Annotated in this window: 94 protein-coding genes (1 of these 94 running past the window's edge); 86 read left to right on the forward strand and 8 right to left on the reverse strand. The window is 49.8% G+C overall.

Features of this window, described 5'->3' with window-relative positions; translation table 11 throughout:
• The 6 genes in view from spoIIIAC to DWZ56_RS11670 are tightly spaced (at most 31 nt apart) and all read left to right on the forward strand, a layout consistent with a single transcriptional unit that may run on beyond the window.
• Positions 1–24, forward strand: the final stretch of a protein-coding gene (gene spoIIIAC, locus DWZ56_RS11645; protein ID WP_118556806.1) for a stage III sporulation protein AC. It extends 171 nt beyond the left edge of the window; only the last 24 of its 195 coding nucleotides appear in the window; its start codon lies beyond the left edge, outside the window; the stop codon is at positions 22–24.
• A 15-nt stretch (positions 25–39) separates the two neighbouring features.
• A complete protein-coding gene (locus tag DWZ56_RS11650; RefSeq protein WP_118556807.1) occupies positions 40–426 on the forward strand; it encodes a SpoIIIAC/SpoIIIAD family protein in 387 nt (128 codons plus the stop codon).
• Positions 427–457: 31 nt separating this feature from the next.
• Positions 458–1,591, forward strand: a complete 1,134-nt coding sequence (locus DWZ56_RS11655; RefSeq protein WP_118556808.1) for a stage III sporulation protein AE — start codon at positions 458–460, stop codon at positions 1,589–1,591.
• A 15-nt stretch (positions 1,592–1,606) separates the two neighbouring features.
• Complete coding sequence (locus tag DWZ56_RS11660; protein WP_158584554.1) at positions 1,607–2,197, forward strand: stage III sporulation protein AF; 591 nt, start codon at positions 1,607–1,609, stop codon at positions 2,195–2,197.
• 4 nt (positions 2,198–2,201) lie between these two features.
• Positions 2,202–2,771: a stage III sporulation protein AG gene (locus tag DWZ56_RS11665; RefSeq protein WP_118556810.1), complete on the forward strand. Its 570-nt coding sequence runs from the start codon at positions 2,202–2,204 to the stop codon at positions 2,769–2,771.
• A 23-nt stretch (positions 2,772–2,794) separates the two neighbouring features.
• Positions 2,795–3,421, forward strand: coding sequence for a SpoIIIAH-like family protein (locus tag DWZ56_RS11670; protein ID WP_118556899.1), 627 nt, complete (start codon positions 2,795–2,797; stop codon positions 3,419–3,421).
• A gap of 75 nt (positions 3,422–3,496) precedes the next feature.
• Here the strand turns inward: DWZ56_RS11670 and carB are convergent, their stop codons facing one another.
• Entirely contained in the window at positions 3,497–6,715 is a 3,219-nt protein-coding gene (gene carB / locus DWZ56_RS11675; protein WP_118556811.1) for a carbamoyl-phosphate synthase large subunit, read from the reverse strand.
• Between the two features lie 317 nt (positions 6,716–7,032).
• Here carB and DWZ56_RS11680 point away from each other — a divergent pair, with 317 nt between their 5' ends.
• The 16 genes from DWZ56_RS11680 (at position 7,033) to glgA (ending at position 23,101) form a co-directional block, all read left to right on the forward strand.
• On the forward strand, positions 7,033–7,425 hold the full coding sequence (locus DWZ56_RS11680; RefSeq protein ID WP_118556812.1) for an Asp23/Gls24 family envelope stress response protein: 393 nt from the start codon (positions 7,033–7,035) through the stop codon (positions 7,423–7,425).
• 271 nt (positions 7,426–7,696) lie between these two features.
• On the forward strand, positions 7,697–8,098 hold the full coding sequence (nusB, locus tag DWZ56_RS11685; protein ID WP_118556813.1) for a transcription antitermination factor NusB: 402 nt from the start codon (positions 7,697–7,699) through the stop codon (positions 8,096–8,098).
• Entirely contained in the window at positions 8,098–9,345 is a 1,248-nt protein-coding gene (gene xseA / locus DWZ56_RS11690) for an exodeoxyribonuclease VII large subunit (RefSeq protein WP_118556814.1), read from the forward strand. The genes nusB and xseA overlap by 1 nt, the downstream gene beginning before the upstream one ends.
• A 2-nt stretch (positions 9,346–9,347) precedes the next feature.
• Entirely contained in the window at positions 9,348–9,548 is a 201-nt protein-coding gene (xseB, locus tag DWZ56_RS11695; protein ID WP_199679589.1) for an exodeoxyribonuclease VII small subunit, read from the forward strand.
• A gap of 134 nt (positions 9,549–9,682) precedes the next feature.
• Positions 9,683–10,570: a polyprenyl synthetase family protein gene (locus DWZ56_RS11700; protein WP_118556816.1), complete on the forward strand. Its 888-nt coding sequence runs from the start codon at positions 9,683–9,685 to the stop codon at positions 10,568–10,570.
• Positions 10,571–10,633: 63 nt separating this feature from the next.
• Positions 10,634–12,523, forward strand: a complete 1,890-nt coding sequence (gene dxs / locus DWZ56_RS11705; RefSeq protein ID WP_118556817.1) for a 1-deoxy-D-xylulose-5-phosphate synthase — start codon at positions 10,634–10,636, stop codon at positions 12,521–12,523.
• A gap of 7 nt (positions 12,524–12,530) precedes the next feature.
• Positions 12,531–13,337: a TlyA family RNA methyltransferase gene (locus DWZ56_RS11710; protein WP_118556818.1), complete on the forward strand. Its 807-nt coding sequence runs from the start codon at positions 12,531–12,533 to the stop codon at positions 13,335–13,337.
• Complete coding sequence (locus tag DWZ56_RS11715; RefSeq protein WP_243095218.1) at positions 13,297–14,163, forward strand: NAD(+)/NADH kinase; 867 nt, start codon at positions 13,297–13,299, stop codon at positions 14,161–14,163. The genes DWZ56_RS11710 and DWZ56_RS11715 overlap by 41 nt, the downstream gene beginning before the upstream one ends.
• A gap of 18 nt (positions 14,164–14,181) precedes the next feature.
• Positions 14,182–14,634, forward strand: coding sequence for an arginine repressor (gene argR, locus DWZ56_RS11720; RefSeq protein WP_118556819.1), 453 nt, complete (start codon positions 14,182–14,184; stop codon positions 14,632–14,634).
• A gap of 17 nt (positions 14,635–14,651) precedes the next feature.
• On the forward strand, positions 14,652–16,334 hold the full coding sequence (gene recN, locus DWZ56_RS11725) for a DNA repair protein RecN (RefSeq protein ID WP_118556820.1): 1,683 nt from the start codon (positions 14,652–14,654) through the stop codon (positions 16,332–16,334).
• Positions 16,335–16,436: 102 nt separating this feature from the next.
• Complete coding sequence (gene spoIVB / locus DWZ56_RS11730) at positions 16,437–17,714, forward strand: SpoIVB peptidase (RefSeq protein WP_118556821.1); 1,278 nt, start codon at positions 16,437–16,439, stop codon at positions 17,712–17,714.
• 367 nt (positions 17,715–18,081) lie between these two features.
• The gene (locus tag DWZ56_RS22725; protein ID WP_158584555.1) at positions 18,082–18,228 is read left to right on the forward strand and encodes a hypothetical protein; all 147 of its coding nucleotides are present in this window, start codon (positions 18,082–18,084) and stop codon (positions 18,226–18,228) included.
• A 136-nt stretch (positions 18,229–18,364) separates the two neighbouring features.
• Positions 18,365–18,511, forward strand: a complete 147-nt coding sequence (locus DWZ56_RS22730) for a hypothetical protein (RefSeq protein WP_158584556.1) — start codon at positions 18,365–18,367, stop codon at positions 18,509–18,511.
• 284 nt (positions 18,512–18,795) lie between these two features.
• Positions 18,796–19,992 carry an ATP-binding protein gene (locus tag DWZ56_RS11740; RefSeq protein ID WP_118556822.1) on the forward strand — a complete coding sequence of 399 codons (1,197 nt, stop codon included), beginning with the start codon at positions 18,796–18,798 and terminating at the stop codon, positions 19,990–19,992.
• Positions 19,993–20,692: 700 nt separating this feature from the next.
• Complete coding sequence (spo0A, locus tag DWZ56_RS11750; protein ID WP_118556824.1) at positions 20,693–21,493, forward strand: sporulation transcription factor Spo0A; 801 nt, start codon at positions 20,693–20,695, stop codon at positions 21,491–21,493.
• A 168-nt stretch (positions 21,494–21,661) separates the two neighbouring features.
• Complete coding sequence (gene glgA / locus DWZ56_RS11755) at positions 21,662–23,101, forward strand: glycogen synthase GlgA (protein WP_118556825.1); 1,440 nt, start codon at positions 21,662–21,664, stop codon at positions 23,099–23,101.
• Between the two features lie 117 nt (positions 23,102–23,218).
• Here the strand turns inward: glgA and DWZ56_RS11760 are convergent, their stop codons facing one another.
• Positions 23,219–24,541, reverse strand: a complete 1,323-nt coding sequence (locus DWZ56_RS11760) for an MATE family efflux transporter (protein ID WP_118556826.1) — start codon at positions 24,539–24,541, stop codon at positions 23,219–23,221.
• A 246-nt stretch (positions 24,542–24,787) separates the two neighbouring features.
• Between DWZ56_RS11760 and DWZ56_RS11765 the strand changes: the two genes are divergently transcribed.
• The 26 genes from DWZ56_RS11765 (at position 24,788) to DWZ56_RS11890 (ending at position 57,156) form a co-directional block, all read left to right on the forward strand.
• Positions 24,788–25,462, forward strand: a complete 675-nt coding sequence (locus tag DWZ56_RS11765; protein ID WP_118556901.1) for a response regulator transcription factor — start codon at positions 24,788–24,790, stop codon at positions 25,460–25,462.
• Positions 25,450–26,619, forward strand: coding sequence for a HAMP domain-containing sensor histidine kinase (locus tag DWZ56_RS11770; RefSeq protein ID WP_118556827.1), 1,170 nt, complete (start codon positions 25,450–25,452; stop codon positions 26,617–26,619). Before DWZ56_RS11765 ends, DWZ56_RS11770 begins: the two co-directional genes overlap by 13 nt.
• Positions 26,620–26,734: 115 nt before the next feature.
• Positions 26,735–27,613 (forward strand): ABC transporter ATP-binding protein, encoded by an 879-nt coding sequence (locus DWZ56_RS11775; protein ID WP_118556828.1) that lies wholly within the window; start codon positions 26,735–26,737, stop codon positions 27,611–27,613.
• A complete protein-coding gene (locus DWZ56_RS11780) occupies positions 27,610–28,971 on the forward strand; it encodes an ABC transporter permease (RefSeq protein WP_147369417.1) in 1,362 nt (453 codons plus the stop codon). Before DWZ56_RS11775 ends, DWZ56_RS11780 begins: the two co-directional genes overlap by 4 nt.
• A complete protein-coding gene (locus DWZ56_RS11785) occupies positions 28,922–29,554 on the forward strand; it encodes a hypothetical protein (RefSeq protein ID WP_118556830.1) in 633 nt (210 codons plus the stop codon). The genes DWZ56_RS11780 and DWZ56_RS11785 overlap by 50 nt, the downstream gene beginning before the upstream one ends.
• A gap of 200 nt (positions 29,555–29,754) precedes the next feature.
• Entirely contained in the window at positions 29,755–32,376 is a 2,622-nt protein-coding gene (ppdK, locus tag DWZ56_RS11790) for a pyruvate, phosphate dikinase (protein ID WP_118556831.1), read from the forward strand.
• Between the two features lie 155 nt (positions 32,377–32,531).
• The gene (locus tag DWZ56_RS11795; protein ID WP_118556832.1) at positions 32,532–32,819 is read left to right on the forward strand and encodes a type II toxin-antitoxin system Phd/YefM family antitoxin; all 288 of its coding nucleotides are present in this window, start codon (positions 32,532–32,534) and stop codon (positions 32,817–32,819) included.
• The gene (locus tag DWZ56_RS11800; protein WP_118556833.1) at positions 32,803–33,120 is read left to right on the forward strand and encodes a type II toxin-antitoxin system RelE/ParE family toxin; all 318 of its coding nucleotides are present in this window, start codon (positions 32,803–32,805) and stop codon (positions 33,118–33,120) included. Before DWZ56_RS11795 ends, DWZ56_RS11800 begins: the two co-directional genes overlap by 17 nt.
• A gap of 228 nt (positions 33,121–33,348) precedes the next feature.
• Positions 33,349–33,882, forward strand: coding sequence for a ferritin (locus DWZ56_RS11805; RefSeq protein ID WP_243095220.1), 534 nt, complete (start codon positions 33,349–33,351; stop codon positions 33,880–33,882).
• An 86-nt stretch (positions 33,883–33,968) separates the two neighbouring features.
• On the forward strand, positions 33,969–35,060 hold the full coding sequence (locus DWZ56_RS11810; RefSeq protein ID WP_118556834.1) for a 2-oxoacid:acceptor oxidoreductase family protein: 1,092 nt from the start codon (positions 33,969–33,971) through the stop codon (positions 35,058–35,060).
• A complete protein-coding gene (locus DWZ56_RS11815) occupies positions 35,060–37,285 on the forward strand; it encodes a thiamine pyrophosphate-dependent enzyme (RefSeq protein WP_199679596.1) in 2,226 nt (741 codons plus the stop codon). Before DWZ56_RS11810 ends, DWZ56_RS11815 begins: the two co-directional genes overlap by 1 nt.
• 625 nt (positions 37,286–37,910) lie before the next feature.
• A complete protein-coding gene (locus DWZ56_RS11820; protein WP_118556836.1) occupies positions 37,911–38,291 on the forward strand; it encodes a DUF2304 domain-containing protein in 381 nt (126 codons plus the stop codon).
• Entirely contained in the window at positions 38,288–40,411 is a 2,124-nt protein-coding gene (locus tag DWZ56_RS11825; protein ID WP_118556837.1) for an NAD-dependent epimerase/dehydratase family protein, read from the forward strand. The genes DWZ56_RS11820 and DWZ56_RS11825 overlap by 4 nt, the downstream gene beginning before the upstream one ends.
• 14 nt (positions 40,412–40,425) lie before the next feature.
• Positions 40,426–41,331, forward strand: coding sequence for a hypothetical protein (locus DWZ56_RS11830; protein WP_243095221.1), 906 nt, complete (start codon positions 40,426–40,428; stop codon positions 41,329–41,331).
• Positions 41,332–41,351: 20 nt separating this feature from the next.
• Positions 41,352–43,595 (forward strand): pilus assembly protein, encoded by a 2,244-nt coding sequence (locus DWZ56_RS11835; RefSeq protein ID WP_118556838.1) that lies wholly within the window; start codon positions 41,352–41,354, stop codon positions 43,593–43,595.
• Positions 43,596–44,342 carry a glycosyltransferase family 2 protein gene (locus tag DWZ56_RS11840; protein ID WP_118556839.1) on the forward strand — a complete coding sequence of 249 codons (747 nt, stop codon included), beginning with the start codon at positions 43,596–43,598 and terminating at the stop codon, positions 44,340–44,342.
• Complete coding sequence (locus DWZ56_RS11845) at positions 44,339–45,982, forward strand: DUF2194 domain-containing protein (protein ID WP_118556840.1); 1,644 nt, start codon at positions 44,339–44,341, stop codon at positions 45,980–45,982. Before DWZ56_RS11840 ends, DWZ56_RS11845 begins: the two co-directional genes overlap by 4 nt.
• Positions 45,983–46,011: 29 nt before the next feature.
• On the forward strand, positions 46,012–47,433 hold the full coding sequence (gene pelF / locus DWZ56_RS11850; RefSeq protein WP_118556841.1) for a GT4 family glycosyltransferase PelF: 1,422 nt from the start codon (positions 46,012–46,014) through the stop codon (positions 47,431–47,433).
• The gene (gene pelG, locus DWZ56_RS11855) at positions 47,433–48,887 is read left to right on the forward strand and encodes an exopolysaccharide Pel transporter PelG (protein WP_118556842.1); all 1,455 of its coding nucleotides are present in this window, start codon (positions 47,433–47,435) and stop codon (positions 48,885–48,887) included. The genes pelF and pelG overlap by 1 nt, the downstream gene beginning before the upstream one ends.
• Positions 48,877–50,394 (forward strand): lipopolysaccharide biosynthesis protein, encoded by a 1,518-nt coding sequence (locus tag DWZ56_RS11860; protein ID WP_176928016.1) that lies wholly within the window; start codon positions 48,877–48,879, stop codon positions 50,392–50,394. Before pelG ends, DWZ56_RS11860 begins: the two co-directional genes overlap by 11 nt.
• Positions 50,395–50,458: 64 nt before the next feature.
• A complete protein-coding gene (locus DWZ56_RS11865; protein ID WP_243095222.1) occupies positions 50,459–51,577 on the forward strand; it encodes a CDP-glycerol glycerophosphotransferase family protein in 1,119 nt (372 codons plus the stop codon).
• On the forward strand, positions 51,567–52,631 hold the full coding sequence (locus DWZ56_RS11870) for a glycosyltransferase family 2 protein (RefSeq protein ID WP_118556844.1): 1,065 nt from the start codon (positions 51,567–51,569) through the stop codon (positions 52,629–52,631). The genes DWZ56_RS11865 and DWZ56_RS11870 overlap by 11 nt, the downstream gene beginning before the upstream one ends.
• 8 nt (positions 52,632–52,639) lie before the next feature.
• Entirely contained in the window at positions 52,640–53,629 is a 990-nt protein-coding gene (locus tag DWZ56_RS11875; protein WP_118556845.1) for a glycosyltransferase family 2 protein, read from the forward strand.
• Between the two features lie 5 nt (positions 53,630–53,634).
• Complete coding sequence (locus tag DWZ56_RS11880) at positions 53,635–54,948, forward strand: DUF4832 domain-containing protein (RefSeq protein ID WP_118556846.1); 1,314 nt, start codon at positions 53,635–53,637, stop codon at positions 54,946–54,948.
• Between the two features lie 177 nt (positions 54,949–55,125).
• Entirely contained in the window at positions 55,126–55,980 is an 855-nt protein-coding gene (locus DWZ56_RS11885) for a MerR family transcriptional regulator (RefSeq protein WP_118556847.1), read from the forward strand.
• Positions 55,981–56,115: 135 nt separating this feature from the next.
• Positions 56,116–57,156, forward strand: a complete 1,041-nt coding sequence (locus DWZ56_RS11890; RefSeq protein WP_118556848.1) for an NAD(P)H-dependent amine dehydrogenase family protein — start codon at positions 56,116–56,118, stop codon at positions 57,154–57,156.
• Between the two features lie 299 nt (positions 57,157–57,455).
• On the opposite strand, the gene DWZ56_RS11895 is transcribed toward DWZ56_RS11890, so the two are convergent.
• Together DWZ56_RS11895 and DWZ56_RS11900 are read right to left on the reverse strand one after the other, a co-directional pair.
• Complete coding sequence (locus DWZ56_RS11895) at positions 57,456–57,770, reverse strand: HEAT repeat domain-containing protein (RefSeq protein ID WP_118556849.1); 315 nt, start codon at positions 57,768–57,770, stop codon at positions 57,456–57,458.
• 283 nt (positions 57,771–58,053) lie between these two features.
• Positions 58,054–58,602 (reverse strand): hypothetical protein, encoded by a 549-nt coding sequence (locus tag DWZ56_RS11900; RefSeq protein ID WP_118556850.1) that lies wholly within the window; start codon positions 58,600–58,602, stop codon positions 58,054–58,056.
• Positions 58,603–58,791: 189 nt separating this feature from the next.
• Here DWZ56_RS11900 and DWZ56_RS11905 point away from each other — a divergent pair, with 189 nt between their 5' ends.
• Genes DWZ56_RS11905 through DWZ56_RS11920 form a run of 4 tightly spaced genes read left to right on the forward strand, consistent with a single transcriptional unit; the run spans position 58,792 to position 61,928 of the window.
• The gene (locus DWZ56_RS11905) at positions 58,792–59,946 is read left to right on the forward strand and encodes a glycosyltransferase (protein ID WP_118556851.1); all 1,155 of its coding nucleotides are present in this window, start codon (positions 58,792–58,794) and stop codon (positions 59,944–59,946) included.
• Positions 59,927–60,673 carry a M48 family metallopeptidase gene (locus DWZ56_RS11910; protein ID WP_158584558.1) on the forward strand — a complete coding sequence of 249 codons (747 nt, stop codon included), beginning with the start codon at positions 59,927–59,929 and terminating at the stop codon, positions 60,671–60,673. The genes DWZ56_RS11905 and DWZ56_RS11910 overlap by 20 nt, the downstream gene beginning before the upstream one ends.
• Positions 60,674–60,683: 10 nt before the next feature.
• A complete protein-coding gene (locus tag DWZ56_RS11915; protein WP_118556853.1) occupies positions 60,684–60,908 on the forward strand; it encodes an aspartate dehydrogenase in 225 nt (74 codons plus the stop codon).
• An 18-nt stretch (positions 60,909–60,926) separates the two neighbouring features.
• Positions 60,927–61,928 (forward strand): DUF2804 domain-containing protein, encoded by a 1,002-nt coding sequence (locus DWZ56_RS11920; protein ID WP_118556854.1) that lies wholly within the window; start codon positions 60,927–60,929, stop codon positions 61,926–61,928.
• On the opposite strand, the gene DWZ56_RS11925 is transcribed toward DWZ56_RS11920, so the two are convergent.
• Positions 61,823–62,689 (reverse strand): aminoglycoside adenylyltransferase domain-containing protein, encoded by an 867-nt coding sequence (locus DWZ56_RS11925; RefSeq protein ID WP_118556855.1) that lies wholly within the window; start codon positions 62,687–62,689, stop codon positions 61,823–61,825. The genes DWZ56_RS11920 and DWZ56_RS11925 overlap by 106 nt on opposite strands.
• 249 nt (positions 62,690–62,938) lie before the next feature.
• On the opposite strand from DWZ56_RS11925, the gene DWZ56_RS23335 reads away from it, so the two are divergent.
• The 8 genes from DWZ56_RS23335 to DWZ56_RS11960 all read left to right on the forward strand — a co-directional run bounded on the left by DWZ56_RS23335 (position 62,939) and on the right by DWZ56_RS11960 (position 69,124).
• Positions 62,939–63,067, forward strand: coding sequence for a hypothetical protein (locus tag DWZ56_RS23335; protein ID WP_279220289.1), 129 nt, complete (start codon positions 62,939–62,941; stop codon positions 63,065–63,067).
• 144 nt (positions 63,068–63,211) lie between these two features.
• Positions 63,212–63,784, forward strand: coding sequence for a dTDP-4-dehydrorhamnose 3,5-epimerase (gene rfbC, locus DWZ56_RS11930; RefSeq protein ID WP_118556856.1), 573 nt, complete (start codon positions 63,212–63,214; stop codon positions 63,782–63,784).
• Positions 63,785–63,844: 60 nt separating this feature from the next.
• On the forward strand, positions 63,845–64,141 hold the full coding sequence (locus DWZ56_RS11935; RefSeq protein ID WP_118556857.1) for a hypothetical protein: 297 nt from the start codon (positions 63,845–63,847) through the stop codon (positions 64,139–64,141).
• Positions 64,142–64,155: 14 nt separating this feature from the next.
• The gene (locus DWZ56_RS11940; protein WP_118556858.1) at positions 64,156–65,709 is read left to right on the forward strand and encodes an ABC-F family ATP-binding cassette domain-containing protein; all 1,554 of its coding nucleotides are present in this window, start codon (positions 64,156–64,158) and stop codon (positions 65,707–65,709) included.
• A gap of 206 nt (positions 65,710–65,915) precedes the next feature.
• Positions 65,916–66,278 (forward strand): ArsR/SmtB family transcription factor, encoded by a 363-nt coding sequence (locus DWZ56_RS11945; protein ID WP_118556859.1) that lies wholly within the window; start codon positions 65,916–65,918, stop codon positions 66,276–66,278.
• A gap of 89 nt (positions 66,279–66,367) precedes the next feature.
• A complete protein-coding gene (locus tag DWZ56_RS11950) occupies positions 66,368–66,586 on the forward strand; it encodes a cation transporter (protein WP_118556860.1) in 219 nt (72 codons plus the stop codon).
• Positions 66,587–66,607: 21 nt separating this feature from the next.
• The gene (locus DWZ56_RS11955; RefSeq protein ID WP_118556861.1) at positions 66,608–68,548 is read left to right on the forward strand and encodes a heavy metal translocating P-type ATPase; all 1,941 of its coding nucleotides are present in this window, start codon (positions 66,608–66,610) and stop codon (positions 68,546–68,548) included.
• A gap of 243 nt (positions 68,549–68,791) precedes the next feature.
• The gene (locus DWZ56_RS11960) at positions 68,792–69,124 is read left to right on the forward strand and encodes a hypothetical protein (protein ID WP_147369418.1); all 333 of its coding nucleotides are present in this window, start codon (positions 68,792–68,794) and stop codon (positions 69,122–69,124) included.
• Between the two features lie 103 nt (positions 69,125–69,227).
• Here the strand turns inward: DWZ56_RS11960 and DWZ56_RS11965 are convergent, their stop codons facing one another.
• Entirely contained in the window at positions 69,228–70,382 is a 1,155-nt protein-coding gene (locus DWZ56_RS11965) for an ROK family transcriptional regulator (protein WP_118556904.1), read from the reverse strand.
• A gap of 261 nt (positions 70,383–70,643) precedes the next feature.
• Here DWZ56_RS11965 and DWZ56_RS11970 point away from each other — a divergent pair, with 261 nt between their 5' ends.
• The 3 genes from DWZ56_RS11970 (at position 70,644) to xylB (ending at position 74,445) form a co-directional block, all read left to right on the forward strand.
• A complete protein-coding gene (locus tag DWZ56_RS11970) occupies positions 70,644–71,285 on the forward strand; it encodes a DUF4867 family protein (RefSeq protein ID WP_199679590.1) in 642 nt (213 codons plus the stop codon).
• Positions 71,286–71,351: 66 nt separating this feature from the next.
• A complete protein-coding gene (locus DWZ56_RS11975; protein ID WP_118556863.1) occupies positions 71,352–72,827 on the forward strand; it encodes an L-fucose/L-arabinose isomerase family protein in 1,476 nt (491 codons plus the stop codon).
• Positions 72,828–72,975: 148 nt separating this feature from the next.
• Positions 72,976–74,445, forward strand: a complete 1,470-nt coding sequence (gene xylB, locus DWZ56_RS11980; protein WP_118556864.1) for a xylulokinase — start codon at positions 72,976–72,978, stop codon at positions 74,443–74,445.
• A 32-nt stretch (positions 74,446–74,477) separates the two neighbouring features.
• Here the strand turns inward: xylB and DWZ56_RS11985 are convergent, their stop codons facing one another.
• On the reverse strand, positions 74,478–75,956 hold the full coding sequence (locus DWZ56_RS11985; protein ID WP_118556865.1) for a GntR family transcriptional regulator: 1,479 nt from the start codon (positions 75,954–75,956) through the stop codon (positions 74,478–74,480).
• A gap of 300 nt (positions 75,957–76,256) precedes the next feature.
• On the opposite strand from DWZ56_RS11985, the gene DWZ56_RS11990 reads away from it, so the two are divergent.
• From DWZ56_RS11990 to galT, 5 genes are all read left to right on the forward strand, one after another.
• On the forward strand, positions 76,257–77,654 hold the full coding sequence (locus tag DWZ56_RS11990) for a putative bifunctional diguanylate cyclase/phosphodiesterase (protein ID WP_118556866.1): 1,398 nt from the start codon (positions 76,257–76,259) through the stop codon (positions 77,652–77,654).
• A 117-nt stretch (positions 77,655–77,771) separates the two neighbouring features.
• On the forward strand, positions 77,772–78,959 hold the full coding sequence (locus DWZ56_RS11995) for a serine hydrolase domain-containing protein (protein WP_243095223.1): 1,188 nt from the start codon (positions 77,772–77,774) through the stop codon (positions 78,957–78,959).
• A gap of 391 nt (positions 78,960–79,350) precedes the next feature.
• A complete protein-coding gene (locus DWZ56_RS12000) occupies positions 79,351–80,265 on the forward strand; it encodes an ArsR/SmtB family transcription factor (protein ID WP_118556867.1) in 915 nt (304 codons plus the stop codon).
• Between the two features lie 54 nt (positions 80,266–80,319).
• Positions 80,320–81,318 carry a UDP-glucose 4-epimerase GalE gene (galE, locus tag DWZ56_RS12005; RefSeq protein WP_118556868.1) on the forward strand — a complete coding sequence of 333 codons (999 nt, stop codon included), beginning with the start codon at positions 80,320–80,322 and terminating at the stop codon, positions 81,316–81,318.
• A 111-nt stretch (positions 81,319–81,429) separates the two neighbouring features.
• A complete protein-coding gene (galT, locus tag DWZ56_RS12010; protein ID WP_118556869.1) occupies positions 81,430–82,935 on the forward strand; it encodes a UDP-glucose--hexose-1-phosphate uridylyltransferase in 1,506 nt (501 codons plus the stop codon).
• A gap of 97 nt (positions 82,936–83,032) precedes the next feature.
• On the opposite strand, the gene DWZ56_RS12015 is transcribed toward galT, so the two are convergent.
• Complete coding sequence (locus DWZ56_RS12015) at positions 83,033–83,461, reverse strand: hypothetical protein (protein WP_118556870.1); 429 nt, start codon at positions 83,459–83,461, stop codon at positions 83,033–83,035.
• Between the two features lie 524 nt (positions 83,462–83,985).
• Between DWZ56_RS12015 and DWZ56_RS12020 the strand changes: the two genes are divergently transcribed.
• From DWZ56_RS12020 to DWZ56_RS12100, 18 genes are all read left to right on the forward strand, one after another.
• Positions 83,986–84,759 carry a GntR family transcriptional regulator gene (locus tag DWZ56_RS12020; protein ID WP_118556871.1) on the forward strand — a complete coding sequence of 258 codons (774 nt, stop codon included), beginning with the start codon at positions 83,986–83,988 and terminating at the stop codon, positions 84,757–84,759.
• Complete coding sequence (locus DWZ56_RS12025) at positions 84,746–85,477, forward strand: amidohydrolase family protein (RefSeq protein ID WP_118556872.1); 732 nt, start codon at positions 84,746–84,748, stop codon at positions 85,475–85,477. Before DWZ56_RS12020 ends, DWZ56_RS12025 begins: the two co-directional genes overlap by 14 nt.
• Before the next feature lie 26 nt (positions 85,478–85,503).
• A complete protein-coding gene (locus DWZ56_RS12030; RefSeq protein WP_118556873.1) occupies positions 85,504–85,992 on the forward strand; it encodes a PTS system mannose/fructose/N-acetylgalactosamine-transporter subunit IIB in 489 nt (162 codons plus the stop codon).
• Positions 85,993–86,141: 149 nt separating this feature from the next.
• Positions 86,142–86,885: a PTS mannose/fructose/sorbose/N-acetylgalactosamine transporter subunit IIC gene (locus tag DWZ56_RS12035; RefSeq protein WP_118556874.1), complete on the forward strand. Its 744-nt coding sequence runs from the start codon at positions 86,142–86,144 to the stop codon at positions 86,883–86,885.
• Positions 86,885–87,739, forward strand: coding sequence for a PTS system mannose/fructose/sorbose family transporter subunit IID (locus DWZ56_RS12040; RefSeq protein WP_118556875.1), 855 nt, complete (start codon positions 86,885–86,887; stop codon positions 87,737–87,739). Before DWZ56_RS12035 ends, DWZ56_RS12040 begins: the two co-directional genes overlap by 1 nt.
• A 114-nt stretch (positions 87,740–87,853) precedes the next feature.
• Entirely contained in the window at positions 87,854–88,579 is a 726-nt protein-coding gene (locus DWZ56_RS12045; protein ID WP_118556876.1) for an amidohydrolase family protein, read from the forward strand.
• A gap of 44 nt (positions 88,580–88,623) precedes the next feature.
• Positions 88,624–89,583, forward strand: a complete 960-nt coding sequence (locus DWZ56_RS12050) for an initiation factor 2 (RefSeq protein WP_118556877.1) — start codon at positions 88,624–88,626, stop codon at positions 89,581–89,583.
• Positions 89,584–89,614: 31 nt separating this feature from the next.
• Positions 89,615–90,430 (forward strand): BtpA/SgcQ family protein, encoded by an 816-nt coding sequence (locus tag DWZ56_RS12055; protein ID WP_118556878.1) that lies wholly within the window; start codon positions 89,615–89,617, stop codon positions 90,428–90,430.
• Complete coding sequence (locus DWZ56_RS12060) at positions 90,427–91,671, forward strand: MFS transporter (protein ID WP_118556879.1); 1,245 nt, start codon at positions 90,427–90,429, stop codon at positions 91,669–91,671. The genes DWZ56_RS12055 and DWZ56_RS12060 overlap by 4 nt, the downstream gene beginning before the upstream one ends.
• A 736-nt stretch (positions 91,672–92,407) precedes the next feature.
• Positions 92,408–93,094, forward strand: a complete 687-nt coding sequence (locus tag DWZ56_RS12065) for a SatD family protein (RefSeq protein ID WP_118556880.1) — start codon at positions 92,408–92,410, stop codon at positions 93,092–93,094.
• Positions 93,087–93,854, forward strand: coding sequence for a DUF3307 domain-containing protein (locus DWZ56_RS12070; RefSeq protein ID WP_118556881.1), 768 nt, complete (start codon positions 93,087–93,089; stop codon positions 93,852–93,854). Before DWZ56_RS12065 ends, DWZ56_RS12070 begins: the two co-directional genes overlap by 8 nt.
• A gap of 355 nt (positions 93,855–94,209) precedes the next feature.
• Positions 94,210–96,018 (forward strand): sensor histidine kinase, encoded by a 1,809-nt coding sequence (locus DWZ56_RS12075; RefSeq protein WP_118556882.1) that lies wholly within the window; start codon positions 94,210–94,212, stop codon positions 96,016–96,018.
• Positions 95,993–97,087 carry a response regulator transcription factor gene (locus tag DWZ56_RS12080; RefSeq protein WP_158584559.1) on the forward strand — a complete coding sequence of 365 codons (1,095 nt, stop codon included), beginning with the start codon at positions 95,993–95,995 and terminating at the stop codon, positions 97,085–97,087. Before DWZ56_RS12075 ends, DWZ56_RS12080 begins: the two co-directional genes overlap by 26 nt.
• 62 nt (positions 97,088–97,149) lie before the next feature.
• Complete coding sequence (locus DWZ56_RS22930; protein ID WP_199679591.1) at positions 97,150–98,817, forward strand: ABC transporter substrate-binding protein; 1,668 nt, start codon at positions 97,150–97,152, stop codon at positions 98,815–98,817.
• Between the two features lie 21 nt (positions 98,818–98,838).
• Positions 98,839–99,756: an ABC transporter permease gene (locus DWZ56_RS12085; protein ID WP_176927064.1), complete on the forward strand. Its 918-nt coding sequence runs from the start codon at positions 98,839–98,841 to the stop codon at positions 99,754–99,756.
• Between the two features lie 15 nt (positions 99,757–99,771).
• A complete protein-coding gene (locus DWZ56_RS12090; protein ID WP_199679593.1) occupies positions 99,772–100,668 on the forward strand; it encodes a carbohydrate ABC transporter permease in 897 nt (298 codons plus the stop codon).
• 72 nt (positions 100,669–100,740) lie between these two features.
• Positions 100,741–102,495: a CocE/NonD family hydrolase gene (locus DWZ56_RS12095; protein ID WP_158584560.1), complete on the forward strand. Its 1,755-nt coding sequence runs from the start codon at positions 100,741–100,743 to the stop codon at positions 102,493–102,495.
• Between the two features lie 15 nt (positions 102,496–102,510).
• The gene (locus tag DWZ56_RS12100; RefSeq protein ID WP_118556885.1) at positions 102,511–104,640 is read left to right on the forward strand and encodes a glycoside hydrolase family 3 N-terminal domain-containing protein; all 2,130 of its coding nucleotides are present in this window, start codon (positions 102,511–102,513) and stop codon (positions 104,638–104,640) included.
• Positions 104,641–104,685 lie beyond the last annotated feature (45 nt).

Here is a 104,685-nt window from a genome sequence, read left to right on the forward strand (position 1 = left end):
ATTCAGAAACTGTTCTCACTTTAGAAGCGGGGAGTGGCGATGGGAATTATATCTGTAGCCGTGCTGGGCATTGTGGTGGTGGTGTTTGCCATACAGTTGAAATCGGTGAAACCGGAATTCGGCACCTACTTAACCTTTGCCGCGGGATTTTTTCTGTTTTCCTATACATTGGTCAAGCTGGATGACATCATCGGTATGCTTTCGCAGATCCAGAGCTATATAAATATCAACCCCACCTATCTGGCGGCCATGGTGAAGATGATCGGCATCACCTATGTGGCTGAATTCTCGGCGGGCATCTGCAGGGATGCCGGATATCAGTCCATCGGGAGCCAGATTGAGATCTTCGGAAAACTTTTGATACTGGCGGTGGGGATGCCCATCGTGGTCGCCCTGCTGGAAACTGTCAGCAGCCTGCTGGGCTGATAGGGCGGGAACATGAAAGAGATAGAAGGTGATGCGTGTGCGGATACGGTGGAAAGCTGTATGGATAACGGTTCTGTTTCTGGCATTTTTATGCCCCCACAGGGCGCGGGCAGCCGAAGTGGAGGACTATGATTTTTCAGAGATCCAGGAGATATTGACGGATTCCGGATCGGAGCGCATTTCCTTTTCGGAGCTGGTTGAGGATGTTGTTAACGGTGAGATCGGCGAGATCCCGGGAAAAATCGGCAGCTACTGCATGGATCTTTTGTTTGGGGAGATCAGGGATAATAAATCCAATATTCTGAAGGTGGTGGTAATCGCCGCATTCGGTACCTTTTTCACAACAATCGCCTCTGTTTTTAAAAACAGCCAGGTATCGGAGACCGGATTTTATATCACCTATCTGCTGATGATCACCATACTGGCCGGCGCTTTTGTGGTGGCGGCGGGGATCGCAAAGGGGTTCGTCAGCAATCTGCTCTCCTTCATGATGGCGCTGCTGCCCACGTTCTTCCTGGCGGTATCCTACGCGGGAGGAGGCGCGGCGTCCCTAAGCTTTTATCAGTTCACGCTGTTTGCGATATCAGGGGTGGAGTGGGTATTCCTTAGGATTGTGCTGCCGCTCATTGAGGTGTATGTGATACTGATGCTGGTGAACCACATATCAAAGGAAGATTATCTGTCCAAGCTGGCAGGACTTTTGAAGACAGCGGTGGAATGGATCATGAAGACAATGCTGGGGCTGGTGATCGGCATGAACCTGATCCAGGGAATGATCCTGCCTTTGGTGGACACGGTGAAAACTTCGGCAGTTCGCAAGGTGATCAGCGTGATACCGGGGATCGGATCGGGGGCTGATGCGGTGACAGAGGTTGTTTTAGGATCCGGCATCCTGATCAAAAACGGGATCGGAGTGGCTGCGTTAATCATCCTCGTCATACTGTGCGCGATGCCTGTGCTCAAGCTGACCGTGCTGTCGCTGCTGTATCACGGCGCGGCTGCTGTGGTGCAGCCGGTTTCCGATAAAAGGATCACGGAGAGCGTTTCCGGAGTGGCGGACGGTGTGATGATGCTTTTAAAGGTGATCTTTCATGTGGCGCTGCTGTTTATTATCACCGTTGCGGTGGTCTGTGTGTCCACCAATGCGATGTTTTATGCCGGATAGGGGGTGAGGTGTGCTGTGGATGCAGTCAACCAGTGGGTCAGAAACATTGTGTTTTATATCATCGGGGTGGGCGTGATTTACCAGCTCCTCCCGAGCAAAGAGTACCATAAATATATGAAGTATTTCACCAGCATCATACTGGTGCTGCTGGTCCTTTCGCCGCTTACAGGATTTTTCCATCTGGATGAAAAGCTGGAATATTATTTCCAGAGCTTCACTTACAGGCAGGAGGCCTCCGATTTTTCCGTACGGCTTAAGGAAGCGGACGAGCAGAGGTATAAAGATGTGTTAAAGGAATACGAAACCATGGTGGAAAACAACATTGAAGCCATGGCGGCGAAACGCGATCTGTATCTGGCTTCCTGTGATGTGATGCTGGAGGAGGATGCAGAGAGCGCCGGGTTTGGCAGCATCACAGGCATTCGGGCGGCTGTCACCTATAAGCGGCTGGGAAATCAGCAGATCACTGTGGATGAAATACGGATCGGGAATGAAAAGCAGGCGGATGACACATCAAAGCATCCGGTTTTAGAACAGGTGCGGCAGGATATCATGGATTTTTACAGCATATCGGAGGAACAGGTCACAGTCGTATTGCAGGAGTAAGCGCATGGAAAAGAAAAAGTTAAACCTCAAAAATATCGGATTGGATAAACTGCTCATCATACTGGCTGCCGGAATCGTCATCATCGTACTGTCGCTGCCGGGACAGAATTCCGGAAAGGATGTTATGCCGGAAACCACAGCATCCGTGAGCGGCTATGATCAGAACACCAGCTATGAAAAACAGATGGAGGCCAGGCTTAAGAAGGCTCTCTCCTATGTGGACGGCGTGGGGCAGGTGGAGGTGATGATCACTTTAAAATCCACCGAGGAATCGGTGGTGCAGACCGATAAGTCGGTCACCAGCAATCATACGTCTGAGACCGACAGCCAGGGTGGGACCCGCAATGTGGATGAATACAGTGAGGACAGCGACTCCCTTGTGACGGATAACGGCAGCGGCAGCAGCCCGTACGTGATCAAACAGATCATGCCGGAAGTAGAGGGAGTCATCATCGTGGCGGACGGCGGAGATAAGCCTACGGTAAAAAATGAAATCTATGAGGCCGTACAAGCATTATTTCCGGTCCCCACACATAAAATAAAAGTATTAAAGAGAGCGTCAACAGATTCATAAGGAGGAACGTTTCAGTGAAAAAAATGTTGAAGAAGAATCAAATTGTTCTTACCGTACTGGCAGTGATGATTGCCGTGGCAGGATATTTGACGTACACCGGAGCCAATAAGGACCTGCTGAATGCAGGGACGGATAATGTGATTGACGAGAATACAGGGCTGATGGATATTTCCGATGAGGATATCCTGGCGGAGAACAAGGCGCTGCAGGATGCCAATGCAGGAGATCCGGCCACGGATGAAACAAACGGGCAGCCTGGAGAAGCCGTACTCACCGGCAGCAACAATACCTCTGTGATCGACTTCATGGCTGAGATCCAGCTGAACCGGGAGCAGGTCCGCACCAAGAATAAGGAAACACTGCTTGAGATCATCAACAATACCAACATCAGCGACGAGCAGAAGCAGACAGCCATTGACAATATGGTGAAGATGACGGAATATGCTGAAAAAGAAAATGCCACAGAGACGCTGCTGTCCACGAAGGGCTTTGAAAATACGGTGGTGAGCATCAATGATAACAGCGTGGATGTGGTGATCGGAATGACAGAAATCACCGATGCGCAGAGAGCACAGATTGAAGATATTGTGAAGCGCAAAACGGAAGTTCCGGCCGAATACATAGTGATTTCCTTAATGCCGAAAGAATGAGTTCCAGAAATAAAAACAGGCCCGGTTTCATGCGCGGAAACGTCCATGAAACCGGGCCTTATCATTCAATTCAGATTATTCGGTGATCTCCCGATGGAATTCCTGAAGGGATTTCACCGGCAGCGTTCCGCACGCCTTTGCGGCGCGGATGCCTTCCACGGTGGCTTTTGCAGCTGCCATGGTGGTCATATAAGGAATTTTGCCCTTGATAGCGGATTTGCGGATATAGCTGTCATCCACAGCGCCTTTCTTGCCGATCGGAGTGTTGACAACGATATCGATCTTCTTATTGGTCAGTTCATCCAGAATGTTCGGACGGCCCTCGTTGATCTTGGCAATCTTCACCGCAGGTATGCCCGCGTTCACGATCATCTCATAGGTCCTGCCGGTCGCCAGAATGTTAAATCCGCACTCATGGAAGCCCTGGGCAACCTCCACAACTTCCGGTTTGTCGCGGTCGCTTACGCTGATCAGCACGGTGCCGGAAAGCGGAAGCTTGGTCTGTGTCGCCTCTTCCGCTTTAAAGAACGCTTCGCCGAAGTGCGCCGAGATGCCGAGCACTTCTCCGGTGGAACGCATTTCCGGTCCGAGGAGCGGATCCACTTCCGGGAACATATTGAACGGGAATACCGCTTCCTTCACCCCGTAGTGTGCGAATTTCTTTTCCTTAAGCTGCGGGATCGGTGAAGGTCTTCCGGTGATATGGCCGGTCATGATATCGGTGGCCAGCTTCACCATCTTGATGTTGCAGACCTTGGATACCAGCGGTACGGTCCTGGAAGCTCTCGGATTGGCTTCCAGCACATACACACGACCGTCCTCGATGGCATACTGCATATTCATCAGCCCTACCACATGCATTTCCTTGGCGATTTTCTTCGTATAGTCCTTAATGGTTGCGATCTGATCCTCCGTCAGGTTCTTGGGCGGCAGGATGCAGGCGGAATCTCCGGAATGCACGCCAGCCAGCTCGATATGCTCCATGACGGAAGGAACGAATACATTCTCGCCGTCGCTGATCGCATCGGCTTCACATTCGGTAGCGTGATGCAGGAAGCGGTCGATCAGGATCGGCCGGTCGGGCGTAACGCCTACAGCGGCGTTCATATAATAGGCCATGCTCTCGTCATCGTATACGACTTCCATGCCGCGGCCGCCTAAGACATAAGACGGGCGCACCATAACCGGATAGCCGATGCGGTTGGCAATTTCCAGCGCATCCTCCGCGGTGACCGCCATGCCGGATTCCGGCATCGGAATGTCAAGCTTCTCCATCATGGCGCGGAACAGATCGCGGTCCTCAGCCATATCGATAGTTTCCGGGGTGGTCCCCAGGATGTTGACGCCAGCCTTCTTTAGTGAGGATGCCAGATTTAAAGGTGTCTGGCCGCCGAACTGTGCGATGACCCCGATTGGTTTTTCCTTCTCATGGATGCTTAACACATCTTCCAGAGTCAGAGGCTCAAAATACAGCTTATCCGAAGTATCGTAATCAGTGGATACCGTCTCAGGATTGCAGTTTACGATGATAGTCTCAAAACCGAGCTCCTTCAACGCGATTGCGGCATGCACGCAGCAGTAATCGAATTCTATACCCTGGCCGATCCGGTTGGGACCGCCGCCTAAGATCATGATCTTGGGTTTGTCCGTGTTCACAGGGCTCTTATCTTCAATGTGGTAGCTGGAGTAATAGTAAGCGGAGTTTTCTGTGCCGCTCACGTGTACGCCCTCCCACGCTTCCGTGATTCCGGCCGCCGTTCTGGCATCGCGGATCTCATCCTCTGTCACATCCAGAAGAAGGCTCAAATATTTATCGGAGAATCCGTCCAGCTTGGCGGATCTAAGCGCGTCTGTCGGAGGAACACTGCCTTTGTACTGCTTTAACGCCTCTTCCTCCTCCACAAGCTCCTTCATCTGGTTGATGAAATAGTGTTTGATTTTGGTCAGCTGATACAGCTCCTCAACAGTTGCGCCCTTTCTTAAGGCTTCATACATGATGAACTGGCGCTCGCTGGTCGGAACATGCAGCATATTCAGCAGCTCTTTTTTGGACTTGGAGGCGAGATCTTTGGCTCCGCCGAGGCCGTGACGGCCGGTCTCAAGGCTGCGGATGGCTTTCTGGAACGCTTCTTTATAGGTCTTTCCGATGCTCATGACTTCGCCCACGGCGCGCATCTGCGTGCCAAGCTTGTCCTCAGCGCCTTTGAATTTCTCAAATGCCCAGCGGGCGAACTTGATCACCACATAATCGCCGTCCGGAACGTATTTGTCCAGCGTGCCGTATTTGCCGCAGGGGATCTCATCCAGAGTCAGGCCGCTGGCCAGCATCGCCGATACCAGCGCGATGGGGAATCCGGTAGCCTTGGAGGCCAGAGCGGAGGAACGGGAGGTCCTGGGGTTGATCTCGATGACCAGGATGCGGTCGCTTATGGGATCATGGGCGAACTGCACGTTGGTGCCGCCGATCACTTCGATGGCTTCTACAATCTTATAAGCCTGCTCTTGCAGACGCTTCTGCGTTTCCTCGGATATGGTCAGCATGGGGGCGGAACAGAAGGAATCGCCGGTATGCACGCCCAGAGGATCGATGTTCTCAATGAAGCAGACGGTGATCATATTGTTCTTGGAATCCCGCACCACTTCCAGTTCCAGCTCCTCCCAGCCCAGTATGGATTCCTCAACAAGAACCTGTCCCACAAGGCTGGCCTGAAGGCCGCGGGCGCAAACGGTCTTTAATTCCTCCACATTGTAGACGAGGCCGCCGCCGGCGCCTCCCATGGTGTAAGCGGGCCTTAAGACCACAGGATATCCCAGCTTATCTGCGATGGCCAGAGCCTCATCCACGGTATAGGCCACTTCGCTGCGGGCCATTTCAATGCCAAGGCTGTTCATCGTGTTTTTAAACTCGATCCGGTCTTCGCCGCGTTCGATGGCATCCACCTGCACTCCGATGACTTTCACGTTGTATTTGTCCAATACTCCTGCTGCCGCCAGCTCTGAACACAGATTCAGGCCGGACTGTCCGCCGAGGTTCGGCAGCAGCGCGTCAGGGCGTTCCTTTTCGATGATCTGTGTCAGTCTATCACAATTGAGCGGTTCGATGTAAGTGACATCAGCTGTTTCAGGATCGGTCATAATCGTGGCCGGGTTAGAGTTTACAAGTACGATTTCGTAGCCGAGTTTTTTTAGAGCCTTACATGCCTGCGTACCGGAATAGTCAAATTCGCATGCCTGACCGATGATAATCGGACCGGAGCCGATTATCAGTACTTTGTGAATATCATCTCTTCTCATGTTTTCCCTCGCATATTTTTATTTCAGGCTGCCGCGCCGCCGAATAACATTGCGGCGTTTATGCTCCGCAGCCGGGAACAGCCCGGTTTGCAGAATCAGCCTAGTTTACCTTATAGTTTAAACGCTAATTCCCAAAAAAACAATATGGGAAAATAAATATTTTAGCAGAAATATTTGTGACATTGTAACAGTAACGCCGTTTTATCGCTTATCAATAACCGCACGCTATTTTTTGTTGCAAATACCGGCTTTGTTTGGTATAATACAGGTAATTCTCCGGCGGCAGGCGCCGGAATGAAATTTAGGAGGTAGCGATCGTGTCCAATGATTTTGAAAATAGAAGCATCCACACCATCCATGAAAAAGACAAGGTGGGTGAGGTGAAGATTGCCGACGAGGTTGTGGCGATCATCGCAGGGCTGGCCGCCACAGAAGTGGAAGGCGTGGCATCCATGGCGGGCAATATTACCAACGAGCTGGTGGGAAAGCTGGGCATGAAGAATCTGTCCAAGGGAGTGAAGGTGGAGGTCCTGGAGGATTCCGTGTCCGTGGATCTGTCGCTGAACATCGAATTCGGCCATAACATACCGGCCGTATCCACTAAGGTGCAGGACAGGGTGAAGACGGCGATAGAGAATATGACGGGTCTGTCCGTACTGGATGTAAATATAAAAATCGCGGGAGTCAATATAGATTCTGCCAATAGCTGACTGCACGATGACAACAGAAATAGTTGAATGGAAGAGGGGTGTCGGCACATGGCATCCCTTTTTTGTTCAATAGGAAAATACGACCTATTGAACAAAAAACGCTCCGCGTAGGAACGCACTGCGGCGGAATGGAATGATGTCGCTGAAGCGACCCGCCGCAGGCGGAGAATCCCGCGAGCGGGATTCTTTCTCTATTCAATAGGTTAATATGTTATTTATCTATACAAAACAGAAAGATACGCACAGTTTTGTGCGGAAATGAGGGACAAGCATGACAAGAAGAGAGATGCGGGAGCACACGTTTAAGATGGTGTTTGCGGTGGAATTTTATCCGGCCGAGGAGCTGCCTGCTCAGGTACGGATGTATCTGGACGAGTGCGAGGAGATCGGCGAAGAAAAGGAAGAACTGGCCGCGCGCATGGATAAAATCATCGCCTGTGTTCCGAAGCTTGACGAGCGGCTGAACCAGGTGGCCGAAGGCTGGAAGACAAAGCGCATGGGAAAAGCCGATCTGGCCATATTGCGCCTTGCCCTGTATGAGATGCTCTACGATGAGAGCATACCGGTTAAGGTGGCGATCAACGAGGCTGTGGAGCTGGCTAAAAAGTTCGGCGGGGACGATTCACCGTCATTTGTCAACGGCATCCTGGCCAAGACTGTCAAGGAGGCGTAATGTCGGCAAATGTCTATTCGGTGGCGCAGGTAAACTCGTATATCAAGAATATGTTTGCCCAGGATTTCGCACTGCGCAGCATCTATGTGAGGGGCGAGGTATCCAACTGCAAATACCACACCTCCGGCCACATCTATTTCACGCTGAAGGATGCTTCCGGGACGCTTGCCGCCGTTATGTTCGCCGGCAGCAGAAGCGGGCTGAAATTCAGGCTTGCGGAGGGACAGAAGATCATTGCGGGCGGCAGCATCAGCGTCTATGAGCGGGACGGCAAATACCAGCTCTATGCGCGTGACATCGTGCTGGACGGCATCGGAGACCTCTATCAGCGCTTTGAAGAGCTGCGGGACAGGCTCCAGGAGATGGGGATGTTCGCTAAGGAATATAAGCAGCCGATTCCCGCCTATGTGTCCAGAGTCGGGATTGTGACGGCCCAGACCGGCGCCGCCGTTCAGGATATCATAAATATCTCGTCCAGGCGCAATCCTTATGTTCAGCTGTATCTCTACCCGGCGCTGGTGCAGGGAGAAGGCGCGGCCGCCAGCGTTGTAAACGGTATCCGCACGCTGGACGCCATGGGCATGGATGTCCTGATCGTGGGAAGGGGCGGAGGTTCGATCGAAGATTTGTGGGCGTTTAATGAGGAAAAGGTGGCCTATGCCATTTTCAACTGCAAAACGCCCGTGATCTCCGCCGTGGGACATGAGACCGATGTGACTATCGCGGATTATGTTGCCGATCTTAGGGCGCCGACGCCTTCCGCAGCGGCGGAGCTGGCCGTATATGATGTGCGGGCGCTGCTTATGAAGCTGGATGAGAGCCGGCAGAGGCTGGGACGCCTGATGGAGCAGCAGATCGGTGCAGTAAGGTCAAGAACCTTGCAGTTCCAGCTAAAGCTTAAGATACTGGATCCCGGCCACCAGCTGGATGTGAAGCGGCAGCAGCTGATGGATGCGGAGAACCGCCTGGAGGATACGATGAAACGGCGGATTGAGGGGTACAGGCACTTGCTGGCGCTGACGGCGGCGAGGTTAGATGGGCTGTCTCCGCTTAAGAAACTGAAAGACGGCTTCGCGTTCGTGACGGATGAGCGGCATCTGCCGGTGAATTCCGTGAGCTGTGTGGAGCCGGGGGATATGCTGGATATACGCCTGGCGGACGGTTCGATCGCGGCGCAGGTCCTCGAAAAGAGTGAAGCTGACCTGACACGGCAGATGCATCGCGCACCGGCGCGGGAACAGGAGTGATTATGGATAAAGAGATGAGCATAGAAGAGGCCATGCAGGAGCTTACTGCGGTGATGGAACAGCTCGAGGAGCCCAGCCGTCCGCTGGAAGATTCCTTTACGCTGTATACCCGCGGCATGGAATTGGTAAAACTATGTAATGAGAAAATAGATATGGTGGAAAAAAAGCTGATTGTGCTGAATAATGAAGATCCGGTTAGATAAATATGTATATTTAATCCGGTATTAAAACCGGTGTGCTGACACGTTTACGTTTTGCCTGAAAGCACTGTTATGATGAAACATAAAGGTGTCGGTATACCGGCGGTACGCGCTGCAGCGCGGGATTGGGTACGGGAATGAGTATCGGTGAACAGATGAAGCAGAGGGCTGCGGAAATAGAGGAGAAAATCAAAGGTTATCTGCCAAAGGAGCAGGGCCATCAAAGAACCATATTTGAGGCCATGAACTACAGCGTATTAAATGGCGGCAAACGCTTAAGGCCGATGATTATGGAGGGGACCTACCGTTTATTCGGCGGCAGCGGGGAAGAGATCTATCCCTTTATGGCGGCGATTGAAATGATTCATTCGTCCTCCCTGGTCCATGACGATCTGCCTGCCATGGACAATGACGAATACCGCCGCGGCAGAAAGACCACCTGGACGGTGTACGGTGAGGATATGGGCATACTGGCCGGGGACGCGCTGATGATTTATGCCTTTGAGACCGCGGCAAAAGCCTTCGGGGTAACTAAACATCCCATGCGGGTGGGCACAGCGGTCAGGATACTGGCCAACAAGACCGGCATATATGGCATGATCGGCGGCCAGACCGTGGATGTGGAGCTGACCGGAAAGCCGATCGTGAGGGATAAGCTGGATTTCATCTACCGGCTGAAGACGGGCGCGCTGCTGGAGGCGGCCATGATGATCGGAGCAGTGCTTGCCGGGGCGGGTGAAGAGGAGCTTAAGACGGCGGAGCAGATTGCAGCGGATGTGGGGATGGCCTTCCAGATACAGGACGATATATTGGATATGACCGGGGACGCGGATGTGATCGGCAAGCCGGTGATGAGCGACGAAAAGAACCAGAAAACGACCTATCCGGTACTGGTGGGATTGGAAGAGTCGAAGGCGCTGGTTAAGAGCTATACGGATCACGCAGTGGAACTTCTCCATACGCTTTCCGGGGAAAACAGGTTCCTTGAGAACCTTTTCATCACGTTGATTACAAGGGAAAGTTAGTGTGCCGGCCGGATGATGTTCAGCACACTATAATGTGCGGGAGCGCGCAGACAAGGAGCTGCTATGATTCTTGAAAATATAAATCAGCCGTCCGATATAAAAAAGGTGGATCCTGCGGACTACGGCTGTCTGGCAGAAGAGATCCGCCGTTTCCTGATCGACAAGATCAGCATGACCGGAGGGCATCTGGCCTCCAATCTGGGGGTGGTAGAGCTGACGATGGCTCTCCATCTGGTGTTTGATCTGCCGGAGGATAAAATTGTCTGGGATGTGGGGCATCAGTCCTATACCCATAAACTGCTTACCGGAAGGAAGGAAGGCTTTGAGGAACTTCGCCAGTACGGCGGTTTAAGCGGCTTTCCAAAGCGGAAGGAGAGCAGCTGCGATGCCTTTGATACGGGCCACAGCTCCACATCCATATCAGCCGGACTGGGGCTTGCCAAAGCCAGAGATCTGCGCGGTGAGCATTACAGCGTGATTTCGGTGATCGGCGACGGTGCCCTGACGGGCGGTATGGCCTTTGAGGCGTTAAACAATGCCGAGAAACTAAAGAGCAATTTTATCATTGTGCTCAACGATAACCAGATGTCCATATCGGAGAATATCGGCGGTGTTTCCAGATATTTAAGCAAGGTGAGGACGGACAGCGGCTATAATGAATTTAAGGAAAATCTCGCCGAGGTGCTGACAAAGATTCCCGGTATCGGGGAAAAGCTGGTCACGCAGCTGGTCAGAACCAAGAGCAGCATCAAGCAGCTGTTCATTCCGGGTATGTTGTTTGAAAACTTCGGCGTGACCTATCTGGGACCGGTGGACGGACATAATATAAAGGACATGATGCGGATCCTGCAGGAGGCCAGGCGCTTAAACCGCGCGGTTTTAGTCCATGTGGTGACGAAAAAAGGCATGGGCTATAAGCCTGCTGAGATGCAGCCTTCCAAATTCCACGGCGTGGAGCCCTTTGACATAAAAACAGGCAAATGCAAAGCGGCCAAAACAGCGGCAACCTATACCGACATCTTTTCTGTTGCCATGTGCAAGCTGGCCGAGAGACACGAGAATCTGGTGGCGATCTCTGCTGCCATGCCGGACGGCACCGGCTTAAAAAAGTTCAGCGTTAAATTCCCGAACCGGTTTTTTGATGTGGGCATAGCGGAAGAACATGCGGTGACCTTTGCGGCCGGCCTGGCGGCGGGGGGGATGCATCCTGTGGTGGCGGTGTATTCATCGTTTCTGCAGCGGGCGTATGATCAGATCCTGCACGATGTCTGTATACAGAATCTGCCGGTGATTTTTGCGGTGGACAGAGCCGGGCTCGTGGGCAGCGATGGGGAGACCCATCAGGGGATTTTTGATTTGTCCTATCTGTCGGGCATCCCCAATATGAGCATTTTCGCTCCGAAGAATAAGTATGAGCTGGTGGATATCCTTGAATTTGCCATGAAGTTTGACCACCCGCTGGCCATACGGTATCCCAGAGGAACGGCATACAGCGGGCTGAAGGAAATCCGCACGCCGATCGCATACGGAAAGAGCGAGGTGATCGCAAGAAACGGCGGGATCGTCCTACTGGCGGTGGGAAGCATGGTGAAGACCGCTATGGAAGTGAAGGAGATGCTGGAAGCGGAGGGAAGGGATGTTTCCGTCATCAATGTGCGTTTTGTGAAACCCATCGATACAGAGATCCTGGACAGCCTGGCAGAGGATCACAGACTGTTGGTTACGATGGAGGAAAATGTGGCCAGCGGCGGATACGGTGAACAGGTATGCAGCTATGTGCTGGACCGGGGGTATCCGGTCCGGGTGCTGCCTATATCTCTGCCGGATACCTATGTGGAGCACGGTAACGTGGAGATACTGAAGAAAGAGGCGGGCATCGATGCCGCAAGCATTGCGGAGCGGATCCGCCGGCATGCCGGATCCGATACGGCATCGGCAGCTGCGGGGAAATGAGGAAACGATGAAAGAACGACTGGATGTGCTTATGGTGCAGAAACAGCTGGCGGAGTCCAGAGAGAAAGCCAAGGCGATGATCATGGCCGGATGCGTCTATGTGGACGGTCAGAAAGAAGATAAGGCGGGCACCTCCTTTGAGGAGACGGCAGCCATAGAGGTGCGCGGACACACGCTGAAATACGTGAGCAGAGGCGGGCTGAAGCTGGAGAAAGCGGTGGATCGCTTCGGCATAACGCTGGAAGGAAAGACCTGTATGGATGTGGGGGCTTCCACAGGCGGATTTACGGACTGTATGCTCCAGAACGGGGCGGTGAAGGTATATGCTGTCGATGTGGGCAGAGGCCAGCTGACCTGGAAACTGCGGCAGGATGAGCGGGTGGTCTGCATGGAAAAGACCAATATCCGTTATGTGACCCCGCAGGATGTGAACTGTCCGATCGATTTCGCCTCCATTGATGTTTCCTTTATCTCCCTTTCCAAAGTGCTGGGCCCTGTAAAGGCGCTGCTGAAACCGGAAGGGGAGGTGGTGTGCCTGATCAAGCCGCAGTTTGAGGCGGGCCGTGAAAAGGTCGGCAAGAAGGGCGTGGTGAGGGATAAGGCGGTTCATCTGGAAGTGATCCGGGCGGTGATCGGATACGCCTGTTCCATCGGCTATTCCGTTAAAAACCTGGAGTTTTCCCCGATCAAGGGGCCGGAAGGCAATATTGAATATTTGCTGTACCTGAATAATAAGGAAGAAGACCCGTGTGTGCAGCCGCCGGTGGCTCCGGATGAAATCGTGGAGCTGGCCCATGCCGCGCTGCAGGGATGAGGAATGCCCGCAGATGAAATACTTTTATATAATAACGAACAGAGGAAAAGATCCGGAGCTGAAGGTGACCGATGAGATTTCGGCATATCTGCGCACTCATGGCTGCCGGGTACAGACGGACGGGGAAATACAGACAAATACGGAATGCATAGTGGTGCTGGGTGGGGACGGGACGATGATACGGGCGGCCAGGGATTACGGCAAGCTGTCCATACCGATGATCGGCATCAATCTGGGGACGCTGGGATATCTGGCCGGTACGGACAGGGACGGCGTGCGCCCCACGCTGGATAAGCTGATGGCGGACCAGTACCTTCTGGACGATCGGATGATGTTAAAGGGCAAAGTATTCAAAAGCGGCGTATTCGCCGGCGAAGAGCTGGCTCTAAACGATATCGTGATCGCCCGGGGAGGTTCCATCAAGGTGATTCAGTTCAAGATCTATGTAAACGGCGAGTATTTAAACCAGTATACGGCGGACGGAATCATTGTGGCCACGCCCACCGGTTCCACCGCTTATAATCTGTCCGCGGGCGGACCCATTGTGGAGCCGAACGCGGATATTGTGCTGATCACGCCGATCTCTCCCCATACGCTGAATAACCGGAGCATTGTGCTGTCGGCAAAAAACCATATTTCCGTGGAAATCGTGGTACCGGAGGGGAAAGAGGCGGCGGAGTGTTTTGCGGCTTTTGACGGAGGCGAGGAAGTGCCGCTAAATCCGAAGGATGTGATTGAAATCGACCGGTCCGATTACCGGACACGGATCTGTAAACTGAGCAGAGTCAGTTTCCTGGAAACCCTTAGAAATAAAATGTCGGAATAGCGCGCTAGGAGGAGTAGAATGAAAATCGAACGGCACAGCAAAATTGTGGAATTGATTGGGAAATACGAGATTGAGACCCAGGAGGAACTGGCCGACAGGCTCAACGAGGCAGGGTTTAACGTGACGCAGGCCACGGTATCCAGGGATATACGGGAGCTGAAGCTATCCAAAATTCCGGGGGAGAACGGCCGGCAGAAATACAGTGTCTTAAAAAAGATCGGCGACATCCCGGGTGAGAAGTATGTCCGCATCTTAAAGGACGGATTTGCGAACATGGATATGGCGCAGAACATACTGGTGATTAAAACGGTTTCTGGAATGGCTATGGCGGTGGCCGCCGCGCTGGACGCGCTGCATTTCGATGAGATAGTCGGATGTATTGCCGGTGATGATACGATCATGTGTGCGGTCCGGACTGTGGATGACACAATACTTCTGATGGATAAGATCAGGAAACTTGTGACAAAGTAAGGAGTGGGGGTGAGTGTTTGCTTACGAATCTGCACGTAAAAAATTTTGCTCTGATTGATGAGATCGATGTGGCCTTTGAGCCGGGACTCAACATACTGACCGGTGAGACCGGCGCGGGAAAATCCATCATTATCGATTCGGTCAATATCGCCCTGGGGGGCAAAGTCCCCGCGGGGATTATCCGCCGCGGCGCTGAATATGCTTATATTGAACTGATATTTACCGTGGAGGATAAGGATAAGCTTATGGCTCTTAAGGCCATGGATATCATTCCGGAGGATAACATGCTGATACTGACCAAAAAGATCATGAATGGCCGCAGCATCAGCAAAATTAACGATGAGACCGTCACCGCTTCAAAAATCAAACAGGTTACCAGTCTTTTGATTGATATTCATGGGCAGCATGAGCATCAGTCTCTCTTATACAAATCCAAACATCTGGAGATTCTGGATGCTTTTGCAAAACCCCATATCGCACAACTGAAAAAAGAGATCCAGGTTCATTATCAGGCCTATGTGGAATGCAGGGAAAAGCTGTCTGGATTCACCATGGATGAGGAAAAACGGCTGCGGGAACTGGATTTTACCAGATTTGAGATCAATGAGATAGAAGCGGCGTCCTTAAAAAGCGGGGAGGAAGAGGAACTGGAAGGTATCTACCGAAGAATTTCCAACTCCAGGAAGATCGGGGAAACTCTGGGTGCGGTCATGGCTGAAATTGGCTATGAAGACGATGCGGCGGCCGGGGAGCGCATGGCGAGAGCAGTCCGTGAGCTGCAGACTATATCCGGGCTGGATAAAAAGCTTGAGGAAATACATAGCGCGCTTTTGGATCTGGAGTCCCTGCTAAGTGATGTAAACCGCAGCATGGCCGATTATATGGATAATATGAGCTTTGATGAGGAAACCTATAAAGAAGTAACCGGGCGGCTGGATCTGATCCGTAACCTGCAGGCAAAATACGGCGGTTCCTATGAGAAAATTATGGAATATCTGGATGAGAAATACCGTAGGCTGGCAGAGCTGGAAAATTACGAAGAAAACCGCCGGCAGACGCAGCAGGATCTGAAAAAACAGGAAGAAAGCCTGGATAAACTGTGCGCAGAACTGTCCGGAATCCGTAAAGAAGAGGCGAAAAAACTCTGCATCAGCATCACGAAAGCACTGAAGGATCTCAATTTCCTGGATGTGCGTTTTTCCATGCAGTTCTCGCCCCTGGGCCATTACAGCAAAAACGGATACGATGAAGCGGAATTTTTAATATCCACCAATCCGGGTGAGGAGCTGGCGCCTCTCGGCAAGGTTGCCTCGGGCGGTGAGCTCTCCCGCATCATGCTGGCCATGAAAACTGTGCTGGCGGATACGGATGATATACCGACCCTTATTTTCGATGAGATCGATACGGGCATCAGCGGTAGAACCGCACAAAAGGTTTCTGAAAAGTTAAGCATAATTGGAAGAAAACATCAGGTGCTCTGCATCACCCACCTTCCTCAGATCGCCGCCATGGCCGACCATCATTTTCTGATTGAAAAAGGTATAAAAGGCGATAAAGTGACCACCTCTATCCAAATGCTGGACAGCCATGATACGGTTCGGGAGCTGGCCAGGCTGCTGGGCGGAGCCGCGATCACGGATACCGTCTTAAAAAGTGCTGAGGAAATGAAAGAATTGGCAGAGAAAACGAAAACTACCTAGTGTGATTTTTGCACAACTCCACATACTAAGAGCGGATTGCAGGAAACTGTACTCCGCTTTTTCTTGTTCAATAGGAAAATGCAGTATGTTTGGAGGCGCACTATGAAGAGCAGACGTGAAAAATACCGCCGTTTTTTAAAAGTAGTTCTGGGAGCCACCCTGGTTTTCAGTTTGTTTTATTCTCATTATTATCTTGAAACCATGATACCGAACCGCATCCATGTGGTGGTGGATGAGGAGGGTACCTTTAATTTCCGTCTGCCTGTAGGAGGAACATTAAAAAGCGACAGCGAGGAAGTGCTGCTGGGTGCCAGTTCCAATATTCCGCGGGATCAGATCGATCTGACGCTGAATGAGAACTTCAATGTATACTCCGGGTCTCTGGGATCGTACACGTTAAGCTTAAAGCTGTTTGGGATTTTTGATTTTAAAGATATCAATGTGGACGTGGTGGAGCAGAAATATGTGACGCCCGGCGGCATGCCCATCGGCATTTATCTGAAAACCGACGGCATCATGGCCATCGGCACAGGGAAGGTCACCGACTTAAACGGGGACAGCCAGGACCCGGCCTATGGGATCATAAAATCGGGCGATTACATCGTCAGCGCGGACGGCACAGCGCTGGAGGAAAAAGAGGATTTAATCCGGGCCGTGTCGGGCTGCGGCGGAGAGGATGTCGTGCTGACGATACGCAGAGATGAAAATCTGATGGATGTGAAAATCAAGCCGGTATGCACAGGAGAAGACGACTATAAGATCGGCGTTTGGGTGAGAGATGACACTCACGGTATTGGCACGCTGACCTTTATGGATGAAGACGGAGGATTCGGCGCGCTGGGCCACGGCATCAGTGACTCCGACACCGGGCAGGTGATAGAGATCGAAGACGGCCTTCTCTACAGGGCGCAGATCCACTCCATCATCAAAGGAACCATAGGATCGCCGGGGTCCATGGCAGGCTCCATCGATTACAGTCCTGACGCGCTGCTCGGTGAGATAAAAGGCAATACGGATACGGGAGTGTACGGAAAAGGCAGCCAGAACCTCAAAGATGCTTTAAGCTCCAACGTTATCCCCATCGGCTACAGCCAGGACGTAAAGCTGGGAGACGCATCCATACTGTGCTGCGTGGACGGACAGATCCGTGAATATGGGATACAGATTATCCGCCTGGATTCGCCCAATAAAAAGACCAAGAGCATGGTGATCGAGGTAACAGATGAGAGGCTCAAAGAGATCACCGGAGGCATCGTCCAGGGTATGAGCGGCAGCCCGATCATCCAGAACGGGAAACTCATCGGAGCAGTAACCCATGTATTTGTCCAGGACTCCACCAGAGGATATGGAATCTTTATCGAAAATATGATGGAGCATTAAGCCCGGGGAGGACAGGAGTAAAAAAGGATGCGAAGCAAGCTTGCTTGTAAGAGCATCCTTTTTGCGAGTGGACTATGCGGCGAAAGCGTTTCAACCGATGGTGCGCGGAGCGGGCCAGCGGTTGTCGCCCGGACGGGGGCACGATGTAAGCCTGCCAGGACAATAGTTTAAAACGAATAGTCAATGCTCAATCAAATAAAGAATTTTCTTTGCAATCGCAAACATTATCGCCCGATATAAAGAATGATGTTGGGGTCAAATAGACCGCATATAGTACTTTGAAAATTTCGCTTTGAAAATTTCACACAAACCTGGCTGGATGTTACCCACTGTCTTTGGTATAATATCAGGAAAGGAGGACAGCATAATGGCTTTTAAAACAAATGATTCACAACAGTATTCGTTAACTGACAGCATGAATAATCTTACATCCAGAGAATTAAAGGCTCTTGAAAAATCCTGGGCAAAAGTTTTTGCAGAAGAGATCTTCCCGGCAATTGCAGACCGGATCTAAGTGATTTTGGAAGATGCGGATAAACTGCTTATATCATGTGGCCAGGAGTATGTCACAGAGTATCAACTGCTTGTAAGATGTCTTTCAGAGCAGACTATTGTGGAAGATGCCATTCGCCGTCTCAAAATAAAAGAGGATGGCGGAATGGATTCTTCTGTTCTGCAAAACCCTTCCGATCCGGATGCCACGTTCCGCGAAAAAGCAGGAAGGCTTCTATGCCGGATGCGAATGGCCGCCGCTTGACAAAGCGATTGGGGTGAATATGCTGGATATGGCAAATTAGCAATAAATTGCCCTAAAGATTCATAGGGGGGTATTGACAAAAATGTTTCCTCTATACGAAAAGTATAATTTCAAAACAAACTTGCGAAGAACGAGGGTGTGCCGAATGGTGCGCCTTTCGTTTTTTAGCAAGGGGACGACTTTACGTAATCACTTTCAAAAAATGAAAATATTTACGTTTTTGAAATCAGCATCTTGCATATACTATTTTTTGACTGTATAATATAAACGGAAGTTCTATTTCAAAAATTAAAAAAATTTCGACTTTTGAAAGTGGGTGGATACATGAAAACGATTGTAAGAAGTAATTACCTCGATAGAATGATTGAGTTGAATGGTACACCGGACATCAAGATCATTACCGGCATCCGTCGTTCCGGGAAGTCCAAGCTGATGCAGGCATATATAGACTATCTGCAAGTAAATCAGGAGAATATCAACATTATCTTCATTGACTTCATGGATTTGGAGTTTGAAGAAATGAAAGAATATCATGCACTTCATTCTTATGTAGAGCAACACTATGTGGCAGACAAAAATAATTACCTCTTTGTTGACGAGGTTCAGATGTGTCCCAAATTTGAGTTGGCGATCAATAGTCTTTATTCCAAAGGAAAGTACGATATCTATGTGACTGGTTCAAATGCTTTTCTACTGAGTGCTGATTTGGCAACCCTATTTACGGGGCGATATATTGAAATTCATGTGTTCCCGTTCAGTTTTAAGGAATACTCTCAATATTACGATGGTGTCACCGACAAGGATAAGCTATTTGATGAATATTCTTTCAAAGGCGGTCTTGCAGGTTCCTATGCATATTCTAATGACAGGGATAGGATCACTTATATCAAAGAAGTCTATGAGACGATCGTTACAAGGGATCTGGTACAAAAATATACCTTGACGGATACAACGGTTTTACAAAGATTGAGCGAGTTTCTAATGGATAATATCAGTAATCTGACTTCTCCGAATAAAGTCAGTCAGCTTCTGAAGGCAAACGATGTGGCTACAAGCCATGTTACCGTGGGCAAATACATCAAGTATCTGTGCAATGCTTTCGTTTTTTATGATATTAAGCGATATGACATCCGAGGCAAAAAGTATTTGGAAAGTTCGGAGAAATTCTATCTATGTGATACCGGAATTCGTTATGCTATTTTGGGCAGTCGAAACATGGATTACGGCAGAGTTTATGAAAACATGGTCTGTATTGAACTTATGCGTCGAGGTTATGATGTTTATGTTGGAAAGCTATATCAAAAAGAAATCGACTTTGTAGCCCAAAAGGGCAGCGAGAAAATTTATATTCAGGTCAGTGACAATATTTCCGGACAGGAGACATTTGAAAGAGAGGTTTCATCGCTACTACAAATTCGGGATGCGTACCCTAAAATGATCATAGCACGAACCAGACATCCCAAATACAGCTATGAAGGTATTGAGATTCACGACATTGCAGATTGGCTGTTGCAGAAATAGAATTTTGAAGCTTAAAGCAGAATTGATGTGTTAAAAATATAAACAATTACGGATTGAATATAGCAGTTTTAGACTTCGGTTTAGGGCTGCTTATTTTATGAAAGGAACTGATGGAGAAATAATCATTGATAACTATCCATGATTTCCTAAAATTCAAGTCTTTTGAAGATCGCATCAAATGACCTATGTATTTGTCCGAGACTCCACCAGAGGCTATGGAATCTTTATCGAAAACATTATGGAGCATCGACCCCTCGAACAGCAGACGGATAGAGGGGTAGAACGGACTTATAAACTGCCAATAAAGCAGCACATGACAGGGCAGAGTACGGTCCTCATTGGGATCCCTTGATGCCCGCCGGTTCTTACGCTGCGTAGTTTGCAGCGTTAGAACCGCTGCGCGCATCACGGAGCGAGAGCGTGTCCCAATGAGGACCGTACTCTGCCCTGTCATGTGCGGGAACATCGCGGCGGCATATAGAGTTCGTCTGCCAACTTTTCTATTGCGAATTTCGACAAAATCATCGCCGTCTTCTCTATCAAATGAATCAAAACTCCGCCCTGAAACCTTAAAAACTTTTATGAAGTGTAATAATCTGTCGATTGCTGCGTTTCTATTGCGTTGCATGGTCTGATTTCAGTCTATATAATTATTATATTTTCATAAAAAATTTATAATTTGACTCAGAGGAGGAGTAGTATGTCAAAACTAAATGTAGCAATTGCTGATGACAACGAAAAAGTTTTGCAGATGCTTGACGATTTATTGAGAAATGAAGAGGATATCCAGGTGGTGGGCACCACGAATGACGGCGAGACAGCCTGCGATATCATCCGGGAGAAGCAGCCGGATGTGGTGCTTTTGGACATTGTAATGCCCAAGCTTGACGGCCTGGCCGTCATGGACAGAGTCAGCCATGATCCTGCCATGAAAAAGATTCCGAGATTCATCGTGATATCCGCCATCGGGACGGATTCGATCACCGAAGATGCGTTCAGGCGCGGAGCCAATTACTACATAATGAAGCCCTTTAATGGGGAGACGGTGTTAAGCCATATCAAACGGATCGGCCGGATGCAGCAGAGCGGCAGGCTGGAAAAGAGAAAGGTCAATGCGTATGAGAGTGAAAGTGGATACGCAGAAAGAAACCTGGAAACGGATGTGACCAATATGATCCACGAAATAGGGGTGCCAGCCCATATCAAAGGCTACCAGTACTTAAGGGATGCGATCATACTGTCCGTACAGGATATGGAGATGCTCAATTCTATTACGAAAATCCTATATCCGACCATCGCGAAGAAGCATCAGACCACGCCCAGCAGGGTGGAGAGGGCCATCCGCCATGCGATTGAGGTAGCCTGGAACAGGGGCAAGATGGATACAATTGATGAGCTGTTCGGCTACACCATCAATACCGGCAAGGGAAAACCGACCAATTCGGAATTTGTGGCCCTGATTGCGGATAAAATCAGGCTGGAATACAAAAATAAACTCTAATCAGAAAAGATTACTGGAAAAAGTAAATATAATACTTTCATTCAAAGCAGAAATCAGGTATAATTTTATTAAGGCGTTTTCACTAAAACAGCCCGTTGTTACCTGCCGTATGGTTTCGGTAACAACAGCGGGCGAAGGGATTAAATATAGAGCGCAGGAGGTTTTTGTATGAAGAAGGTATTATTTATAGCTTCAGAAGCCGTGCCTTTTATTAAGACAGGGGGCTTGGCGGATGTTGTTGGGTCCTTGCCGAAATACTTCGATAAAGAGGAATTTGATGTCAGAGTCATGATCCCCAAATACAGCTGCATCAAGCAGGAGCTGAAGGATCAGATGCAGTATGTATCACATTTTTATCTGAACTTTGACAATCAGGACCGCTATGTCGGCATCATGACCATGGAGTTTGCCGGTGTCACCTTCTATTTCATAGATAATGAGGAGTTCTTTACGGGTCCTAAGCCATACGGAGACTTTCTGTGGGATATCCAGAAATTCTGTTTCTTTGATAAGGCTGCGCTTTCCGCACTGCCCGTGATCGGATTCCAGCCGGATATCGTACACTGCCATGACTGGCAGACCGGCCTGATTCCTGTGCATCTGAAGGATAAATTCAGAGAAGGCGAGTTTTTCTGGAGCATGCGATCCGTCATGACCATACATAACCTGAAATTTCAGGGTGTCTGGGATATGAAGACGATTCAGGCCTATTCGGGCCTTGCGGATTATTACTTCGCACCGGATAAGCTGGAGGCTTACGGCGACGGAAATATGCTGAAGGGCGGTTTGGTTTACGCGGATAAGATCACGACTGTCAGTGATTCTTACGCGGAAGAGATAAAGATGCCATTTTACGGGGAAGGGATGGACGGGCTGATGCGAGCCAGATCCGGAAACCTTGCGGGGATTGTCAATGGCATAGACTATAATGAGTTCGATCCGGAACACGATCCGAATATCCCCTATAATTATAACGCGGTTACCTTTCGCAAGGAAAAGGTGAAAAATAAGACTGCTCTGCAGCAGGAGCTGGGATTGGATGTGGATCCCAAGAAGTTTATGATCGGAATTGTATCCAGACTGACTGACCAGAAGGGTCTGGATCTGATTCAATACGTTATGGATGAAATGTGCAGTTCTGATGATCTGCAGCTGGTGGTGCTGGGAACCGGAGACGAGAAATATGAAAATATGTTCCGCCATTTTGCGTGGAAGTACGGCGGAAGAGTGTCCGCCAATATCTATTACTCCGAACCCATGTCACACAAGATCTATGCGGCCTGTGACGCATTTTTGATGCCGTCGCTTTTCGAGCCCTGCGGCTTGAGCCAGCTGATCAGCCTGCGTTACGGTACGGTACCGATTGTGAGGGAAACCGGAGGACTTAGGGATACGGTGGAACCTTACAATGAGTATGAAAGCAAAGGCACCGGATTTTCCTTTGCCAATTACAATGCCCACGAGATGCTGGGGATGATCCGGTATGCAAAACATATTTATTACGATAAGAAGCGGGAATGGAATAAGATTATAGACCGCGGCATGGCCAGGGATTACTCCTGGGCCAGCTCCGCGAGAAAGTATGAAGATCTGTACCGCTGGATGTAGAGCCCGCATGGCCTGCGTCCGATGAGAAATTGTAAAAAACCCGGAATCCGTACTGGACTCCGGGTTTTCTGGTACAGCGTTGCACCTGGCAGGCGCATGTCCCGCAGAAAACGGATATTAACATTTCTTCTTCCAGATCATATACCGGATGAACAGCGGAATTTCGGCGGCTACCCATGCTAACGGGCTTGCCAGGCAGATCGCGGGATATCCGAAAGACCCTGCCAGCACGATGGCCACGAAGATGCGCGTAACCATTTCGGCGCCGCCGGCCATCATCGGCACCATCGCGCGGCCGACACCCTGCAGCGCGTTGCGGTGCAGATAGAGCAGGGACAGGGCGATGAAAAAGACTGAGACCGTGCGCAGATAGGTGTTGGCATAACCCAGCACTTCTTCGGAAGGGTTGGACAGGAACCACTTCACGATGCTGCCCCCGAACACCACCGAGATAAACGCGGCGAACGCGGTGGCCAGGACGGCGATCCAGGTGCCCTGGCGAACCCCTTTTTTGATCCGGTCATAGCGTCCTGCGCCCAGGTTCTGCCCGCAGTAGGTGGCGATGGTGGTGCCAAGCGTTACCATGGGCTGCGTGGTCAGCTGTTCCACCTTGGATGCGGCCGTATAGGCGGCGACCACGGTGGATCCGAACCGGTTGATCGCGGTCTGCAGGATCATGACCCCGATGGCCGTGATGGAGAACTGCAGAGCCATCGGAAGCCCCACCCCAAACAGCCGCTTCGCGCTGGTAAAGCTGAACTTCCAGTCGTCCCGTTTAAGCTTTAAGATATCGAACTTTTTAAACATGTACATCAGACAGAGCAGCGCGGATACTCCCTGGGCGATGACGGTGGCCCAGGCCGCGCCCGCGGCACCCAGCTTCAGCGTGACTACGCAGAAGAGGTCCAGAAGCACATTCAGGACGGAGGAAAGGACCAGGAAATAGAGCGGCGTCCTGCTGTCGCCGATGCCTCTTAAGATGGCGGAAAGCACGTTGTAAAACATCGTGCATCCCATGCCAGCAAAGATGATGGTCAGATAGGCGGTCGCCTGATCCAGTATGTTTTCCGGTGTCTTCATCAGCACCAGCAGAGGCCGGGCGGTGAGGACCGTGATAACGGTCAGGATAACGGTGACAATCATGCTCAAGGTAAGGGACATGGCCGTATAGTGGCGCAGCAGCCTGGTATCTCCCGCGCCGAAGGCCTGGGAAATAAGCACACCGAAGCCGCTGGCAATCCCCATTGCAAAGCCCAGCACCAGAAATACCACCGAGCCGGTGGACCCGACGGCGGCCAGCGCATCTTCACCGACGAACTGGCCGACGATGATGGAATCCACCATGTTATAAAATTGCTGAAATATATTTCCGATTAGCAGCGGAATAGAAAATGCGATCAGAATCTTCATCGGGCTGCCTGTGGTCATATCTTTAGTCATGAAAGTATCCTCCCTGTATGCGGATCATAGTGAGATTTTGTACACGGACGTATACTATCACTAAAGTTATTTAATTGCAATTATAAAAAACGGCTTACGAATACGATTTGTGATAATTATGAGAAAAGCGGGCCGGAGAGATTTATCCGTTGTTGATATTTTGTTGATAATTCGATGATATACTGCTATGGTGCCGTAGTAGACGGTGATGGAACCGCCGCCGGCGGCAGAAAGGATGACAGGAATATGCAGAGCAGACTTTTAATTGTGGACGATGAAGCGGGCATTGTAAACCTGCTGAAAGATTACTTTGAACTCAACGGCTATGCGGTGGTGACGGCAGCAAGCGGTGCACAGGCCCTGGAGAAAGTGTCCTGCGGACCGGATTTGATCCTGCTGGATATCAACATGCCGGATATGGACGGGCTGACCGTATGCAAACGCATCCGGGACTTCGTCACGTGTCCGATCCTCTTTCTGACCGCCAGGGTGGAAGAAATGGACCGCATTAACGGTTTGATGTGCGGAGGGGATGACTACATCCTGAAGCCGTTTTCCATAGATGAGCTTGGGGCCAGGGTGCAGGCACATCTTAGAAGAGAGCAGCGGGGGAGAAACGCAAGCCATCTTAAATTTAACGATGGGCTGACCATCGACTACGGAAAACGCTGTGTTTACTGGAACGGGGAGGACCTAGGGATGGCCAGAAAGGAATTTGACATCATAGAGCTTTTATCCATGAACCGGGGACAGGTGTTTGATAAAGAGCGGATCTATGAAAAACTCTGGGGATGGGACAGCGAGGGGGAGAGCTCCGTGGTGGCGGAGCATATCCGCAGGATCAGAGCCAAGCTGGCCAGACGTACCGAGAAAACATATATTGAAACAGTCTGGGGGGTGGGGTACCGATGGAACGAATAAGAAATCTTTCATTTCGCACGACGCTTGTATTATATACGGCAATTACGGCTGTCTGCTGCGTAATTCTCTGCTCCGTACTGATTAACAGCGCCTATTCGGTCAGAAACACACTTTACCGGAATTATTACCACAAATATTTTCTGACGGAACAGCAGTTTGAAAACTATTATGACGTAAATCCGATCCGGATCACCATTTATCAGGAACAGATGAGCTCCAATGAAAGGCTGGCCGTGAATATCTGTGATTTCATAGAGACGTGGTCCCTTTTTATCGTTCCAGGCATAGGAATTGTGGTGGAAGCGGCTCTGTTTTACCGCAATAAACTGAAGAGGCCGCTGGAGGCGCTTAAGAAGGGAGCGGACCGGATCGGCAGCAATGATCTGGATTTCACCATTCCCTACCACAATAAGGACGAACTGGGACAGCTCTGCGACAGCTTTGAGAAGATGCGTCTGCAGCTTTTGGATAACCAAAGACAGATGTGGGCCATGGTGGAGGAACGCAAAAAGCTCAATGCCGCCTTCGCCCACGATCTGCGCACGCCGCTTACGGTGCTTAGGGGATACGCAGACCTGCTGAAAGGCTATATACCGCAGGGGAGAATTTCCCAGGAGAAACTGATGGATACGCTGGATATCATGTCGGACTATATCGGGCGGCTGGAACGCTATGTGGGGACGATGAAGGAAGCACAGAGCCTGGATCAGATCGAGCCCGAGAAAATCTATATGAACGCGGGGGTACTGGCGGATAAACTGGAGCATGCGGTAAATGCCATGAAAGACCGGCGCCTAAGCTTTATCCGGAATATAAAACAGGATAAAATCCTGCTTGCGGATGAAGCCATCCTCCTTGAGGTGGCGGAAAATCTGGTGGGCAATGCGCTGCGCTACGCCGTGCAGAGTGTGAGGGTGGAATTCCGTGTGGATGAATGGGGCTGCCGTCTCATTGTGACCGATGACGGCAAAGGCTTTGACGGCGAGGATCTTAAAATGGCGGGAACGCCCTATTATCGCGGAGAAAATAAAGAACCCGACAAAAAGCATTATGGCATGGGCCTGTATATCTGCCATGTGCTCTGTGAGAAACACGGGGGATTTTTGACGATCAGCAATCAGGCGGAAGGCGGAGCCAGGCTGGAGGCAGTATTTTAAAATCCTGGAGTAGATAAAAAGTTGATAATTGTCTTCTATACTGTCTTTACAACCAGCGGGGCAGCGGACTCTGCAAAAGCTGATTCCCGCGAAAAGCAGAAAGGAAGAGTTAAATATGGAAGATCAGGAGATAAAGATCAGTCATCTCACCAAATACTACGGCAAAAAACTGGCGCTTGATGACGTCAGCCTCACTATACCTCACGGAATGTTCGGACTGCTGGGAAGAAACGGAGCAGGAAAAACGACGCTGATGAAAACACTGGCTGCACTTCTTACAAAAAACAGCGGAGAAGTTAGCGTATGCGGCATACCGGTGGAGAAGGCGGCCAAGATCCGGAAGATCACAGGATACCTGCCCCAGGATTTCAATATGTACCCGAGCATGACCGTTTATGAGGCGATGGATTATCTGGGCGTGCTTTCCGGCATGGATAGGGCGGGCAGAAAGCTAAAAATCCCGCAGCTGCTTGAAAGAGTGAACCTGTCAGGGAATGAGCGGACGAAAGTGAAAGCGCTCTCAGGCGGTATGCGCAGGCGTCTGGGCATCGCACAGGCGATACTCCACGATCCGAAGGTGCTGATTGTGGATGAGCCGACCGCCGGCCTGGACCCTGAGGAACGCATCCGCTTCCGGAATCTGCTAAGCGAAATTGCCGAAGAACGCATTGTTATCCTGTCCACGCATATCGTAGGCGATGTGGAAGCGTCCTGCGAGCGGATCGCCGTGCTGGACGAGGGAAAGCTTAAATTCAACGGCACCGTGCAGGAGCTCACAAAGCAGGCAGAGGGTAAGGTCTATTCGGTGGATATCCCGCGCCAGAGCTTAAGTGTGCTAAAGGAGCGGTATAAGATCACCGGCATGCTGACCATGGGAAACCGTGTGACCGCCAGAATACTGGCCGATGAGCGGCCGGATATGGCGGGCGCCCTGTGCGAACCCAATATGGAGGATGCGTATATGTATCTGATGGAAGGGGGCGCATGCAGATGATGAGCCTGTTTCAGAAAGAATGCGCACAAATTATAAAAAGTGTGACCTACCCTCTGTATGTTGTTGTGCTTGTAGCTTTTCTGATGTCGCAGATCGGAGAGCTGAAGATGATGGAGGAGCCTAAGCCGGGCCAGGCAGATTACGGCTGGACGAAGTCGAAGGACCAGCAGATGATCATGACCGATGCGGTCAATACGATGGCGCTGGAATGGGTGCAGAACTATTATACCGCATATCCCTTTGGATTTTATAAGAGGGTGAGCATAAGCGAAAGCGATCAGAAGGCGGTCGGAGAAATACTGGAAAAGGTCACAGGACTTACGCAGGAAGAGGTACGGGAGAAGGTCACGGATTATCTGGATGATGTAAGTCTCCCCGATGAGTACGGACTGTCTGCGGGAGAGGAGCCAAACCTGGGAGAGGACGGAGCGCTCGCGGCCGGCGGATCGGATGGGGAGATACAAGACTTTCATGATCTGCCCGCGCAGGAAACCCCTCCTGATGAGGAACTGCCCCCGGTTGAAATTTCCGGATCGGGCCTGGGTCTTACACCGTCGCCGTCACTGACCTATGAACAGTTTGGAGAACTGATGGATGAGGCGGATAAACACATCGGAGGCGGTTCCAATTACAGCAAATCGTTCCGTGAAAACCTGATCGTGCCCGCCACCTATGAGGATGCGCTGGCGGAGTATCAGGAGCTTATAGAAAAGGATCAGGTAACCAGGGCGTATGCCCGGCTGTTCTGTGACTACGCGGGTATCATGCTCGGTATTCTCCCGGTATTTGTGGCGGTGGCCAGAGGGCTGAAGGACAGGAGGCATGAAATGCAGGATCTGATCTATTCCCGCAGCATTTCCACCGTCCGCCTCATATTGGTAAGAGCCTTTGCTATGCTGTTTTTACTGCTTTTGCCGGTGCTTCTCTACGCAGGATTTATGACGGTCAAATTTGCCGGACCGGGTCGTGATCTGTCGGCGTTTTTGGTGTACAGCCTCGGCTGGCTGGCCCCGACCGTATTGGTGTCCATGGCTGTGGGCATGTTCCTGACGGAACTGACCGATACACCCATCGCCATCGCGGCGCAGGGCGTATGGTGGATGTACAGCATGTTTTCCGGGCTGTCCATGATGGACGGCGGTTATGGGATGAACCTGATGCCCAGGCATAACGATACGGGCGGAGCCGATATTTTCCGGGAATATTTCGGAACACTTGCGTTTAACCGCATATTCTATGCGCTGCTTGCGGTTGCACTGATCGCGGGAACCGCATTCATATACGACAGGAAAAGGAGGGGACGCTATCATGGACTTCGCAAAATGCGGAAAAATCGCGGCGGTGAATCTGAAGCATAATCTGGTATGGCATATACTGTTAGCTGCCGCATTCCTGTGCATCGCCCCTGTGTTTTTTGGAATGACCAGGCTGGATCCCGTCAATACGGCAAAGCTTTTGGAGAACTTCGTGGTGCTCACAGGCATCATCCTGCTGGTTCCCTACGCGCTGCCGGAGCAGAACCCGCAGGTACGTGAGGTGACTTCTTCCAAGTATACTTCCAGAGCGCTTGTCTATCTGGTGCGGGAGCTTACGGCGATACTGGCGCTGATTACAGTGACAGCGATGTTCCTTATGGTGCTGAAAGCCGGGGAATGCGAGTTTAACATGGGCCGGTATCTGTTCGCCACGGCTGCTGGGGCGCTGTTTCTGGGCGGGCTGGGGGCGCTGGCCCATGCGGTGTCGGATAATATCGCGGTGGGCTACATGGTGCCCATAGGGTTTTATGCCTTTACGATGTCAATGAAACCGGAACAGCTGAAGATATTTTATCTCTATTCCCTTTCCTCGTTAAACAGCATGACGGAAAAGTACTGGCTGGCCGCCATGGGATTACTGATGATCGCCGCCAGCATACTGTGGAGACAGAAAAGACGCGTATAGACAAGAAAAAGAGAGAACCGTGCACAAAAATAAAAAGAAATAAGAAAAATAGACCCTTTTTTCCAGAAAATCACTTTACTAGACAGGGAATTATGATATAATATTGAAAGGACTGGACACCCCTCGGGTGTCCAGTAGATATCTCAAATGAAAATGACAGGCGCCACCTGTCAAAATCAAATTCAGGAGGTACTAACAGAATGGCAAAATGGGTTTATTTATTTAAAGAGGGCAGCGCGGATATGCGCAATCTTCTTGGTGGCAAGGGAGCCAACCTGGCGGAGATGACAAACCTCGGTTTACCGATTCCCCAGGGCTTTACCGTTACAACAGAAGCTTGTACGGATTATTACAACAATGGAAAGGCTATATCCGATGAAATCCAGGGACAGATCTTTGATGCATTGGCAACATTAGAGGAACTCCAGGGAAAGAAATTCGGCGACACAGAGGATCCGTTACTGGTTTCCGTGCGTTCCGGTGCGAGAGCATCCATGCCCGGCATGATGGATACCATCTTAAATCTGGGTCTGAATGACGTAGCGGTAGAAGGCTTTGCAAAGAAGACCGGCAATCCGAGATTTGCATATGACTCCTACAGAAGATTTATCCAGATGTTCTCCGACGTTGTTATGGAGATGAGCAAGACCTTCTTCGAAGGCATCCTGGATGAGATCAAAGAAGCGAAGGGTGCGAAGTATGATACGGACCTGACCGCTGAAGATCTGAAAGAAGTAATCGCAAGATATAAAGCCATTTATAAAGAAAAAATGGGCGAGGAGTTCCCGCAGGATCCCAAGGTACAGCTGATGGAAGCCGTAAAGGCTGTTTTCCGTTCCTGGGACAACCCCCGTGCCATCGTATACAGACGTATGAACGATATCCCGGGCGACTGGGGCACCGCTGTTAACGTTCAGGCCATGGTATTCGGCAATATGGGCAATACCTCCGGAACAGGCGTTGCGTTCACACGTAACCCTTCCACAGGCGAAAACGGCATCTACGGCGAATACCTGATCAACGCACAGGGCGAAGACGTGGTTGCCGGCATCCGTACTCCTCAGCCGATCACCAAACTGGCAGAGGACCTTCCGGAATGCTATGAAGAATTCATGAAGATCGCTCATAAACTGGAAGACCACTACAGAGACATGCAGGATATGGAGTTCACGATTCAGGAAGGCAAACTGTACTTCCTGCAGACACGTAACGGCAAGAGAACAGCTCCGGCTGCGATCAAGATTGCCTGCGATCTGGTGGACGAAGGCAAGATCACACCGGAGGAGGCTGTATGCAGAATCGAAGCCAAATCCCTGGATCAGCTGCTGCATCCCACCTTTGATCCCGCCGCTCTCAAGGCCGGCGAAGTGATCGGTTCCGCTCTGCCCGCTTCTCCGGGAGCTGCAGCAGGTAAGGTATACTTTACCGCTGACGAAGCGAAGGCTGCTCATGAAGCAGGCAACAGAGTTGTGCTGGTACGTCTGGAGACCTCTCCGGAAGATATCGAAGGCATGCATGCTGCAGAAGGCATCCTGACCGTGCGCGGCGGTATGACAAGCCATGCTGCAGTAGTTGCCCGCGGTATGGGAACTGCTTGTGTATCCGGATGCGGTGAAATCAAGGTGCATGAAGAAGAGAAGTATTTCGAACTGGGCGGACATACGATCAAGGAAGGCGATTATATCTCCCTGGACGGTTCCACCGGCAAGATCTACTTAGGCGATATCAAGACCGTGGAAGCTTCCGTAGGCGGAGACTTCGGCAGAATTATGGCATGGGCTGACCAGTTCAGAACCCTGCATGTAAGAACAAACGCGGACACTCCTGCGGATACAAAGAACGCTGTGAAGCTGGGGGCGGAAGGCATCGGCCTGTGCCGTACTGAGCATATGTTCTTCGATCCGGAAAGAATCCCGAAGATCCGCAAGATGATCCTTTCCGATACCGTAGAGGCGAGAGAAGAGGCGTTAAACGAGCTGATTCCTTTCCAGAAAGGCGACTTCAAGGCTATGTACGAGGCGCTGGAAGGCCGTCCGATGACCGTTCGTTACCTGGATCCGCCGCTGCATGAGTTCGTGCCCACCGATCCGGAGGACATCAAGGCTCTGGCAGAGGATATGGGACTGACACCCGAGCAGGTGAAGGCAAAATGCGACGAGCTGCATGAGTTCAACCCGATGATGGGCCACAGAGGATGCCGTCTGGCAGTGACCTATCCGGAAATCGCCAAGATGCAGACAAGAGCGGTTATGGAAGCTGCCATCGAGGTGAAGGAAGAGAAGGGCTACGATATCGTGCCTGAAATCATGATCCCTCTGGTAGGCGAGAAGAAAGAGCTGAAATTTGTCAAAGACATCGTGGTTGAGACAGCCGAGCAGGTGAAGAAAGAGAAAGGCTCCGATATCCAGTACCATATCGGTACAATGATCGAGATCCCGAGAGCTGCTCTGACCGCTGATGCGATCGCTGAGGAAGCGGAGTTCTTCTCCTTCGGTACCAACGACCTGACACAGATGACCTTCGGCTTCTCCCGTGACGATGCGGGCAAGTTCCTGGATTCTTACTACAAGGCTAAGATCTACGAGTCAGATCCTTTTGCAAGGCTGGATCAGACAGGCGTAGGACAGCTGGTACAGATGGCGGCGGAAAAAGGCCGTAAGACCAGACCTGACATCAAGCTTGGCATCTGCGGCGAGCACGGCGGAGATCCTTCTTCCATCGAGTTCTGCCATAAGGTAGGATTAAACTATGTATCCTGCTCACCTTACCGTGTGCCGATCGCAAGACTGGCAGCGGCTCAGGCGGCACTCAATAATAAGTAGGCGAAAGCCGTTTTGAAGTATAAGGGGCTGCCGCACCTATGATTTTTCAATCACTGGTGCGACAGCCCCTTATTTAAAATGGTTGACCTGATTGTATTATATAGGTATAATATGTACAGAATACTACTATCCAAACTTGTGAAGGAGGTATCATTATGAATATTCGTCCATCCGCAGCAATCCGTCAGAACTATAATGAGATTGCTGATTTGTGCAGAAAGACCGAAGAACCGATTTTCCTTACCAAGAATGGTGAGGGGGATTTGGTCGTTATGGACATTGGAACTTACAACCGCAGGGAAAAAATGCTGAAGCTCCGTGAAGAACTGCTTGCCGTCGAGGAGGACAGGATGCGTGGAAGCAAAGGCTACTCTGTTGATGAAGTTACTGCGATGATGCGTAGTGCGATCAAGGGGGCGGCAGGTTGTGGAACAGCAGAATAAATACCGTGTGATTGTATCGGAACGGGCAGCACAGATGCTCGTTTCACATGCCGCATTTCTGGCACAGGTTAGCACAGAAGCGGCGGAACGGCTGACAGCGGAGTTTGAAAAGACTGCAAATTCATTGGGGCTGATGCCACAAAGGTGCCCATGGCTCACAGGGGACTATATTCCCAGAAATGCCTACCGTTTTATTCTGTTCGAAAAACGATACATGATAATCTTTCAGATAGCAGATGATATAGTCTATGCCGATTATGTGGTGGATTGCAGACAGGATTATAGTTGGCTCATTCGATAACAATAAAACAACAAAGAGAAAAAAGCGGCGAAAGCCGCTCTTTCGGACTAAAGAAAAAGTCCCGGGCATCTTCCGGGACTTTTTTTGTACAATAAGGTGCGCCCAGAAATACGACTTATTGAACATACAGCAAACATATGCACGGTTTAAGAATAACCGACTCAATTTTCAGGATACTAATAGGGATGACAAACTATAACGGTATTTTATATGGAAATGGAGGATCTCATGCAAGAAGAAATGATAGAACAGCTCAATCGGCAGATCAATCTGGAATTCTTTTCCGCCTATTTTTACCTGGATGTGGCCAATTACTACACTGCAGAAAACCTGGACGGCTTTGCCAATTGGTTTTCCATACAGGAGAGGGAGGAAAGGGACCACGCATTTTTCTTTATCCGCTATCTGCAGGATAACGACTGTGAGGTGAGGCTTAGCGAGATCGCGGCGCCGCACAGGCAGTACGCGGGATTTGAGGAACCCTTAAAGTTAGCATACAGCCACGAAAAGACGGTCACACAGCGCATACACGATCTGTATGATCTGGCGTTTACACAGAAGGACTTCCGCACCATGCAGTTTCTGGACTGGTTTATCAGGGAACAGGGAGAGGAAGAGAAAAGTGTGAAAACCATAGGAGATAAATACACCCTGTTTGTGAACGACCAGAAAAGCCTGTATATGCTGGACGGCGAGCTTAAGACCAGGGTATACACTCCGGCGGCACCGGCAGACGGCACCGCGCCGGCAGCGCTTGCCTGACGGATTATGCGGCACGCCCTGTGCCACAGGCAGCGGACCCGCATCAGATCGACAGTACAGAGAACAAAAAAGAAATGAGGGATGTTATGAGTCAGATCAGACTGCCGGAAACAAATGAAAACGGATACTATGAGATCCGTCTGGAGAGCATCGGAGGGCTGGGCGCCAACCTCTGCGGAAAGCTTCTGGGAGAACTGGGCGCCGTATATCTGGGGCTGAATTCAGCCAGCTTTTCCAGCTACGGATCCGAGAAGAGAGGATCACCGGTCAAAGCATTTATCCGCTGGTGCGGGGAGGATGAGGAGATCCGCATCAACAGCCCTGTGGAAAATCCGCATATACTGGGGCTGTTCCATGAAGCCATGGCCGGAAAACAGCCGGTCATGGCGGGCGTTACTGAATATACAAAGGTGATTGTCAATACGGACAGCACGCCGGATGAGATGCGGGAGAAGCTGAAGCTTCACGCCGGAGAGCTCTACTGCGTGGATGCTTTGAAGATCGCCATGGAAGCAAAAAGCAGGATCAATATGGTCATGCTCGGAGCCATTGCGAAAGCCTCAGGTTTCATCCCGATGGAGGCAATCGAGCAGATTATCAGAGATACGGTGGGAAAGAAATATCCTCAACTGTTGGAGTGCAATCTGCTGGGTGCCAGGTTAGGATACGAGAGCGCTTGGGGAAAGGCGTACCGGGATGACGGAAAATATGAAGCGGTGCCTTATGAGGAAACAAAGAACCGATGGGGATATGAAAATGCGCCCATAGGAGGCGTAAATCCCCGCTTTGGAAGCACGGTGTCCAATGACCTTTCCGCGTCCAGAGAAGGTTATATCCCGCTCTTTATTCAGGAGCGTTGTATTAACTGCGGTCTGTGCGACACCACCTGCCCTGATATGGTGTTTCAGTTTAAACCCGGGGAGTATAAAGGCAAAGCAGCCATGGTAAATGCCGGCCTGGATTATCACCATTGCAAGGGCTGCCTGCGCTGTGTGGAAGTGTGTCCAACCAACGCGCTGGTGGCAGGACTTGAGAGGGAACATCCGGATAAACAGTGGTTTGTCCGCAATAAGGATCTGATCGTAGACCGGCTGGAATTTGAGGATGCGGGCGCTAATTCATGGGTGACCAGCGAATCCTATCTGGACGAACGCAGAATTGAAGGAGGGGTGGTATGATGAAAGAACAGAAGGTGCTGTTTGAGAGCGGTAATGAGCTGGCGGCTTATGCTGCCAAACAGATCAATTATCATGTGATGGGATATTATCCGATCACTCCGTCCACACAGATCGCCGAATCTCTGGATGCAATGAAGGCGGAGGGCAGACATGATATCTCCCTGATCGCCGCAGAGGGAGAACACAGCGCGGCCGGCATCTGCTACGGGGCCTCTGCGGGGGGCGGACGTGTATTTAATGCTACCAGCGCCAACGGGCTTTTGTACGCCCTGGAACAGCTGCCGGTGCAGTCAGGAACCAGATTCCCGATGGTATTGAATGTGGCCTGCCGCACGGTATCGGGGCCGCTGTCTATAAAAGGCGATCACAGCGATATCATGTATACGCTGAATACAGGATGGATCATCCTGTTTGCCGATACGCCCCAGGCTGTTTATGACATGAATATCTGTGCGCTCAAGATCGCGGAGGCGGTAAAGCTGCCGGTTATTGTAGCTTTTGACGGATTTTTCACCAGCCATCAGAAACGCCGCTGCCAGGTGTTTGCACAGGATGAGGATGTGAGAGAATTCCTGGGCTCCTATGACGCCGAATACAGCGCACTGGATCTGGAGCATCCGGTTACGATAGGCTCCTATATGAACGAACCGGATCTGCTGAATAACAAATATCAGCTGCATCTGGCGATGGAGCAGGCGAAACAGGAAATACCGAAGGTGTTCAACGAATATGCGGCTATTTCAGGACGGTCCATCCATGAGGCGGAGGGATACCGGAATGAGGATGCCGAGATCCTGCTATTTGTGCTGGGATCAAGCTTTCACACGGCTAAAGCCGCTGCGGACAGGATGCGGGAGCGCGGGGTGAAGGCCGGTGTGATTACCTCCCATTTGCTGCGGCCGTTTCCCAAAGAGGCTCTGTATGCCCTCTGCGCCAATGCTAAGACAATCATGGCCGCGGACCGGCAGGACAGCTACGGAGCCGGAGGCGGCAATATGACGCTGGAGCTGAAAGCCATGCTCCAGGAGCACGGAAACACCAGCCGCGTATTAAGCCGTATCTACGGCCTGGGCGGACGCGATTTCTATGTGGATGAAGCGGTGGAGATGCTGGAGGAATGTCTGAAAAAAGACAGCAGCACATTTGATTATTTCGGCATCTATCCGGGGGATTCCTCCCTGGAGATACAGCAGTATTTTGCACCAGTCAGTGAGGAGAAATCTTCGCCCGGGTTGACAACGGCTGCGGTGGATCCGTCGGGCAGAGCTGTTGTAAAGGGCGGCAGAGTCAATGAAACCACGGCCATGCCCAAGCGACTTGCGCCGGGCCACGGTGCCTGCCCGGGCTGCGGGATACCGGTCAATGTCAATCTGCTTCTTAGAGGCATTGAGGGAAATGTGGTGCTGCTGTTTCAGACCGGCTGCGGCATGGTGGTCACCACGGGATATCCCAAGACCGCCTTTAAGGTGCCTTACGTGCATAACCTGTTTCAGAACGGGGCCGCAACGCTTGCCGGATTGGTGGAGATGTGCGCCCAGCGACAGAAGCGCGGTGAATTGGCGGAAGGGGATATCACCTTCATCATGGTCAGCGGGGACGGCGGCATGGATATCGGCATGGGCTCTGCTATCGGGACGGCATTGCGCAACAACCATCTGATTCTGCTGGAGTATGACAACGGCGGCTATATGAATACCGGTTATCAGCTCTCCTATTCCACCCCTATGGGTGCTAAAAGCTCCACCTCGCATGTGGGTGAGAATCAGTACGGAAAGCAGTTCTTTCATAAGGATACGCCGCAGATCATGGCTGCGACCAACATCCCCTATGTGGCTACAGTGGCGGAATCCAATCCCACGGATTTTATTAAAAAAGCCGCAAAAGCGAAAGCATATGCAAAGCAGTCAGGTATGGCCTATCTGAAAGCGCTGTCAGCCTGCCCGCTCAACTGGGGCGATAAACCCAACAAAGAGCGCGGCGTGATCGGGGCGGCGGTGGACTGCTGCTATTTTCCTCTTTACGAAGTCGAAAACGGCATAACCACTATAAGCTATGATCCGGAGGCCAGAAACAAAAAGATTCCTGTGGCGGACTGGTTTGCGCTGATGGGAAGGACAAAGCATATGACAAAGGATGCTTACCGGGACATTATGGAAGCGATCCAGGAGGAAACGGACAGGCGGTGGGCGAGGCTGAAAGCGAGGGCGAAGGACCCGCTGCTGTAAATAGAACTTTCAATGTTACTATTCGCTGCTTTATCAGCAGACGTTAATAGTAATCTTTCAACCCCACCAATTACTGTGAAATTGGACATTCACAAAAAACAGTATTTATGCTATAATCGTTTTGAAAAACGGTTATTATTCAACGGGATCCCTATGAGGATTCTGCATTGGCACCTGCTGTTTTATCAGCAGCTGTACAGTTATTGAAATGATTCATAGTTTTGTAACAGTTCAAATGGCGGAAAAATTGGTGTAAGGGCAGACGTTTAGCTTGCTTATAAGCCTGCTTGCGCACCAGTTTTTACACCGGATGGACGTCACATTTTTACCGGTTTTTTCTGTCAAGAATGTGCGCCGTCTGAACTGTTACATTATTTTATAAAATTTTTTAAAAGAAGGTTGCAATCAGATGCAGAATGAAATATCCTTGACAGACAGACAGACAGACAGACAGACAGACAGACAGACAGACAGACAGACAGACAGACAGACAGACAGACAGACAGACAAATTAATATATTTCCGGATACATATAAAACACAAAAAACACCATTAAGGACAGAATGGATTCTGTCCTTAATGGTGTTTTTTTATTTTTAACATCCGAAGAGGGAGGTTTGAAAAGATGAGTTTGTTTTTACAAATCGTGGCGGTTTTGATATGTTTCGGTATGTTTTTTGGCCTTTTCCATGAAATGAAAAAGAAAAGACTGTCAGAAAGCAGCGCCTTGCTGTGGCTGCTGGGTGTGATCGGATTGCTCGTCCTGTCCTGTTTTCCGGGCATACTCAACTGGGTTGCGGGACTTCTGGGAATATGGTGGGCGCCGGCAGCGCTGATTTTCTTTGCGCTGGTGGTCATTATACTGATCATTTTTTTTCATACCATATCGATTTCGCAGTTGGAGTCCCAGGTGCTTGAATTATCGATGCAGGTAGCGCTGCTGAAAGATCAGAATGAAGAAATGAGTCATAAGCTGACGGACATGAATAAAGGGGAAACAGCATGAAAATATTGATATGTGGAGAATACGGAGTTTTTTGTAAAGAATTAATCAGCCGTCTCAAAAAAGAACGGCATACGGTATTTGTGATAACCGGGTCGGAGAAGCCGAGATTTCATAAACCGGCGGACGGAGTGTTTCAGGAATACAATTTCAGTTATCGCAGCAAAAGTATCAATACGGTTATGAAAAATGTGCAGGCCGACGTATTAATCATTACAGGCGCCTGCGATATCAAATATACCTGGCAGGACAAAAACCATGATTCGGTACGGTATCTGTCCGGCGTCACAAATCTTCTCATGTGCGCCAGGGATGCGGGAATCCGGCAGGTGATTTACTGCTCTTCCATGGGTGTTTATGAAGATTCACTTGAAGAGGTGATCACGAAGGAGAGTCCGTTGAAGGCGGATTCCGATGTCCTGCAGACCTATGTACAAATCGAGCACCTCTGTGATAAACAGCATGAAGGGGAGCGTTTCAGGATAACCAGAATTCGATTCCCGGAGGTCTATGGGGACTATCGGGCCTATGAATACGATATATGCTCCCGGCTGCTTCATGATTTCTGGCACAGCAGGGAGGTGCTGCTGGCGCCTGAGAAACAGCATAGGGTGATGTACGTCCGGGACGCGGTAGACGTGCTGATGCGGGTGTTTGCGGACGAAAACCGGGACGCGGTCTACCTGGTGCCGGGAGAGACTTTTACGGAGCAGCAGATAACGGATGAAATCAAATCGGTCGTCCCGAATCTGACAGCGGAGATAAAAAGTACGGAAACGCAGAGGCCATCCATACCGCTGGTGGAAGAAAACAGCCTGGAGGCGTTGGGATTTCGCGAAAAATATACGCTGAAGGCCGGGCTGTCCGAGTTTTACAGGGCATACGGAAAAGCACAGAATATGGAGGACGGTAAAGAAAGCCGTATGGCTGTTCTTCGCAGAAAGCTGTTTCCTCTTTTGGAAAATGTGGGTCTGTTCGCGGCTGCCACCGCGGTGGCCTTTTTGCTGCGGGATACCTGGGCCGGGGAACATATCAATTTTTATCTGTTTTATATGGTGATTATATCTGTCGTATACGGATGCGGCCACGCGCTGATTGCGAGCCTGTTTGTATTTTTCATCAGAGCTGCACAGATGCTTTCCGGCACAGCGGGCATAGAGTATACCGCTTTTATTGACGCGCTTCAGATACTTGTTGTGGGAGTTTCCGTCGGATATATGCGGGATAAGTACAAAAGAAAAAATGACGACCTGGAGGATGAGAAGAAGTATTTCCAGAGCGAGCTCGTAGATATGACTAAGATTTACGACGGAAGCCGTTATCTGAAAGAGGTCTATGAAAAGCGGCTGATGAGCTATGAGAACAGCATGGCCAGAATCTATGAGATCGCAAGCCGCCTGGACTCCTGGGAACCGCAGAAGGTAATCTTTGAGGCGGTGGATGTGGCGAAGGAACTGCTGGATATCGAGGATGTGGCGATCTATATGGCCGGAAAGAATGCGCAGTATCTAAGACTCATGGCCAGTTCCACGCCCCTTTCCAGAACGCTAGGCAAGTCCATCTGTGCGGATGAACAGTTCTTTATGCATGATGCGCTGGCGGAGCGCGCCGTGTACCGGAACAGGGAAATCGATTCGCAGCTGCCAAGCTATGCGTGCGGAGTTTTTACGGAGGGTAGTCTGACCGGCATTGTGATGCTCTGGACGAAGGAGCTGACCAAGATCAACCTGTACCAGTCCAACATGCTCGCCTTGCTGTGCCATCTGATCGAGGCGTCCATGAGCAGGGCAAAGGTATACTGGAATGAGCTGTCCGGCCAATACATCGAGGGCACTGGCATTCTGCAGGAAGCAGGATTTCAGAAGATGCTGGAACTGTGTAAACAGGGGCGCAGAGAGAATAAGGTTCTCTATACGCTGCTTCATGTACCGAAGGAAGCGCTGGACAAAGATCGGACGGCAGTTTATGAAAAAGCGGGCCGGTTAGTCAGAGAGACCGATTACATAGGGCAGACGCCGGATGGCCTTCGCATCATTCTGATGAATGCCAATGAACAGGAAAGCGATTATGTGTTGCAGCGTTTTCACAAAGCCGGTATTCCGGTAGAAATTATAAGCGACTGATGGGAGTTGAGATATTGGATGGCAAATTAATAGTATGGATGTTATGCTTGAACGCAGCTGCGGCGCTGGCATGTTTCCTGTATCAGTGCTTATGGAAAAAGGATGCCCGGCGGGGCGGGCTGTTTGCGGCTTTTTTTGTGCTGGTGCCTGTGGTGGGAGAACTGTTTGTCATGGGCGCGAATTTTATTAACTGGCTTTTTTTCCGAAAAGGCTATGCGGAATTGAGTGAAGATGAATTGAGCTTCAGCAAAAAGAGGACGCGCATGATTATCAGCGATGATATCGAGCGGGATTCCAATATCGTTCCGATTGAGGAGGCCCTGCGAATCTCCGATACCGTGGATAAGCGGCAGTCTTTTCTGGAGGTTTTAAAGAGGCCGGACGTGGAGGATTACACCGGGGGCATTCAGGATGCGATGGAACACGGCGATACGGAGGTGGTGCATTATGCCGCTTCCTATATTACCGATACGATTGCAAAATATAAGGACGGCGAGCACAGGCTGCGGGAGCTCTGCAACAAAGACGCCACAGCGGAAGTATTGCTTGAGTATCTGCATTTCTGCAGCGATATTCTGAATAAAAAAATATTCAGCGAACCGGAGCAGCAGAACTATTTGCAGTATTATGGTTCCTATATGGATCAGCTCTACCAGCTGGATCCGGCAAAGGTGGACGGAAGCATGATTGCGCGGCTTCTGGCCTTAATCAGGGGGGAGGAAGCATCCCCTGTCACAGAAAAGTGGATACAAAGAGCGGAGAATATGGTGACGCGGGATGTAGACGCGGCCAAAGCGGTTCTGGAATATTATTACGCAAAGAAAAACAGCGGGAAATTCCGGGACACTCTGGAGGCGGTCAAGGCGTCCGAGCTTGCGATAGACAGTGAGCTTTTGGAGTGGATTCGTTTTTTTTCATAGCAGCTGTGTAGGAGAAAAGAATGATCTGGGAGAATATGCGGACTCTTGTCTGCAGTACCGTCTGGTATCTGATTCTGACTTGTTTTATACCGTCGGTCTGTTTGAGTAAATATGTGAAACACAGGAATATAACTTTCCGTTTTTTCTTTTATCAATGCGCGGGGAATCTGTATCTGAACTTTCTTATGCTGGCGCTGGGATATCTCAAATTTATAAACTTTTTTTCTGCCCTGGTATCGCTTATACTGATTCCCCTGATCCTGTGCTGCCTGCGGGAACACAGAGCGATCAGGCGGCGGGTGTCAAGGTACATACGTCTGTCTGAACAACTGTCTGCGGGAACCTATGGGGGCAGACTTCTGGTCAAAGACATCGCCCTTCGCATAAAAAAAACGGCAGGTGATCTGTACAGAAACTATCTAAAGAGCAGGCTGCCCGAAATCCTGATATTCTGCGCGGTTATGACATGGATCATATGGTTTTACGGATGGTACAAACTGCACAACGCCGCCTACGGCCACACGGATGAGGAAACTCATCTGTATTGGATCAGCGAGCTGATCCATGGCAATATGTTCCCTGCAGGAATGTATCCTCACGGCATGCATACGCTGGTTGCCGCCATTACGGTGCTTACGGGACTGAATGTGGCGCGGGTATATCTGATGTTTTCCGTGCTGTCAACGGCTCTTGTATTCGGCTTTTCCTATTTGATGTTTCGAAAATGCATCGGCGGCCGCTATACGGCGCTGGTAGGATGGGTTATTTTCGTGCTGGCGGATGTGTTTCACACGGTTTCCTTTGTCCGTTTTCAGATTTCATTTCCGATGGAATTTGGACTGGCGGCCGCCTTCTGTATGGTGTATGCGATGCTTCACTACGCACAGTATAAAAAGAAGGGGGACCTGCTTTTATTCGGCCTAAGCATATCCTGGACTCTGATGGCGCATTTTTATGTCACGATTTTCTGCGCAGTCATATGCGTCTGCTTTGGACTGGTGTATTTTGTCACGCTGATCCGCCGGAAGATGCTGCCGGGCTTTTTGATCGCGGGGATCGCGGGCATAGCGCTTGCATGTGTCCCCTATATTGTCGGGTTTATGGCGGGATATCAGTTTGAACGATCGATTGAGTGGGCCTTCGGGGTGGCAGGAACGAGCGCATCTTCCCGGGAAGATGCGGAGAACGAGGAGGATATGACAGCCGGAGAGCTGGCGGAAGAGACGCTGCAGGATCGGAATGAAGCCATGCTTGAGGCAATGCCTCCGGGCGCGTCAAAGCTCTGGATGCAGCAGGAGACGTATCTGACCTATAATTATGTAAACGGACATGTGACTGTCCGGGCGCTTATGGGAGCGGATATTGCGCTGTTTATCTATGCGTTGGGCGGACTGATTCTGTCTAAGGATAAAGAGCGGTTCAGGCGGTACCTGTTCTGGTCGGTGCTGTGGGAGGCGGGCGCAGTGCTGGCCTGTACCTATTATCTGGGCCTGCCTGCGATCATAGAAGTAAAGCGTATGGCCACTTTTTTAACATTTCTGACGGTTCCGCTGTTGTGCCTTCCTTTTGAAATACTGCGGCAGCTTTTAAAGCTTCTGCATGTGAAGGAGGATTGGAGCAGCAGGCTGATCTTCGGATGCGTTCTGGCGGAGCTGGTGTGTCTGGTATATACGGGAAAGGTAAAGAGCGGTCTGTATTACAATATTACCATATCCGAAGCGGATATGAGGGTCTGCCTGGAGCTGGTGGACAAACATGAGGACCATACCTGGACCGTAATATCGCCCACCAATGATCTGACACTGATACGGTATGACGGGTATCATTATGAGATCACAGATCTCATTAAAGAACTGGATGGGGGAGCGGACAGCGTTTATATTCCCACGCCTTTCATATATGCGGTGGTGGAAAAACATCCGATCTCTTTTGCCGATGACAGGAGGGAGATTGACCACAGCGATATTGTATCCGCTTATAATGTAAAAGAGATCAGAGGGGAATATGCGCTGAAGGATGTGGAGTGGAATATGAATGATGGTACGGGCATACATGCGCTGGACGCCCCCTATTACTTCCAGAGAGAGATCCTGATGTCCAAGCTGCATTACTGGATGGAAACAGTCAGACAGGTATACCCCAATCACGTCACGGAATTTTATGAGGATGAGCAGGTATGCGTCTACCAGATAAAACAGGACCCCTATTTTAAGCTGAACCTGGCGGTGGATTACCGGGTGCTTGCAAAGGAAAGTGTGGATTAGATGAAAAATATACTGATGCTGATTCCTGCATATAATGAGGAAGATAATATCGGAGAGCTGTTGAGTAAGATCACAGAGCAAAACATTGAGGAAACCATGGATGTTCTGGTGATCGACGACGGATCGCGTGATCGGACCGCGCAGATTGTAAGGGACAGTGGCTATAAGGTCATCAGTCAGATATTTAATATGGGATATGGAGCGGCGTTGCAGACGGGTTATAAGTACGCTGTCAGCCGGGGATATGAGTATCTGATTCAGCTGGATGCGGACGGACAGCATGATCTGAAGAACGTGGAGCTCATCTGTAAGAAACTGGGATGCGGCGCGGGATCCGGAGACGAATATCCGGATATCGTCATTGGCTCGCGCTTTCTTGAGGGAAGCCAGTCTTTCGCAATCCCGCCGCTTAAAAGGCTTGCAATCCGGTTTTTCAGAAGCATCATCAGGAAGAATACGGGCTGCACGCTGACGGATCCGACCAGCGGTCTGCAGGGACTAAGCCGCAGCGCGTTTTCTTTTTACGCGGGGTACCGGAATTTCGATCTGAAGTATCCTGATATGAATATGGCAATTCAGATGCTCCTGCTCCGCTATAAGATTGAAGAATTTCCTGCAATCATGCATGAACGCACGTCGGGCGTATCTATGCATACCGGCCTGCTCAAGGTCGGCAGATATATGTTGTTGATGATGCTTAGCAGCCTGAATGCGTATCTAAGATATAGAAGACGGGACAAACAATGAAGATATTTGAAAAATTTCGCCGCAGAAGGAAAAATCAGCTGAAAAGATTTCTGTTTCTGTACATAGTGGTAATTTTGTTTTTTCTCCTGCTCGCTTTTACAGCATTTGAAAATCTGGATGCGATCGGAGCTCTGTTCAGAAAGGGCGAGACTGCCGAGGAGCAGCGGCAGAGGGAACGAGCAGAGGCAATTAACGAGGCGCTGAAGTATAAAACGGAGAATGGCACGTCTGCGGATGAAACAGTAGTATGGATCTGGGGAACCCATGAGACAGTGTTTCCGCTCGTGGAAAATCAGTTGAAAGGCATGAAAATATCATACCGCAAAGCGGACGAACTCACGGAATGCGCGCAGGCACAGGTTTTGTTTGTCTGTGAAGATGATTTTACAAAGGAACAGATCCAATGGTTTGACCGCAGCCGTGAAAACGGCATGGTCCTCATATTTACGGACCTTCCAAAGGAAACGTATCTGCAGGATGAGCAGTTTTTGAAGCTGCTGGGAATCGGCAGGGTGAAGGGCATAAAGGATAAGACAGGACTTCGCATGACCGGGCGCACCTTATTTGGAGATATGAAGGAATGTGAGAGAGAATTTTCTCTGGAAGAGGTGGAGCTTGGCCAGTGCACAGAGGTTTATGCGTCTGCACTCGGGGAGCAGGACAAAGGAACAAAAACCGAAGATCTGGCCCCGGTTTTCTGGCGCTATCATACCTTGGGAAAAGCAGGGGACGTATATGTGGCGGACCAGGTTTTGATGGAAAATCAGACCGGTATGGCGGTCATAAGCTTTTTATTTGAAGAGATATTTCAGACCTATATGTATCCTGTTGTCAATGCATACTGCTTTGCGATCAGAGGCATGCCCTATGCAGACAATTTTTCTTCCGAATATCTGCAGTCTGTCTATGGAAGGGATGCGCTGGGAGCGGAGAATGATATCTTTTTTCCGGAGCTTAGGCGGTGTGAGGATCGCTACAATTTGACGGGGACATGGTACAGCAGTGAGCGTGCGGCCGTCATGCAGTCAAAAAACCGGCTGATTCAATATTACCTTAAGAATATCAGGGAGCACGGCGATATCATCGGCGAGTGGAATGAGGAGACCGGCGCTCTGTACCTGGAGGATGCTTTTTCAAATAGGCTGAAGCTGTGGGATTCGTCGTTTTACTGGACTGAAAACGGGACCGTACAGTTGCCATATACTGACTTGCCGGCGGATGATTACAGGGATGTGCTGTTAAGGGACCTAAGCAGCGTCAAAGGCGCCGGATTTAACCTGGTTTTTGTGGATATGCGGCAGTTTTTGGATGAAGTCGGCAAGGCGGGCTGGGTACAGTTTGCCAAAAATCTGGAAACGGTTCTGGGAGTGGAGCAGGAGGAGATCTTCTGGCTGGATCGGGTATCCGTTAAGGAAGCGGTCTATCGGATTCTGGCCTATGAGGTCATGGAACCTAAGCTCACTTACGGTGAGGATGAAATTGGAATCGATATAGGAAATTTCTCCGGAGAGGCTTACTTTTACCTGAATACTACCAGACAGATAGAACGGGCGGACAACGCTTCGGTGAGCCGGATCTCGGATGATATCTATCTGGTAAAGGTTACAGAAAAAATATCGAAGATTTATCTGGAGCATTGAATCGGATCGCGGAAAGGGCAGGTTGTTGAATGAAAGTATGTTTGATAGTGGAGGGAGCTTATCCTTATGTAAATGGCGGTGTTTCCAGCTGGATTCAGCAGCTGATCTGCAGTATGCCGGAAGTGGAATTTGTGGTTCAGACAATTGCGGCGGCGCCGGACGCCGGCCAGGAGTTTAAGTATAAGATTCCCTCCAATGTAAGTGAGATACAGGAGGTCTATCTGCTGGACGATGACTATATCTCAAACAGGATACAGCGTAAAATCCGGCTTACGGGGGAGGAGTACGATGCCTTTGAGAGCCTGATGTTTGGGCATAGCCCTGACTGGAACGTTATTATCCGTTTTTTTGCGGAAAAAGAGGTTTCCTTAAATGCGCTGCTGTCGGGGAAGGATTTTTATAAAATGACGCTGAATTACTATAACGAGAATTTCAGCAGGGTCATTTTTTCCGATTTTCTTTGGACTATGCGTTCCCTGTATCTGCCGCTTTTTACGATTTTAAAATCCAGAATAGAAAAGGCGGATATCTATCATTCCGCTTCCGCCGGATATGCGGGGATCTGGGGAAGCCTGCAGACCAGCCGGACCGGCAGGCCGTTTTTGATGACGGAACACGGCATCTATACCCGTGAGCGGGAAGAGGAGATTATCAAGGCGGACTGGGTCAGCGGCATTTATAAGGATCTCTGGATCGAACAGTTTCGAAAAATCGGCGAATGCTGCTATCTGCATGCAGCCAGAGTGGTGTCGCTGTTTGAGGGTGCGAGAAAATTTCAGATTGAACTCGGATGTCCGGCGAATAAGACGATGGTCATCCCTAACGGAGTGAACCATAAAAATTTTGAAGGAATCGCGCAGAAAGAGGAACAGGATACATTCATAAATTTGGGAGCGGTGCTGCGCGTAACTCCTATAAAAGATGTCAAGACCCTGTTGAGCGCGTTTGCAATAGCGAAAAGCAGGGAGCCAAGGCTTAGGCTGTATATTATGGGCAGCATGGAGGAAGCGGAGGAGTATGCCGCGGAATGCCGTGAGATGGCGGAGGATATGCGGATACAGGATGTGGTATTCACCGGAATCGTACAGGTGAAAGAGTATATCGGAAAGATGGATTTCCTGATTCTGACCAGCATCAGCGAAGGCCAGCCTTTGTCAATCCTGGAGGGATTTGCGGCGAAGAAGCCTTATATTGCCACGGATGTGGGAAACTGCCGCGGGCTGATCTATGGAGAAGGAGATGGGTATGGCAGAGCGGGGGTTGTGGTTCCTGTCATGAATGTTGCCAGGATAGCGGAAGCGATTGTATCCCTCGCTGCCGATGCGGACAGACGGAAAATTATGGGGGAGGCAGGATACCGGCGGGCAGTCAGTGAGTATGACGAAAAAGATGTGTTCAGGAGGTATCGGCAGCTTTATGATCAGCTTGTTGGGCAGGGAGAGGAGAAATAATGGCAGGTATCGGTTTTGAGCTAAAAAAGATTTATCGAAAAGAAGGAATTGCCAGAAGCGCTATGGGAGTGCTCTACAGCACGCTTGTTACGATCGGTCCGATGGTTCTGGTTATCTGTGCGATTCTTTTTCTGTATTTTTTTCTGGGCGTGACAGGGATTTCCTATGCGGACAGGGAGCTGCTGTCCTCGACGATCTTATATACATTTATTTTCTCCGTTATCCTGACTTCGCCTTTTAATGTGGTTTTGTCAAGATATCTGGCGGATAAATTTTATCTGGAAGAATACGGGGGAATTCTGGATTCCTACTATATGGGCCTGACTCTGTGCGCGGGGATTGCGTCCCTTATGTTTGTGCCGTTAGCCTTTAGCCTTCGGATGAGGGGGGGCGTGGATATCCCGTTTATCGCTGCAACCTATGTGCAGTGGATTTCCCTGGTCATCCTGTTTTTTTCCATCACGTATCTGCATGCCACCAAAGACTATAAGGCGATTGCCGTGTTCTTCCTGATCGGTATGGCGGTGAGCTTTCTTTTGTCGGCCGCTTTTTACTTTCTGGGAAGACAGGATGTGGTCCATGCGATACTCTATGGCCTTTCCAGCGGCTTTTTCGTCATTGCCACGCTGAATTTTTCTTATATAAAGAGATATTTCTACGGGAGAGCGGGGAAGTATACGGAATGCCTGACCTATATGCTCGCATATAAACGTTTGCTGTTTGCAAATCTGTTTTATATACTTGGCTTGTATGTTCATAATTTTGTATTCTGGACCGTGCCCGGAAGGACTGTCATCGCATCCACATATTACACGAACCTGTCCTATGATATGGCATCCTGCCTGGCCATGTTTACCAATATTTTTGTGATGGTATCCTTTACGGTTGTGGTGGAGACCAGGTTTCACAATGTCTACAAAGAGCATATGGAGGCAGTGCTGGGCGGAACCTATAAAATGATTGTAAAAAGCAAGAAGAAGCTGTTCCGTACGCTCACCCAGCAGATCAGCCAGATCTTCGGCTCTCAGGTTGCGATCACCTCTGTGATCTTTCTGCTGGTGGTCTCCTTTGGCACCAGGATGGGCATAGATAGCGTTACACTGGCGATTTACCCGATCTTAGCCGTATCTTTTCTGGGCGTATTCATGATGTACGGCAATCTGGTTTACCTTTTTTATTTCGCGGATTTAACGGGGGCATTTTTGACAGGAGCCGTCTTTTTTGCGGTCACTCTGATCGGCAGTCTTGTTTCCTGCAATTTTTCCGCTTCCTTCTGGGGGATCGGAGTATTTGCCGGCATGCTTGCCGGCTGGACGTTCAGCTTCTTCAGAATCCGTTGGATTGAGAAAAACCTCGAAACATATATTTTCTGTGACTACAAGGTCATCGATACCATGAAATCTTCCAGTAAAGGAAAGATAGTATACTCAAAAAAGGCGGGACATGCGGAATAATAAGAACAGAAGCTTAAAACTGAATATTGTGGCCAGTATGGTGATACAGGTTGTCTCCCTTGTGATCAACCTCATTTCTAAAAGAGCCATAAAGTATTATCTTAGTGTGGAATATCTGGGGATACAGAGTATCTATGCTAATTTCTGCGATGTTTTGAATTTTGCTTATTTCGGTATGGGAACTGCGATGCTGTTCAGCCTTTATGGGGCGCTGGCGCGAAACGAAACAAATAAAGTCGCGTCTTATTATCGGTACTACGATAATTTGTACCGAAAGATAACCTGGATGGTTTTAGGCGGCGGTATTATCTGTATCCTGCCGGTGCTGTATGCGGTTAATGCGGATATTAGTGCGCTGGAGATCTGTATCACCTATTTAACCTATATGCTTTCGGTTGTGTTATATAACCGCCGCCTGGTACGCAATTATTTTATCCAGGCTGATCAGAGGCGCTATTTCGTAGCCTGGGTAACCGGAGGCGTTGACGGTATCGCTCTGATCCTGGAAATTCTTCTGTTAAAGCATTTTCACAGCTATGAGCTGTTTGTTATCTGCATTCTGGTTAAAAATCTGTTTATCAATCTGATTTTTAAGTGGGAGCTGAAAAGGAGTTATTCCTATCTGTCGTATGCGGCGGACGAACTTGAAGAAAAAGAAAAGTATGCTATCAAATCCAATGCGGCGGATATGATCATCTACAAGTTTGGAAGTGTGCTGATTAACAACACGGACAGTATTTTTATTTCACACTTTACCAGTACAGCTATGGTAGGTATCTATTCGAACTATCAGTTTATCCTGCTTGGAATACGCAGTTTTACAGGTGCACTGTTCGAAGCGATTCGCAGCAGGGTAGGACATCGCGCACAGACAAGCGGGTTGGAGCAGCAGTATAGGGGATTTCAGACGTATTTGCTAGTTAATGCCTGGATGATGGGGGTGACGGTAGTCTGCTTTTATTTTCTGGTCGAAGACTTTATTCATATATGGATGGGCGATGTGCAGATGCTGTCCGAAAAAATCTTACTGATTCTGATTGTGAACTATTATCTGGAAGAAGCTCATAATGCTGTTAAGATTTATCGGGAAACGGCCGGGCTGTTTCGGAATATAAGGATAATGATTATGGCTAAGGGGCTTCTTAATATAGTTCTCTCATATTTTATGGGAAAGTATTGGGGCCTGACAGGTGTAATTGTGGCGACTACGGTCGCATCGGCGGCAACGTTGTTTTGGTATGAGCCTAAGGTAGTCTTCGGCTATTTTAAAAAAAGTCTGTGGAATGAGGCGTTCTATCATGTAGCGACGCTGTCGTTTCTTGCTGTTTCTTTTTTTACAACGAAATTGGCTTTGCAAAATCTTAGTGGAACAGGGTTCATATCTTTTTTACTGAAAGCTTTGATCTGTGTTTTTGTATCAAATCTGGTATATTTAACAGCTGCCGGTATCTATATGATTTGTAAAAAATTTAGTGGGGTTAAAAACGAAAATGATAAATCGAGATAAGGATTCACGGCATAAAAAGCAGCAAAGAACAAGCTTACGTAAATTATATGGCGCTGTCTGCGAGATGTTGCTGCAGTTTTTTTGTCTTCTGCCTGTTAAAAATAATAAAATTGTATTTGATAATTTCGGGGGGAGAGGATACGGGTGTGATCCGAAGTATATAGCGGAAGAGCTTTTAAAGAGTAAACGGGATCTGGATCTGGTATGGCTGACACAGGATGTGCACACAGCGTTGCCAAACGGGATCCGGCCGGTTTGGTACGGGGGAGTCCGGGCGATATACGAATTGGCTACGGCAAAGGTCTGGGTGGATAATGTAAAAAGTGCTCTGCGCATACCTAAAAAAAGAAATCAATTGTATATACAGACATGGCACTCATCACTGGGGCTGAAAAAAAACGAACAGGACGCGGATATCCTGCCGAACTCCTATGTCAGACGTGCAAAGCGTGACGCGGGCATGACGGATCTGATGTATTCTAATAATTCATTCAGAGAAGATAAATATAGGAACCGTTTCTGGTATCAGGGAAAAGTGATACGCTGCGGCATTCCCAGAAATGGAATACTGCTGCACCGCCAGGAACGTGTTGTAAATAAAGTCAAAGACTATTTTCATATCGATAAAGATAAGAAACTGGTTTTATATGCGCCAACCTTCCGGGCAAAAGCCGGAAGCGAAATATATGAATTTGATATTGTTCAGGTGATCAGGGCATTAGACCTGAGGTTTCACGGCGAACATGTATGCTTACGGCGCCTGCACCCAAACGTTGCCGATCTGGGAAGGAAGATAACAGATACGGATTTAATCAGGCAGGCCACGGAATATCCGGATATACAGGAGCTGCTCGCTGCGGCGGATGTTCTGATCACCGATTATTCCGGCTGTATGTTTGAATATATGCTGACGGGCAAGCCGGTATTTTTATTGATCCAGGATTATGAAGACTATCTTAAAAAGGAGCGGAAACTCTATTTTGCGATAAAAGAGCTCCCTTTTGAAGCTGCTTTTAATGAACAGGACCTGTTGGACAGAATTAAGAACTTCAATATGGAAAGGTACCTGGATCAATGCCGGAACTTTATGCAGCGGGTAGGAATGGAAGACGATGGGAACGGTGCGAAAGTCCTGGCGAATATAATCATAAAAAATATTGATGAGGAAGCATATGGAGATTAGTTTTATTATACCGGTTTATAATGGAGAGCACACCATTCTGCGCTGCATACAGTCGATTCAAAAATGGAAAGTTCCGTTAAAAATCGAAATTTTAATCATAAATGACGGATCATTGGACACAACCGGAACGATTTGTGAAGAAGCAGCAGCATTGGACGGCCGTATACGGGTGTTTGAGATGCCGAATGGCGGGCAAAGCCTGGCAAGAAATCTGGGGATGGAAAAAGCGGCGGGACGTTATCTCTGTTTCGTGGATGCGGATGACTGGGTTGATACGGAACAAATATACCGGATGTGGCAAAAGGCAGAGGATACAGGGGCCGATGTGGTGATGGGGAGCTATGTCCGCGTGAATACCGGAAAGAGAGAGCGAATTTCTTTACCCGGAGAGGGATTTATCCGCAGAGACGGCACAAAGCAGGAACAGTGGCTCTATCATAGAGTGAAAACGGAAAGCGGCTTTGGATATGTATGGAATAAACTTTACAGAAAAGCCTTTTTGGAACAGCATGCGCTTCGGATGGATGATATTCGAAAAATATATATGGAAGATCAGCTGTTTAATTTAAAGCTGTGGAGCTGTCATCCGAATTGGTTTTGTATGGAGGCGCCTCTCTATTATTATGATATAAGCAACGCGTCTACCACCAGAAAGGCTGAGCCGAACATTCATATCAAAAATATAGCGATGCTGCGGGAGCTGATAAACTATCTGCAAGAAAACCATGTATTGGAAGATAATCTGGATACGGTGGTTCCGCTCATTATGCGGGCATTTTGCTGGTCTTTAGTAAAAAATGTAGCATATGAAGGAAAATCCGCGGATAAAATAAGAATCAGGGCAGAGTCCTTTATTTGCGATCCCTATATATGGCAGGTACTTCAAATCAGAGGAGCGGCACGCAGCCTGACACGGCTCCCCTCTGTTCTGCAGACGGTCTTCTATTTCATCTGCCTGCTGCTTATGAAAGGGAAGCTGGCCGGACTGATCACGGTTTTGTTTTCCTGCTTTTACCCGCTTATGAACAGATACATCATGTCAACATTGAAATAGAGGATAAAATGATAAGTGTAATTGTACCGGTCTATAATGTGACAAACTATATAAGCCGCTGTGTGGAATCTGTGTTATGCCAGAGCATGCAGGATTTTGAATTGATACTGGTGGATGACGGCTCTACAGACGGCAGCGGTGAAATCTGCGATAGCTATGCAAATAAGGATGATAGGATCTGTGTGATCCATCAGGAGAACCAGGGATTGTCTGCGGCCAGGAACAGAGGGCTGAAAGAAGCAAAAGGAGAATATATTGCTTTTATAGACAGCGATGACTATATTGATCCGGCCTATTTGGAGGTTTTGTATCGGAATGCTGCGGATTATAAAGCTGAAATATCGGTATGTTCCTACAGGCTGGTTTGGGAGCAGCCCAATAGAAGCAGTAAGACGAAAGCGTATGCTCCGTCCGCGCCTGTCGTGTTTACCGGGAAAGAGGCGGCTGGAGAAATTGTCCGTTTCAGCCGTAGAAAGATGATCACAGCCTGGGGAAAGCTTTACCGGAATAATCTGAAACAGTGGTTGAATTATCCTGCAGGACGATTGCATGAGGATGAATTTGTAACTTACAGGGTCATGTATGCCGCAGAGCGGGTGGTGGTTTCAGATGAGCCTTATTATCAGTATGTTCAGCGTGGCGGGAGCATCATGAGCGGCGGCTACGGAGAACGCCGTCTGGACAAACTGGTAGCATTGAAGGAGGCGATTGATTTTTTTGCGGAACGGGAAGAACCGGATCTGGCAGCGGCAGCGAGAAAACGATATGCTTTGAATATACAGATCGCATGGTACCGCATGAAATGTTCTATGCAGGGGAATCCGTCGACTATGCGCCGTCTGGAACAGGAATGGAAAGAGCTGTATCATGCGTATAAGGCACAGATAATGGGAGAGAGCAGTTTGACTGATAAGATTTCCTTAAATGTATTTAAGATTTCTCCGCCATTATACGGGCTGATAGCCGGAATATATCAGCGGATTGTCCCGGAGGTATAAAACGGATGGGCAGAAAAATTGCATTTTGTTCATTAATTCTCATACTACTGGCGATAGCTGCAGGAGGGGTGCTCTATTATCAGCATTTCTATTTGGGCAGCTGGGAGTATTATTATTCGGAAAGCGGAGGCATAGTGGCGAATCCCTATCAGGGAGACTATATACAGATATATACTAAGAATCCGGAGAAGATGTATGATATCCGGAGAGAGTATCCGGACTGCCACGTAATTATGCTTTCCTATAATCTTGATGATGAGATCGGAGATTTTGTAATACCTGAAAGTAAGCTGGAGGACCTGACGAGGTCTTTGATGACAGCCAAAGAGCTGGGGTTTTCTTGTATTTTCCGCGCGGCGTATGATTTTGCGGGACAGCCTGAAGATCCGGAATTTTCAATTATTTTGAGCCATATCGATCAGATTGCGGAAAGATTAAATCCATATAAGAGCTGTATTGCAGGTGTGCAGGCCGGTATGATAGGTGCCTTTGGCGAGTGGACACAAAGTGCTTATATGGAAAAAAAGGATTACCGTATGCAGGTGCTCGCCAGGTGGCTGGATGCTTTAGACAGTGAGATTCCTGTCGCAGTCAGAAGACAGAAGTTTATTCGCGAAGCAATGGATTGGGGGCTGGATACACGGAGAATTGGTGTATACAATGATGGGCTGTTTTCCAGCGACAGTGATCTTGGAACGTATCGGGAAGAATATGACAGGCAGGCTGATCTGGAGTGGTCAGGGGAACATATCAAAGTTTCGTTTAACGGCGGTGAAATGCCCTATGTCAGTGAATTCTCAACTATCGAAAATGTGGTAAAGGAGGCGGGATTACTGCAGTTATCCTACCTGAACCGTGATTACAATGCCGATGTTTGGAAGTTATGGAGTGAACAGGAATATGAGGGACTTGCCGGGGATGTCTATATCAAAAAACATCTGGGAATACGGCCATGGGTCAGCCAGGTAAGCATAAGCAAGCGTTTTTACAGAAGAAAAACAATAAATGTTGAGATCCGGCTGAACAATAGCGGTTTTGCAGCGATAGATGAAGGATATCATTCGTATCTTATATTGAATTATAATGGCCAAATGGTCAGGTGTGAGGCCGATATTTCGATGTTTTCAAAAACTAATGGAATGATAACAGGAGAAATCTCAAATCCTTTTTTTAATGAAAAACCTGAAGAAGTATCGTTCGGGGTGCAGCTGTGCAGAGGAGATGCCGCGGAAACGGAACCTGGATACAGCTTTCAACTGGCAAATCAGGGGATACGTTACGAACAGGACTGTAACTGGCTGATCCGCTATGCGGAATAATACTTCGCCGCTGTGCAGTGCGGAGTTGAGGGAATTATTGGGATGCCGGATTGCGGTGTCTATTCCACGATACTGTAAAATGTGAAAAATATATCAAAAACCTTATTGCAGGTATAACGTTTGTTTTGTATAATCACTATAGAAACCATCGGATTTTATCTATGAGGATTGTATAAAATGATAAAAATGTCGAATATTGATGTAAAACGGCTGACCGTTGGGGAGATGGCCAGGCTGAACCACATATCGGAGCAGACCTTAAGGCTCTATGACCGGGAGGGTCTGTTTTCACCGGTGCACAGGGATGAGAGGACCGGATACCGCTATTATGATATCCGTCAGAGCGCGCAGCTGGATATGATCCGATATATGAAGGCTCTCGGCATGCCGTTAAAGGAAATCGGCCGCCACATGAAGAAATGGGATATGGGGCGGGTGAAGCACCTGCTTAAGGACAACCGGGATGCCATCGATAAAAAGATAGAGGAGCTCACTCTCCAGAAGCGTGCCATAGAGAGGGCTCTTGACAGCTATGACCAGTATGAATGCGCGCCGCCGGACGGTGCGATCGTGCTGGAATATATACCGAAGCGGCAGATGTATGTGAATAACACCTCCACCAACTTCTATGATTATGAGATTGACCAGTATGAGCGGCTGCTGCGCGAATTAAAGGAAGATATGTCGGACCGCCATATCTCTCCGTTTTATTATGCCAATGCGGGCACGATACTGAAACAGGAGGATTTTATGAGCCGCCGTCTGTATTCCACAGAGTTGTTCGTCTTTGTGGACCCTGAATATGTGGACAAGGAGTTGATCACTGAGATTCCGGCCAGCTACTACCTGTGCATTTACTGTGACCGATTTGCAAAGGAAAAGAGGTATATTGACCGTCTGCTGGCGGAAATTGAGGAAAAAAACTATACGGTCACCGGTGATTATTTATGCGAAGTGATTGTGGAGATGCCGTTGGATTATCAGGAAAGAGGCATGTTTCTGCGGTTACAAGTGCCAATCCGCATGGGCTGATTTTGGTAAATATGACCAATTGACCTGATACCTTCTATAAGCCTTACAATATGGATAGAAAGACAGGCTTTTTGGAAATACTTAAAGGTATGAAATGTGTTGTATGCACCGAGGCGTGCAGGAATGGAGGTTATCATGATGAACTGTGAAAAGATTCGTGTGGTACAGTACGGATGCGGCAAGATGGCCAAATACATTTTGAGGTATCTGTATGAAAAAGGCGCTGAGATTGTGGGAGCGATCGACGTAAATCCTGCGGTTGTCGGCATGGATGTAGGTGAATACGCGGAACTGGGATTCAAACTCGGCGTGACGATCCGCGACGATGCGGATGCGGTGCTGGATGAATGCGATGCGGATATCGCAGTAGTGACCCTGTTCAGCTTTATGGATGATGTATACCCTCATTTTGAAAAATGTGTATCCAGAGGCATCAATGTTGTGACGACCTGCGAAGAGGCGATCTATCCGTGGACGACCTCCGCAGCCCTCACCAATAAACTGGATATTCTGGCTAAAGAAAACGGCTGTACCATCGTGGGCGCAGGCATGCAGGATATTTACTGGATCAATATGATCGGTTGTGTGGCAGGCGGCGTACACCGCATCGACCGGATCGAGGGCGCTGTGAGCTACAATGTGGAAGATTACGGTCTCGCTTTGGCAGAGGCTCACGGTGCAGGGCTTACGCCGGAAGAATTCGAAGAGAAAATCGCGCATCCCACCACTCTGGAGCCCTGCTATGTATGGAATTCCAACGAGGCTCTCTGTAACAAGATGGGCTGGACCATCAAATCGCAGTCACAGAAGTGCGTGCCGTATTTCTATGATAAGGATCTGTATTCCGCCACGCTGGGAACCACAATCCCGAAGGGTAACTGCATCGGCATGAGCGCTGTGGTAACGACGGAAACCTACCAGGGTCCTGTGATTGAAACGCAGTGTATTGGTAAGGTATACGGGCCGGATGACGGCGACATGTGTGACTGGAAGATCATCGGCGAGCCGGATACCACATTTTATGTGCAGAAACCGGCTACGGTGGAGCATACGTGTGCTACGATTGTTAATCGTATTCCGACCATACTGAACGCGCCCGCCGGCTATATCACGGTTGAGAAACTGGATGACGTGGAATATCTGTCCTATCCAATGCATCTGTATTTAAATGACTGATATTAAATGAGCTGACTGACAATAAAAGAGCTGCCCGGCCGCATATCGTAATATGTGCCGGACAGCTCTTTTCTATCATAGGAAAATGCTTCTATGATAGAAAAAACTCCAGGCAGGATGCGCACTCACGCGAAGATAGTATAGCCGCTATGCGGCCGCGCTCAGCGCGCGAGCCCGGCTTGCCGAACTCTTTTATACATCCTATGTAAGACCAAAATCCTTCCTGCGGGGGGCTGCCTTGCAGGAAGGATTCTGTTATGCAGGAAAACATATATAGGTGAGAAAACCGTATGTACGGATTACATCGCGCTGTGTATTGCTTCCACTACCTTAGGATCTTTTTCTTTTGTCAGCTGATACGTAACCTGGGTCTTGGCATATTCGGAGCCGGTCTTCCACAGGGCTTTGCCCGCAGCTACTCTGACTTCCGTATTCTCATGATCCAGAAAACCGGTCAGCTTGTTGACGGAATCTTCATCGCCGATATTGCCCATTGCCTCAATTGCCGCACAGACCACATCGGTCTCTTTGCTCTTTAAGAATGCAACAATTTTTCCTGTTTTCTTCTTTTCTTCCAGTTTCTTGATCTTTTCCTTTGCTTTTGCGCTATCCATATCATAGGCCTCCTAATAATTATTGGTATAACTATAACTTTAGCACTGAAAACTTTACGATTCAATGAAACAAAGATAAACAATTATGAATTAAATAGGTAATCATATTGCATAATTATAAAATTATTATTAACTTAGTTGGCCCAGAGTATTTCTTTCCTTAGAAGTTATTATATGAAAGAGAATCCCGACTGCTGCGGGGCGCTTTAGTGACGTGCCGCCTTCCTGCCGCAGTTAATAATAACAGGGCCGGAGCTCCGGCCCTGTCAGAGTATGTACTATATCACTTTCCCTGAAGCGTTTTCTGACTGCTCCACAGGAAGATCAGATACAGAATAGAAGCTACCAGCTGAACAATCGCTGTAAGGAATGCAGCAATAGCCGCCAGTATGTTAATGATCGGTATATAGGACAGGATCTGGCATACAATCAGAATGACTGTGCAGACCAGATACATTTTCCAGATCAGACCGGCCCTGTTGACAAGTCCGTCGTCAACTCCCTGCAGCAGCGCAGCCGAAGCGGTGCATACATAATATACGACTAAAAAGCTTAATGCGGTATTGGCGACGGTAACCACTAGGTTCATAAGACCGCTCTTGAATGCGAACATATGGATCAGAGTGATAACGAGATTAACGATGGTAAGAATAAAAGCTGTGTTGTAATCATTGTCCGCTTTGGACATGGTGTAGAACCCGTAGATGGAAATAATCAGTGCCGCAAGACCGACAAAACCTCCCAAAAACGGTATGAAAGTAAAAAGTGATACGATCTGTCCGACAAATACATAAAACAGACCCTTTCCCGCGATAGCGCGTGTGCTGTCCATACTTAAAACCCTCCTGTTAAATATGATTATGTTATATATTGGCAGTTGCTGCCGATAAAAAAATTATAGCATACTCCTCACCATGAGTCTACCGGCAGTTTATAAAGTAAATAATTGCGAATGATTGCAAAATGTCCGAAAATAGAGTATAAACGAGGGTAGGAGGCGCGCGGGGCGCGAATACTTTTTATGAAAAACATTGTATTTTATATATCCGATCACGGATTCGGACATATGGCAAGGAATATACCGCTTATCAGTTCCGCGCTTTTTAAAGACGCGGATGTGCGGATCTATATCAAGTCCGGGGAAAAGCAGATCGCATTTGCCCGAAATGCCATGGAAAAGATTGGAGAAACGGAGAGGGAGAGGCTGCACTTTATCGTTCAGCCCATGGATGCTGGCCTGAAGCTCATACCGGGAACCCTGCTCATAGACGGTACGGAATTGAAACGCTGCGTTTCCGCCTATGTTAAAAGCTGGCCAGAAGCAATCCGTGCGGAGAAACAGTTTTTGAAGGAACAAAAGATCAGCCTGGCAGTCTGCGATATACCGGCATGGACGCTGGCTGCCTGCAGGGAGGCGGGAGTGCGGTCCCTGTTTATCAGTAATTTTACCTGGGTTGAGATATACCGGGAATATCTGGGGGAAAACCTGACCCAGGCATATCAGGACTGCTACGGCAAGGCGGATGAAGCGTTTTTATATGAACTTTATCCGCCGCAGCTGCCGGGATATTTCAGGCGCTGGGAAAAGGCGGGCTTTGTATGCCGCGGTTTTCATCCGGCAGAGGCGGATAAAATACGAAGCGGCCATCAAAGGCCCTGTATTTATGTCGGAGTCGGCAGATCCGCGGATATCGGGGAGGATATCGATGTTTCTTCGATTCCCTATGATTTCTTCGTGACGGACGGCGTGCATCTGACCGGAGATAATGTCTATCCTCTGGATCAGGATCTGCCCAACACACAGGATTATATCCTGGCCAGCGATTTTGTGATCACAAAAGCCGGCTGGGGTACGATCGCCGAAGCTGTGCTGGCCGGCAAGCCCATGGCCCTGCTGTCAAGGGATACGGTTGCGGAGGACCGCAACAGCATCCGGCAGCTGGTCTTAAGAAACCTTGGGATTGAAGCGGACAGCTTAGATCTGGCGGAGATGGGTTCGCTCATAAAGCGGCTCCAGAGTCTTGCTGCGAAGCAGCGCCCGGCGTACCGTCCGGATACGGACAGGCTGGCGGCTGCAATCCTAAAGCGGGCGGAAGCCGGCAGCGGGAAATCTGCCGGATATGAATATGCACAGCGGGAGAGGGGAGAAGAAAACAATGCTGCCGGAAGTCTATGAGCTTGAGTGCCCCGCAGGGACGATCCCCATCCACATCCAAGCTTCGCAGCGAAAGACCATCGGCATACAGATCCGGGCGGATCAAAGGGTTGAGATCCGTGTGCCATACCGCACAGCTTATCATGAGGTCATTTCGGTCATACAGGAGAAAGCGGACTGGATTGTCAGCCATTATGAAAGGGCCGTCTGTGAGGCGCAGGAAAGAAAGAGCGCGCCCTGCCCATATCAGGACAGGACCTGGCTGCCCTGCGGTGATGAAAAGGTTTTTCTGCGCATACGGTATGAGGAGGGGCGGACGCGCGCGCAGCTGCAGAGCGTCCGGGAGAAAGACGGACGGATAACGCTGGCTGTAACCGCCGGCCCGGGGGACGGAGCGGGCATCCGAAGTCTGATATCCCAGTGGTACAGGCATGCAGGCGCCCGCAAGATCGCGGCACGCGCCCACGCATATGCCGGGCAGATGGGAGTGAGTTTCCGTAAGATTACGGTTAAGGAACAGAAAACCTGCTGGGGGAGCTGCAGCGGGAAGCAGAATCTGAACTTCAACTGGAAACTGCTGCTCATGCCTATGCCCATCCTGGATTATGTGGTGGTGCATGAACTGGCGCATTTAAAACAGATGAATCATTCGGAGCAGTTCTGGAAGGAGGTGGAGGCCGTCCTGCCGGATTATCATGAGCGCCGCCGTTTCCTTAGGGAGCATGAAAAGGAGTATGCCGTTTATTGAGGAGGCCGTGATGTTTGGGAAGAAAAGAAAGGATACAGTCAGGAAAAGCTATGATAGCGCCAGGCAGGAGCCGGTGATTATCAGCAGCATCTGTAACGGCGAGCGGGTTGCGGGATTCCGGGATATTCACAGTAAAAAGGTGGAAGAGGTGATGTGCATCCGCAGCCCGAAGGATCTGGAGGAATTTGCCGCGATCTACGGCATACGCCTGGAGGATATCAAGAGGGATTGGTAGAGAGAAAGGAGAAGCTGTATGGAGAAGGAATTGCTGAAACGAGGTCCGGTATTGGATGAAAAAGGGAGACCGGTGCCGGGATTTTCCAGACGATCGACACTGGTCTATGACCGCAGCGCGGTCAAGGCCCCGCCGTGGAGGCTGAAGGAATGGGATTTTTACCAGATTTCCAACCGGAATCTGTGCCTGCAGTTTACGATCGGCCATGCATCCTATGCGGGACAGGTGAGTGTCATGCTGTTTGATTTCATAAAGGGGGAGAAGCTGCTTGAGAAAAACAGATTTCTGGTGCTGCCCTTTGGGTCTCTGCATATGCCCTGTGATGCGGAGGCGGATCATGTGCTGCCCTACAAAAAGGGAGCTGTTTCGATGAAATTTGAGACGCGGGGAGACAAGCGGCTGCTGACCTGCCGCTGGGACGGGCTGGAAGCGAGGATCGCCCTGTGCCGTCAGAACCCGGACTCCCTTGTGGTCAACCTTCCCTTTCATGAATATGACCATGCTTTTTATTATAATCAGAAGATCAACTGCATGACCGCCGAAGGCTATGTGCGGTATGAAGGAAAGGAAATCCGTTTTGGCAGAAAGGATTCCTTTGGAATCCTGGACTGGGGACGGGGCGTATGGCCTTTTCATAATGAATGGTACTGGAGCAACGGAAGCGGCTATCTGGACGGTGAGATGTTCGGTTTTAATCTTGGCTGCGGCTTCGGCAATACGGATACGGCCAGTGAGAACATGCTCTTCTGGAAAGGAAAATCGCACAAGCTGGGAAAAGTGCGGTTTGAATTGGGGAAAGAGTACATGGATCCCTGGAGAATTGTGGATAACGAAGGGCGGTTGGAGCTGGTGCTGACCCCTTCTTATGACAGGACCACCAGGACGAAGGTGCTGTGGGTAAACAACTGCTGCCATCAGATGTTCGGCAGCTTTGAAGGATTCGCGGTGCTGGATGACGGCAGCAGGCTGGAAGTGAAGGATGTGGTCTCCTTTGCTGAGCACGCGGTGAATAACTGGTAGCTGTCCGTTTTCCTGCGTATTTCTGTAAGCATTTCATCCGCAAACTGTGTGGCCAGACGGACGTCTGGCCGCATGATCCGGTCGGATCCGTAGCACTCTAAAGCGTCCGCAATGAGCGGGCGATATACTTCGGATAGGTGATCAAGGCCCCATTTGCCGCCCTTTTCCTTTGACAGGCACAGGCCGTCCCTTATAAAAGCGGATACTCTGCACAGATTGAGAATGACATACAGAGGATCCTCCGCAATTTCTTTTTTTGCATTTTGAATATCATGCCAGAGGCTGTCGAGGTAATCTTCTTTGGAAACCTCTCCAAAGACCTGGGCGACCGCCTCTCCGCATAATACAATCCCGTATCTTTTGATGATTGTGAAGTGGGCCGCCAGGTCTTTATCTCTGCCATTCATATTTTTAATATAAGCATCCGGATTTTCGATAAATCCTGACAAATGTGCCGGTGAAAAATGCAGCTCATATGGGGTCGGGTAAACAAAGGGCTTACAGAAGTTTCTTATCACGATACTCACTTCCAGACCTTTTGCAGGCGCCTTTTCATTGAGTTTTACAACGTTTTTCATAAAGCTTAATTTCTGTTCATCCGTTATATTCTCTTCGATCACAACAATGATATCGATATCGCTTTTATCCGGATGAAAGCATCCCATCGCGAGGGAACCGTGCAGATAGATTCCGGTCAAAGAAGACTTTAATATCTCCCGGCACATTTTTGTGAAGCTGTCGAGTAAATTTTGATAGTACACGGTGTTTCCCCCTTGTGGAATTTGTACTGTTCATTCAAACTGTCTCTTAATATCCTAGAATTAATACACCTGTCTGTCAAGTTAAAAAGAGTCTGGCATACGCGGTAGGTTTACGGCACGGTGAACAGTAACGCTTGATGTGTTAAGGGAAACGCTTAAGCCAGTGGAAATGTTGCAAAATAGGGTAAATTGTGGTAAAATTCTAACAAATCATGCTATGCTCTTGTATTGCCCGCAGGCACAGAGCTTGTGCTTGGAGAAGGGACGGAAAATGTGCTGACCGCGTCTTTAGACGAGGGATATGGCCTGATGGATCAGGGCGCACTGGTTATTTCGGGCAAAGGAATGCTGGTCGCAATAGGAAAGTACGTCCTATGAAAGAACAAATGCTCCGCTTAGGATCGTACTGCGGCGGGAAGGTATTCTGCCGCCAGAGCGGCCTGCCGCAGGCGGAGAATCCCGCGAGAGGGATTCTTATTTAGGTGCGAATGTTTGTCAGCCAAGAAAGGAATGATAGAAATTATGGGTAGATTTGAATTTAAACAGTGTGCGGATATCGAAGGGCTTTATGCGGTTCAGCCATATGTTTTTGAGGACGCAAGAGGATATAATTTTGAAGCATACAATGAAAAAGATTTTATGCAGGCTGGTCTGTCAATGAAATTTGTGCAGGATAACCGTTCCACATCCCGAAAGGGTGTTCTGCGGGGCCTGCATTTTCAAAAGAAATATCAGCAGGGAAAGCTGGTCAGCGTGATACGGGGAGAGGTATTTGATGTCGCGGTTGATATCCGGGCCGGTTCCAAAACATTCGGCAAATGGTTTGGGATAGTGCTGAGTGAGGAAAAGAAAAATATGCTCTATATTCCGGAAGGCTTTGCCCACGGTTTTCTGGTTCTGTCGGATATAGCGGAATTTGAGTATAAGCTTTCGGATTTTTATCATCCGGAGGATGAAAGCGGGATACCGTGGAATGACGAACGGCTGGGAATACAATGGCCGGTCGCTGGGATGCAGATTATAACATCAGAAAGAGATTCTTCGCACAGGCCGTTTTCAGAGGATGTGGCGCTAGAAGCTAAAAAGGCGGAATGATCGGCACAAGGCGAAGTGACCGGTCCGATCAGAGTGTTCCGTAATAGATAGGAGTATGTGATGAGATGTAAGGTAGCTTTCAGCTGCGGTCATACAGGATATATGCAGATTGGCGGAGACGAGCGGGCGCGCGCCGGCCGCATCCGATGGATGGAAGAAAACGGAATCTGCCCGAAGTGCTATACAAAGAGGCTGAATGAGGAGCGCAGCGAAGGCTGCGACGAAGTTACGATGCCCTACAGTGAATATAAGATGTACCATGAGGGCTGTGAAACGAAAAAGGGCAGCTATCACAAGAAAAATAAAACGGTTACGGTCTTTATTCCGCGCCGCCTGTACGATCAGGATGAAAAATAAGCAAGAGGAGTATTATGAGTATACTGAATGTCGAGAATTTAAGCCACGGTTTCGGTGACCGGGAGATCTTCCACAATGTGTCTTTCCGCATGCTTAAGGGAGAGCATATCGGCCTTGTGGGAGCCAACGGTGAAGGAAAATCAACTTTTATGAATATTATAACGGGCTCTCTGATGCCCGATGAGGGTAAGATAGAGTGGGCTAAGAATGTGAAGGTGGGTTATCTGGACCAGCATGCCGTGCTGGAAAGGGGTATGACTATCCGGGATGTTTTGAAATCCGCGTTTAACGGCCTGTTTGAAATGGAAGAACGGATGAATGCTCTGTGCGCAGATATGGGCGATGCCCCGGAAGAACATCTGGAAGCGATGATGGAGGAGCTGGGCACCATACAGGATCTGCTGCTGGCCCATGATTTCTATGTGATCGATGCCAAGGTGGAGGAAATTGGCAGGGCGCTGGGGCTTTATGAGATCGGACTTGACAAGGATGTCACCGACTTGAGCGGGGGACAGAGGACAAAGGTGCTGCTTGGCAAGCTGCTGCTGGAAAAACCGGATATCCTGCTGCTGGATGAACCCACCAACTATCTGGACGTACAGCATATCGAATGGCTGAAACGCTATCTTCAGGAGTATGAAAACGCATTTATACTGATTTCTCACGATATCCCCTTCTTAAACAGCGTGATCAATCTGGTCTATCATATGGATAACCGGGAACTGACACGCTATGTAGGTGACTATGACAAATTCAGAGAGGTGTTTGAGGTTAAGAAAAACCAGCTGGAAGCGGCCTACCGCCGCCAGCAGCAGGAGATCGACGATCTGCAGGACTTCATCGCCAGGAACAAGGCCCGTGTATCCACCAGGAACATGGCCATGTCCAGGCAGAAGAAGCTGGACAAAATGGATGTCATAGAGCTCGCGAAGGAAAAACCCAAACCGGAATTTCGGTTCCGCGAGGCCAGAGCGGCGGGGCGCTATATTTTTGAGACAAGGGATCTGGTGATCGGATATGAGGAGCCTTTGTCTAAACCCTTGAATTTCACAATGGAGCGGGGAGAGAAAATTGTTCTGACCGGCGCCAATGGAATCGGAAAGACCACACTGCTGAAAAGCATTTTGGGCCTGATTCCCGCGCTGGCGGGCGATGTGGAGCTGGGCGATTATCTGGAGATCGGATATTTTGAACAGGAATCGGCGGAGGGTAATTCTTCCTCCTGCATAGAGGAGATCTGGAAGGAGTTCCCCGCCTTTACCCAGTATGAGGTGCGTTCGGCCCTTGCCAAATGCGGCTTGACCACCAAACACATCGAAAGCCAGGTGAGGGTGCTTAGCGGCGGAGAGCAGGCTAAGGTGCGCCTGTGCAAGCTGATCAACAGGGAAACAAACGTGCTGCTGCTGGATGAGCCCACAAACCATCTGGACGTGGACGCCAAGGCGGAATTAAAGCGGGCGCTTACGGCCTATAAGGGCAGCATCCTGCTGATCTGCCATGAGCCGGATTTCTATCAGGATTTTGCGGGCCGCGTGATGGACTGCTCGCAGTGGTCGCTGAAAATTTGATATTTGATAAATCGGAGTAAAGGAGCTGTTGCTGAAGCGGTGCATGTCAATATGCAACCCGTTTTGGCACAGCTCTGTTTTTGTATCTGCTTCCCTGCTGCCTATAGCTAATTATTTTTAAAAATGAAATTATGGTATTGACAAATTGGGGGTTTCAATATAATATAAACGTATGAACAACAATTCATATGAAAGGAGATTCACATATGGAGGATAAGAACAAAGTGGAATGCTGTGAGTTCACCCATGTTCATGAAGACATCGTTAAAAAAGTGAATGAAGAGATGCCGGATGAAGAACTTCTCTATGATCTGGCGGAGCTGTTTAAAGTATTTGGCGACTCCACAAGGATTAAGATATTATATGTGCTCTTTGAGTCGGAGATGTGCGTATGCGATATCGCGCAGCTGCTGAATATGAATCAGTCGGCGATTTCCCATCAGTTAAGGGTCCTTAAGCAGTCCCAGCTGGTGAAATACCGCAGGGAAGGCAAATCCATATTTTATTCGCTGGCCGACGGCCATGTGCGGACGATTCTGGGGCAGGGCATGGAACATATCGCGGAGTAGCCCGGATATGCGGTGCAGGATAAACAAAAACAGCATAGATAAATAAAAACCGATAGTATAACAGAATAATTTAATTGGAGGATATGACAATGAAAAAGAGATTTAAAATGCAGGATCTGGATTGCGCAAACTGCGCTGCGAAAATGGAAGAAGCTATTAAAAAGATCGACGGCGTGAAGGACGCCAATGTGAGCTTTATGACACAGAAATTGACAGTGGAGGCGGATGAGGACAGATTTGACGATGTGATGGCACAGATTATAAAGGTTTGTAAAAAAGTGGAACCTGACTGCACAATTTTAGTGTAAGTGAGAAAGCGGGCGGTGACCATGACAAAAAAACAGAAAAAGACATTGATCAGAATCAGTATCGGCGCTGTATTCTACATCCTGGCAATCGTATTTCCCACAGACAGGCTGGGATTGGGAGATTATGAAAAACTGTTCGGTCTGGGGCTGATGCTGATCCCGTATTTTATCATCGGAGGCGACGTGCTGTATCGGGCGGTGCGCAATATACTGCACGGTCAGGTGTTCGATGAAAATTTCCTGATGGCGTTAGCTACTGTTGGCGCGTTTTTTACGGGAGAATACCTGGAAGGCGTGGCGGTTATGCTGTTCTACCAGGTGGGAGAACTGTTCCAGAGCTATGCGGTGGGCCGCTCCAGGCAGTCCATCACTAAGCTTATGGATATCCGGCCGGACTATGCCAATGTAGAATATGAGGGAGCGCTTGAAAAAGTGGATCCGGAAGACGTGGCCGTGGGTGATGTGATCGTTGTAAAAGCGGGTGAGAAGGTACCGCTTGACGGCGTGATCGTGGCCGGCAGTTCCCTGCTGGATAATTCGGCCCTGACCGGGGAATCCGTGCCAAGAGAGGTGGGGGAGGGCAGCGAGGTCATAAGCGGCTGCATCAATACCAGTGGACTGTTAAGAGTCCGTGTGACGAAGGAATTCGGAGACTCCACCGTTTCAAAGATACTGGATATGGTGGAAAATGCCAGCAGTAAAAAGGCGAAAGCGGAGAATTTTATCACCAAATTTGCACGCTATTATACGCCTGCAGTCGTGATCGCAGCGCTCATCCTGGCGATTTTTCCGCCGCTCATATTGGGTGGAGGCTGGGCGGACTGGATACACAGAGCCCTTATTTTTCTGGTAATATCCTGTCCCTGTGCGCTGGTGATCTCTATACCGTTAAGCTTTTTCGGCGGTATCGGCGGAGCCTCCAAGCAGGGTATACTGATAAAGGGCAGCAATTATATGGAAACCCTCTCTGAGGTGACTACGGTGGTGTTTGATAAGACTGGCACACTGACTAAGGGAAGCTTCCGTGTAACCGCCATTGAGCCGAAAAATATGGACAGCGATGGGCTGCTGGAGCTTGCAGCCATTGCGGAAAGCTATTCGGACCATCCGATCTCCCTTTCGCTAAAGGAGGCGTACGGTAAAGAGATCGACGCGGCGAGACTATCCGATGTGGAGGAAATCCCGGGCCACGGTGTCAGAGCTGCTGTGGACGGCCATAAGGTATGCGTCGGCAATGAAAAGCTGATGAAGCGGGAAAATATCTTCTATGATGTATGTGAAAATGCGGGAACCGTGGTTTATGTTGCATGTGACGATTTATTTGAAGGCTGCATCGTGATTTCGGATGAAATCAAAGAGGATGCCCGGGAGGCCATGCAGGCATTAAAAGAGGTGGGAATCAAAAAGACTGTGATGCTAACCGGCGACCGCAGGAAGGTGGCCGAGGATGTAGCTTTTAGGCTTGGTATTGACCAGGTATACAGTGAACTGCTGCCGGGCGATAAGGTGAGCCGGGTGGAAGAGCTGCTGGAACAGAAAGGGCCGAAAGAAAAGCTGGCTTTTGTTGGCGACGGTATAAACGATGCGCCGGTGCTCTCCAGAGCGGATATCGGTATCGCCATGGGTGCGATGGGATCCGACGCGGCCATAGAGGCTGCCGATATCGTGCTGATGGATGACGAACCGTCCAAAATCGCCGACGCTGTACAAACCGCGAGAAAGACACTGCGGATCGTCAGACAGAATATCATATTCGCGCTGGCGGTTAAGGCGTTTTTCCTGATACTCGGCGCATTTGGTGTTGCGAATATGTGGGAGGCCGTATTTGCGGATGTGGGAGTTTCCGTAATTGCTATCTTAAACGCGACCAGAGCGCTGTCCGCAGAAAAGCGCACAAAACAGCGCGGCAGCATGTCGGAGCAGGGCCGCAGCGCACAGCAGCTTCAAGGAACAGAGGAATAAGATTTTGTTACCTGTGCATTAGTGCAAAAATAAAAATCTCATTCCATTTTAATTTGTGGAAATCCCCGTACCCATGGTATAAATTACATGGCGGACGGCCGAATAGCCGGCACATCATTGTGAAAAAATAACGTTGACAGCAGGTGGATACCGTTGCATAATAAAACCGCTTAGAGAAGAACAATGATGCGTACCGGCATAAGCCGGACACTGCGCGGGGCGCAGAGAAATGAGGGATGTATTATGTTGAGAGAGTTTACACAGTGCAAGAGCAACAAAGAACGTCTGGAGCTGATCACCAATGCAGAGAATTATACCGCTTCCGAACTGAATGCGATCTGCGAGATCCTTGGCCTTGGCGAGACAGCAGAAAGTGATGACGAAAAACTGACAGCAATTGCGGCGGCTATAGAGGAGAATATCAAAAAGGAAGCGACCGACGATTTAAAGAGAAGCAACGAGCTGGTAGCTGCAGTTGTGGAAGAGGAGAAGCCGGAGCATGAAGAGGACGAGAACGATTTAGGTTTCCTGACAAGGGTAGCGGCGATCAATATATCAGGTATCTCAACCAGATAACTGATCATAACAGCGGCGCCGGGGTGTTGCTGATGCGTAAAGCACGGCAACACCCCGGCGTTTTTTATATTCACCGCTTAAGCGGCCCGCCTCTCTTTTGATTTCAGATCACCGATTTAAGCTGAAGCTCATCGATGCCCAGAAAGTTTCTGGTTGAGAGGTAGATGCCGCCCAGAAGGATCGAGGAATCCTGCAGTCCGGAGGGCAGGATGCGGCAGTACCGCCGCATCCTGTTTTCCAACCGGTTTTCCAGCTGCTTCATGATCTCTTTGGAATACACGGTGAAGGCGCTGTTGATCACGATCACATCCGGGTTGAAGACGTTTAAGATATTGTTGATCCCGATGGACATGTATTTGACGAACTGCTCCAGCAGCAAAACAGCATCGGGGTCAGATTTAGCACAGGCATCCATGAAGGTCTCGGCACTTATATGGGAAAGACCTTTTCTGCGGACGTATTCCTGAAGCAGGGCACGTTCAGAGGCATACTGTTCAAGGCATCCGTGATTGCCGCAGGGGCATGGCCGCCCATCCGCTTCCACGATGGTATGCCCGAATTCTCCGGCACAGCCGCTGCAGCCGGTATAGAGCTTCCCATCCACGATCAGCCCCATTCCGACGCCGGAATGCACGCTGATGCCGGCCATATTGGGATAGTTATAGCAGAAGGCTTTCTCTCCGATGATGGAGAGATTAGCCTCATTCTCCAGGATCACCGGTATGGAAAAGCGGCTGCTCACCGCGGCAGCCAGATCGAGTCCGGCGTAATCATAATAGGGGGTGAAGGAGATATGATTGTGATGGACCACCCCATGTATACCGATACTGATTCCCACCACCCCATACGGGCTGGGAGGCAGTTCCCGCATGGAGGATTCCATGATTGTGAGGAGTCCCTCTGTGAGCTGTTCTCTCTTAAAGTGATTGGGATACTGCCTTAAGCGGCAGTGCTCCCCTTTCAGATCAGCCGTCAGCGCTGTAATGTGATCCACACCGAGATCGACGGAAAGGATGCAGCCGGCCTCCTGGCAGAAGGAGAGCAGGATGGGCTTGCGGCCGCGGCTGGTATCGTCGCTTCCGATCTCCGTCACCAGCTGCTCGTCAAGCAGTGTCTGGACAATTGCGGATACGGTGGCCTTGGTCAGGCCGGATTCCTTAGCGATGGCGGCCCTGGACAGAGGCCCTTTATTGATGATTTCAGCCAGGATCAAATGCCTGTTCATATCGCGGATCAACTCCTTGCTGCCGGTTACCATGATACCCTCCATTCTGCCGGTCTGCCATGTATGCGGCGGCCGGAATCTGATAATTGTTTGGTCACTGAACAATATAAGAATATCATAGCTGTTCTTCCGCATTTTGTCCAGCGAAACAGAAGGAATGCACTTGACCAACACCGGAACTCGTGATAGGATAAACTTATTAGTTTAATAACTGAACAAATATTAAAAAGTGCGCGCATACGGTGCGCCGTCCGTCAGCCGCCAGCTGGCGTTATGGAAAGGAGTTCAGAGAAGATGGCAGAGAAACTGGTAGTAAAGACGGTGAGAGATACCGCGTTTTCGCGCTACGGCAAGGTGGTGGAAGGCATTGATGTGAGCGATATCATAGAAGCGATGGGAGAAACCCCGCTGCCGGACAATGTGGCCTATGAGCCCAGCGTAAAATCCCTGGAGAGCTGCACATCTGCCGGTAAGATTGCCGCCAGCCTCTATGGGGGCATGCCGATACAGATCGGCTACTGCAACGGGAACAATTATCTGCTGAACGCGCTGGAATATCACAGGGACAGCGAAGTCAATATCGCTGTGACCGATATCATCCTGCTGCTTGGCTGCGAACAGGATGTGGGGCCGGATTACACCTATGATACGGAATCGGTGGAAGCGTTTCTGGTGCCGGCGGGGACCGTGATTGAGGTCTATGGTACCACGCTGCATTATGCGCCATGCAATGTGGCGGAAAGCGGCTTTAAGGCGGTTGTTATACTGCCCAGAGGGACCAATACGGATCTATCGGAAGAGGAGAAACCGGATTATACACCGGAAGATAAGCTGCTGTTTGCAAGAAATAAGTGGCTGATTGCCCACCCGGATTCAGGGCTTGAGGCCGACGGCGCTTTTATTGGGCTTAGAGGAGAAAATATTTCCGTCCGCTGACTCGTCATATGTCTGCGGGAGCGGTTAATAACAACAAAATCAAGAGAAAATCTGGGAGGTAATAGGATGAATAACATGCCGGAAGTGAAATTAGGGATCGTAGCGGTGAGCAGGGACTGTTTCCCCATGACGCTCTCCGAAAACAGGAGAAAAGCGGTTGTTAAGGCCTACCGCGGCCTTGGCGGCGAGATTTACGAATGCCCCACCGTGGTGGAGAGCGAAGTACATATGCAGAAAGCCCTGCAGGAAGTGAACGAAAACGGCTGCAACGCTCTGGTGGTTTACTTAGGCAATTTTGGACCGGAGAGTTCGGAGACGCTGCTGGCGAAGTACTTTAACGGCCCGGTGATGTTTGCGGCGGCTGCTGAGGAAACCGGAGAAGATCTGGTGGGCGGACGCGGGGATGCGTACTGCGGCATGCTCAATGCGAGCTATAATCTGAAGCTGCGCAATCTGCGCGTCTATATTCCGGAATATCCGGTGGGGGATCCGGAAACGGTTGCAGAGATGATCGGGGAGTTCATCCCTGTTGCGCGGGCAGTGGTGGGACTGCGCAATCTGAAGGTGATATCTTTCGGCCCCAGGCCCCAGGATTTCCTGGCCTGCAACGCGCCGATCAAGCAGTTATATAACCTGGGGGTTGAGATAGAAGAAAACTCTGAGCTGGATCTGTTCGAAGCATTTCATAAGCATGACGGGGATCCCAGAATTCCCGATGTGGTTAAGAGCATGGAGGCGGAACTGGGCGAAGGCAATAAAAAACCCGGCATTCTCTCCAAACTGGCGCAGTATGAGATCACCCTGCTGGATTGGGTGGAAGCACACCGGGGCTCCAGGCAGTTTGTGACCATTGCCGGGAAGTGCTGGCCCGCTTTCCAGACTCAGTTCGGTTTTGTGCCCTGCTATGTAAACAGCCGTCTGACCGCAATGGGCATCCCTGTTTCCTGCGAAGTGGATATCTACGGCGCGGTCAGCGAGTTCATCGGAAGCGCGGTCAGCCAGGATACGGTTACCCTGCTGGATATTAACAATACCGTGCCTTCAGATATGTACGCGGCTGAGATAAAAGGAAAGTATGATTACTCGAACAAAGATACCTTTATGGGATTCCACTGCGGCAATACGGCGGCTGGAAAATTGACCTCCTGTTCTATGAAATATCAGATGATCATGGCCAGAACACTGCCGGAGGAAGTGACCCAGGGCACGCTGGAGGGCGACATCGTTCCGGGCGACATCACATTTTTCCGTATCCAGAGCACGGCGGACGCAAAGCTGCGCGCGTATATCGCGGAAGGAGAAGTGCTGCCGGTGGCGACCCGTTCATTCGGAGGCATCGGAGTATTTGCTATCCCGGAGATGGGCAGATTTTACCGCCATGTGCTGGTTGAAAAGAATTTCCCCCATCACGGCGCGGTAGCGTTCGGCCATTTCGGCAAAGCGCTTTTCGAGGTGTTTAAATATGTGGGCGTGGAACCCTGCGAGATCGGCTATAACCAGCCTAAAGCGGTGAGGTATCCCACGGAGAATCCTTTCGTATGAAAAAGAATCCCGCTGGCGGGATTCTCTGCCTGCGGCAGGGCGACATAATACCTTCCCGCCGCAGTGCGATCCTAAGCGGAGCGTGTTTGAAAATTCAGTTCCGCAATCTGCACATCAAATACGCTCTGAAGTAACAGGAGGGAACAGGATGTATTATATTGGAATTGATCTGGGAACATCCGCAGTAAAGCTGCTTTTGATGGATGAAAACGGAGCGATCAGAAACACGGTATCGAAAGAGTATCCGCTGTATTTCCCGCAGCCCGGCTGGTCAGAGCAGAGACCGGAGGATTGGTATGAGCAGACAGCGGCCGGTCTTTATGAGCTGCTGGACGGATTTGACCGGTCACAGCTTGAGGGAATCAGCTTCGGCGGGCAGATGCACGGCCTGGTGATTCTGGATGAAAAGGACCAGGTCATCCGGCCGGCAATCCTGTGGAATGACGGCCGGACCGGGGAAGAAACCGATTATCTGAACAAACAGATCGGAAAGGATAAGCTGTCCGCATATACCGCTAATATCGCTTTTGCGGGATTTACCGCGCCAAAGCTTTTGTGGCTGCGCAGGCATGAACCGGAGAACTTTGAAAAGATCCGCAAAATTATGCTGCCGAAAGACTATATAGCTTATCGGCTGACCGGTGTGCACTGTACCGACTTGTCGGATGCCTCAGGTATGTTATTGCTGGATGTGAAAAACCGCTGCTGGTCCGATGAGATGATTGAAATATGCGGAATTAAAAAAGACTGGCTGCCCAGTCTGTTTGAAAGCTATGAAGCGGTAGGAACGGTGACGAAGGAAACAGCTGCACAGCTTCATATCCCGGAGACCGTCAAGGTGGCCGCCGGTGCTGGCGACAACGCGGCGGCGGCCGTGGGAACCGGAACAGTCGGGGATGGGCGCTGCAATATCTCACTGGGCACCTCTGGCACCGTATTTATATCCAGCCGGAAATTTGGCGTGGATGTAAACAATGCGCTGCATTCTTTCGCTCACGCGGACGGCTGCTATCATTTGATGGGCTGCATGTTAAGCGCTGCATCCTGCAACAAGTGGTGGATGGATGAAATCCTTAAGACGGGAGACTATGCGGGTGAACAGGCTGCAATTAAAGAATTGGGCAGAAACAACGTATATTTCCTGCCCTACCTGATGGGAGAGCGCTCTCCCCATAACAACCCCAATGCCAGAGGAACATTGATCGGCATGACCATGGATACCGCCAGGGAGGATATTACGCTTGCGGTTCTGGAAGGGGTTGCCTTCGCCCTTAGGGATTCTTTTGAAGTTGCCAAATCTCTGGGAATCTCCATTGAGCGCACCAAGATCTGCGGAGGCGGCGCGAAAAGTCCGCTGTGGAGAAGGCTGATCGCCAATATCCTGAATATCAGGGTGGATGTGCTGGCCCAGGAAGAGGGGCCGGCCATGGGAGCTGCCATGCTGGCCGCTGTGGCCTGCGGCCGGTTTTCATCGGTGGAGGAAGCCGCAGAGCGCCTGGTGAAGGCGGTGGATACCGTTGAACCCGAACCGGAGCTGGCAGCAAGATACGAGGAGCGGTATCAGAAGTTTCGTCTTCTCTATCCGGCATTAAAGGATGTGTTTGACCGGATAAAGTAGGGCAATTGGGGCAGCCGGCGGCTGCCCCTTTGTCAGTCTGCCGGGAAATAGAGTCCGGCTGGAAGAATCAGCGCGGATGCTTCCGAAAGTCCGCAGCTTAACAGATAATCTCTTACAAACTCCAGTATGTGGCGGTAGCAGGAGGACAGGCAGCAGGCTAACCGGAGAGCATTGCCTTCGCATAGATACTGAAATGCTTCGGCACACTTTTTCGTGAGGATCTCATCTTCCATGGGTCCATTGCTATAAAAGGAGTAATAATACCCCCAGATATTTAATGCGCCGGCCTCTTCCAGTACCGTTTTCATTGGTTTAAGAAGCTGGTGCTCTTTGATGCAGCGGACGATTGCGTCAAGTGGTATACAGGAGGGATCCGCCAACTGCTTTTTTAGTTCCGATATTTCTCTATCTGTGATACGTGCGGCGGAAAGCATCACAGCCGGACGGATGATGACCGCAGTCAGCTGCAGGGCGCTTAGATACAGCAGCGCATCTCTCCTAAGCACTTTGTTTTTCAGACATTTGATCACGAGCTGTTCTTCCTGCCAGATCACCTTTGTCCCTTTGACATTATAGGTCTTTGCAAATCCAATTTTATTCAGCATCGCAAGCGCATTCCGAATGGTTGAGACACAGACGCCGTATTCCTCTGCAAGCTGGGATTCAGGCGGCAGGAAGGTGTCCTCTTTATAAAAACCGGTGCCGATTTTATCGATTAAGTCCCGCGCGACCTGCGTATAAAGCTGATTCCTGCCAATGTACGTATTCCAGGCAAAATCCATTGTCTCATCTTCCGGAAGATTCGGATATTTTTTTGCCAGATCCCTTATTAATACCTTGGCCGAATGAACGATCGCCTCATACATAACGGAAAAACGGTGAAAAATCAGTTCACTGTTTTTTTGAAGTAAAGCATCAGCGATCCATGTGAGGCTTTTAAACTCGTTGTATGAGGTTACCAGCGATTCAAATTTCGGTTCATCCTGGAATAAAGGGATTCTCGCAAACAGTTCATATTTAGAAAACAGTTCCCGAAATAAAAGATTCCCGGAGTTATCCAGAAGAAAGCAGAGGAGGGACATCATAATTTTTTTCCGCTTTTCAGGAGCTTTGCTGTCAAAATTTTTAAAGGACGGGGCCCATTCCTGCATCTTTTCATCGCTGCATACGAGCGCCGACAGAGCGAAAATGGGAGGCAGGATCAGGGCCATTGTTTCATACGTCTGTATGATGGCTGTTTTTTGTCTGAGCACGGACTGTACAGCAAAATGCCGATCCATATTATCACGGTTATAAATGACTGTAGCCGCCTTTCTCTCTTCTGTACGGATATATCCATCTTTCCTCAGCGCGCTCAAGACATCCTTTACCGTGCGGATGCCGACATGATACAGTTCGCAAAGCTGGCTTATGGATGGCAGTTTGTCTCCGTAAGACAGGCGCCCTATCTTAATTTGACCGCATAAATCGCTGTAAACATAATCAAATAAAGTCTGCTTATTCTTAATCATGGTTCCTCCGGATCATTCATTGGAAATTGTCTGCTTCGCAGACGGAAATCAGCGCGGTATAATGTCTATCGACATTATACCATGTCAGCAGGCTGACATGGCCCCTCCGGGGGGATGCGCATGATTTCCTTGGGAAATTGTCTGCTTCGCAGACGGAAATCAGCGCAGGTATAATGTCTATCGACATTATACCATGACCGGTGGAAATATGATACTATTTGTATACGTACACAGATATCTTGTTGAAATCATATTTCAATGAATTTATAGTATTAGTAAAGCAATTGAATAGGAGGAACTATGATAAAAAGTAATATCTGTGTTATAAGCGGTATAGCGGCCGATCTGATTGTTCTTTCCGTTTTTCTTATTCTGCTTCTGCTCATCGTTGTATCCTATGAAAAAAAGCGGACACATCTTGAGAAGATATCGATGGTCGACCCGCTGACCGGAGGAGATAACAACCGGGCATTTCAGACTAAACTTGGATCGCTGCTTTTAAAAAGCTCTGCTCCCGCTTATACCATTGTTTTTCTGAATATAAAAGGGTTTAAACTGATCAATGAGAATTATGGAGTCGTTGCCGGCGACAACACCTTGAAATATATTTATAAGGTCCTGAAAAACAGCATCAGAGAAGATGAACTTGTCTGCAGAAGTGAAATGGACCAGTTTTTCTTATGTCTGAAGGAAAATTCACAGACAAAGGTGGAGGAAAGGCTTAGAAATATTATAAACGATGTGAACTCTTTTAACAGCTATACAGATATTTCGTACTATCTGTCAATGAGATTGGGCGGGTATTTCATCGATGAGCCCAATCTGGATATCAGAACGATACAGGACCGAGCCCGTTTTGCCGGTATGCATCAGCGGGAGGAAAATGCCTGTTCTTTTTTTGGATATGCCCTGATTGAGCAGATGAAGAAGGAAACACAGATCAACACCCTGTTCGAGTCATCGTTAAAAAATCAAGATTTTAAGGTATATCTTCAGCCCAAGGTACGTTTATCCGATATGAAGCTGTGCGGCGCAGAAGCGCTGGTTCGGTGGGAGCATCCGGAATACGGGTTAATCTATCCTTCTGATTTTATACCGCTATTTGAAAAAAACGATAAAATCTGTATTCTCGATCGCTATGTATTTGAAGAGGTATGCAGGCTGATCAGAAGCGATATGGATAATGGTGACAAAACCGTCCCGATCTCGGTCAATCTGTCAAGATCGCATACCAAAAACCTTAATTTTCTCCGTGATTTTATAAGAATAAAGAAAAAATATAATATTCCCGACAAGATGATTGAATTTGAAATCACGGAATCGATTATGATGAACGAAAAGCAGATAAATCTGACTAAAAACATAGTCAGAGAAATGCATAAAAACGGATTTTTATGTTCACTGGACGATTTCGGATTTGGGTATTCATCCCTTGCTCTGCTGAAAGAATTTGATATCGATGTGATAAAACTCGACAAAAGCTTTTTTGATGATATTACGAATTACAAAGCGAGGGAGATCATCTGGGGATTCATTGGAATTTCCCATAAGCTTGGGATAGAAGTTGTGGCGGAGGGTATTGAAACAGAGGAGCAGCTGGATTTTCTTCGCCAATCATACTGCGATATCGTGCAGGGCTATATTTTTTCAAAGCCGCTGACGGTTTTAGATTTTAAAAAATGGAGCAGCACACTTTGATTGTATACTTTTTAAGTATGATTCTCTATTTGGAATAAGTATTGTACAGGATTTTTCCTGTGTTGCTATAATATGGGGGGATAACTTCGGTAAAAATACTCACATGGAGAGAATCAAATGAAAAAAAACTTAGTTTTAATCTTTATACTCGTACTCGCTCTTTCACTGGCAGGCTGCGGCGAAACCGCAGGTATTAATGAATTGTCCGATTCTCTGTCCGCAAAAGACAGCGGCGCAGCGAAAGGGCCGGACGGACTGGAAGAAGGCACGGGAACTGAGCCGGCAGTACAGACAGCAGAAATGCCAGAGTCAGAGCCTGTGACAAAACCGGAAACAGAGCCGGAAACCGCATGGGAATGGCAGTATGATCTGCCTGAAAACCACGGTTTGGACAGCAACGCGCCCGGAAGGCTCCATGAAGCGCTAGATCCTACACAGGTGCTCGCTTCCGTCATTGTTAAGGACGGATATATTGTTGATGAGTATTATAAGGAAGGCTGCGATGAAAACAGTGTCTTTCTGCTCCATTCCTGTTCGAAAAGCGTCACGAGCGCTCTGATTGGGATTGCTATTGACCGGGGGTATATTGAGAGTGTGGATGTTCCCATTTCAGAGTATTTTCCGCAGATAGCAAAGTCCGGCAGTGAATACCTGAAACAGGTCACTATATGGCATCTGCTCACTCATACATCGGGCATCAGCAGCGCTGACACGGATGTGTGGGAGGATTGGAGGAGTTCGGAAAACTGGGTGGATTACGTGCTTGAGCGTCCGGTCACATCAGAACCGGGCACTGTTTTCAGTTATACCACCGGAGGCACTCATTTGCTGTCAGCGATTTTACAGAAAGCGACGGGAAAAACCGCCTATGATTTCGGCAGGGAATATCTGTTTGACCCAGTCGGAATGGACAGCGTACAGTGTGATACGGATGCACAGGGCATCTCGGACGGCGGCAACGGCTTTTATATGGATGTCTATGACATGGCCAGATTCGGACAGCTGTATTTAAACGGCGGCGTATGGGAGGGCCGGCAGATTATACTGCAGGAATGGGTTCAGGATTCCACAAGCCTGCAGTTTAAAAGATCAACGGGAACGGCTGACTATGGTTATCAGTGGTGGGTTCGGAAATTTGGAGAACAGGGATATGATGCTTATTTTGCACAGGGGCATTTTGGACAGTATATCTTTGTGGTGCCAGATTTGGAATTGGTGATTGTATTTACGAGCAGCCATACGGGCAGCAGCAGTATGTACTGGCAGTTTGTTACAGATATCACAGATGCCTGCGAGGCTCGATGAGCGGCGGCATCAGGAGAAATATTCAGGTATTACTATTCGCGGCTGCCGATAAAGCAGCGCATGTCGGGACAGTGTATGGTCCTTATAGGGATCCCTTGAAGCCCGCCGGTTCTTTCGCTGCGTAGTTTGCAGCGTTAGAACCGCTGCGCGCTTCACGGAGCGAGAGCGTGTCCCAATGAGGACCATACACTGTCCCGACATGTGCGGTAGGTTTACGGCAACTGTGAATAGTAATATTCAGGCAAATCCCTAAGTGATTTATGGGATTTGCCTATTTACATTTTGGCCCAATTGTGGCATATTTATATCGGAAAAAATAATATATATCAAGATAACGGATATAAATGAAATTTGAGACGGCAGCACACTGCCGGCAGAGGAGGCGGGTATTATGGGTATTGCATTGAATCTGGATCGTGAGAAGGAGCTGGCGCAGATCGCTAAGGCGCTGTCCTCGGAAACCAGGATCGATATCCTGCGTCAGCTCTCCGCCGCAGAGCGCAATGTGAATGAGATTGCGGAACTTTTGTCGCTGCCGCAGTCCTCTGCGGTCACCCATATTAAGATTCTGGAGGAGGCTGGACTGATCCGCTGCGTGCTGCAGCCGGGAATCCGGGGCTCCATGAAGGTCTGCAGCATAGCTGTAGAGGATATCGGCATATGTCTTAAAAGCGGGGATCAGGAAATCGGCAGGGTGAAGATTATGGAGATGCCTGTGGGGCATTTCGTGGATTATCACGCGGAACCGACCTGCGGCATTGCCGGGGAGAAAGGGCCGGTGGGCGAGGAGGATGAACCGCGCTGCTTCTTTCACCCTGACAGGATCGGCGCGCAGCTGATCTGGCTTGGGAGAGGATATCTGGAGTACCGTTTTCCCAATGATTTTCTTGAGGATCTTCATGTGAAGCGCCTGGAGATATCCGCTGAAATGTGTTCGGAGGATCATGAGTACAATCCGGACTATCCGTCGGATATCACCCTGTGGGTCAATGGCCGTGAGGCCGGGACCTGGACCTGCCCCGGAGATTTCGGCGGGCGCAGAGGCCGTCTGAATCCGGAATGGTGGCCGGATAAAAACACCCAGTTCGGAATATTGAAAACCTGGAAACTGACGGCGGACGGAACCTATATCGATGAAGAAAAGGTGAGCGGAGTATGCCTGTCCGATTACGATCTCACGGAGAATCCTTATATCTCGGTAAGAATCGGCATAAAAGAGGGCGCAGAACATGCAGGAGGGCTGAATCTGTTTGGAAAACAGTTCGGGGATTACGGTCAGGATCTGGTGATGAAATTCATTTTATAAGCTGTAGGTTTAATCGGCAACAATAAATTTATATAAAGAAGAGGAGAAAACATTATGACAATCCTGGTATTAGGCGGAGCCGGATACATCGGTTCCCACACGGTGTACGAACTGATTGACAGAGGCGAAGACGTAGTGATCATCGATAACCTGGAGACAGGGCATGCGGAAGCGGTGCATCCCCTGGCGCGCTTTTATCAGGGCGATATCCGGGACCGCGCATTTGTGGACAGCGTGTTTGATAAGGAAAAGATTGAAGCGGTCATCCACTTTGCGGCTAACTCTCTCGTGGGAGAGAGCATGGTAAACCCGTTAAAATATTATGACAACAATCTCTGCGGAACCAAGGTGCTGCTGGAGAGCATGGTGAGCCATGGCATAGATAAGATCGTATTCTCCTCCACAGCCGCCACCTACGGAGAGCCGGAACGGGTGCCGATCGTTGAAACGGATAAGACGGAGCCCACCAATACCTATGGCGAGACCAAACTTTCCATGGAGAAGATGTTTAAATGGACCGGGTTTGCTCATGGGCTGCGCTATGTATCCCTGCGCTATTTTAATGCCTGCGGCGCCCATGTAAGCGGTGAGATCGGTGAGGCCCACAATCCGGAGACTCATCTGATCCCCTTAATCCTGCAGGTTCCCAACGGAAAACGGGAGTATATAAGCATCTTTGGCGATGATTACGATACGGAGGACGGCACTTGTGTGCGCGACTATATACATGTGACCGACCTGGCACAGGCGCATATCCTGGCGGTAAAGTATCTGGCCGATGGCAATGAGAGCAATATATTCAATCTCGGAAACGGGGTTGGATTTACGGTAAATGAAGTGATCGAAACAGCCAGAAAGGTGACCGGCCATCCGATTCCGGCAAAAGTATCCCCCAGAAGAGCAGGGGATCCGGCAAAGCTGATCGCCTCCAGCGAAAAGGCTAAGACTGTGCTTGGATGGAAACCGGAGCATGCGGATCTGGAGGAGATTATCGCTTCTGCCTGGAAGTGGCATAAATCCCATCCGGACGGATACGCGGCCAGACAGAGGTAATCGTATCGGTACACACTGGTACAGCGCTGAGTAAGTTCCTGTGAAATAGCGCATGCTCTAGTACTTCGTACCATGAAAATGAGGGAAGTAAATATAGTAAAGGAGATTTTTATGATTCAGAGTTATATAAAGGAATTAGTACAGTACGGCCTCAATACGGGTCTGGTAGAAAAGGAAGATACGGTTTACACGGTCAATGCCCTGCTGGAGTTTTTTGGGCTGGATGAGTATGAGGGAGAACTGCCCGAGGCTAAAGAGGGAGGAATGCCGTTAGAAGAAATTTTAAAGGGTATGCTGGACTATGCCGCGGAAACAGGGATACTGAAGGAAGACAGCGTGGTATACCGGGATCTTACGGATACGAAAATCATGAGCCTTCTGATGCCCAGGCCCAGTGAGGTGATCTGTAAATTCAGAGCGGCTTATGAGCGATCTCCCGAGGAGGCGACGGATTATTATTACAGGCTCTGCCAGGATTCGGATTACATACGGCGCTACCGCATTGCCAAAGATATGAAATGGGTCACCGCCACAGAGTACGGGAATCTGGATATCACGGTCAACCTTTCCAAGCCGGAAAAGGACCCCAAGGCTATCGCCGCCGCCAAGCTGGCCAAACAGAGCGGTTATCCCAAATGCCTGCTTTGCCGGGAGAACGAGGGCTATGCCGGCAGGGTGAACCATCCGGCCAGACAGAACCACAGGATCATCCCTGTGCGCATCAACGGGCAGGAATGGGGCTTTCAGTACTCTCCCTATGTGTATTACAATGAGCACTGTATCGTATTTAACGGACAGCATGTGCCGATGAAGGTGGACAGGGCGGCCTTCGGCAAGCTCTTTGACTTTGTGAAACTGTTCCCCCACTATTTCGTGGGCTCCAACGCGGACCTGCCCATCGTAGGCGGTTCCATCCTGTCCCACGATCATTTCCAGGGCGGCCACTATACCTTCGCCATGGCCAAAGCGCCGATTGAGGAGCACGTTGTATTTACCGGATATGAAGACGTGGAGGCGGGCATTGTGAAATGGCCGATGTCCGTGATCCGCCTTCGCAGCTGCGACGAACAGCGGCTGATCGGTCTGGGTGACCGGATCTTAACGGCCTGGAGGGCGTACAGCGATGAGGATGCGTTTGTTCTGGCATTTACGGACGGCGAGCCCCATAACACCATCACCCCCATCGCCAGAAAGGTGGGAGATACCTTTGAGCTGGATCTGGTGCTGCGGAACAATATCACGACAGATGAGCACCCGCTGGGGGTATACCATCCCCATGCCGAGCTGCACCATATCAAGAAAGAAAACATCGGCCTGATTGAGGTCATGGGTCTGGCTGTACTTCCTGCGCGGCTGAAGCAGGAGATGGAGGCGTTAAAAGAGGCCATCCTGACCGGCCGCGATCTGCGCGGGGATGAGCGGATCGAAAAGCATGCGGACTGGGCGGAGGAATTCCTGCAGAAATACGGCAGGGTGGACGCATCCAACATCGACGGAATCCTGCGGGATGAGATCGGCCTGGTATTTGCAAAGGTCCTGGAGCATGCCGGGGTATATAAGAGAACGCCGGAGGGCAAAGCAGCATTTCTTAGGTTCATCCATTCGGTCAACGGTTAAACAGTAAAATTCACGGATAAACAGAAAAATCCCCGCCGCGCACGGTTGCGCGGCGGGGATTTTGCATTTGCTGTCTGTGGAAGGAATGTCCTGCTGCCTATCTTCGCATTTTGAAGCTGTTTTCATAGACATCAAAAAATCTGTCAATCGAATTTATAAGGCCGCTGTAATAATCGTCAGATGGATTACATTCAATTGCCAATAATTGATATCTGCGCCAATTAAACTTAGATAATTTTAAAATCAGACTTTGTTTACGGAGATATTCAAATCCATCTTTATAATCGGTATATATTTGTTTTAACGCAGCATTTTTGTCTTTAAAAATGATCTCATTATCTGCGTTTAGGCCTACATTATATGCATCTGAAACTCCGAAATCAAGATGTGAATCAAAGAGACGTTCTTTGACCACAATGTCATTGCTGCCAGTCGTATACATCCTGCTATATTCCAGATAAACAACAGAACAAATGATGGCTAATACCAGGACAATACTAAACAAAACAGTTCTCTTTATTTTCAAACAGATCACCTCTTCGTCACTTCATTAACCTGTTTAACAAAACGTTAAAAACCCAATAAAAAAGCAGTACATATTGTGAGTGCTTACATAGTAAATCATAACATATAGTGTAAATAGATACAATATTGATAAGCAAATATATGTATACCGGACGGTATTACCTGTTATGTTATATTCACAGCTGCCAATAAAGCAGCGCATGTCGGGGCAGAGTATGGTCCTCATTGGGATCCCTTGAAGCCCGCCGGTTCTTTCGCTGCGTAGTTTGCAGCGTTAGAACCGCTGCGCGCTTCACGGAGCGAGAGCGTGTCCCAATGAGGACCATACTCTGCCCCGACATGCGCGGGAACTATCTAGCATGTCTTATAAACATGTTATAACGTCCTGTTCAAAACACCTTGCATATAGGTGAAAATGTTGATAAAATACTCATAAAACAGTTATGACATGTATAAAGTATATAAAAGGTATTGACATACATGTTATAACATGCTATTATAACGTCATAACATGGAGGCAATGCTATGGAAGAAGGATTTAAACTGGATAAGGAGTCCAAAGTGCCCATTCACCAGCAGCTATACTGCTACATCAAGGAGTGCATTGAGAGTGGCACATACAAGGAGAATGAAACAATTCCTTCTGAAAAAGAAATGCAGGAAATGTTCGAAGTCAGCCGTATTACGGTGCGCAGGGCAATTTCCGATCTGGAACACGATGGTTATCTGACGAAGCGCAGAGGCATGGGTACGGTGGTTACCCCCCGAAAGAAGGCGAGGGATATGGCTGTATTTAACAGCTTCAGCGGCGATGCCAAGGTGAAGGGCGATAAGCCCGGCTCCATCATACTGCAGTGCAAGACGGTGGAGGCAAATGTGAAAGTGGCTTCCATGCTTCAGGTGGAAAACGGGGAGAAGGTATATTTTTTAAAAAGGCTGCGTCTGTTAAACGGGCGTATCATAGCGCTTCATGATACGTATATCAGCGGCAGGCTGGGATTTCCTATATTGGGGGAGGATTTCGATTCCACCACATCCCTGTATGAATATCTGGAGGAGCACGGAATCGTGCTGGGCAGCGCGGATGAGACTGTAGAAGCGAAGATGCCCACGCCAGAAATCCGCAGAGAACTGTTTATGGAGGAGAACCAGCCGCTGGTATATAAGGAAAGAGTGACCTACGATCATCAGGGAAGAGCCGTGGAGTTTTCCGAGAATTCCTATATATCGGATTCCTACAGATATTATATTCACATCAATAATGTAAGAGGAGGTAAGGAAGGCCATGAAAATGTATGATTTCCATTCCCACCTGGGTAAGACACGGTCCGGCGATGCCAACAGCGCGGAGCAGATGGTGAAGGAGCTGGGTGAGTTTGGAATCACAAAGGTGGGCATCTGTTCCCTGTCGGGAAACGGGATGCGGCCGCAGAATGATCTTGTTTATGCAGCCATGCGCCAGTTCCCGGGCATCGTCGAGGGGTATGCGGATATCGACCCCAAGGCGCCCGACGCATTTGACGAGATACACCGGACTCTGGGGGATATGAGGATGAACGGTGTGAAGTTTATGGCATGGAAGCACGGATATGCGGTGGAGAACTGCCCGTCCCTGGGCCCGGTGATCGATGAGATCGGCAAATACGGGGTACATATACAGATCCATGGAGGCGCCAGCCCGCTGTGCACGCCCTTTGTATGGATCGAGCATGCCAAGAGGCGTCCGGATATGAGATTCGTGTTCACCCATGTGTGCGGCAGGGAGTTCGGTTACAGCTGCATTGAGGCGATCAGAGACCTGGATAATTTCTGGGTGGAGACTTCCGCCAACATGGAGGTGGATATCCTGAAAAAGGCCGTGGATGTGCTGGGATCAAAGAGGATACTTTTCGGCACCGACTGGCCTTACAAGCCGACCAACATCGAGATTGAGAAGCTTTACCATCTGGGAATGAGCGAGGAGGAGCTGGAAGACGTGTTTTATAAAAACGCGGAGAAGCTCTGGAATAAGAAGTGAGATAAAAGAGAGGAGGGGGAAAATGTATGCTGATCACACATATGCGCATTGATGACAGGCTGATCCATGGCCAGATTGTAACCGCCTGGATATCCGATTCCAAGGCGGAGAAAATCCTGGTGGCCGACGATATGGCTGCTAAGGATATGACACAGCAGATGCTGCTGAAGCTGGCGGTGCCGGCCAATATCAGGCTGGAGATCAGATCCGTTGCCGATGCCGCAAAACTGATTGCGGAGGATGTCACGGAAACCAAAGTGCTCCTGATTGTCAGGAATCCGAAGACCGCTTTGGAGCTGTTCGATCTGGGATTTCATATCGGCAGCGTGAATGTGGGCAACATCAGCAATTCGCGTTCCACGGTGGGCAGGAAGCGCCTGCTGCCGTTCATCTATGTGGAGCCAGCTGATGTAGAAAACCTTAGGGCCATTGCCGGCAAGGGCATCAAATTGGATGTGCGGGCGGTGCCAAATGACAAGTCCGTCGACGGACTGGATCTGATTGCGAAATGCTGAGGCAGAAGCGTGCGCCGATGCGCGCAGGTCATCAGCCTTCGGCTGGTGACAAAGCCGATGAAAGAGGCATGAGATCAAAAAGGGCGGTGTGACGGCCGCCGAAAAAAGCTGCACAGGATGCCGGGGGGCATCCGTGGGAAGGAGAAGGTATGAGTTTATTAGTAAAAGCGATACTTGTAGCACTTTTTACATGGCTTACGTTCTTTGACAAGTACTGTACTCAGTTTTTCACCTACCGTCCGATTGTGGTGGGCCCGATCGTGGGACTGATCATGGGGGATGTGAGGATGGGTCTGGAAGTGGGCTGTATCATCGAGCTGATGTTTTTGGGGCAGGTGTTCGTGGGAACGGCGCTGCCGCCTGAGGAGACCTTCAGCACAATTATAGCGACGGCATTTGCATGCATATCCGGAAGCACAGAGGTGGCTTTAGCGACGGCGCTGCCGTTAGCCATCATCGGACAGATCGGCATGTATTTCCGCAATATGGTGCTCTGTGTATGGACACAGCACAGGCTGGAAGCGGCGGTGGAGAAGGGCAGCCGCAGAGGCATCACCATGAACTGTATTGTATGGCCGAACATTTTCAATCTGATTCTGTTTGCAGTACCTGTCTTTCTGGCTGTTTTCTTCGGGGCGGGCCCCGTACAGGCGATCATCAACGTGATCCCGCAGGTGGTGATCGACGGCCTTGCGATCGGCGGCGGAATGATCGGTGCGGTCGGATTGGCACTGCTTTTAAAGTGCATCAACGTAAAGAATATATGGTTCTATTTCCTGATCGGTTTCTTCTTCTCCAGTTTCCTGAACATCAACCCGATCGGAATTACCATCATTGCGGTAGTTTGTGTTGCGGTAGCTTATTACACGGATCGCGATAAGGGGGTAGCGTAATGGCAGAGAACGAAGCAAAAAAAGAAGCGTTAAAGAAAGATCTCACCAAATTGTCCAGGAAAGATCTGTGGAAGCTGTATATCTATTCCCAGGGCTTTGTGAGCGGCTTTAACTATGAGAAGCAGGAAGCTCCCGGATTCACCTTTTCGATGATACCAGTTATTGAGAAGGTATACAAAAATGAAGAAGATAAAAAGGATGCCTACAGAAGGCATACGGAGCTGTTTTTAACAGAGGCGAGACTCTCCCATTTCGTAATCGGCGTTACGGCGGCGATGGAAGAGCGGAATGCCAACGAGCACGATATCGATCCTGTCAGCATCAACGCTATCAAAGCGGCTTTAATGGGACCTCTGGCCGGCATCGGAGATTCCCTGTATCACGGCACGCTGCGTCCGATCATTGCCGGCCTTGCGGTATCCATGGTCATGGCCAGCAATTATACCAGCGTCCTCGGCCCGATTATTTTCCTGTTGGTGATGGCCGGCGTAGGCCAGCTGCTGCGTTATTTCGGCATCTTTAAAGGCTATGAAAAAGGCGTGGAATTCGTGGGCGCCATGCAGAGCTCCGGCCTGATCGGCAAGCTCACCAGACTGGCCGGCATCGCGGCATTCACGGTAATCGGAGGTTTCGTCTATAAATTCGTGACGATCAACATACCCTGGTCCTATACTGCCGGAGAAACCGTCGTCAGCCTGCAGTCCACGCTGGACGGCATCATGCCCGGCATGCTTCCTCTGCTGTATACCCTGCTGATGCTGTGGCTGATGAATAAAAAGAAAGCCAATCCGGTGATCCTTATGCTGGTGACGATGGTGATCGGCATCCTGGGGCACCTGGCAGGTATCCTGTAAAAGACATTAGGTAATGCATCCCTCTGTGCCTGCGTCCGCCGGTCCTTCCGGCCAGCCCGGGGGCGCAGGGGGAAACTTAATTTATGACTGTCACGGAGTCAGGAGTGTAAAAACATGATGATTGATTATCATTCCCATCTGAAATGGGACAGGGAAACAAACAGTTACGATACGGAAGCGTGTCTGAAGGATATGGAAGACAACCACATTGAGAAGCGGATGGTATCCGCCCTGTACGGCTATTCGGTCCGGGAACAGAATGATGCGGTGGCGGACATGGTCAGGGCGCATCCGGATAAGATCATAGGTTGCGCCGTCATAAATCCCAAAGAGCGTGACTGCGTGCGTGAGATGGAGCGCGCGGCATCTTCCGGATGCTTTAAGGCAATCGAACTGGATTCCATGGAGCACTGCTATTATCCGGAAACCATGCCGGTGCTGGACGAGATCATCGATATAGCGGTCAGCCACCGGATGCCGGTAAATGTATTTACAGGATGGGGATGCCGGACCATGCCGGCCCAATGGGCTTACTACGCTAAGCGCCATCCCGATATGCTGATGGTTCTGCTGCATATGGGAACCACAGATTTCGGATACGGATGCGTGGACCTGGTAAGGCAGTATGAAAATCTGATGGTGGAAACTTCCTGTATGTATGAGCTGCCCATCTTAAGAAAGGCATTTGGAAACCTGCCGAAGGAGAAGTTCCTGTTCGGTTCCCATTATCCGGATAAGATCACCAAATGTTCCGTCGATACCTTTGTGCTTTTGCATCTGCCGCAGGAGACCCTGGACTGCCTGTATTACAGAAATGCCATGCGGGTGCTGGAGCTTTAAGACGGTGCGGCTGCAAAAGTTTTAACAGATAAGGGGTAAATAACGTGGAAAGAGACAAAATAAAGGCTCTGCTGCCTTTGCGGGAACAGCAGCTATTTGAGGACATTGTGACCAGCCGCGTGCTGGGTGCGAACTGCCACATCCGGCTGATCGGGGAAATGATCGCCGGCATTGCGGATGCGCCCGAAAACGGAAGAGAGGAAATCCTTGATAAAACAAGACAGATCGCCGATTTTTTTATGCAGACCAGAGGCAGGCAGAGCCGTGCCATCTACAATGCGGTCTGTTATTACATCAAAGGATTGGACGCGCTTTCCGACAAAGGGGAGCAGGAGGTGCGGGAGAGCCTGACGGCCAGAATCCGGTCCTATAAAGAGAAGTCCGAGAGGGACATGAAAACACTGATTTCTTACGCGAAGAACCTGACGGAAAACATGGATACAATCATGATTTTTGATTATTCCAGCACGGTGAATGATTTCGTCGCAGCCCTGGACAGGAAAATAACTGTCTATATACCGGAGAGCCGTGCCCTGGACGGGGGGAGACCGTTTGTGAAATCAGCGGTCCGTGCAGGACACGATGTACACTTCATACCGGATACGACCATGTTTTCCGCTCTGAAGAGCTGTCAGGCGGCATTTATGGGCGCGGAAACCGTATATCCTGACGGAACCGTATTCAATACCGTCGGATCCGATATTCTGGCTGTGCTCTGCGAAAAGCTGCGGATACCGCTCTATGTGCTGACGCCGCTGATCAAGACGGATGTCCGTCCGGTCACCGGCTATATCAGACTGTCTCCGATGCCGTTTGATTACGGACCCAGGCTTGCGTCGCACTGGGAGGAAAAGGAACGGGAAGGCGTGGACTTTCGAGGCTTTAAGCTGCTGGAGGTGGCGCCGGAGTATATCCGGGCGCTGATCACGGAAGAGGGGATTCTGCCGCCCTATGCGCTGTTTCATGTGGCGATGGAATATGCGAAATCGCTGGAAGGTCTGTAAAAATCTGACACAGAAAAGAGGAAGCACACAGATGGAAATGAGAGGGAGAAAATTCCCGGTAGCCCTGGCGATGATACAGCCTCTGCCGTGTCCCGGCAGCTACCGGTACAGAGGGGAATCCATCGATGAAATCATCGGGGCCTCCTTAAAAGAAGTAAAAATGCTATATGAGTACGGTTTTGACGGCTATATCATCCAGAACCGCAACGACGCGCCGGTCAGGCAGACTGCGCCGCCAGAGACAATCGCCTATATGACTGCACTGGCCAGGGAATGCAGGAGGGAGTATCCCGATATGATCCAGGGAATCCTGCTTAACTGGGACGGTGTGGCTTCTCTGGCAGTTGCGGATGCGGCCGGAGCGGACTTTATCCGCGTGGAGCACACCTATACGGGCGTGGAGGTGGGCTATGCCGGCCTGATGGAGGCGCAGTGCGTGGATATCTGTGAGTTTCGCAGGCGCATCGGCTCTGATATTCCGGTCTATGCCGATGTCCAGGAAGTGCATTATGAACAGGTCGGGGGCAAGAAAATCGTGGATGCCGCCTTTGATACCGTCTACAATGCCTTTGCGGACGGCCTGTTTCTGGGCGGGCGCAGCACGGCCGAAAGCATAGAAATCGTGGAGAACGTGCGCAGGCGTCTTGGTGCGGACATACCGATCTTTTTAAGCTCCGGCGCCACCGGAGACAATATCGGTGAGATACTGAAGCATTATGACGGCGTCAGCGTGGGCACCTGGGTGAAAAACGGCAATATGAAAAACCCGATAGATCCCGGGAGGGCGAAGCAGTTTATGGAAGGAGTGCGCAGGGCCGCAGCGGATAAGCCGGCCAAATCAGAATGAAAAGCAAACACAAGCCGCATTACGCCTGGGTGATTTTAATGTGCTGCTGCGTGATGATGGGATCCACCTACGGCATTGAGGGAGGCGTTACCGGCAGCTTTTTTCAGCCGGTTTCCCAGGCATTCAGGGTGCCGGTTTCCCTGGTCTCCGGTTATGTTACGGTCAAGGGCATCACTACCGTTCTGATGCTGCCCCTGGCCGGGAAATTGCTGCACACAAAAAGCAGCAGGGCGGTTCTGTCGCTGGCCTCCTTGGGCTACGGAGCCTGCCTGCTGCTTATGGCGGCATCTCCCAATCTCGCGGTCTTTTATATCGGGGCCGTGGCCCTGGGGATGTGCGGCGCCTTTCTCACGGGCATTACGGCGCCGATCCTGATCAGCAACTGGTTTCATAAAGATTCCGGCCTGGCGCTGGGGATTGCCATGGCAAGCTCCGGCCTGTGCGGTTCCGTCTTCGGACCGCTGATCACGAAGATCATACACATCGGCGGTTTTAGAAGCGGATATCTGACCATGGCATTGATCGTGCTGTTTCTCCTGCTGCCCATGATGCTGTTTCTGGTGCGGTTTAAGCCGGAAAAGGGGCAGCATCCCTACGGCGGGGAGCGATTTTTCATGAAGGTGGAGCACGGAGAGGAGATCCTGAACTGTTCCCTGAAACGATGCCTTTTCTCCCTGTCCTTTTTATCCGTGATGGTCTTTGGAATCTGCCTCGCTTTTTCAAACGGCATACTCTTTAATATGACCATGCTGGTAAATTCCGGAGGATTCACCGTACAAAACGGCGCGCTGGCCACCTCTCTGGCCTTGATCGGTGCCACCTTCTGGAAGATCGTCTACGGCTGGCTGGACAAATATATGAGAGTCTGCACCGTGGTGCTGCTGGCAGTTTTAACCGGTGCTGCCGGACTGCTCCTCGTACTGCTTGGAGCAGGCCTTATGACGGTATATGCCGGCGCCTTTCTGTATGGCTCCATCGTTTCTTTGATGACGCTGGAACCGCCGCTGCTGGTAAAAGAGATTTTCGGCCCGGACAAATCGGAATACCTGTTCATCTATGTGTCCATGGCCGTACAGCTGTCCTATGCGGCTGCCCCCATGTTTTATGCTGCCCTCTACGATGTGTGCGGCAGCTATCGGGTATCCATCCTGCTGTGCACAGCCATAGCGATGACGGCTGTAATTGCCGGATTTCTGGCAGTCCGCCTGCGCAGGCACCTTCTTGGGTCAGCGCAGGGCTGAAATTCATATTTAAATGAAGGGATCTGGCTGTAATGGCAGTGAGCCATATAGAAGTAACAGGAAAATAACGATTTACGCCAAGTGAACGGGAAAACAAAAACACCATGTGACGCGTCAGCGTTGCACGGTGTTTTTGTTTTCCCTCGCCATATTTTCAGCATCCGCAGGACGCGCAGCCGCACCCAACGGGGAGTTTCCAGGGGTTTGGGGGCTACCCCACCAACAAGCATTTCAGCGAGTTTTCCCAAAGGGAAAAATCCGTTGAAATAGCAAACATGTACATGTTTACATTGGCGTAAGTAAAACCTGATTGTTCAGTTCACAGGAGATAAAGATATTGACATCATAGAAATCAATATCCTGTATTTTAACGCCCAGAAGTGTCAAAATGTATATTCACGTTTAAACTCGGTAGTTTTATTCTCAATCATTATCAGTCACCTTCTTACTAATAATCTTACTGATAATGGTTATAAGCGATAATCAGTAAGAAATCAATAGGAACGTTTGCTGTATTTTCAGGATTGAGAAAAGGAACGCACTGCGGCGGAATGGAATGATGTCGCTGAAGCGACCCGCCGCAGGCGGAGAATCCCGCGAGCGGAATTCTTATTCTTGGAAGATTTCATTCGCTATATCGGTTATATATAATATTTATAACTGATATGATGAATAAATATTGAATATTCCCCTAAACAGTTATATAATGAGTTTAGTGAATGATAGGAGGCGGACGATGTTTTTCTCATTTTCTTACGACCCGTATATAGCGGTCATTGGGGATATTAAAAATTCCAGAAACATTAAGAACAGAGGCGAGGTACAAAAAAAACTGAACGGAGTGCTGGAGGAGGTAAACGAAAGATATGCGGAGGATCTGTCATCTAAATTTGTGATTACGCTGGGTGACGAGTTCCAGGGCCTGCTGTGCCGCGGTGCCAATACGATGCATATCATATTTGAGATAGAATGCCGCATGTATCCGGTAAAAATAAGGTTTGGCATCGGGGTGGGAACAATTACGACAGATGTCATTAAGGAGATGTCCATCGGCGCGGACGGACCGGGGTATTACAGGGCCAGAAACGCCGTCGATTTTTTGAAGGCGGATGAGAAGAAGAACCGGACAGACCCTGCGGATATCCGGCTGGAGCTGGACGAAGAGAACCGGGCATCGCAGATCATGATCAATACCGTATTATCGCTGATGACGGTGATCAAGGAGTCCTGGAGCGACAGGCAGCGGGAGATCATATGGGATATGATGGAGCATCAGGACAGCCAGGCAAACGCAGCTAAGAGGCTGAATATCAGGCAGCCGGCCGTTCAGAAAAGCCTGTCTAAGGGGAACTATTATGCATATAAGGGTGCGTTTGAAACGCTTAGCAAAGCGCTGGAGGAGATAGAGAGACGGGATGTTTAAACAATTTTTGATGATACTGCTGCTGGGACATATCCTGGGCGACTTTTATATTCAGACCAATAAGATGGCCGAAAGAAAAGAAAATCGCATAAAGTGGGTGCTGCTTCACTGCATTAGCTATTGGTGCGCTATGCTTTTGATTATACTGCCGGTACTGTCCTGGCAGATGGCGGCCGCTGTTACGGCTGCCGCATCCATGCATCTGCTGATCGACTGCATCAAGTACAGATATACCCAGCTGCTTAAGAGGAAAAGGAAGATGACGCGGACGGCGGAGCGGAACATATTTTTTATAGACCAGCTGCTGCACTTCTTCTGCCTGGCAGCGATTGCATACTGCATAGTGAGCAAAGGGGTGCGGGTGGAAGAGACCGGTATAGCGGCAAGAATATTCCGCACAGTCGGGATTTCAGGACAGGCGCTTCTTTCCTGGATCCTTTCCCTGCTGCTTATACATAAGCCTGCCAATATAGCGATTGCGAAGCTGCTGATGATTTACCGCCCCGAGAACAGGGAGGAGAGTCTGAAAAAAGACAGCAATGCCGGACGCTTTATCGGCACTCTTGAAAGGATTATCATGCTGATCTTCCTTTCCATCGGGCAGTACTCAGCAATTGGGCTGGTGCTGACGGCTAAATCGATCGCAAGGTATGATCGGATCTCGAAGGATAAAGATTTCGCGGAATACTATCTGCTGGGGACGCTGCTTAGCACGGCTATTGCGATTGTGGCGGCGTTTGGGGTCAAAACGGCCTGGTAGGTTACAGTTCAGAGGTACCGATAAAGCAGCGCAAGACAGGGCCGGGTATATTCCACATAGGGATCCCTTGAAGCCCGCCGGTACTTATGCTGTGTATTTTACAGCATTAGTACCGTTGCGCGCTTCACGGAGCGAGAGCGTGTCCAGATGAGGAATATACCCGGCCCTGTCTTGCGCGGAAACTTTACGGTATCTGTAAACAAGTACCCCTGGTAAGATTTGTATCAGCATTTTGTCGTAAAAATGGTGGAATACGCGGTTTCCCTATAGTAAACTGATAAGGAAGGACGGATTCGGTTAACCGGAAAATCCTTTGCTTAACCGAACCGGAAATTGATTAAGGGGGGAAACCGGGGTGAGTGGTGAGAAGAAAAGCCTGTCCGGGAAATCTTTAAGGATGAAGATGGCGATGGGAAGCGCTGTCATCATCCTGTTTCTGCTGTTATTGCTGCTGACGAATAATTACTATGCTATGAACGTGGTGCGCAATCAGGTCGCCATTTCTACCCAAAACATGGTTTCACTGACTATGGCGCAGATGGATGAGAGCCTGGATGATGTGGAGAAATATCTGCTGACAATGATGGTGGGCGACGATGATTTCCATATCATAGAGACGGCGAAAAAAGCGGATGAGGTCACTTTTTCAGAGGTGGAGCTGCAGGAGGCGCTGGGCAATACGCTGCTGGTGAATAAGACGATAGAAGCATTTTTTGTTTTCTCACCGTCTAACGGCCATTTGATTGATACCTATAAAAGGGACAGCACCTACGCGCAGCGGGAGTGTATACGGAAGTTTTTAAGGGAGAAGCTGGGGGCGGATGAGTCCTTTTACCGGGCCCATAAGGATGCGTGGTTTGTGGAGCAGCTGGAGGAAGAATACTATCTGTTTCGGGTATTCTGGTCCGGCAGAGCATATCTGGGGGCATGGGTGAATGTCGGCACACTGCAAAAGCCCATATCCCACATCCATACAGGCGAAGCCGGCGCGGTCCTGATGGCGGCGGGAAATGGCATGCCGATTACGGAGACCGGTTTTGTAAAAGAGAACAGGCTGGATCTTTCGGGTGACCTTCAGACGGGATACCAGACAGGCGATTCCGGCCGCTATTATGTGGTGGGCTGCAGTTCCGAAAAAGGGGATTTCTCCCTGGCAGCCGCCATTCGTGACGAACAGATTCTGGAAAACCTTCCGTTTTGGATTAAACTGGATCTGCTGATCGCGCTGGGAATCCTGCTTGCGGTTCCCGGCTTCCTTGTCATACAGAAACGCACGATCATGAATCCGCTGAATACGATCATAGGCGCAATGCGCAGATTCGGTGAGGGCGATGTGACTATACGCATCGATGAGCGCCGGATGTCAGAGGAATTCTGCGTATTGAGCGGCGAATTCAACCGTATGGCGGATCAGATAAAGAAGCTGAAGATCGACGTATATGAAGAGCAGCTGAATAAGCAGCGGGCGGAGCTTAAGCACCTGCAGCTGCAGATCAATCCGCATTTCTTTCTCAATTCTCTGAATATCATTTATTCCTTTACCTTTACCGGGCAGTATGATCTGATTCAGAAGATGTCATTGTATTTGATGCGGTATTTCCGCTATATGTTTAAAAGCGGTGCAAATGCCACTGTTTTGAAGGAAGAGCTGGAGCATGTAGAAAATTATCTCAATATTCAACAGATCCGGTATCCGGACACCCTTCAGTCTGTGATTTTTGTGCCGGAATTTCTGCAGGATATACCGGTTCCACCGCTGCTCTTGCATACGTTCGTTGAAAATGCGGTGAAATATGAGGTGACCGCGGAGCAGAGCCTTACGATCAGCATCACGGGCAGTCTGGACGAAAGCGGCCGGGAACCGATGCTGCATCTGTCCGTATGGGATAACGGAAGGGGCTTTACCCCCAGGGTGCTGGAAGCATTGACGAAGAAGGAACGCATCGTGGATCGGGAAGGCGTGGAGCATATCGGTATCAGAAACCTTGTGCGCAGGCTGGACCTGCTCTATAGGGGAGAGGCATCGGTGCATTTTTCCAACTGTGAAGGAGGAGGTGCCTGCATTGAGCTGTTCCTTCCGGTGGAGTTTCTGTGGGATGGCGGTGATAATGAGGAGGAAACGGGGGATAACAGGGCCTATGAATATTATGATTGTGGACGATGAACAGCCGGCGATCGAGGGACTATTGCATCTGATTGACTGGCAGTCTTATGGATTTGAGCACATATATACGGCACGGAGCATGACCGAGGCCATGGGCGTGCTGAAAGAGGATGCCGTAGAGATCATGATCTGCGACATTGAAATGCCGGGAGGAAGCGGCATCGATCTGTTAAAATGGGTGAGAGAACATTGCTGCGAGATGGAAGTGGTATTGCTGACGGCTTATGAGAATTTCAGCTATGCAAAAGATGCGGTCTCCTATGGCTGCCTTGAGTATCTGTTGAAGCCGCCGGTTCCGGAGGAGCTTAAGGCGGTTTTAAACCGTGCGGTTGAAAAAATTGCCCAGCAGGAAGAGGCCCTTCGTTACCGGCAGTACGGTCAGGATATACAGCTGTGGGAGCTGACGGAGGACAGAGAGAATGTAACTCTGCCGGATTTTCCTCTTTGGACAAAGCTTCTGCTGGAAAAACAGCAAAAGGCGCTGTGCCAGGAGGTCGACGCTTATGAGCGGATTCTGCGTGCTAGAGAAGGGCTTAAGACAGGATTTTTGCTCCATCTGCATGAAGATTTTCTGCAGATGCTCTATAGCGCTTTAACGGAAAAAGGGATACAGGCCCATCAGCTGCTGGACAATGGGGATACCGCCAGGCTGTCGGTGCGTTCGGTGGCGGGCATCACGGATATGTTTCTCTGGATCCGGCATGTGCTGAAGCTGGCCGCTTCCTATATCGAAGAGGTGGAGAAAACGGATACGGTGATGGGAAAGATTCGGCGCTATGTGTCACAGCATCTGGCGGATGAGGATTTATCACGGGGAGATATTGCCGGTTATGTATATCTGAATCCCGATTATCTGACCAGGATCGTAAAAAAGGAAACGGGTCTGCCTATATCCGAATACATACAGCGGGAACGCATGGAAGCCGCTATGAAGCTGATCGATAAGACAGAGCTTTCGATCAGCAGTGTGGCAGCCGAAGTTGGATATCAGCATTTCTCACATTTTTCCAAGGTGTTTCGAAAGCATACTGGGATGTCGCCGATGGAATACCGCAGCCGCCAAAAATGAGTCTTATTCGTGTCATTGTCAGGTCGTATTGCAGTTAGCGCGCAGGATGAAAATACGCTAGGATGGATCTATGCGGAGGTGATCCGCGTAAAGATATTCTGAACCATATATTTGGAAGTGCCGCAAACACGTCCTGGACGGGGGATCAGGTCAGAGGACTGGCGGACGGCACAGAAACGGAGGGTGTTATGAAGCGTATTGGGAGATGGATGGGAGTTGTGCTTGCCGGAGCGCTGTTTCTTTCTGCATGTGCGGGAAAACAGCAGCCGTCATCACAGGCGGAGGAGAAGACCGGAGAAAACAGGGAAAGCCTTCAGACGGAAACAGAACTGCAGGAGCCGGAAATCAAACTGACTGTGGCATTTTTAAGCTGGACTGCGGATCCGCCGGATCTTGGCATGGTGGAGGACGCGTTGAATGAAATTTTAAAGGAGAGGATTCATGCGACGGTGGATCTCATGCCGATCAACGGCGGAGATTATCAGCAGCGGATGAATTTGATGCTGCAGAACGGGGATGAGCTGGATCTGTTAGTGACAGGCACAGGTCTGAACTATTATATGCAGGCCATGACAGGGCAGCTTAAGCCTCTGGATGATCTGATCGATGGGTACGGAAGCGGCATAAAGGATGCGCTGGGAGAATATCTCAATGCGGCTATGATACCGGGCGGATCTGTATGCGCGGTTCCGGTGCTGCAGTCCTATGCCAGCGCCACCACATTTGTGATGCGTCAGGATCTGCTGGATGAAACTGGAATTTCCGCGGATGAGATCCAGACTCTGGATGATCTGGAAAAGGTCTTTGCAGGCGTAAAAGAAAAGCATCCGGATATGGCGCCGGTTGTGCCTGAAAGCCCGGGAGGCGGGATTTTTGGCCTGGGGCTGGATGTTTTATATGACCCCTTAGGCAACAGCCTCGGCGTGCTTCCGGGTTATGGCCAGACCGCCACGGTGGCGGACCTGTTTGAGACTCCGGAGTATGAAGCGTGGGTGTACCGCCTTCGGGACTGGTATTTAAACGGATATATACTGGCGGATGCCGCCACAAACAACGAGACGGCGGCAGATCTGCTCGCCGCGGGCAGAGGATTCGGCCATTTCACCGGCGTAGCGGTGGGGGCAGCGGATACTGCGGCAGCCACATATGGGATGCCTATGGCGGCAGTGACCTTTGGCGAGCCTTTTGTCAGCGCAGGCAATGTGACCACAATCGCGTGGGGGATAGCCGCACAGTCCAAGCATCCGGAGAAAGCTATGGAATTCCTGAATCTTCTCTATACGGATGCCGGGATCGTGAATCTGATTGATTACGGTATCGAAGGCGTTCATTATGTGAAACTCTCCGACAACGTGATCGGCTATCCAGAGGGTATGGATCCTGCGGCTCATCCTTATAATTTTAATCTGTCCTGGGAGTTCGGCAATGTTTTTCTCTCCTATGTGCCGGCCGGCACGGACCCGGAGATCTGGAATAAGTCAAAGGAAATGAATGAAAAGGCTTTAAAATCTCTGGCAATGGGTTTTGTACCGGATGTGACGCCTATCTCCAATGAGATTGCGTCGGTTACCAATGTGGCGGGACAGTATATGACCATATTAGGAACCGGTGCGGTGGATCCGGATGAATACCTGCCTCAGTTCATACAGAAATTAAAGGATGCCGGGATGGATGTAATCGTTGCGGAGAAACAGGCGCAGCTTGACAGATGGCTGAAAGAGAATCAATAATGCGGACTGGAGATGGATGGAATGCGGCATAAAAAGAGATATGTGCCATTGCTGCTCATGATGGCGCCGGGACTATTGTATCTTCTGATCAATAATTATCTGCCGATGTTCGGGCTTGTCATCGCATTTAAAAAGATCAACTACTCGGAAGGGATATTGGCGGGTATTTGGAAAGGTCCCTGGGTAGGATTTGATAATTTCAGATATCTGTTCCGGACAAAGGACGCGCTGCTGATTACCAGAAACACTATATGCTATAACCTGGTATTCATCGCTGTGAATACCGTCTGTGCCATAGGGCTGGCGGTGCTTTTAAAAGATGTAAAGAACAGGTTCATATCCCGATTCTGCCAGAGCGCCGTATTGTTTCCCAATTTTATCTCCATGGTCATCGTGAGTTATCTGGTGCTGGCATTTTTAAACACAGAATCAGGATTTTTAAATAAGACCATTTTGCCGCTGTTAGGAAAGCCGGGGGTGCAGTGGTACAGCACCCCCGGATACTGGCCGTTTATCCTTGTGCTTGTAAACCTGTGGAAAAATGCCGGCATGCAGTGCATGATCTATCTGGCTGCGGTGCTGGGCATCGATCCCCAGTTCTATGAGGCGGCCTCCCTGGATGGAGCGGGCAGATTTAAACAGCTCTGCCATATCACGCTGCCGGCGATCAAACCGGTGATCGTGATGATGCTGGTGCTCTCGGTGGGCAAGATATTTTATTCGGATTTCGGGCTGTTCTACCAGGTGCCGCTGGATTCCGGCATACTGTATGATGTGACCGGCACCATCGATACCTATGTGTTCCGTTCCCTGATCCGTCTGAATGATGTGGGGATGTCTGCGGCAGCCGGTTTTTACCAGTCCTTTGCCGGGCTGGTTTTGGTGCTGGGATCGAATCTGCTGATCAGAAGGCTGGATAAAGAGAGCGCGCTGTTTTAAGTGAGGAGGACCGCTGTGAAAACGAGAAAATTACTGAATGAACTCCTGCCGGATCTTCTGCTGATGCTCATCAGCGCGGCCTGCCTGCTGCCTTTCCTGATCCTGCTTTCGTCTTCCTTAAGCAGCAACGCGTCCGTTATCCGCAAGGGATATTCTCTGCTGCCGGTGGACATAGATCTGGAAGCATACCGGTACCTTTTCGGATATGCCTCCGGTATCCTGCATGCGCTGACAGTCTCCCTGTTTGTAACCGCGGCGGGAACGGCGGTCAGTCTGGCGGTGACGGCTATGGCCGCTTATCCGCTGTCCAGGAAAGGGCTCCCCTTCCGACGGTTTTTTACGGTTTATATACTGATTACCATGTTGTTTAACGGAGGAATGGTGCCGACCTACCTGATTTACACACAGCTCTTTCATATCAGGAACAGCATTCTGGCTCTGATCGTGCCCAATCTGCTGTTTAACGGGTTCCAGATGATGATCATGCGGACATTTTTCGCCGCTTCCATACCCGAAGAGCTGACGGAAGCGGCAAGGATGGACGGAGCGGGAGAAATTCGGATTTTTTTGTCTGTGGTGCTGGGCCTGGCCAAACCGGTATTTGTAACGGTGGGGCTGATGCAGGCTGTGGCCTACTGGAACGACTGGTTTAATTCCCTGCTGTATATTGACCGGACAGAGCTTATGAGCCTTCAGGCTGTGCTCAACCAGATGATCAGCAATGTGAAATTCCTGTCATCTCTGTCGGGGAGCGGGATGGGACAGGCGGCCATGCAGGCCCAGGCATCGCTGCCAGGGACCACCATCCGTATGGCCATCGCATCCGTCGGAGTCCTGCCGTTTATGCTGGTATATCCTTTCTGCCAGAAATATCTGGTTAAGGGGATTACGATCGGAGCGGTGAAAGGGTGAAAAAGTGTAAACTCACCGCGCATGACAGGGCAGCTGTAAACCGTAATAATGAAATCTGTGGAGGAGATACAAATGTCTGTGGAAGTGATAAAGGAAAACATAAATGCGCTCTGCCGGCTGCTTAAGGACGATCTGCCGCCGGTCAGGAATGCCGCAGGTTCCTGTATGGATCAGTTGGTTTCGATGAGGGACGGCAAGAGACTGATGACCAGAGTTCTGCTGCCGGAAGGAAAGGGGCCCTGGCCGGTGATTCTAGTCAGAAATCCTTATAATAAAGTGAATGACGACAATGCAATGGGACATCCGCTGTTTGCATTTGTAAACTACGGTTATGCCCTTGTGTATCAGCAGATCAGAGGTCTGTACGATTCGGAGGGTGACTGGTACGCCTTTGAAAATGAGAGGGAGGATGGGCTGGATACCGTCGAATGGATAAAGGAGCAGCCTTGGTGCGCCGGGAAGATCGGAACCTATGGAAGTTCCTATCTGGCACATGTGCAGTGGTGCATGGCGGACGCGCTGCCAGCAGAGGTAAAAGCCATGTATCTGTCTGATTTCGGAGGCGAGCCTTATGAGCTCTTCTATGAAAACGGCATGTTTAAACTGGGCATATGGAATCTCTGGGCTGCTCAGATGATGAGCCCTGAAGGCAAAGAGGAAGTGGGGCAGCCGGATGTGGACGCTTTTTTTGAGAGCCTGAAGGTAAAGCCTCCCATTGACATGGACATCCGGATAAAAGGAAAATACTGCGAGTATTACCGCAACTGGGTGACCAGCCCGTCACCGGACAGCCTGTACTGGAAACGCGGCTTTTGGGGGCGTTACGGGGAAATTGTGAACAGTGTCAGGACACCGGTATTATTTCAGGCCGGCTGGTTTGACATTTTCCTGGAATCTGAACTTCGGACATTTTTTCATCTGCCCGACAGCATACGAAAAAAAAGCCGCCTCATCATCGGTCCCTGGCACCACGGCAATCAATGCGGCGGCGACCTGTCCTATAAAAAGGAAGGCGCAATGGGGACACTTCAGATGAAGGCGGCTCTGGAATGGTTCGATCATTATCTGATGGATATGCCCTACCCGAGAAAGCTGGGCGCTGTCGAGGCATATAAGATCGGAGCGGATGAGTGGTGTCTGTGGGATAAAGAGCAGACGAAGGAGCAGGAATTATTTCTGGATATAAATCCGGCGGGCGCGACTGAAAACAGCACTGGCGCGCTGCAGCTTTATCCTCCCCGGAATGCGGAAATGTTCGGGTACCTCTATGACCCGGATCATCCCGTGTCCTTTAAAGGCGGAAATTGGCTTCTCAATTTTGAAGACCCGGGCAAATCCCCCGCCTGCAGCTGCAGACAGGAAATGCCGTGCCGGCGGCAGGATGTGCTGACATTTCTGTCGGAACCGCTGAAACAGGCCATATGTATCAAAGGAAGACCTTCTTTTTCATTTTACGTCTGCACGGATGTCCCCAATACGGCTTTTACAGTGAGACTGTCCGAACAGACTGCGGATAATACGGCGTATAACATAAGAGACGGAGCGGCCGATCTGCTGTGCTGCGGCAGCCGTATGGATAACGGAGATTATCATCTGAAGTTTACCGCTTCGGAAGTATATTGGGAACTTAAGGCAGGATCGCGCATTAGGCTGGATATTTCTTCCTCCAATTATCCGGGGTATCATCTGCATCCGAATCTGCCGGGTACCTGGTCGGTACAGGCTGCGGCATGTCCGGCGAATCAGACCGTATATAGCGGCGGGGACCGGGCTTCGAGCATAGTGCTGCCTATCGCATGCCCCTGCGCGGGAACGGATCAGGGGTGAGGAAAGGGGAAGGCGATGAGAGAGGACAGAAGAATCACGGACCTGATTCGGAGCATGTCAACAGAAGAAAAAGCGGGTCAGCTGAATCTAATGCCATATATGGACAATACGGATGAGATCCTGGAACTGATCCGGGAAGGGAAGGCTGGCGGCATACTGATCGCGGCCACGGCCCTGGCAGGCAGTGAAATACAGACTGCACCTGCGGCAGAGATATGGAAACTGAAACAGGCGGCCCTCCATGAAAGCAGGCTGGGAATTCCTCTGCTTGTCGGAAAGGATGTGCTGCATGGTCATCACACGGTTTTTCCGATTCCGTTAGCGATGGCGGCGGGCTGGAATCCGGAGCTTGTTCAGCGGGCGGCAGAGACTGCCGCTTTAGAAGCGGCTGCGGACGGAATTAACTGGATATTTGCGCCCATGCTGGACATAGCCAGAGATCCCCGCTGGGGCAGGATCATCGAAGGCTTTGGAGAAGATCCCTATCTGGCTTCACAATTCGCGGCCGCCTCTGTGAAAGGCTTTCAGCGTCAGGCCGGCGCCGGGAGTCCGGGGATGGCCGCGTGCGCAAAACACTTTATCGGTTATGGGGCTTCGGAAGGGGGGAGGGACTATCACTCCGCCGAGCTGTCCGACAGCACCCTGCATTCAGTTTATCTGCCTCCTTTCAGGGCAGCTGTCATGACTGGGGTTCACACTGTCATGGCTTCCTTTAATGATATCAATGGAGAGCCGGTGACCGCCAGCCGGCGTCTGCTGACCGGAGTGCTGCGGGAACAACTGGGGTTTGAAGGGATTGTGGTGAGCGACTGGGCGGCGGTGGATCAGCTAAGGCAGCAGGGGGCTGCCGCAGACAGGATGCAGGCTGCAAAGGCTGCGTTTTTAAGCGGGGTGGAGTTGGATATGTCCGACGGCTGTTTTCTGGAGTGTCTGCCCACCCTGATCCGACAGGAAAAGGAGGCGGCAGGGCGCAGCGGACTGGAACAGCGCCTGGATCAGGCGGTGTACAGGGTTTTGGAGGTTAAACAGAGGCTCGGTCTTTTTGATGAGCACGAAAGGATTCAGGTGCCGGTTTCACCTCCCTCCGGATTGATTTCAAAGGACGGGAAAAACTGTGCTTTCCGTCTTGCATGCGAGTCCATGGTGCTGTTAAAGAACCTGGATGGGCTGCTCCCACTTAGAAAGAGCGGCGGTAAGATAGCAGTGGTCGGTCCGATGGCGGAGCTAAAAATGCATCATCTAGGCAGCTGGTCTCTCGACGGAAGGGAAGAAGATGTCATATCCATCGCAGAAGGCATTCGCAGAACTGTCAGAGAGACAGAGTTGCTGTGGCCTGCTTCGCCGCTATTGGACGATGCGCTGTCCGCAGCCCGACAGGCGGATGCCGTTGTGATCGTGCTAGGAGAGAGCAGATGGCGCACCGGTGAAGCCCAGAGCACCGCAACTATCTCCCTGTCGCCGGATCAGGAGCTGTGGATGGAATGTATTGCCGCTGTAAATAAGAATGTGATAACCGTAGTCTGTGCCGGAAGGCCTCTGATTTTGAAAAAAGCGGATCAGTATTCAAAAGCCATCTTATATGCATGGCACAGCGGCATTCAGGCCGGTATGGCAGCGGCAGCGATTCTGTTTGGTGAGGTAAATCCCAGCGGGAGATTGCCGGTAACATTTCCACGTAACGCAGGTCAGATCCCCATCTACTACAATCACCGCAGTCCGGCCAGGTCAATTGACGGGTACTATGGAGGATCGGAATATTGCGCATATCAGGATGAATCCGGGGCGCCCATGTATCCGTTCGGATATGGACTTAGTTACTCCGAGTTTATTTATTACGGGCTGGAGATAAAAAAAGAAGGTCCTTATGTCCGTGTGAGCATCTGGGTGGAAAACAGGAGTGAAACGGCCGGGTTTGAAGTTGTTCAGTGTTATGTGAAAGGAACAGGAGGTACGGGGCGGTGCAGTGTAAGTCGCCGGCTGGTGGATTTCCGTAAGGTGTGGATCGAGGGATGGGAGAAGAAACAGGTGGTGTTTGAGTGGGGGGAGGAGACGGTGAAGGAGTGGGAGGTTGAGAGGAAATGCCTGGTGGGGTGCGGAGGGGATTGTTTGACGTTGGAGATGGGGGAGATGGTGGTGGAGAGGTGAATTTGGGATAATGATGGACATTGTTAGTTAACAATATACGGATAT

This window comes from Lachnotalea sp. AF33-28, from assembly GCF_003477885.1.
Lineage (GTDB): Bacteria > Bacillota > Clostridia > Lachnospirales > Lachnospiraceae > AF33-28.

Excerpts from the sequence above, each read along its gene's own strand:
- DWZ56_RS11650 (WP_118556807.1), top strand. The coding sequence starts at position 40 with ATGGGAATTATATCTGTAGCCGTGCTGGGCATTGTGGTGGTGGTGTTT.
- DWZ56_RS11655 (WP_118556808.1), top strand. The coding sequence starts at position 458 with ATGCGTGTGCGGATACGGTGGAAAGCTGTATGGATAACGGTTCTGTTT.
- DWZ56_RS11665 (WP_118556810.1), top strand. The coding sequence starts at position 2,202 with ATGGAAAAGAAAAAGTTAAACCTCAAAAATATCGGATTGGATAAACTG.
- DWZ56_RS11670 (WP_118556899.1), top strand. The coding sequence starts at position 2,795 with ATGTTGAAGAAGAATCAAATTGTTCTTACCGTACTGGCAGTGATGATT.
- carB (WP_118556811.1), bottom strand. The coding sequence starts at position 6,715 with ATGAGAAGAGATGATATTCACAAAGTACTGATAATCGGCTCCGGTCCG.
- nusB (WP_118556813.1), top strand. The coding sequence starts at position 7,697 with ATGACAAGAAGAGAGATGCGGGAGCACACGTTTAAGATGGTGTTTGCG.
- xseA (WP_118556814.1), top strand. The coding sequence starts at position 8,098 with ATGTCGGCAAATGTCTATTCGGTGGCGCAGGTAAACTCGTATATCAAG.
- xseB (WP_199679589.1), top strand. The coding sequence starts at position 9,348 with ATGGATAAAGAGATGAGCATAGAAGAGGCCATGCAGGAGCTTACTGCG.
- DWZ56_RS11700 (WP_118556816.1), top strand. The coding sequence starts at position 9,683 with ATGAGTATCGGTGAACAGATGAAGCAGAGGGCTGCGGAAATAGAGGAG.
- dxs (WP_118556817.1), top strand. The coding sequence starts at position 10,634 with ATGATTCTTGAAAATATAAATCAGCCGTCCGATATAAAAAAGGTGGAT.
- DWZ56_RS11710 (WP_118556818.1), top strand. The coding sequence starts at position 12,531 with ATGAAAGAACGACTGGATGTGCTTATGGTGCAGAAACAGCTGGCGGAG.
- DWZ56_RS11715 (WP_243095218.1), top strand. The coding sequence starts at position 13,297 with ATGAAATCGTGGAGCTGGCCCATGCCGCGCTGCAGGGATGAGGAATGC.
- argR (WP_118556819.1), top strand. The coding sequence starts at position 14,182 with ATGAAAATCGAACGGCACAGCAAAATTGTGGAATTGATTGGGAAATAC.
- spoIVB (WP_118556821.1), top strand. The coding sequence starts at position 16,437 with ATGAAGAGCAGACGTGAAAAATACCGCCGTTTTTTAAAAGTAGTTCTG.
- DWZ56_RS22725 (WP_158584555.1), top strand. The coding sequence starts at position 18,082 with ATGGCTTTTAAAACAAATGATTCACAACAGTATTCGTTAACTGACAGC.
- DWZ56_RS22730 (WP_158584556.1), top strand. The coding sequence starts at position 18,365 with ATGGCGGAATGGATTCTTCTGTTCTGCAAAACCCTTCCGATCCGGATG.
- DWZ56_RS11740 (WP_118556822.1), top strand. The coding sequence starts at position 18,796 with ATGAAAACGATTGTAAGAAGTAATTACCTCGATAGAATGATTGAGTTG.
- spo0A (WP_118556824.1), top strand. The coding sequence starts at position 20,693 with ATGTCAAAACTAAATGTAGCAATTGCTGATGACAACGAAAAAGTTTTG.
- glgA (WP_118556825.1), top strand. The coding sequence starts at position 21,662 with ATGAAGAAGGTATTATTTATAGCTTCAGAAGCCGTGCCTTTTATTAAG.
- DWZ56_RS11760 (WP_118556826.1), bottom strand. The coding sequence starts at position 24,541 with ATGACTAAAGATATGACCACAGGCAGCCCGATGAAGATTCTGATCGCA.
- DWZ56_RS11765 (WP_118556901.1), top strand. The coding sequence starts at position 24,788 with ATGCAGAGCAGACTTTTAATTGTGGACGATGAAGCGGGCATTGTAAAC.
- DWZ56_RS11770 (WP_118556827.1), top strand. The coding sequence starts at position 25,450 with ATGGAACGAATAAGAAATCTTTCATTTCGCACGACGCTTGTATTATAT.
- DWZ56_RS11775 (WP_118556828.1), top strand. The coding sequence starts at position 26,735 with ATGGAAGATCAGGAGATAAAGATCAGTCATCTCACCAAATACTACGGC.
- DWZ56_RS11780 (WP_147369417.1), top strand. The coding sequence starts at position 27,610 with ATGATGAGCCTGTTTCAGAAAGAATGCGCACAAATTATAAAAAGTGTG.
- DWZ56_RS11785 (WP_118556830.1), top strand. The coding sequence starts at position 28,922 with ATGGACTTCGCAAAATGCGGAAAAATCGCGGCGGTGAATCTGAAGCAT.
- ppdK (WP_118556831.1), top strand. The coding sequence starts at position 29,755 with ATGGCAAAATGGGTTTATTTATTTAAAGAGGGCAGCGCGGATATGCGC.
- DWZ56_RS11795 (WP_118556832.1), top strand. The coding sequence starts at position 32,532 with ATGAATATTCGTCCATCCGCAGCAATCCGTCAGAACTATAATGAGATT.
- DWZ56_RS11805 (WP_243095220.1), top strand. The coding sequence starts at position 33,349 with ATGCAAGAAGAAATGATAGAACAGCTCAATCGGCAGATCAATCTGGAA.
- DWZ56_RS11810 (WP_118556834.1), top strand. The coding sequence starts at position 33,969 with ATGAGTCAGATCAGACTGCCGGAAACAAATGAAAACGGATACTATGAG.
- DWZ56_RS11815 (WP_199679596.1), top strand. The coding sequence starts at position 35,060 with ATGAAAGAACAGAAGGTGCTGTTTGAGAGCGGTAATGAGCTGGCGGCT.
- DWZ56_RS11820 (WP_118556836.1), top strand. The coding sequence starts at position 37,911 with ATGAGTTTGTTTTTACAAATCGTGGCGGTTTTGATATGTTTCGGTATG.
- DWZ56_RS11825 (WP_118556837.1), top strand. The coding sequence starts at position 38,288 with ATGAAAATATTGATATGTGGAGAATACGGAGTTTTTTGTAAAGAATTA.
- DWZ56_RS11835 (WP_118556838.1), top strand. The coding sequence starts at position 41,352 with ATGATCTGGGAGAATATGCGGACTCTTGTCTGCAGTACCGTCTGGTAT.
- DWZ56_RS11840 (WP_118556839.1), top strand. The coding sequence starts at position 43,596 with ATGAAAAATATACTGATGCTGATTCCTGCATATAATGAGGAAGATAAT.
- DWZ56_RS11845 (WP_118556840.1), top strand. The coding sequence starts at position 44,339 with ATGAAGATATTTGAAAAATTTCGCCGCAGAAGGAAAAATCAGCTGAAA.
- pelF (WP_118556841.1), top strand. The coding sequence starts at position 46,012 with ATGAAAGTATGTTTGATAGTGGAGGGAGCTTATCCTTATGTAAATGGC.
- pelG (WP_118556842.1), top strand. The coding sequence starts at position 47,433 with ATGGCAGGTATCGGTTTTGAGCTAAAAAAGATTTATCGAAAAGAAGGA.
- DWZ56_RS11860 (WP_176928016.1), top strand. The coding sequence starts at position 48,877 with ATGCGGAATAATAAGAACAGAAGCTTAAAACTGAATATTGTGGCCAGT.
- DWZ56_RS11865 (WP_243095222.1), top strand. The coding sequence starts at position 50,459 with ATGTTGCTGCAGTTTTTTTGTCTTCTGCCTGTTAAAAATAATAAAATT.
- DWZ56_RS11870 (WP_118556844.1), top strand. The coding sequence starts at position 51,567 with ATGGAGATTAGTTTTATTATACCGGTTTATAATGGAGAGCACACCATT.
- DWZ56_RS11875 (WP_118556845.1), top strand. The coding sequence starts at position 52,640 with ATGATAAGTGTAATTGTACCGGTCTATAATGTGACAAACTATATAAGC.
- DWZ56_RS11880 (WP_118556846.1), top strand. The coding sequence starts at position 53,635 with ATGGGCAGAAAAATTGCATTTTGTTCATTAATTCTCATACTACTGGCG.
- DWZ56_RS11885 (WP_118556847.1), top strand. The coding sequence starts at position 55,126 with ATGATAAAAATGTCGAATATTGATGTAAAACGGCTGACCGTTGGGGAG.
- DWZ56_RS11890 (WP_118556848.1), top strand. The coding sequence starts at position 56,116 with ATGATGAACTGTGAAAAGATTCGTGTGGTACAGTACGGATGCGGCAAG.
- DWZ56_RS11895 (WP_118556849.1), bottom strand. The coding sequence starts at position 57,770 with ATGGATAGCGCAAAAGCAAAGGAAAAGATCAAGAAACTGGAAGAAAAG.
- DWZ56_RS11900 (WP_118556850.1), bottom strand. The coding sequence starts at position 58,602 with ATGGACAGCACACGCGCTATCGCGGGAAAGGGTCTGTTTTATGTATTT.
- DWZ56_RS11905 (WP_118556851.1), top strand. The coding sequence starts at position 58,792 with ATGAAAAACATTGTATTTTATATATCCGATCACGGATTCGGACATATG.
- DWZ56_RS11910 (WP_158584558.1), top strand. The coding sequence starts at position 59,927 with ATGCTGCCGGAAGTCTATGAGCTTGAGTGCCCCGCAGGGACGATCCCC.
- DWZ56_RS11915 (WP_118556853.1), top strand. The coding sequence starts at position 60,684 with ATGTTTGGGAAGAAAAGAAAGGATACAGTCAGGAAAAGCTATGATAGC.
- DWZ56_RS11920 (WP_118556854.1), top strand. The coding sequence starts at position 60,927 with ATGGAGAAGGAATTGCTGAAACGAGGTCCGGTATTGGATGAAAAAGGG.
- rfbC (WP_118556856.1), top strand. The coding sequence starts at position 63,212 with ATGGGTAGATTTGAATTTAAACAGTGTGCGGATATCGAAGGGCTTTAT.
- DWZ56_RS11935 (WP_118556857.1), top strand. The coding sequence starts at position 63,845 with ATGAGATGTAAGGTAGCTTTCAGCTGCGGTCATACAGGATATATGCAG.
- DWZ56_RS11940 (WP_118556858.1), top strand. The coding sequence starts at position 64,156 with ATGAGTATACTGAATGTCGAGAATTTAAGCCACGGTTTCGGTGACCGG.
- DWZ56_RS11945 (WP_118556859.1), top strand. The coding sequence starts at position 65,916 with ATGGAGGATAAGAACAAAGTGGAATGCTGTGAGTTCACCCATGTTCAT.
- DWZ56_RS11950 (WP_118556860.1), top strand. The coding sequence starts at position 66,368 with ATGAAAAAGAGATTTAAAATGCAGGATCTGGATTGCGCAAACTGCGCT.
- DWZ56_RS11955 (WP_118556861.1), top strand. The coding sequence starts at position 66,608 with ATGACAAAAAAACAGAAAAAGACATTGATCAGAATCAGTATCGGCGCT.
- DWZ56_RS11960 (WP_147369418.1), top strand. The coding sequence starts at position 68,792 with ATGTTGAGAGAGTTTACACAGTGCAAGAGCAACAAAGAACGTCTGGAG.
- DWZ56_RS11965 (WP_118556904.1), bottom strand. The coding sequence starts at position 70,382 with ATGGTAACCGGCAGCAAGGAGTTGATCCGCGATATGAACAGGCATTTG.
- DWZ56_RS11970 (WP_199679590.1), top strand. The coding sequence starts at position 70,644 with ATGGCAGAGAAACTGGTAGTAAAGACGGTGAGAGATACCGCGTTTTCG.
- DWZ56_RS11975 (WP_118556863.1), top strand. The coding sequence starts at position 71,352 with ATGAATAACATGCCGGAAGTGAAATTAGGGATCGTAGCGGTGAGCAGG.
- xylB (WP_118556864.1), top strand. The coding sequence starts at position 72,976 with ATGTATTATATTGGAATTGATCTGGGAACATCCGCAGTAAAGCTGCTT.
- DWZ56_RS11985 (WP_118556865.1), bottom strand. The coding sequence starts at position 75,956 with ATGATTAAGAATAAGCAGACTTTATTTGATTATGTTTACAGCGATTTA.
- DWZ56_RS11990 (WP_118556866.1), top strand. The coding sequence starts at position 76,257 with ATGATAAAAAGTAATATCTGTGTTATAAGCGGTATAGCGGCCGATCTG.
- DWZ56_RS11995 (WP_243095223.1), top strand. The coding sequence starts at position 77,772 with ATGAAAAAAAACTTAGTTTTAATCTTTATACTCGTACTCGCTCTTTCA.
- DWZ56_RS12000 (WP_118556867.1), top strand. The coding sequence starts at position 79,351 with ATGGGTATTGCATTGAATCTGGATCGTGAGAAGGAGCTGGCGCAGATC.
- galE (WP_118556868.1), top strand. The coding sequence starts at position 80,320 with ATGACAATCCTGGTATTAGGCGGAGCCGGATACATCGGTTCCCACACG.
- galT (WP_118556869.1), top strand. The coding sequence starts at position 81,430 with ATGATTCAGAGTTATATAAAGGAATTAGTACAGTACGGCCTCAATACG.
- DWZ56_RS12020 (WP_118556871.1), top strand. The coding sequence starts at position 83,986 with ATGGAAGAAGGATTTAAACTGGATAAGGAGTCCAAAGTGCCCATTCAC.
- DWZ56_RS12025 (WP_118556872.1), top strand. The coding sequence starts at position 84,746 with ATGAAAATGTATGATTTCCATTCCCACCTGGGTAAGACACGGTCCGGC.
- DWZ56_RS12030 (WP_118556873.1), top strand. The coding sequence starts at position 85,504 with ATGCTGATCACACATATGCGCATTGATGACAGGCTGATCCATGGCCAG.
- DWZ56_RS12035 (WP_118556874.1), top strand. The coding sequence starts at position 86,142 with ATGAGTTTATTAGTAAAAGCGATACTTGTAGCACTTTTTACATGGCTT.
- DWZ56_RS12040 (WP_118556875.1), top strand. The coding sequence starts at position 86,885 with ATGGCAGAGAACGAAGCAAAAAAAGAAGCGTTAAAGAAAGATCTCACC.
- DWZ56_RS12045 (WP_118556876.1), top strand. The coding sequence starts at position 87,854 with ATGATGATTGATTATCATTCCCATCTGAAATGGGACAGGGAAACAAAC.
- DWZ56_RS12055 (WP_118556878.1), top strand. The coding sequence starts at position 89,615 with ATGGAAATGAGAGGGAGAAAATTCCCGGTAGCCCTGGCGATGATACAG.
- DWZ56_RS12060 (WP_118556879.1), top strand. The coding sequence starts at position 90,427 with ATGAAAAGCAAACACAAGCCGCATTACGCCTGGGTGATTTTAATGTGC.
- DWZ56_RS12065 (WP_118556880.1), top strand. The coding sequence starts at position 92,408 with ATGTTTTTCTCATTTTCTTACGACCCGTATATAGCGGTCATTGGGGAT.
- DWZ56_RS12070 (WP_118556881.1), top strand. The coding sequence starts at position 93,087 with ATGTTTAAACAATTTTTGATGATACTGCTGCTGGGACATATCCTGGGC.
- DWZ56_RS12080 (WP_158584559.1), top strand. The coding sequence starts at position 95,993 with ATGAATATTATGATTGTGGACGATGAACAGCCGGCGATCGAGGGACTA.
- DWZ56_RS22930 (WP_199679591.1), top strand. The coding sequence starts at position 97,150 with ATGGATCTATGCGGAGGTGATCCGCGTAAAGATATTCTGAACCATATA.
- DWZ56_RS12085 (WP_176927064.1), top strand. The coding sequence starts at position 98,839 with ATGCGGCATAAAAAGAGATATGTGCCATTGCTGCTCATGATGGCGCCG.
- DWZ56_RS12095 (WP_158584560.1), top strand. The coding sequence starts at position 100,741 with ATGTCTGTGGAAGTGATAAAGGAAAACATAAATGCGCTCTGCCGGCTG.
- DWZ56_RS12100 (WP_118556885.1), top strand. The coding sequence starts at position 102,511 with ATGAGAGAGGACAGAAGAATCACGGACCTGATTCGGAGCATGTCAACA.